Origin of the sequence: Epilithonimonas pallida (assembly GCF_900182975.1) — a bacterium.
Lineage (GTDB): Bacteria > Bacteroidota > Bacteroidia > Flavobacteriales > Weeksellaceae > Epilithonimonas > Epilithonimonas pallida.
In genome coordinates, this window is record NZ_FXUO01000007.1 from 1 (window position 1) to 115343 (window position 115343).

The window sequence follows — 115343 nt, forward strand, 5'->3', positions numbered from 1 at the left end:
TCTATTTTCAAGCTTGGAAATGTCGTAATTAGATATAAATCAGCAAATTCAAATGAGTATCGCTTAATATCACGCCCTCTTAATAACGGTCGTATAATTTCTTCACTTTTAGGGTCCTGATCAATCAGCTCCTTTCTCTTAGCTCCATCTATAATAAAGGCATCATTAAATCCTGTTTTGATTCCGTAATTTATTCTGATATCCCAATCTTTTAATGGTGTACCAATCTTCTCAATTTTCTCCTTTATCTGCTGTTCGATTGGAGAGAGAATTACCCAACTGTCAGAATTTGAAAATGACAGTAATGAGGAATTCTGTCTAAAATAATCGCTCATATAGATGTTATTTTAATAGTCTATATTTATTTTAGGCAGTTATAATATATTTTATACCATTATTGTATAAAATTTTAAACAAAAGAAATGATTTACGGATACATCAGAGTAAGCACAGACAAACAAACAGTAGAAAATCAAAGATTTGAAATCAATCATTTTTGTGACAAGCAACAAATTGTTGTGAACAAATGGATCGAAGAAACTATTTCAGGAGCAAAGAATGTTGATGACAGAAAATTAGGAAAACTTTTAAAAAAAATGAAAAAAGGAGATGTTTTAATTTGCTCAGAATTATCCAGGCTTGGAAGAAATCTTCTGATGATTATGGGCGTACTTAATGAATGTATGAATCGTGATATTCAAGTTTGGACCATTAAAGACAATTATCGCTTAGGAAGTGATATTAATTCTAAAGTGTTGGCATTTGCATTTGGTTTATCAGCCGAAATTGAAAGAAACCTTATATCCCAAAGAACTAAAGAAGCATTAGCTCGAAAAAGAGCAGAAGGTGTAATTTTAGGCCGTCCTGTGGGTAGTAAATCTTCTAAGACAAAATTAACTGGTCAGGAAAAGAAGATTCAAGAATTGATTGAAAAGAAAGTTTCATATTCTGCAATAGGTAGGATTTTAGGTGTGCACAGATTAACCGTTTCTAGTTTTGTAAAAGAAAGAATGAACTAATTACAACTACAAATTAAAATAAAAAACAGAAACCAAAGGTAATTCGCTTACCAGTCCACCACCTAAATTCTGTCAAGGTCAAGCCCTCCGGATTTTCAGAAAAAGTTTTTGCGTATAACTATCTACGCAAAAACTTTTTCCAAAAAACCTTGACAGAATGCCACGCTCATTTTCAAAAGGCTTTCTTTTTTTCTTTTTTTTCGGTTTTTTCTTCGTTTTCTTTTAGGAATATTTCATCTGAGGAATTTCTTAAAAGAAAAAATGTTGTTAAATTTCAAATATGAATTCAAAAAACTTGTTCAAAATTTAGTAATCTTTACTTGCAAATTCAAACGAAAATTCCTAGTTTTACTACGTAAAATTTAAATTAGGATTTTACCACTTTTTTGCAAATGTCCTATTTGAGGCCATTCACAGAGATGCTACAGCGAAAATCTTATCCATAAAGCGATGAGAAATGGGTACAAAATCCCTCACTCTCCGCCAGTTGGGAAACCAAAATAAGTTAAAACGCTGTAAACATCAATGTTTATAGCGTTTTTTTTTGCGCTAGAATTAAAATCAGAATGTATCACCAGTTATCCTTTTAAAGGTCACTAAATATGTCAGCAAATTCAGAATTTGAAAAAAAAGAGACATACTATTATAACAAAAAATTTACAAAATAGTCCGTCCGAATTTACCAAAGGATAAATAAAAAAGAAGATCATTAAGACCTTCTTTTTTCAAAGTGTGTTGATAGAATCTGTACTTGTGTTTTATTTAATTAATTATTTCATTTGAAATATTCTATTCATTATCAATCCTTATCCATTTACCATTATCAATACCTTCGTAAAAATGATCATTATGGTAAATAACCGCTCCCTGGATATAAGGTTTGTTCGCGGGTAAGGTAAGCGCTTCCGGTAAGGCTTCTTTATTTCTTAATAAGAAAATGTCGGTTCCTTCTTTGATGACGATTCCTATTCCAGGGATTAATTGTGTCACATTGACATCTATAGGTTGATTAGCAATAGTAATTGAAGATAATTCTGCCAATCGTTTTGCTCCGGAATTTGCTGTACAGCCCCTCAATTCGCTTCCGTACAATTGAACAACTCCTGGTGTTGTACAATCAGGATTAATGTTCACTACAATATCTTTGGCTATCGCAACAGGACAAGCCATACCTGTTACAAATCGAATCCCTTTCAGATGATAGACAAATGCGCCTACAACATTTCTTGGCTGATTAAGTGTTGCCACACCGTTTGCATTGGAAGTGATTTCCATATCAGGACCATTGTTGATGCTGTATGTGAAAATATATGTCTGATTGGTTAAGCTTCCTTTAAAAGTTACCACAACATCACCCGTAGCCTGAACCAAAGCACTGATTACAGTAGTAGACGTATTATCTACCGCTGATGCAACAGACGAAATCGTAAAGTTTTCTGTAATATTACATCCATCCTGAGCATACACCACTTTTACACTGTAATTTCCCGGCTGGGTAAAAGTAACCGTTGGCGAAGTGCTGATGACTCCGGCATTCGGTGCTCCAATTTTTGTCCAGGTATATGATGCATTTGGATCTGTTCCGTATAATGCTGCTGCATCATATGTCTTAGGAAACTCTGACGAACACAATGTTTTGTTACCGCCAAATCCAACTGCCTGAACATTGGTAGGTACAATGGTAAGATTAGTTGTATTTCCCAAATCCTGACTGTTTCCATAAGCACTGACAGGACGTGAAAAATTCATGTCTTTTACAGATGCATAAAACATAGTATAAGCAGCTGCCGGATCAAGATTGATGATAGTTTGACCGGAAGCAGCTGTTCTGCTCACGTTAATCCTGTTACATGAAGTTCCTGTCATAAAAAGATTTTCTGTTATGGTTTGTCCACTGGCGATGGTATATGTTCCGGGATTGAAATATAAAGTTTTGTAATTACCTTTTGATGATAGTGTACCGCTTCCAAGGAAAGTTACTTTATTGAAATTATGAACAGGAGTTCCACCATTTAATGTACCTGCCGTTGTTATCGTCACATCTCCGAAGTTGTTTACATTTGTTACACGAACATAGAAGTTACCCGTTGTTATTTTAGAGTCGACGGCATTTATCGTTACCGGATAATTGTTGTAGGAATCAATAGTAAAGATAGGACTATTAATAACTGATTGTCCAAAGTTCAATACAGGAGCTATATTCTGAGGATAAATTAATTCAAATTTAGAGGAGCTTAAAGTCGTTAAAGAATTATTATTAGTTTTAAAACCTTTTACATTTGTCCCTGCGAGTCCGCCATTATAAGCACTTTGAAGTTCAAAATAATCCTGAGTGGCAGCGATACTGATTAATGTACTTACCCCTTTGGCATCAATATATCGGGTTATTCCGGGAGTTGAGCTCTGTTGCATTATAATATTGAAAGGAACTGTAGATCCGGATGGTACACTAACAGTTGCATCACTTTGTAATGTAAGATTTCCGTATATGGATAATAAATATACCCGATAAGGATCTGTTCCAAAATGTAGAATGGGTTTATTAGGAGCATTATCAAACGTCATATTCTTCACATTCCTGTTACCTGATATATATATCCTGTTTTGTGCAGCTGTAAATCCGGAATTGACATCAAAGAAAACATTATCCGTAGCACGCGGTGGAAAACAGTCGACGATTGGAGTTCCTCCCGAAGTTAAAGACCAGTGCTGAGCATCGTCAAAATCACCTTGTCCTCCTATCCAGTATAAATCACGACCTGCCGGAACCGCATTAAAGTTGAAGCCGGTATTATTACCCGCATCGATACTGCCACTCACCTCATAGGTTTGTCCTCCTGATGAAGAAAGCCCTTTGAGGTATGAATTTGTAATCTTAAAATCCGTTGCATTGTAGCTTGGGATTACAATTTGCTTTGATGTGGCATCAGAACTTATGATTGCCAGCTTATCCGAGCTACATTCTCCTAATATGTTCATTTTTTGCTGAACATAGATATTACTTCCTAAAGAAACCGTATTTTTTCCGCTGATATTAAGTGTGTTTACTTTATTCAGGCTTGCGATATGAAGGGTGCGGAAACCAGGTCCGGTATAAGCATTCGAACTTGAATAAGGTAGTATATTCAGTTCATTGATGGTACCCTGAGGAAAACTGAAAATGGCATAATATCCGGGATAAGAAGAGTTATCCTGATAGGTTGATTTGATATTTATTTTTTCAATATAATGATTCCGGGCATTAAAACTGGATTCCAGATATTGATAATATATAGGAGTGATATTAATAACACTATTAACATCCTGTATTGGCTGCACGGTATTTACACTTACTGAGTTTACATTAATAGTACTGTTGTTGAGTATCAGTTTTTCTCCTGAAAAATTCATCAGTAGAGATTGTGCTGTTACATTAGTAAAATCCAATGTAGCACCTGTATTCTGACGAATACTGTAATCGCTTTTCATTGTCCCGGTCACTGCCCATGTGGCATTACCCGTAAAATCTAAATTGGAAATCCCATTGACTCCCGACATATTGATCGTCTTTAAAGCGCCTGCAGGTTTACCCAAGTTTGTAAAATACCAGTATTTGTAAGTATCTCCAAAATTACCACTGACCGAAAAATTAGATTGCAGAGACAGATTACCATTGATCGTCATGGAAAAACTATTCATATACATTATTCCTGTAGCTGGAGCAGGAACCGTCCATGTCATATCATTCACTCTTGCATAATTATTAAGAATAATATTACTGCCAGTTACCAACCCTGAGTTGGCATCAAAAAAGACATTATCATAAATAGTAGGCGGCCCGCAACGATTAGCAGGATCAGTACTTCCGCTTACCACAGACCAATGTGCCGGATCTTCCCAGTTTCCGGCACCGCCAACCCAATACAGGTTTTTTCCGGTAGGTGCTGTAAATGTTATTCCTGTATTGTTCCCATTATCAATAGAATTATCTGCTAATACAGTTGCTCCACTCGCCGTTATATTGGTTATATTTAATCTGTTGAGCTGAACAATTCCGTTACCATTGACATTACTTCCCAACACCAATTTTCCCTTTTGGGCAGATGAGATCCCGCTCATATTCTGCATAGAAGAACAAGCATTTCTGTTAAAAAGAAATACATCGGTAACAGAAAAAGACGGACTGTAACCGTAATTACCGAAAATTATTCCTCCTGTTCCGCTGTGAATAAAGCTTTTAGTAGAAATTGTAGAATTGGATGTATTATACCCGTTAAGAAGAAAATCTGTTCCGCTTACGACCTGCATCGTATTGGCAGAAATTTTTCCCCGAACACCTACGTTTCCAGTGCCATTAAAAATAATACTATCAATGAAATGATTATTGGTATCACTATTAACTGTAACTCCGCCAACTCGGGCAGTAGTATTTTGAGCATTAATAGCCTGTATAGAGGAAATAGTAATATTGGTTGCAGTAATATCCGAATTGCTTATTGAAACCGAATTCCCGCCCAAAGTCATTTGCTGAACATTTATTTTACTGTTATCAGCAAAAAGATTGGCTGCCCCATTGGAACTGAAATTAAAGGCACCAATGGATTTTAAATGATAATCACCAGCTGTATTGGGAGCAACCAGATAATAATTCCCTACTCCGTTAACAGTAATATATGCCATAGTGTTTCCTTCAAAGCTTATATAATAATTCGCAGATGAAGATGTTCCTGAGAAATTAAAACTGGTATTGGTTGTATTTATTTGCATATTCTTTTGCAGGTAAACACTGCCATAAGAGGTTGCGGTATATACATTCCATTGTGGGATTCCAGGAACATTCAGCCATTTCATATCCCGGAATTCTGTATTTTGACCATTACTTGCAGAAACAATTAGCCCTGTCCCGGAATTCTGATCGAAAAAGACATCATCCCATCTCATCGGGACGCAATTTGCAGGTGTACCTCCAGAGGTCAAAGACCAATGAGAAGGATCAAACCAGTTGCCGGCTCCGCCTATCCAATAATAGGTATGGGAAGTGTAATTGTTATAGGTAATGTTGCCGATATTTCCGCCCCCATCTGTGGCTGCAGTATAGTTAGCGCCTCCGCCTGCATTAATGTTGGTGAAGCTATAATTGGGAAAATCCATTGCCACGCCTGCCGGTGCTATTATTTTTCCTTTATAAGTATAACCGCTGTTGGAAATCCCAAGTGACGGTGATATTCCTTTACAAGATACATTGGCGGTAAAGCTTTGGTTTATCTGAAGATAGTAATTAATATTAGTATTGTCTAAAGAATAAATCAAATTATTAAGGTTCAGATTATTTACAGAAATCAAACCACTAAATGTTGCATTACTGTTCATTACCATTTCATCAACACTCAAAACTCCTATTGTAGAGCTAATTACCGGCTTGTACATATTGGCACTCGAAGTAATTTTTTTTACGGTCTGTTGTTTTGTAAAAGTTAATCCGGGACTATTAATATTGTAATTATTATAATAGCTGTGCGTGGTATTATTGATTATGGAATTAGAAAGATTAACCTTATCGTTGATGTTGGCAAAGGTTGTGTTAATGACGATATTTCCGAAATCAGAAACGGTGCTTGAGTTGTAATTGAAATTCTTTACAGTAATATTTTTACTATTGGTATCCAGCGAAGCGTTATCTTGTATCGTCAATGCCATATCGAAATGATCACCGCCAAGATCATTGATCAGTTTCCATTTTCCGTTTCCTGTGAGATAAACATAAGCCGATTTAGTATAACCCCAACCACCATAATCGTCGTAAGAAGTATTATTTATCCAGTAGATATCCGAGGGTATATCTATAAGATTGGGTGTGATCTGTGTATTATCATACATTAGCGTCATACCAGTATTCTCTGATAGATAAGCACCTTTCCGCCATTGTACATTTCCGTAGATACTAATACCAGTGGTTAGTCTAAAATTACCGGTAAAGCCATCCTGAACGGTAAAATTTTTACAAATAGGCGATGAGCCTGAGATAATCCCCATAGTTGCGGTAAAACCACTCGAATTGGTAATAAATACATTATCATATCTGGAAGGAATAATAGTCGCCTGCGGTCCCGTTGACGAGCCGATCCGCCAGTGGTTCAGATCGCTCCAGTCGCCGGCTCCGTTTATCCAATAGTAATCGCTTTGTGCAAAAATTTGTTGAAAGATTACCAAAAAAAGAAGGAAATATAATTTTATTTTCATTGTATTAAGAATTACAAGTTGATGATTTATTGAAAGTCTTTTCAGACTTCAACCTTACAAATACATCGAAGAGAGCATTAAATCCGGGACTATTTTCCCTTTTTTAATTGTTGTATCTCTTTTTGTAATTCTTTGATTTTCTTATCCTGTTCCTGAACATTTTTGAGTAAAAGCGGAATCAATTCATTATAGTTTACAGACTTATAGCCTTCCGAATCTGTATTTACAATATTGGGAAGCACTTTTTCCACTTCCTGCGCTATTAAACCATATTGAAGCTGTCCATTTCCGCCTTTCTTCTTACCCAATTCGTTCCAGAAATAAGAAACAGGATTTAATTGTAGTAAAATTTCTTCCGCATTGGCAATTGGAGTAATATTTTGCTTTAATCTTGCATCCGAATTATAATCCACCGCGCTGGCTTTTACTGTCCCTGCAACATCCAGCTTTGCGGAAGGGTTAGCTGTCCCTATTCCCACACTTCCGACACCTGAAAAAATGAGATTTTTGCCGTTCAGTTCTACATTTCTGGCTGCTTGTGCGGTTGTAATGGTTCCGTCCGCTGTATAAATATTGGACGTCAATCCACCAATATTTTCCCAAATTGTCCCATTCCAGTAATAATATCCTGCCTGGGTAATTTTGGCAACACTTGCATTGGAAACCGCAGGAGCTGATGTGGCATAAATCATTAAAGATTCGGTTCCTGATTCCAGGTTGGCTGTCATCGTTTTGATTTGATCCCCGGTTAATCTTGGGATCATAAGACCTTCGACTTGTAAAGCACCATTCGTTTTTGCGACAACTTCCAGAGTCGATTTGGGAGCCACCGTATTAATGCCTACTTGTGAGAATAAAAACGGACCAATCAATAGTATTACTAAAATGCAAAATCTAAATATAGCGGAATCAGAGGATTCCAATGATATATTATTTTTCATAGTTTGTAGTTTTTGTGAGTTTTTTAGTTTAGATTTTTAATGATATCAATAAGTATTGTTTTGGATTTTACAATTAATTCGTTCGATCTGTAAAGCTGGCTGGTAATAATGGAGCTTTCAAAAAGGAGATAAATGTGTGCTGACAAAATTTCATCTTTGATTTCGATATCGAAGGCATCTCTCAATTTTTTCTTTTGATCGCGTATAGTGGTATGTATAGCCAATTTTTCTTCTGGCACTTCAGAGAGAAGGTTGAGAAAGCTGCATCCTCTGAAATTTTCCTTTTCATTCATGTACATCAAAAAATCAAAGGAACTGAGAATTTTTTCCCGCAAAGAAGAGGCAGGCTTTGTGAAGTTTTCGAGTTCCGACACCCAATAATCAAATCTTTTATTCAAAAATTCTATACACAAGTCATCTTTTGATTTGAAGTGGGCATAAAAACTTGCTTTGGAAACGTTTGCCTCCATAATAATCTGGTTAATCCCGGTATTATTATAACCCTGCTTATGAAATAAAGTATAGGCAGTATTCAGGATTCTTTCACGAGGTGGATGCATTTTGTAAGATTTGTAACAAATATAAATAAAAAATGAACAGACAAGTCTGTTCATAATAATAATCTGTTATAATTATTTAGACTAAAAAAATATACTCTTTAAAAAGTTAATAACATAAAATAATTTTCTTTATATAATCTCAAATTTCTCCGCTAACAGTAATTTTATATTTTTGTAGAATTAGTTATGAAAAAAATTATTCTGATAGAAGATGAATCCAGTGTTGTTTCCTTTATCAAAAAAGGGTTACAGGAACTTGACTATGAGATTTCCGTAGCTCTGGACGGTAAAACAGGTATCAAATTGGTCGATGATAACGATTTTGACCTGATTATTCTGGATATAATGTTACCAGACATCAACGGTTTGGAAGTCTGCAAAGAAATCCGGAAGAAGAATAAAATTGTTCCTATATTATTTTTAACAGCGCTGGATTCATCCGAAAACATTGTGCTTGGATTAGAAAGTGGCGGCGATGATTATCTTGTCAAGCCTTTCAAATTCATAGAGCTAGTTGCCAGAATAAAATCCCTTCTCAGAAGAAGTGGCCACAATAACGGAACAGAACCAAACGAAATTGATGATAAAAACATCTATCAATTTTCGGATCTGACAGTGAATGATTATACCAAAAAAGTGACTCGTGCCGGAATAGAAATCTCATTAACCTCAACAGAATATAAGCTCCTACTCTATTTCCTGAATAACCCGGAAAAAGTAATATCAAGGGCAGAAATACTGGAAGCAGTTTGGGGCGTTAATTATGAATTGGGAACCAATGTTGTGGATGTTTACGTTAACTATCTCAGAAAAAAACTCGATAATCAGGAAGATGATAAACTGATTCATACTGTAATAGGAATGGGTTATGTACTCAAAAAATCATAAACAATGCTGAAAGGAAATCCTACCAATCAAACCAAAACAATGCTTCTCCTGATGCTTGTTTTCACAGTCGTCATTCTGCTGTTCAGTGGATTGGTATATTTTTCCATTGTTAATTTTTCTCATCAGCGTTTTTATGAATTACTAAAAATCCGGGCGACGACGATTGTCCAAATCGAGAAAAGTAAAGAACATCTCGACATCCCAAAAAATCATATTCTGAATAGTCTGAATGACGAAGAGCTCCCAATGGAAAAAGATTATGTATTCGAGGTTCCGAAGGATTCTAATTACAGTCAGATATCAAATCAAATCCATATTCCGGATAGTTTTTTCAAAAGCATTGTCAAAAAAGGAGAAGCCAATTATAATGACAAAGAATTCTATTATATAGGACAGTCTTTCAAATCTGATAATAAAACATACATTGCCATTGCATCTGCTCAAAACCATTATGTAGTCTATTATCTTGGTTATCTGAAAAGAACTTTAATCACATGTATGATTCTTGCGCTTTTCTTTTCAATGATCTTTTCTTTTTACCTATCAAAAACACTATTCCGTCCGATTCTTAAAATCACAGGTAAAGTAAAAGAAATCAGTTCAGAGAATCTGCATCTGAGACTAGAACCTCAGCCAGGAAACAAAGAATTAAATGAACTGGTTGACACCTTCAACGATATGTTGAACCGTATAGAAACATCCTTTGAAACACAGAATCATCTGATCGGAAATGTATCTCACGAACTCAGAACACCTTTGACTTCGATTATGGGAGAAGCCGATGTTGCGTTGTCTATCCCCAGATCAGAAGAGCATTACCAGGAAACGCTTCAAATCATTCTGAATGAAGCCGAAAAACTGGACAAGAAAATCAAGGCTTTACTGATGATCGCCCAAACAGGATTTGACGGTAAAATCCAGAAAATGGACAAAGTAAGAATGGATCAGCTGCTCTGGGACGTTATCGAAACGGCAACAAGGATCAATTCCAAAAATAATGTTTTTATGGATATCAGTATGTTGCCAGAAAATCCTAAAAAACTGAAAGTCCAGGGTAACGAGCAGCTTCTTCATCTTGCAATGGCAAACATCATCAATAACGGCTGCAAATATTCTAATTTTCAACAGGTTAAAGTTTCCCTTGGTGCAACAGACGATCACGTTTACGTCATTATCAAAGACAGCGGAATCGGGATTCCGGATTCTGAAATGGATAAAATCTACGATCCGTTTTTCCGTGCTTCGAATACGAAAAACTATGAAGGTTACGGAATAGGCTTACCATTAGCAAGAAATATTATCCGAATCCATAATGGCGAATTGATCGTGAATTCCAAAGAAAATGTGGGAACGACAGTTCAGATTCGTTTTCCGATCTATGTTCCGACCGAATAAAACGTAGAATTGTCCGCAGCAAGCTTATATTTTTCTCATCAATTAATTTCTTTTTTGAAATTCTAATCTCATTTTAATCTCTTTAATTACATTTTAATTTCGTTCCAAAAGTATTCTAATCTGGTCATTATAGTTTTGTATCATCAAAAAGTAACAAAACCAATTAAATCACAATATTATGATCAAGACCATTTTAATTGCTACGGATTTTTCTCTGGAATCTCTTGAAATTCTGAAAAAAGTTCTTAAAAATAAAACGGAACAGAATGACGAGAATCAATACAATATTCTTTTCGTTTCGGGATACGATCTGGGCGATTCTATCAGAGATCTCTTATTCACCACCAAAAGTTCGATTTTTGAAAAGATAAGATCTAAGGAATTTTGCGATGCTTACAGCATTATCAACAACAAATATCCGAACCTGATCAACAAAATCACTTGTGACATCTTCACAGGTAGCTTCCAGAGAACTTTCAACAGTTATATCGAAACTGCTGCGATAGACCAGGCATACTTCTCATCAACAAAAAGCAGAAACCTGAAAAAAGGTCAGTTTGATGTAACACCATATTTGAAAAAATGCAAGCATATCAATGCTATCGAAGTTCTAACACAGGCGCCGGAATTTGTTCCTGAAAAAGGAAGATTAGCAGAAGTTTTCTTGTAAAAAATATATTCAAAAACACATCAAATCAATTTTAAATAATAAATTATGTTAAGGAATTATAGTAACAGCAGAACGTTGGGAGACAACATCAGACTGGGGACGCTGACTGCATTCACCGCAGGAACTATAAATATAGCATCTCTATTGATATTCTTATCTTTTACATCCAACGTAACAGGACATTACGCAATCTTGGCAGCAGAAATCAGCCAGGGAAACTGGACACAGGTTGCCGTTGTGGGCGGATGGATTTTCTTATTCTTCTTTGGTGGATTTGTAGCTAATATGAGTGTCATCAACTTTAATAAAAAGAGTAAATATTTTGCACACGCATTGCCAATTATACTGGAAATCCTTTGTCTTTTGGCGGTAGGAATCTACGGACAATTTTATTACAGAAAGACCCTGGAAGAAACGGAAGCTTTGGTAGCATTAATGCTATTTGCAACTGGTTTACAAAACGGTTTAACAGCTAGTATCTCCAACTTCTCTGTAAAAACAACCCACTTAACTGGTACAACAACTGATCTAGGGATATTAGCATCTATGTTTACACAGAAAAAATTCAGAAAAAACCCTGAATTGATGGGTAAGGCTAAGCTTTTGCTAAGCATAATGACGGCTTATGTTCTTGGCGCTGTGTTCTCAGGATTGACTTATTATCATTTGGAATTCCGGGTATTTTATGTGATAAGCATTTGTCTTTTGGTTGTCATCGGTTATGATTTTTACAAAATTAACCTCAGACATTTCCATACGGAATACAGGTATTATAAAATCTATCACAAACCAACCTTCATTGCATTTTTGTACTACAAGATCCATAATAAAGACGAGAAAAGAACTGTAAGTAGACCTAATACTAATGCAAAATTGGCTTTTAGCGACAAGTAATTATTCCTCCAAAAAACACTTCATCATAAATCAAATTTTTGTAATAGTTCTTTATTAAAAACCGTCCCGGAAAATTTCGGGACGGTTTTGATTTATGATATTAAATAATCTTTCAATTATTGCTCAACCCAAGTATGGTTTTCGCCTGCTAATTCACCGAGATATTTTTCTGCATCCATTGCTGCCATACAACCACTTCCAGCAGCTGTAATTGCTTGTCTGTAATGGTGGTCCTGAACATCTCCGGCTGCAAAAACACCAGGAAGATTAGTTCTTGCAGATTTGCCTTCCGTAATGATATATTCGTTTTCGTCTAAATCGATTTGTCCTTTGAAAAGTTCTGTATTGGGTTTATGACCAATAGCAATAAAAATCCCGTGAACATCTATTGTAGAAACCTCATTGGTCAGATTATTAACCACTTTAGCTCTTTCTACCAAGTTGTTTTCACCTTCGATGCCGATTAGCTCGTGATTGTATTTCACTTCGATATTTGGTGTACTCAAAACTCTGTCAACCATTACTTTGGAAGCACGGAAATGGTCTTTTCTTACTAACAATGTGACTTTGTTACAAATCTTGGAAAGATAAGTGGCTTCTTCTGCAGCTGTATCTCCAGCGCCCACAACTATTACATCTTTTCCTCTGTAAAAAAATCCGTCACAAGTGGCACACGCAGAAACGCCGCCGCCAGCATATTTTTTCTCATCAGCCAGTCCCAGATATTTCGCCGCCGCACCTGTGGAGATAATGACACTTTTCGCCAAAATCTCACGAGAACCTGTACTCAGTTTATGAATGCCACCTCTAACTTTGGAAAACTCAACTTTGGAAATCATCTCGTAATGAACTTTGGTCTCGAAACGTTCCGCCTGCTTTTGCAACTGAAGCATCATTTCCGGCCCGGTAATTCCATCCGGATAACCCGGAAAATTTTCTACTTCCGTTGTTGTTGTTAATTGTCCGCCTGGTTCCAGTCCTGTGAAAAGTTCAGGTTTCAGGTTTGCTCTTCCTGCATAAATTGCGGCTGTGAAACCAGCTGGTCCGGAACCTACAATGACACAGTCTAAGATATTGTTTTCCATTTTTATTATTAAATTATTTTTTTTAAAGGATATGAATATTTCTTTCGAAATAGGAATTTTCAAATATAATTCTTTGTTTGAAAAATCGGGTACAAATTTCGGGAATTAATTATTCAGAACCTATCTAAACTGTCGATGTGAAATATATGAATGGTAAATAATTAATCTTTCTAAAAAACCACTCCGGCAAAATTTCTTTTGACACCCCTTCACTGAAGGGAATTTTTACACTGAAACTTTCAGTTCATCTACTTTAATGATTTTATAAACCATTTCCTTATAGATTTCTTCATCTTCCATTTGTCTTACGCCGAGACCTTTGGATTTTAAATCCATCTCGCGGAGAATAGAAATCACTCTTGTAGCGTGCTTCAACGGATAAAATCGCGCTGCCTCCGAATAATCTTTAATCGCATAAGGATTAACACCCATTGTTGAAGCAATGGTCTGCGGAGATTGTCCCGACAAAGTGTGATAAATAATAATATTGGAAAAGAAATTGTAAAGTGCTCCGAAAGCCATTTGAACGGGATTTGATTTTTTATTCTTTCCCATATAATAAGCAATGCTGAAAGCTTTTGCATGGTCTTTCGTCGCTAATGCTTTCTGCAGTTCGAAGATGTTGAAATCTTTGCTGATGCCGATGTGTTCTTCGATAATTTTTCCATCCAGAACTGCGCCGTCTTTGAGAACGATTTTCAGTTTATTCAATTCGTTAGCAATTCTGGAAAGGTCGTTTCCAAGATATTCTGCTAAGAGATGACTGATGTTGGGTGCAGATTTGATTCCCATTACGGTCATTTCACCTTGAATCCAGGTCGGAAGCTGATAATCTTTCATCTTCTCACTTGTGAAAAGCATTCCGGATTTAGCAAGAGTTTTTGCCACTTTTTTCCTCGCATCCAGCTTTTTGTGTTTGTGGGCAATTACCAGAATAGTTGAAGGAACAGGATTTTCCAGATAAGTTTCCAACGCCTTGGATTCCTCGTCATTCAGTTTCATATCCTGCGCTTCTTTCACAATGATGAGTTGTTTGTCGCCCATCATTGGATATTGCCTTGCCAAAGAAAGAACTTCCAGATAATTGGTATCTCGACCGTAAGCAATGGTTTGATTGAAAGCCTTCTCATCTTCTTCCAAAACATCCTGCTCAAAATGTTTGACCGCCAAATCGATATAAAAAGCCTCATCGCCCTGAAAAAAATAAACCGGTAAAAGTTCTTTATTTTTAATATTTTTGAGGATAATATCTATTTCTTTCATCTTAAAGTATGCAGGTTCCGAAACTAAATTTTGAAAATCAATTTGATTTCCAAATCAAACAAGACAAAGATACATTTTTTATCTATGATCTGGTAAGAAAAAGCTGGCTTGTCTTGACACCGGAAGAATGGGTAAGACAGCATTGGCTGCATTATTATCGTTTTGTACAAAAGAAAAATCCATCGTCATTAATTCTTGAAAGAAAGCTGGAACTGAATGGAACTACGAAACGAATCGACCTGCTTATTACAGAAAAAACAAAACCAAAAATCCTTATCGAATGTAAAGCGCCCAATATTGTTTTAAAAGAAATCCACTTTGAACAGATTGCCCGCTACAACAGCTTAATTGGTGCTGAGCAAATCATTATCAGCAATGGTTTTCATCATATCTTTGCTGATTATAAGGATGGTAAATATCAGTTTTTGAATGCAAAGGTTTGATCCGATAAATTTTACTTTTGATACTTTTTTAAAAATGGTAAAAGCGATCGCGTAAGTTTCTCTGCACCATTATTATTAAGATGTGAGAAATCCATAAAATCAGAAGTATTATATTTCTCTAAATTGTTAGAGTCAATATAATTTCCATATTTAGAAAAATAAATTTTACTGATGTTCCTAAAATGATCAGCTCCAATTAAATTTCTCTTAAAATATTTTTCGTTAAGGGGAGATAGAACTAATAAATAAGGAATTTTTTCTTTTTTAAGCAATTCAATAAGATTCTGAAAAGATTCAGTTTGACTTTTTATAGGATGATAATTTTTTATTTTGATTTTAGGTATTTTTTGAGCTTCATTATAGATTTCCTCAGAGCCAACAAATCCATTTCCAAGATAATTATCCTTCTTATCTGAAACGGAATCTTTTATTTTTTCCAGTCTGTCTTTTTCTGCAAAACCTGTGTATTTTATAATAATTGCATTCAAAGCCATCATACTGGGAGCTGTCCAAAACAAATCAAAATCGTGTAAACTTTTTTGTGAATTAATAATCAAATCTGTTGTCTCAAAACTATCTGGTGTTAGCATCAAATAAGGATTAACATCAACAATAACTAGTTTGGGATTTATTTTTTTCAAATATTTTTTAGCCATCACATAAGTCATATTTGGTTTCTGCGAGCTAGTTCCCAAACTGAATGATGAAAAGCCATTTTTTGACAAAAAATCGGGATCGTAATTTCTGAATCCAAGGCTAGAACCTAAAACTAAAATGTCTGTGGACTTTACACTATTGAAATCTTCTAGTTTTCGGGCTGTAAATCCGAATCGTCGTTGTTCCTTTTTAGGAATATTAGAACTTAATACTGAAGAGTTTGTTTTGTATAGGAATATCACTATAAGACAGTGGATGAATATAGTTATTAATAAAAATTCTGAAAAAACAATTATTAATTTTTTCATAGGTTAAAATTGAAAATAAATAAACTCCTCTTGATTTTTCGGCATTGCCAGAGCAATTAATAAAAGTATAAGAATATAAAATCCCCATCTGTAAAAAGTTGGCCAATTTTTACCAATCTTTTCTAATATATGATAATCCATTCTTCCAATCCATTCAATAACCAACATGAAAAAAATAAGCAACAACAAAATCCAGGAAAGATAATGAGGAAAATGAAATGAAAATCTTGTAATAATACCATAGAAATAGGCATTAGAACTATGCATATCGTCGTTTCTAAAGATAACAGCTAAAAAAGTAGCCGCCAAAAGATTAAGAATAACCATCAAAATATGTCCTACCGATGGTTTTAAAGCGGTTTTATAATTATGGATAAATCTATTGGTATAAGGTCTAAGGAAAATTGATATAATGACAAAAACTGCTGCAAAAAAGCCAACAACAATGTAGGTCCATCGAGCTCCATGCCAGAAACCACTAATTAAAAATATAAGAAATACGAAAAAATATTTTCTTATGTTAGAAGAATTTTCTTTTACAGCCGGCTTATAAATATAATACTTGAACCATGTTGACAAAGATATATGCCAACGGCCAACAAATTCCGCCATATCTCTTGAAAAAAATGGTGTATCAAAGTTTTTCATTAACTGGATACCGAACATTCTGGAAGTCCCAAGAGCCATGTCAGAATACCCTGAGAAATCAGCATAAACCTGAAATATAAATAAAAATGCCGCATATATCAAGGTCATTCCCGAATAGTTACCCGGATCTTCAAAAACCATATTTACGATATTTGCACAATTATCTGCAACTACTACTTTCTTAAAAAAGCCCCATAAAAATTGTCGCATGCCATCAACAATTTTGTTATAATCAAACTCATGCCCTTTTGTAAGTTGCGGTAATAAGTGTGGAGCTCTTTCTATTGGCCCCGCTAATAACATTGGAAAAAAGCAAACAAAAAGCGAATAATTGATTATATTTTTTTCAACTTTAAATTTGCCAAAATAAATATCCAAAACATAACTTAAACCATGAAAAGTATAAAATGAAATTCCTATTGGAAGAATAACATTAAGTGAAAAAATATTAGGTTGAAATCCGATTGATACCAATAAGTCATTAAAACTTTCTATAAAAAAATTAACGTATTTAAAATATCCAAGTATTCCTACATTAATGATTATACTTAAAAAAAGCCAGATTTTTTTTACCGATTTCTTAGTTGATCTTTCTATAGCAATACCGGAAAAATAATCCAATAATGTCGAAAAGCCTAAAAGAAAACAGAATCTCCAATCCCATTGTGAATAGAAATAATAACTTGCAATCAATAAAAGCAAATTTCTGAATTTCCATTTTCTGATAGGAATAAACCAATAAAGAAAAAAGACAACTACAAAGAAGAAAAAGAATTCTAAAGAATTAAATAACATTTATTTTTCATCTGTTTGTAAAGCAAATATAAATTATATTTTTACAAATAATACAGATAAACTTCTATTATTATTTTTTTTTAGCAAAAACAACAATATAAATGTAAATTTTATAAATTAAAATCCTTCTTCGGATTGAAAAGATAAATCAAAAGGAAAAAGAAAACCGATACACCCAAAAAATATTGATAGTAATGCACCGCAGATTGTGAACTGATCACGCTTGTTGTGCCGGCAGCTGTAGATTTGTGCAGCTCATTAATAAGATTGTTAATCGCATTGTCCAGATTATTTCCGTCAAGGTAACTTCCGCCGGTTGAAGATGCGATATTTTTTAATGCTTTGGTTTGCAGTTTGGAAACAACCGTTTCACCATACATATCGGATTTGTAGCCCATTAATTGACCAAAATAATATTCAGGAATTGGTGCGCCTTCTTCGGTTCCGACACCAATTGTTGTAACTCTTATTCCTTCTTTTTTTGCGAGGTTAATCGCTTCATCCTCGTGACCTTCGTTATCTTCACCATCACTTATTAATACAATATTCCTAGAACCTTTTGTTATATTTTTGAATTTCTGAGCCGCGATTTGAATCGGTTTCAAAAAATCGGTTCCCTGATTTTGAACCACACTGGTTTCGATTCCCAAAAGGTAGTTTTCTGCCGCCGAATAGTCGCTGGACAAAGGCATCACAGAGTATGAATCGCCGGCAAATACAATGATTCCTACTCTATCATTCGTCAGCTTTTGAAGAGAATTAATGATAATATTCTTTGCTTCCTCTAATCGGCTTGGTTGTATATCCTGGGCATTCATAGAGTTGGAAACATCCAGAACAAACATCGTACTGCTGACATTCTGCTTGACACTGATCTCCTCTTTTCCACCCAAAAGGTCAATAATCGAAAATATCAGGAATAAAAAACCTAACAGATACAAAACCGGAAACAACTTGGCAAACCAAGATGTTTTTTCAAACAACGTATCCTGAAATCTACCTTCTGCAAAAAGGTTTCTTTTGCGGTTTTTCCACCGGATATAATGAATAATGAAGTAACCAATGACAGGCAACAAAAGAAGTAATAACAGATACCAGTAATTTCCTAAATACCAATTCATCAGCTTAATTCAAAATTTTAAAAATAACCCAACGGAGCAACGCATCCAACAATAGAAATCCTAAAGCCACCCAAAGAAAAATCCTGAAATATTCTTCATAATTATACAATTTGGAAGTTTTAACATCGGATTTTTCCAGTTGATTAATTTCATCATAAACATTTTGTAGGCTACTGTTAGATGTCGCACGGAAATATTTTCCGCCAGTAAGTTGTGCGATATCGATCAACGTATTTTCATCGATTTCGGTTTTCTGTTCTGTAAAAACAATATCTCCAAAAATATTAGTCCCTGTCGGAAACGCTGCAAACCCATTGCTTCCAATACCAACTGTATAGACTTTGATCCCGTTATTTTTTGCTAATTCTGCAGCAATTTGTGGCGGCATCGCATTCAAAACGGTATTGACGCCGTCGGTCATCAAGATGATGATTTTACTTTTAGCTTTGCTTTTTTTCAAATGGTTTACAGCAACGGAAAGCCCTTCTCCAATCGCCGTTCCAGGTTGTAATTCCAGAGGATTTAATTGATTCAGTTCATCCACTACAACTTGGTGGTCGGTTGTCAAAGGAACCTTGGTGTAAGCTTCTCCTGAATATGCAACCAAACCAATTCGGTCGTTGTCTCGTTTATTAACAAAATCAATAGCGATTTTTTTAAGCGCTTCCAACCTGTCCGGATCTAGGTCTTTCGCCAACATACTGAGCGAAACGTCCACGGAAAGCATAATATCAATTCCTTTGGACTCATCTCTATCCTGAGAAATAGTGTAAGTTCTCGGTCTTGCCAAAGCAATAATCAAAGCGGAAAGTATGAAATATTTCGAAATCTTAAGAAAAGTCATCACAAGAGAAATGCTTCCTGTCGGTTTCATATTTTTAACAGAAGGCACTGCAATTCCCCGACTCTTTTTTTTGCCAGCATCCAATATCAATAATGGGATGAACAATAAAAAAAGTAATAGAAAAATCGGACTGTAAAACTCGAAATTCACGGGTTGATTATAATTGAATTTTGATTAATGATTTATTTGAGTTTTCGTAATTTGGATTGGTCTTCAGCTGAGATTTCTGTGACAGAATTATTTCGAAGATTCTCCGCTTCCACGTCTTTGGTAGAACGTTTTACGAAATCCCGAATTGCTGTAAAATCTTTTGACATTATCTCTTTGGTCGGAATCGTTTTCGCAAACTTTACCAAGTCGCCACGCAAAAATATATCTTCCACTATTTTTTCATTTTCCTGAGAAATAGCGTTCGTATTTTTCATATAATCGATTAAATCATCGGTCAGCAAAACATCTGCAGGAATCTGATATTGCTTGGTAATAAAACCTCTGGTAATTTCAATCAGTTCAACATAGAAAGCACGGAAATTTTCGTTCTCGATATAATTTTTCTTTCTAAGTTTTTCCAAATCCTTTAAGGTCTGATTCGTAGTAACTATAGGGCTATCTTTTCGCTTTCTTCCCCATTTTACAATTCCAATAATCAAAACAATAATTGCAATAATTATCAAAGCCAAAAGAACGTAAAACTTGTATAGATCCCAATAATCTTTGACATCCAACTCCACTTCCTTGTTCTTCATAATGTCATTAATCTGGTCGCCTTTTTTTGCGGTATTAATGACTTCCACTTCGTACGGAATAGTTTTAAGGATTTTATCTCCAACTTTTACCTGAATCTCGGGAATCTTAAATTTTCCTTCCTCAAAAATGGCAAATTTTACGGAGCGCAGATAGATATCTTTCTGTTTCGCAATACTGTCATTGACCATTTCGAAGTGAAAGGGCAGCAACTCGTTCCTTGGTGCAATCTGAACATCTTTCCCGTCCAAATCCAGAATCTGAATCTTGAAAACCGCCACTTCGCCCAAAGCCAAAGTAGTTTTGTCCAGATTCGAAGACAAGGTTTGTGAAAATCCTAATGAAAAAAAGAATATAAAAAACGAAAAAAATATTTTGAATAGTCTGTAAGGCATTTATATAATTGACAGTTGTTGTTTGATAGTTGTTAATCTATTTATCTTGATTCTTGTTTTTTAATCTTGTTTCTTTTTCTACTTTCTAAAATATTGATAAAGTAATTTGCTATAATCATCAGAAGTATTGATATCTAAAAAATGGGCAGAAGAATTTTCAAATTCTTCTTTAATTTGGCGCATCTTCTGTTTTTGCTGTTCCGCAAATTCATAACGCCACCTGGAGCTGGAAGTATTTGCCCAGACTTGTTTTCCGGTTTCTGCATCGCGGAATAGTGCGTAACCGATATCAGGAATCTCCATATCTTTTTCGTCAAAAACCCGAAGTCCCAACAACTGATGTTTTCTTGCCGTAACGTTAAGGATTTTCTGGTCAAATTCATCTTCAAAATCAGAAAAAACAAACACCAGAGATTTTCTTTTGAAAACACTCATCATATAATTGAATGCTGAATTCAAATCCGATTGCGCCGGAACATAATCAGCAGTAAGGATATTGCTGATAATCGACAAAACGTGCTTTCTGCCTTTCTGTGGCGGAACAACTTTCAGCACTTTATCAGCATACAAAATCAATCCGACCTTATCATTGTTTCCCGTCGCCGAAAATCCGAGAGAAGCGCAAATCTCTGCAACATATTCTCTTTTCAATTGATTTTTCGTCCCATAATCCATAGATGCAGAAATATCGACAACCAGCATCATTGTCAGTTCCCGTTCTTCTTCCATTACTTTCACGAATGGTTCACGAAAACGCGCTGTTTTGTTCCAGTCGATTCGACGTGTATCATCTCCGAACTGGTATTGTCTTACTTCCGAAAATGTCATTCCCTGACCTTTGAAAGCGCTGTGATATTGTCCCATAAGCGATGCTTCCGTTTTCTTTCGAGTACGGATTTCTATCTGCTTTACTTTTTTGACAATGTCTTTTATTTCCAATTTAATTTTTGATATTTTTTGTCGGTCATCAGTTGATAGTTTTCAAATCATCTCCTATCATAACAATTCGACAATTGACCACTATCAACAGATAACCAGATTTTTAAGACGAAATTTGTCTTAAAAATTTTAATATTTAGTCCTGCTCCTACGGAGCTGTTTCCATTCACGTATGATTTTCTCTAAAAACATTTCGTTCATACGTAACTTTCCAGCTTAAAGCTTATCAAGTTAAAAACTCCTTAACGCTATAACTCACAAACACTCGAACCAGACTAAGGCGCTTGAATTTTACTAAGAATTCTATTGACAATTTCGTCCTGAGTCACTTCTTCCGCTTCCGCTTCGAAACTCAATCCGATCCTATGTCTCAGAACATCTTTCGCAATTTCTTTCACATCTTCCGGGATCACAAAAGCTCTTCCTTTGATAAAAGCATAAGCTCTGGAAGCAATCGCTAAATTGATACTTGCTCTCGGCGATGCACCGAAACTGATGTAATTTTTAAGGTCAGACAAACCATATTTTTCAGGATAACGGGTTGCAAAAACCATATCCAGAATATATTTCTCGATTTTCTCATCCAGATAAATCTGATTGATGAGTTTTTTGGCTTTAACAATTTGATTCAAATCCACCACTTTTCTGATTTGCGGGATATCCTGCGTAGAAATCATTCGCATCACTTTTCTCTCATCTTCAAACTCCGGATAATCGATTTTACACTTCAGCATAAAACGGTCGGTCTGCGCTTCAGGCAAAAGATAAGTTCCTTCCTGGTCGATTGGATTTTGAGTGGCTAAAACTAAAAATGGTTTTGGCAAGGGCATTGTTTCGTCGCCAATCGTCACTTGCTTTTCCTGCATTACTTCAAGAAGTGCGGACTGGACTTTCGCCGGCGCACGGTTGATTTCATCCGCTAAAACGAAATTAGCGAAAACGGGACCTTTTTTTATAGAAAAATCATTGTCTTTGACATTATAAATCATTGTTCCTACAACATCTGCAGGCAATAAATCCGGTGTAAACTGAATCCTGGAAAACTCCCCGTCAACAGCTTCGGACAAAGTTTTGATCGCTAAAGTTTTAGCCAAGCCGGGAACACCTTCCAAAAGGACGTGACCATTTCCCAGAAGTCCTATCAAAAGACGGTCAATCATATATTCCTGACCAATAATAGCGCGGTTGATTTCTTGTTTTAGAATATTAAAAAAGTAATTCTGTTCTTTTACTTTCTCTGTAAGCTGTCTGATATCTTCAGCTTGATTCAATTCTGACATAGTTAATCTTAATAATTGGTAAATTTCATATAAAAACCTGCAACGGCAAACACAATAATTGCTAATCTTGCGTTAAATATTTGTTAAAGTATAGATACAAATGTTACAAACTTTTGCGTCGGATTCTAATAAATATGGATTATTTGTCATTTATTTATAATTAATATAACTTTGAACTAAATAAACTTTTATTCAAAAAATGAATTATCATTTTGCCAATCACAGACAAGTCAGAAAAAATCTGCTTGATATTTTACAAAATACTTCGGAAAAGGACCTTCTCACTATCCCTGACGGATTCAATAATAATATCTACTGGAACATCGCCCATTGTGTTGCGACACAACAATTATTATGTTATTACCTTAGCGGAAACCAGTTCCGGATTGATAAATACTGGGTGGAAACTTACAAAAAAGGAACTTTTGCTAATGTAGATGTGAAGCAGTCCGAAATGGAAGATCTATCTTATTTGTTAATCGAAACATCCAAAATCCTGATGAAGGATTATGATGCTGATTTCTTCCCGGATTACACACCCTATTCCACCAGTTTTGGGATTGATTTGAAAAATATTCAGGATGCAATTATTTTCAACAATATGCACGAGAGTATTCATTACGGATATATTCTTGCACAGAAAAGAGCTTTGATTGGTGAAGGGTTGAGCAGTTTATAATTGATAAATGATTTCCATGAATTTGCGATATATTTTTCCGATTTTAATTTTAATGATTTTATCTTTTTCAAAGTCGGAAAATGAGCGGTTCAAATATTATCAGCCAATTAGCAAAACTCAGGAAATCGAAGTGCTTTATCTGACCTGGACTGATACCAATTTACCTAATTTCATAAAAATAGCGGATTATAATAAGTACATTGACAAAGCGGAATTAATTGGTCATTGCTTCTATGTTGATTCCAAAAATCCGGAAAAAAGGAAGTTCAAAATTCCGGTAACCACTGATAAATTGATTAAGAAAACCCCATTAAAACTCAAAGGCAAATTCTTCAAAACCAAACAATTTGACGATACTTTTCCTACGCCGCTTTTCGAAGATCTCAGAAAAACCGGTGATTTGAAATTCAAAACGGAGAATGATGAATTTTTGGTTTTTGTTTTGGATTAAATCTAAGATGAACCACAAAAGTCACAAAAGCTAAAAAACATTTGATTTCAGATTTATCCATAGTTTCAAAACATTCTCTTATTGTTCTTATTAAAAACCATTGCAAAAGTTTCTTTTGTGACTTTTGTGGTTCAAATCTGAACTTTACATTTTTCTTAAGATAAAACTAAAATCAAAAACCTTACTTTTGTCAATTCAAAATCTCATTAATGAATCAAGAGAAAAAAGACGATTTTATTTTCGGGTTAAGACCTGTATTAGAAGCTATCGAAGCAGGAAAAACCATTGACAAAATATTTGTGCAGAATGCGTTGCAAGGCGAAATTTATATAGAGCTGAAACAACTTTTATCAAAACATAATATTCGTCCCAACTACGTTCCTGTAGAAAAACTGAATCGTTTTACGAGAAAAAACCACCAAGGTGTGGTTGCTTTTATATCAGATGTTCCGTTTCATAAAATCGAAGATGTATTGCCTCAGCTTTTTGAGGAAGGCAAAACGCCTTTTATCTTAGTTCTTGACCGTTTAACCGATGTCAGAAACTTTGGTGCCATTTGCAGAACTGCAGAATGTGTTGGCATTCATGCCGTTGTCATTCCTGAAAAAGGTGCAGCACCGATTAATTCTGATGCAATTAAAACGTCTGCAGGCGCCATTTACAATATCAAAATCTGCAAAGAAAAAAACCTTGCGCATACCGTTGATTTTCTGCAGCAAAGTGGTGTTTCCGTTTTTGCAGCAACAGAAAAGGCGCAGAAATTGATATATGATGTCGACTTCCGAGAACCCTGCGCTATCGTGATGGGAAACGAAGAGACAGGAATTTCCAAAGAAGTACTTCATCACGCTGATGAAAAAATAAAACTTCCAATAGAAGGTAAAACCCAATCGCTGAACGTCTCTGTAGCTTGTGGTGCCATTCTCTATGAAGCGGTGAGACAGAAGTTGAGTTAGAGAGCTTGAGTGTTAGTTGCCCAACTTTCTGAAACGTACAACTGCAATAGGGATAGCAGTGGAAATCCTTTTTATTTTTGATGGCATTGAGCTTCGGGAAAATAAAAAGATTGTAACGGATAGCCCGACCCGAGCGGTGGCCTTGAGCCCTGGCGAGGGGATTGCCCAAAATATTATATTAAACACAGAATGGTAAAAAATCATTCATCATTTATCAAATATCATTTATGAAAAAATTAACGGCGCTTGCGCTTATTGCAATAACATTAACAGCTTGTAAAAAAGAAACGAAAACAATTACAAGAGTGGACCCGAAAACGGGAAAAACAGAAACCGTAACGGTAGAAGTTTCACCGGAAGAAGCGGCAAAACCAAAAGCGATTGCTGACAGCAGTGGCGTTTATAAACAAAAATTCATTCTGGAAAAAGGCATGACTTATCCTTTGGTGTCTTACCAGAGAGAAATCCAGACATTTACTTCACCGGACGGAAAAACAATGTCAGGAACCAATGAAACTACAGATGAAATGTCTGTAACCGTCAACGATTTCAAAGACAACATTTATGATATGACGTTGAATATGGTCGGCAAAAGAATGTCGAGTTCCGCCAACGGAAAAACAGTTGTTATCGACACCAAACAAGCCGCTCCAAAAGAAGAACAGCTGAAAATGGATTACCTTGTAAGCAAAGGCCTTGCAGGCAACAAACTGAATGTAAAAATGGACGCTTTCGGAAACATCAAATCGATAACTGGTTTCGATACTGTTCATTATAACCTGAGAAAAGCAATCGCAGGAACAATTAAAGATAAAAAACAGCAGGACGCGATTATTGAAAGCTTCAAAGCAGGCTTCAATGAAGAAATGATGAAGGAGCAATTAGGAAAAAATCTGAAACTGATTCCGGCAAAGGGTGTTAAAATCGGAGAAAAATGGACCACTTCTGAAGACATCGACCCAAGCGGAAAGCTGAAGCAAACATTGACTTTCACTTTGATAAAAGTGGAAGACGGCAAGGCAGAAATAGATGTGAAAGGAACAATTCCTTCCAAATCCGACAAGCAATCCAAGGACGGAATGACGCACACGATGAGTATGGGCGGTTCTGAAAGCGGAAAAATCATTGTCGATGAGAATACGGGCTGGCTTCTGAATCAGAATCTGTCGGTAAAAACCAATCAGAAAGAATCGTTGTCAGACGGTAAACAGACGCAAAGTATGTCGAAAAACTCGACAACGTCTATCATCATTAATCCTTCTTATAAATAAAATCAGGAAATGAAATACATTTTCGAATTCATATTAGCAACTATTATTATATTCTTCGTTTGGAATATTTTGAAAAGATTGTTTTTTAATGCATTCTATAAAAATTTCCCAACATTGAATCCTAAAAATCAACAGCAGAACCAACAGCAAGCCACTTCTAAAAAAATGCCTGCGAAAAAAGTAAATTGGGATGCGGAAACTGTAGATTACGAGGAAATAAAGGAAGAGAAGAAACCTTAGTTTAAATCTTAATTAAAATAAACACAAAACCTTTCAGATTTTTGAGTCTGAAAGGTTTTTTAATATTAAATTTGGATTTCGAAAATTTAAAGCAACCATTGTATGTTCAAAAACAACAAAAATCTAATATTCGTTCTTGCAAGTCTTGTACTATTCATTTTGCTGGCGGTGGTTTACGCCAATCCTGTTATTTCAGGAAAACGATTGATGCAGCACGATATCGTATTTTACAAAGGTGGTGCAGAAGAATTGTTGCAATATCGTGCGAATAACGATAAAGAAACCTATTGGAGCGATGCAATGTTTGGCGGAATGCCAACTTACCAAACCGGAGCACAATTCCGTGGTGATGTCATCAAAAAAATTGATGATTTGTTTTTGTTCCTTCCAAAACCTGCGAATTATTTATTCTTATTGTTTGCAGGATTTTTCTTTCTGGGAATGGTTGCGGTACGTAACTGGAAATATGCTTTATTAGGAGCAACATTCTTCGGATTATCTACTTATTTCTACATTATTATTGCGGCCGGACACAACGGAAAAGTTCATACAATTGCTTATTTCGCACCACTTTTAGCCGGAATCATACTCGTTTATTTTAGAAAAAAATACATTCTCGGATTCATTGTTACAGCGCTTTTTGCTGGTTTACAGATTTGTGCGAACCACCCACAGATGACTTATTATCTGTTCCTTGGATTAGGATTCTTATTCCTGTCCGAATTGATAAGAGCCATCAAAGGAAAAATCGAATGGAAACATTTCCTGATTTCGTCCGGATTGGTCGGATTAGCCATCTTAATCGGTGTTGGAATGAATTCTCAAAGAATAATGGCGAATGCAGAATATGTGAAAGAAACCGTTCGTGGAAAGCAAATCCTTAACACAAGTTCTCACACCGCCGGAAAATCCGGAATGGACAAAGAAAGCATCACAATGTGGAGCTATGGAAAACTGGAAACTCTTAACTTATTCATTCCAAGATTAATGGGCGGAGGAAGTCAGGAACCAGGTTCTGACAAAATGATGGAACATGTACAGGAACTAGCTCAGGAAAATATCAAATCCCAACAAGAATACGAAATGATGATGAAAGGTTTTGGAAGCCTGACTTATTGGGGTGACCAACCGAGCACATCTGGACCAGCCTACCAAGGTGCCGTTGTTTGTTTCCTGGCGGTTTTAGGATTTTTCTTTGCCGGAAAAAAATACAGATATTGGATTTTAGGCGCGTCGATTTTGACAATTTTATTAGCTTGGGGAAGCAATTTCTCAGTTCTTACAGACTTCTTTATAGATTACGTTCCGATGTATAATAAGTTCCGTGCACCGTCTTCTATCTTAGTGGTTGTCGAGTTTTTATTCCCATTGATTGCGATACTCGGGTTATATAAATTCTTTACCGATGAAAAACTGACCGAAGAATACAAAAAGAAAATCTTGCTTTATGTTTCGGGAACAGTTCTAGGAATCACGTTGATTTTATTGGTTTTTGGGAAAGGAATTTTAGGCTTCTACACAGCCAATGAGAAAACTTATCTTCCACCATTTTTACTGGATTATTTGGTTGATGAAAGAGCATCAATGTTCCAGGCTGATGCTATCAAAGCCATTATTTATGTTTTAATAACAGTGGGCGCTTTGTTTTTAGGATTAAAGAAAAAACTGAATGTAAATCTTGTCCTATTAATAATTGGATTCGTGAGTTTGTTCGATCTTTGGACCGTTAACAGACGTTATTTGAATGATGATAACTTCGTGGATAAAACTTTTGCTGATTATCCATTCCAGACCGAAAATTCGGAATATCTGATGAGCAAAGCTGGGAACGATTCTTTTGTTCAAAGTCTTTTGCAACAGACTGAAATCAATAAGGCCTTACAAACAATTGCTGAAAAAGACAAAGACCATTACAGGATTTTCAACAATATTCTATCTACTTTCAGTGAAACGAATACGTCTTATTTCAAATCTTCAATCGGTGGTTATCACGCCGTGAAATTGAGACGATATGATGACCTTATCAACAAATATTTCTCAACGACTGACCAGGTGAAAACGGTCAGAATCCTGAATATGCTGAACACCAAATATTTCTTAGTAGGTGACCAGCAAAAACCGGAAATCACACCCAATCCGGAAGCAAACGGTAACGCTTGGTTTGTTTCTGATATCAAATTTGTGAACAATCCTAATGAAGAACTGAACGAAACCGGAAACGTGGACACCAAGACTGTTGCTGTGATTTCGAAGGATGACAAAGCTTATTTCAATGGGAAAAATCTGGTAAAAGATTCAACTGCTTATTTGACATTGAAAACGTATCAACCGAACGAATTATCATTTGAATCATCTTCTAAAACGCCTCAATTAGCAATATTTTCAGAAGTTTATTATCCGCACGGCTGGAATGTTTATCTGGACGGAAACAAAGTGGATTACATCAAAGCGAATTATCTTTTGAGAGCGCTTTACGTTCCTGCAGGTAAACATAAAATCGAAATGAAATTTGAACCTGCCGTTATCGAAAAAGGAAAACTATTCTCTTTGATAAGTTTTGGTTTGTTTATTTTGTTGAGTTTGATTGGAGGATATTTTCTGTTTAAGAATTCTAGGAAATCTGAGGCTGTTCAAGCCTAAAAATATTTGATAAAAACATAAAAAAGCAACTCGATTTGAGTTGCTTTTTTTATTAAATTTGAATTATAAACTTAACTAAATGATTCCACAAACTGAGATTGAGCTAGAAAATTGGATGAAGAATAATTGCTATAATTTCAATAGTTACTCTATTAACGGAAATTTTATCTGGGAAGGTTTTGGAATCGAAAAAGACGGATCACTTTTTCATTGGTACTACACTGAGCGTGGAGAAAAAAATATACTTGAAACCTTCAGAACTGAACAAGAAATCATTGAGTTTGTATATAATCAATTAAAAACTGACAAATGGGCGAAAACGCACTGCATAGGTTTTGGATTCGACAAAAATGAAGTAGAACAGCTAGTAAAAATTCTTAATGAGATGAATGTTGAATATTTTCAAGACCAAATCCCTTACTATACCGACAAATCCACATACAGGACTTTTGTTTTAGGATGTGATATTTTGAAAGTTGAGAATTTAAAAACAAAATATTATAACCCACCTCAATAACCGTAAAAATAAAAAAAGCAACCCAAATTGAGTTGCTTTTTTGTTTTACCTGAACCTGGAATTATTTTCTGATTCCTAATTCTGCGATAATCGCTCTATATCTATTGATATCTTTATTTTTCAAATAATCAAGAAGAGCTTTTCTCTTCCCTACCAATTTTACAAGAGATTTTTCTGTAGCGAAATCTTTGTGGTTAGCTTTTAAGTGCTGAGAAAGGTGGTTGATTCTAAAAGTGAATAGAGCAACTTGTCCTTCAGCGCTTCCTGTGTCTTGTGCAGATTTACCGTGTTTTGCGAAAATTTCTGCTTTTTTTTCTGTTGTTAGATACATTCCAATATTGTTTTAATAATTATTATGTAATTCGGGTGCAAAGATAGGATTATTTTTCGGATTAAAAACTGTAAATCAAAAAATTATCACTTCTCCTTCATCAGATAACTTTTCAAAGATTCAAAATCAACAGAAAACTCTAAGGATTGTTTTTCTTTTTTGTTAAATGCTTCCAGTTTTTCCGGGATTATAACTTTCTCTTTCAGAACCTCTTCCACCACTTCCACAAACTTAGCAGGGTGAGCTGTTTCTAATAAAATCCCAATAAAATTTTCACTTATATTGTCACTGTGAGCTTGTCGAAGATTCTCCAATCCAAGATAAGCAACAGCTCCGTGCGGATCAAGTGTATAATTAAATTCTTTCTTCACTTTTCGCATTGTAATTTTTGTCTCTTCATCCGAAAAAGAATAAGAAACAATCTCTTTTCTGAATTCTGAAATATCATTACTGAATAAGCTTTTCATCCTTTCAAAATTGCTTGGATTCCCGACATCCATTGCATTACTAATGGTTTGTTTGGAAGGTTTTGGTTCGTAATTTCCCGTTTCTAAGAACTTTGGAACAACATCGTTCTCGTTGGTCGAAGCAATGAATTGGTGAATTGGCAATCCCATTTTCTTGGCAAAAAGTCCGGCTGTCAGGTTTCCAAAATTCCCACTCGGAACTGAAAACACATTTGGTTTTCCTAGTTTCCGCAATTGAGCAAATGCCCAGAAATAATAAAACGATTGCGGAATCAGTCTCGCGATATTAATACTGTTCGCTGATGTCAAAGTGAATTTTTGATTCAGTTCTTCATCGGACAAAATTTGTTTTGCCAAAGCCTGGCAATCGTCAAATGTTCCGTCGATTTCTAAAGCTTTGATATTTCCACCCCAAGTTGTGAGCTGTTTTTCCTGTAATGGACTCACTTTTCCTTTCGGATAAAGAATATAAACTTCTATCCCTGGAACTCCAAAAAAGCCCGACGCAACCGCACTTCCCGTGTCGCCGGAGGTTGCAGCAATGACTTTCATCGGTTTTCCTTCAGAAAAATAAGACATCATTCTCGCCATAAATCTCGCTCCGACATCCTTGAAAGCCATTGTAGGACCGTGAAATAATTCTAATGAATAGATATTCTCAGAAATTTTCACAACAGGAATTTCGAAGTTCAAAACCTCATCAATGATTTCTTTTAAGTTTTCATCTGAAATAGATTCACCGAGAAATTCTTTTGCCACCCGAAAACCGATTTCCTGCAAAGTAAAATTGGTTAAATTTTCAAAAAATTCAGAATCTAATTTCGGAATATATTCTGGCATAAAAAGTCCACCGTCGTCCGCTAAACCTTTTAGGATGGCAGTTTTTATATTGGTTTCTTCTTGTTGTCTTGTTGATATGTATTTCATTATTATTCGATAAGTTAGATATTTTAACCACAAGGTTCACAATTTTTTTTTCCACAAAGAACACCAATTTGATTCTAAATAAGCCAGATAATTACTGAAATACAGAAAATAATAATTCGTTGTAACCTTTGTGAAAACCTTTGTGCCTTTGTAGTTTAAAGAACTCTTGCGCCGTAATCATTAATTTTTGTAACAAATGCCTCGCTTTCGATATTTTTTTGATTGAGTAATTCTTTTATTTTCAATGAAATTTCTTCCGCAATTTCCTTCTTTTCACACAAAGCAAAAACCGAAGGACCAGAACCCGAGATCCCAAAACCAATCGCGCCGTTGTCCAAAGCCAGCTGTTTCATCTCATAAAAATACGGAATCAGCATCGCGCGAACCGGCTCTATGATGACATCTTCCATACTTCGGCTAATCAAATCCAAATCGTTGGTGCAAAATCCGGCAACCAGACCGGCAACATTTCCCCATTGCTGAACAGCAGATTTGAGACTGATTCTTTCCTTGATGATTTTCCTAGCTTCGCCAGTCGGAACATCCACATGCGGATGAACGGAAACTACCGATAAACCCTGTGGATATGGCAATTTCAGCGCGTCCAACGGCTCATAACTTCTGATTAGAACCAAACCTCCCAAAAGTGCGGGCGCAACATTGTCGGCGTGTGCATTACCGCAAGCGATTCTTTCGCCTTCCATTGCAAGCGGTAATAAATCTTGTTTGGAAAATGGTTTTTCCATCAGTTCGTTAATCGCAACCAAAGCAGCAACACTGCTTGCTGCGCTGGAACCCATTCCGCTGTTGAGCGGCATTTTTTTATATAATTCAATATCAATCCCTTGGTTTGAATTTATTTTTTCGAGAAACAACCGGATGACGTGCGAAACAACATTTTTAGCCGGATCTTTTGGGAGTTTTCCATTATCGCCCTCGATTTTTGTGATAATAATTTGGTTGAAATCGTTCTTTCTTAAAATGATTTCATCGCCCGGTTCTTCTATTGCAAAACCAAGAATATCATAACCGCAAACAACATTAGCAACAGTTGCCGGCGCAAAAACTTTTATAGAATCCATTTTTGATTATTAATTGTTAATGGTAAATGGTAAATTGTTAATTGATTCTTGTTAAAAATTAATCATTGCTAATTAATCATTAACAACTATTATTGCGCTGTAACTCTTACCAAATCTGCAAAAACGCCTGCAGCTGTCACTTCTGCGCCCGCGCCAGGTCCTTTCACTACCAGCGGCGTATTCTTGTACCTGGAAGTTGTGAACGAGATAATATTATCGCTTCCTGACAATCCGAAAAATGGATGATCAGCATCAACAATCTGAACTTCAATATTAATTTTTCCATCTTCGAGAACACCGATTAATCTCAATTTTCTACCGGAATTTTCAGCTTCTTTTTTGAACGATGAAAAGTAAGGTTCGTGTTTTTCCAGTTCTTCGTAAAAAGCAGGAATGGATTCAGCTTTGAGACAAGCATCCGGAAGAAAATCTTTGATATTGACATCCGACATTTCCAACGGCAAACCAATTTCTCTTCCGAGAATCAGCATTTTTCTGGAGAAATCCATTCCGTTCAAATCGTCTCTTGGGTCTGGTTCTGTATAACCTAATTCTTGGGCTGTTCTTACAACCTCAGCAAAAGTTTTATCTCCAACATAATTATTAAAAATATAAGAAATCGTTCCTGACAGAATGGCTTCGATTTTCAGAATTTCGTCACCGGAAATCCAAAGGTCATTCAAGGTTTTGATAATGGGAAGTCCGGCTCCGACATTGGTTTCATATAAGAAATTGACATTATTCTTCTTTGCCAGTCTTTTAAATTTAGTATACTGCTCATAAGAAGAAGAATTGCCTTTTTTGTTACAGGTTACAATTGAGATATTGTTATCAAATAATAAAGGATATTCAGCAACGACATCTTCGCTTGAAGTGTTATCTACAAATACCAAATTGGGTAAACTTTTACTTGAAATAAGATTTATAAATTCTTTTAAATCTGATTTTTGCAAATTTATATTAAAGTTATCATTTAAATCAAAATATGATTCAGGGTGATCAAAAATTTTCATTTCTCTGCTATTCGTAATTCCTACAACATTAATTTTAATCTGATGATTGTCTTCAAGATTTTTCTGTTCTCTTTCCAATTGGCGGAATAATTCTTTTCCGATGTTCCCAGTTCCCGCGAACATCACATTGAAGGTTTTAACCGGAGAAAGTAACAACGAATCGTGAACAACATTAAGAGCTTTTGACAATTCATTTCTTTCAATGACTGCAGAAATATTAAGCTCGGATGAACCTTGTGCAATTGCAATGATATTGATACCGTTTCTGCCCATAGCACTAAAAAATTTTCCGCTGATTCCTCTCGTTTTTTTCATATTCTCTCCAACAACAGAAATAATACTTAACTCATTATCGAACTGCGGTTCATCAATTTTGTTAGAATTTAATTCAAAATCAAATTCTTCATAGATTGCTTTTTTTGCTTTTTTCTCATCATCAAAAGATACCACAAACGAAATACTGTGTTCAGAACTCGCCTGCGTAATCAGAATAACATTAACTTCATATCTAGCCAAAGCATTGAACAATCGTCCGCTAAACCCCTTCATTCCAATCATTCCGTTTCCGGTAATATTGATGAGACAAGTTTTTTCGATAGACACAATTCCTTTGATTAAACCTTTTGAAACTTCAGATTTCTGATGAATCAAAGTTCCTATATTTTCCGGCTGGAAAGTATTTTTGATATAAATAGGAATCTGACTTTCGATAGCCGGAATCATCGTTGGCGGATAAATCACCTTTGCGCCAAAATATGACATTTCCATCGCTTCCTGATAACTCAATTGCGATTGAGAAAATGCATTCTTTACCAATCTTGGATCCGCAGTCAGAAAACCGTCTACATCGGTCCAAATCTGGATCTCATCAGCTTTTAAACCCGAACCTAAAATCGCTGCGGTGTAATCCGAACCACCCCTACCCAAAGTTGTTGTGTCATCATTTTTGTCTTTGGCGATAAAACCTGTCACGACATAAATTTGATTTACCGGTTTCCAGTTTTTTAGATTTTCGTTGGTAGTTTTGTAATCAATGTTGGCATTTCCAAAGTGAGAATCCGTTACAATCAATTCTCTGGAATCTTGAAAGACTGCCGGAAAATTTTCAGATTGCAGGAAAGCTGCAACAATTTTGCTCGACATTTGTTCCCCATATGAAAGCAATCTATCTTTGATCCTGTTTGATAATTCACCTAAATTTTTCACACTGAATAATATATCCTCAATTTCATTGAAACTTACTTTTACCATCATTAACAATGGATTCTGAGCAGTTCTTGGTAATAATTCTGATATGAGCTGATAGTGTTTTTCTTCCGCAGATTTCAGGATTTCAGAAAAATCGTTTTGCTTCAAGGCTTCTTCTGACGATGATAAAAGCGCATTGGTTATTCCTGATAAAGCGGAACAGACGATGATTAAAGGTTCGTTTTTGCTAAATTCTTTTTCAACAATTAATTTGACATTCCTCAATGCTTCTACACTTCCAACTGAAGTTCCCCCGAATTTTAATATTTTCATTTGTTATTATTTTAGAAATGAAAAAAAGCCTTTCTGAAATCAGAAAGGCTTTTTGTTATGATTGTTTATTCAAATTCACAAACGCACCTTCCTGCAACTTACAGATGTTGTAGTTGTTGATGTAGACGTTGTTGTTGTGAAAGTGAAATTCATTATTTTGTAAATCTTTAACGAAAGTATGAAAACTTTTTACGTTTGCAAATTTTTATTCAATATTTTTTGAATTTTATTGAATATTTGACACAAGCTTCGTTGGAGCATATCCAAACTGTTTCTTGAAAGCAAAAGAAAAATGGGACAGATTTTCAAACCCTGTTTCGAAATAAACATCTACCGGTTTTTTATGTTTCTCTGCAATTTCATAATGGGCTAATTCCAGACGTTTTTTCGTCAGCCACCTTTGCGGTGTGGAATTGAAGGCCTTATAAAAATCACGTTTGAAAGTCGTCAAACTGCGACCCGTTAGATATCCGAATTTCTCCAGCGGCATATTGAACATAAAATTCTTTTCCATAAAAGTTACCAGATCAATTTTCCCCGGTTCATCAAAATTATTAAGCACAGCATCAATATTTTCGTCAATTGTTCTGAGAATATTAATCGCCTCGTTAATTTTCAGTGAGGCAATATTTTCCGGGAAATTATTTTGCATCTCAAAATACGGGATCAACGAATTCAAACAGCTTTCCAATAAAGGATGTTTCTCGAAACTGATGATTTTCTCTGTTGGAATTTTTGATTTTGAATGTTTATCATTATAAAATGCTCTCAATCTTTCGGCCGACAAATGCATTGCAACGGCTTTATGCGGCAATCCGTCTTTCGGATAGTTGATAATCGTCGCCAACTGGTTTCTCGGAATCAAAAAAGTACTTCCTGCACCGAAAATAAAGCTTTCGTCAGCCTGGATAATTTTGGTCTCACCGGAAATCAGCCAAACCAGCAAATGGTCTGTAAAAGCTGCTTCGGTTTTGAATAGCTTGCCTTCGTAACTGGAAAGTTTGATTTCCGGATTGATATAATTGACTTGGTAATCCATAATGCTTCTCACACAAAGTTACAAATATCAATTGATATCGAATTGTATTCCCGTCATTTCTTCGCTCAATTTCCATAATCTTTTGGCATTGGTTTCGTCCAAAGAATAAGGCTTGATGCCACCGATAATTTTGACATCAGAATTCAATTCTGCAACATCCACATTTTCACAATAGATGCCACCTAAATCATTAAGTAGTGGACTTGTTGCACACCAAACGGTTGTCGCAGCACCTTGTGGAATGGTTTTCAGAGAAGCCTTAACTTCTGGCAACAGATTACCTTCCGAATCCACATAGCCTAATTTTTGAAACAGATCTAATGGCGCTTCTCTCCCTAATTCGGTTTCGCCGACTGCACCCGGACATAAAGCATAACTTCTGACATTGAATTCTTTTGAGTGATTGTCCAATTCCATTGAGAAAAGATTAACTGCAGTTTTCGATTGTCCGTAGCCAAGCAGAGTTTCGTAGTCACGATGGAGAAAATTCGGGTCTTCAAAATTAAAATCTGAGAACTGATGTCCGCCAGAAGATACGTTCACTACTCTGGCGCCGTTTGCTTTTTTCAATGCGGACCATAATCTTGCTGTTAGCTGAAAATGCGCCAGATAATTGACTGCTAATTGTGATTCGAAACCGCGACTGTCTCTGCGAAGCGGCACCCACATTATTCCTGCATTATTAATCAGCAAATGAAGTGGTCTCTCTGATTTTAAAAACTTTTCGGCAAAAGTGTCAATCGAATTTGGATTGGCTAAATCTAACTCTTCCAATTCAACATTAGGAATTCCATCGAGATTTCGTTTTGCTTTTTCGATATCTCTTGCGGGAACGATAACTTTTGCGCCAGCTTTCGCCAAAGTTTTGACAGTTTCTAAACCGATTCCTGAATTTCCGCCGGTTACAATAGCTATTTTTCCTTCAAGACTGATTCCTTTGATAACCTCTTCTGTTGTTGATTTTGCATTGAAGCCGGAATTGATTGGCTTTTGTAATGCTCCTTGGTAATTGTTCATTGTTTTAATATTTTATTGAAGCAAAATTAGAACAGAAATTCATCATCAATTTTGTTTAGACGTCCGAATTGAGTTTGTTTAAAAGTTCATTTATTATTGTAATGTTAGATTTATTCACAATCTTTAATTTTCATCAAGAAAATTTTACCATTGATAATCAACAACTTAAATTATATATTTAAAAATATTTACTACTTTGTATTGCATAATACCATTTTGTTTATATATCTTTGCAATGTAAAGTTAGAGAAGCAGGTTCGAAGTTGATTAGAAAAACTAACAACATCCAACTTTACATTAACCGATTTAAAACCAAACAATTAATATGAATACGGAAAACACAAAGGCGCAAATGCGTAAAGGAATTCTGGAATTCTGTATTTTGAGTCTGATTCAACAACGCGAAATGTATGTTTCCGACCTGATAGAATCTCTCAAAAAAGGAAAACTGGATGTAGTGGAAGGAACTCTTTATCCTCTCCTTACAAGATTGAAAAACGGCGAATTCCTCGCTTACAGATGGGAAGAATCTACAAGCGGACCGCCAAGAAAGTATTACCAAATCACTGAAAAAGGAAGTCTCTTCCTTGCAGAATTACAAACCACCTGGCAGGAACTGACAGACTCTGTGAACCAAATTACAAAAAACTCTCACTCTCAAAATTAATACTATGAACAAGACATTATCTATAGCACTCGCAGGGTTCTCTTTTATGATAGATGAACACGCTTATATAAAGCTCAGCGATTACCTGAACGCCTTGAGAAATTCTCTGGATGCTCAGGAAGCAGATGAAGTAATGCACGATATTGAAATCCGAATGGTCGAGATTTTCAAAGAAGTACTTGCTAAAAGAGAAGTTATCAATGATTCTGATGTTGAAAAAGTAATTGCTCAAATCGGAACACCTGAACAGATTGATGAGCAGGAAGAAGCTTACTACTCAGAAGGAAAACAAAATAAATCAAAGTCTTCTACAAGTTACAGCAGCTACAGCAGCAATTCCCAGAAACAACTGTTCCGTGACCCTGAGAGACAAAAGATTGCCGGTGTTTGCGCAGGTTTAGCAGCTTATTTCGGAATGGATATCACCTGGATGAGACTGATTTGGGTAGGTGCATTTTTATTCCTTTGGGTTGCTCCGGGTTCATCATTCTTAGTTGTGATTTTGTATTTCATTCTTTGGGCAGTTTTACCAAAAGCAGAATCAGCTTCTGATTTTTTGAAAATGAAAGGAAAGCCTTTAAACTTCGACAACTTAAAGGAAGAATCCAGCAAAATAGTGCAGTTTGCCAATGAGACAACAACAAGAGCAGGAGAAATCTATAACGAGAATCGTCCGAAAATCGGTTCTGCAGGAGACTCTTTCCTGAAAGTTCTGAAATATTGTCTTGCTATTTTGCTAGCGTTGATGGCAGCTGGATGTTTCATCGGATTGTTTGCAATGATGTTTGCTTACGGTTCTGATAAATTCGGAATGGACAATAATCTTGGATTCTATTTGGAAGAAAATAATCTTGGTTACTTACTACTTGCCATTGCAGCTTTGCCAACAATCATCTTCGGAGTAGCATTCTTATTATTATCAATCAAATTATTCTCTCCAAAGTCAAAATTCAATTATGTTGGACCGGTTCTTGGAACATTAGGAATTATCTGGATCATTTTAATCGGAGTTTTGGCTGCAAGTGCATCAAGATTCAACTTCCGATATAGCGGAGATAATCAAGATTATGAAAACGTATCGATATCTGCTCCAAATGACACCATCTACCTTGATAGCAAAAAGGTAAATATCCCTGAAAACTTCAATACTTATTTTAATAATATCTATTCTGATAAGGCGACGATTTACAAAAGAGATTATCCAAGTGTGGAAATCACTAGAAGAGACGATATCAAAACGCCTTACATCATCATCAAAAAAGAAGCAGAAGGTTACAACCAGCCTCTTAAGATGAAGGTTCCGGTAGAAATCAGAGGTAACAGAATTTTTCTTCCAAATTATTTTGAGTATCCTTATGAATACAGATTCAGAGATTACAGATTGGATTATGAGTTGGTAGTTCCTACCAGAATGAAAGTAATCAATGAAAAGGAATATGAAGTTAGTACTCGTGGCGATGATGGACAAAATGAAGATGACCACGAAGATGATAACTATAACAATAATGGGATTACTGTTGAAAAAAACAAAATCAACATCAATGGGACGACTATCGAATATAATTCTGATGACAGCGATTCAGTCAAAATCAATGGGAAAAATTATTCCAAAGATTCAGCAGATGTCGTTCTGGAAAGAATGAAAATTGACCAGCAGGTGAAAAAAAGCTTCAAAGATATGAACATCAATATCAAAGACGGCAAAAAAGAAATCCATATTAAAACTAACTAAAAATTGAGAGTGGATTAGTTGAAAAGCGGGCAAAAAGTCTTCGGGCTTCCGCTTTTCTCCTAGTTCCCTGAAAACCAGATCACAAAAATTAATATGAAAATCTATACTTTTTTACTTTTGGTATGTTTCACTACTCTATCAAAAGCCCAAACACACCGTTTTATTTACGAATACCAATTCAAACCGGATTCTTCTTCTACCAATTACAGAAACGTTAATATGGCATTGGACATCAATCCGAAAGATGTGAAATTCTATAATTATGAAAATATCATCAATGATTCTCTGAATAAAAAAGGAGGCAACAACTATAGCACATCTCCAGATATCCCAACCTTAAGAAGACTCAAAAATTCCTACCAGAATACCAATTACGAGATGATGATGGATTATTTCTCTTACAACACCGAAGACAAAATGGATTGGAAGCTGGAGAAAGAAACCAAAACTTCCGGACAATACACACTTCAAAAAGCGACAACAGATTTTGGAGGAAGACACTGGACGGCTTGGTTTTGCAAAGACATCAACATTTCCGAAGGTCCTTACAAATTCCGAGGATTGCCTGGCTTGATATTCGAATTGAATGATAGTAAAGAAAACTTTTTCTTCAAATTGGCAAAAAGTCAAAAACTGGAGAAAACGTGTGACACATCAGACTTTCTTGAAAGCTTTGCAGGAAAAAAACCAGTTTTGGTTTCCATTGCCAATATGCACAAAATGATGCTTCAGTTCTACAATGACCCGACAAAAGAAATGAGAGAAAAATTTGATAATGTACCGCCGGGAACTTTCCAGGTTGGAGGAACAAAAATCACCAGCAAAGAACAGTTCAAAGAAGCTGCGAAAGTTATACAGAATTTCATTGCAAAGAATAACAATCCTATGGATTTGAAAAATGCGGTGGTATATCCTGTAATAAATTGATATTTTAATAAAATTTTAACGCTTCAATTAAAAGAAAAGCGAAATTATTATTAAATTTGTTCAGAAATAAACTTCTAATCACAAAACCACCAAAAATGATTCAATTAGTTATCGAAATCGCAATCAAAATCGTAGATTTCATCAGCAACCTGTTTTGAGCCGTAAAGAATACCCAGATATTTCTTAAGAATAAATATTTTGTAAATTTGTAAAGTATAGCCATTATGGTTATACTTTTTTTTATGAAAAAACTCTTTGCAAAAGCCATTCTTAAAATCATCGGATGGAAAGTTGTTCTTCAGGGTGATGTTGATAATCTTGACAGATGCATCCTCGTCGTTGCTCCTCACACCCACAACAGCGAATATCTTCTTGGAAACCTTGCCTATTGGTCTCTTGGAAAAAAACTTAAAGTCATTATCAAAGATGCCCACACCAAAAATCCTTTTTACGGCTGGATTGTAAAAAGCATTGGCGGAATCGGGATTGACCGTTCCCAGAAAAATGACCTGGTAAATTTTGTAGCCAATGAATTCAAAAAAGATGATTTCAGTCTGGTAATAACACCCGAAGGAACAAGAAGCAGAGTTGAAAAATGGAGAAAAGGCTTCTATCATATGGCTTTGGCAGCAAAAGTTCCGATTGTAATTGCAGCCGGAGATTTTAAAAGAAAAACGATGTACCTGGGCTATAAAATCCCTTTCGATAAAATCACATCACAATCCTATGAGGAAACGATGGAAGAAATCCAGAATTACTTTATCAAATATGATATCCAGCCAAAAGTTCCCGCAAACTGGAATCCGAAAATATATTAATTTTAAGTTTCAAACCCAAATTTTCAACTAAAACTGAATCAAACCAGAATGGACGAAGCCAAAAAGAAAGAAATATTAGATCATCTCAATAATGCCAGCAAGAATACACTTGGCGAGACTTTGGAAATTATTTATACTGATGTTTCAGATGATTTTCTAAAGGCGACAATGCCTGTTAATTCCAGAGTCCATCAACCTTACGGGATTCTTCATGGTGGCGCAAGCTGTGTTTTGGCGGAAACTTTGGGTTCTTGTCTTTCATTAATTAATATTGACACTTCCAAAGTTGTTCCTGTCGGTACCAATATCAACAGCAACCACCTAAGAGCAAAACGCGAAGGCATTGTAACCGGAACAGCAACATTTATCCGGAAAGGTAATACGATGCATGTTTCTCAAATAGAAATCCGCGATGAAAAGGGAAACCTTATTAATCACACTACAATGACCAATAACATTGTTCCAATCGGGAAAGTTTAATTTATTTCAAATCAATGCTCATTTTCAGACTACCCGATTCAGACATTTTCAATAGACTGGAATTCTCTAAGGAAAAACTGGTTTCATTCGTCAGCTTCGATACCAAAACGGTTTTGGATCTCAAAGGAAGCATCAAAGAAATTTCCAGAGAAGACATTGGAAACCAAAACGTTTCTCCAAAAACTAAAAGCCAGCTTATAGAAATAGCTAAAGAAACTCCGGAATCTTATGCTTTAAAGATATCTCAGGCAAAAGATTTCATTGAGAAAAACGAGCTTAAAAAACTGGTTCTTTCCAGGAGAAAACTTTTAATGTATATTGATATTGATTCTGAAAAAAAATTATCATTAACAAAAAGCTTTCTGAAATTCTGTGATAGCTACCCTTCTGCATTTTGTTACTTATTCGAAAAAAATGGCGAGATCTGGATGGGCGGATTTTCTGAAATTCTAGGAAAATTCGACAAGAAAAATAATACCTTCGAAACCATGAGCGTTGCGGGAACGCTACCTCTTGATGAACACTGGACTGATAAAGAAATCGAAGAACAAAAAGCAGTTACAGAATACATCCAATCCATCCTGAGAAAATTCTCATCCAATCTGAAAGTTTCCTCAACCAAAGATTTGATTTCCGGAAATATTAAACATCTTAAAACCGATTTTTCTGCAGAGATAAGTCCGGAAAGCCTGGATAAAATCATTTCAGAACTTCATCCGACGCCAGCCGTTTGTGGCTTTCCAAAAGAACTTTGTGCGCAGGGTATAAAAAGCATAGAGCATTTTAACCGTGAATTTTACGCTGGCTATATCAAAGTGGAAACCGAAGATTTCATTTATTATTTTGTCAATTTAAGATGTGCCAGCTTCTTCAAAAATTATGCTTTTCTCTTCGTTGGTGGCGGTATTACCTTGAAAAGTGATGCTCAAAAAGAATGGCAGGAAACCGAATTGAAATCTCTGGCCATACAGAATAATTTGGTATTCGAATAACTTTTGATTCTTTATTGATTATTCAAATGATATTAATTTAGTAAATTATAAACAATAATTTATTATTTTTACAATAAATCAATAAAAATGAATCAACTTTTAAAGTTAATTTTAACAGGAACTCTTATTCTTTGCTTTTTGAAAATGCCTTATATATTTTACAGGATTTCCGGATTTGCATTGTTTGCAGGATTTGGATGGTTAACTTATGATGCTTTTCAAAGAAGAGATTCTCTGGATGTAAAAATATTTGTAATTCTTACGATTCTTTATAATCCTTTTATCGGTTTACCAATCCCCAACATAATACAAATCATCATTAATATAATTGTAATAATTGGCATGGTTCTCAACATACTATTTGCACAAGAAAATCCTTATGAGGATTACAACATAAAAAAAGATGACCGTTAAGTCATCTTTTTTGTTTTATTTAGTACAGATTACAATCCAACCTGGATTTTGAAAGACGCATTAATCCTGATTTTCATTTGAGTAGCAGCCGTTTCAGAACCTTGCATTTTTAAAATGACAGCGCTTTGTTTTGATTTTAAATACTCCATTAACTCTACATCTGCATTAGGTGTGAAATTAAGAGCATCCGGACTTGTATTATTGGTAACCGTAGCTATTGTTTTTTCAGCAAGACCTGGCGCAACAATCAGCAACTCAGCATTCTTAACTTTATCCAGTTTAATGGCATTATTATTTGAAGAAGACATAAAATCCACACTAAAGCTTGAGAGCTTTGCAGATTTCAAATTATTAATCGACATTGAAGGAAATTTCTCTTTGATCTTTGCATCAAGATCAAGATTGAGAGGAATTTCCGGTGATTTGACATATTCTGTTGAAACAACAAAAGGAATTGTTGTTTCTATATTAACAGGGATAGCAAAAGGAACCGGCACCGTAATATCTATTATGTCTTCTACTTTACTGCAGCTGTTGGTGCTACCAATACTTATAAGAAAGGCCGAAACTACCAGAATATTTGTAATTAACTTTTTCATTTTCTTTTATTTTAAAATAACTGCATTCAAATGTATGCCAAATTAATGTGCAATATTCTGAACATCGGCTTCCGAATGCTTATGTTTGAAGAATATCCCGAATAATACAGCTATTATTAATGCATAAGCAGCAAAATAAAGCCAGATATGAGGCCAGTTTTTTACAAATACAATATTGGATAAAGTCCCGTCCGGATTAACCGCAGAATTAAAAGAGTTCTTTAGAATCTCAAGGAAAGTGCTATCTGTCGGAGTAGTTTGCAAGTATGATGATAATTCTGCTGCAGTTGTAAATTTGATTGTAAAAAATTTATCAATCGCCCAGCCGGCAATATAACTTCCAAATACTGCTCCAAAACCATTGGTCATCATCATAAACAGCCCCTGAGCAGACGATCTGATTTTTTTATCTGTCGTAGTTTCCACAAAAAGTGAACCGGAAATATTAAAGAAATCGAATGCCATCCCATAAACGATACAGGACAAAATAATCATCCAAAGTCCATTAACCGGATCTCCGTAAGCAAAAAGCCCAAATCTTAAAACCCAAGCCAGCATACTGATTAACATTACTTTTTTGATTCCAAATCTTCTTAAAAAGAACGGAATCGCCAAAATAAACAGAGTCTCAGAAATCTGCGAAATCGACATAATAATTGTTGACTTTTCTACCACGAACGAATTGGCATATTTTGGAAAATGAGCAAATTCACTTAAAAAAACATCGCCATACGCATTGGTTAATTGCAATGCGGCTCCTAAAAGCATTGAAAACAGGAAGAACAAAGCCATTTTATAATTCCCGAATAACTTGAAAGCGTTCAGTCCCAACTGTTCAGAAAGTGGCGCATTTTTATCAATCAATTTCTGAGGCGGACATTTCGGAAGTGTCAATGCATATAAGCCTAATAATATTGCGACTCCGCCAGCAATATAAAACTGCCCTTCTGTAGCTTTATTTCCTGTTAGATTGGTAATCCACATCGCTACGATAAATCCTATTGTTCCCCAAACTCTAATTGGTGGAAAATCCTTAACAACATCCAAATGACTATTTTTCAATATTGTGTAAGAAATAGAATTCGTTAATGCAATCGTTGGCATATAAAAACACATTGCGACCAACATGATTGAGAAAAATGAGTTTGGTGTCTCCGTATGAGGCAAGATAAAAAGAACTGCACCATAAAGAATCTGTAAAATCGAGTATATTCTCTCCGCATTTACCCAACGGTCTGCAATAATTCCTGTAATAGTTGGCATAAAGATAGAGGCGATCCCCATTGTTCCGAAAACAGCTCCAAACTGAGTTCCGTCCCAGTGTTTTGTTCCAAACCAGAAGTTAGCCATTGTGATTAGCCAGGCTCCCCAAACAAAAAACTGAAGAAAGCTGAGTATCGTTAATCGTAATTTTAGATTCATATGTTAAAAAATGATGTTAAGTCTTTGTTATTCTATTTTTTTATTTCTTCTTTTGATTTCCTCCTGCAACCTGAGTGCTGTATCATAATCTTCTTCTTTCACAGCATCATTCAGCAATTGCTCTAATTCTTCCATAGAAATTCCTGAAAGATCGTTAAAATCAGAAGTCGTCTGCTCTGCTTCCTCCACTTCCAGTTTTGGGTTCTCTTCCAATTCTAGTAAGATTCCTGCTTCATTAAGAACTTCCGAAGTAGTATAAATTGGTGAGTCGAAACGAACAGCCATCGCAACAGCATCTGATGTTCTGGCATCCAGAATGAGTTCTTCTTCCGTTAACGGATTTTTGAAATTAATATTTGAAAAGAAAACGCCGTCCTTGATCTGATAGATAATGACAGATTCTAATTTAAAACCTGTGTTTTTAACAAATTGGGCAAAAAGATCATGTGTCAGAGGACGTGGCGGATTGATATCTTTTTCTAATCCTAAAGAAATGGATTGTGCTTCAAAATTCCCAATAACAACAGGTAATTTAACCGATGTTTCTTCATGTTCCAATAACAGCGCATAAGCTCCCGATTGAGTCTGGCTGTATGAGATCCCTCTAATGATTAATTTTTTATAATCCATTTAGCAAATATAAAATTTTTTGTTAATTTTCATTTAGGATTTATAGATTTTTACATTGTTTACGTTACAAAATCATTATATTTTTAAGCATTTTCTTTTCCGTATTCATAACGCATTGAATTGCAGCAGCCCGACCAGAGTGGAGCTCTTTTTCTTTTTTTGCAAAAAAAGAAAAAAGCGGGAACGGAGGGCGGATTAAGCTGCCCAAATCCTTACATTAGTTGAAACAAAAAAAACCTGAATCAATGACTCAGGTTTGTATTTTTATGAAAACTGGATTAAGCTTTCAATGCTTTGATTTTCTCTGTCAATGCAGGAATGATCTGGAAAGCGTCGCCCACTACGCCGTAATCCGCAGATTTGAAGAAAGGCGCTTCTGCATCATTGTTAATCACAACAATCGTTTTGGAACTGTTAACGCCCGCCAAATGCTGAATCGCACCGGAAATACCGACTGCAATGTAAAGATTAGGCGAAATCGCTTTTCCTGTCTGCCCAACGTGCTCTGTGTGAGGTCTCCAACCAATATCGGAAACCGGTTTTGAACAAGCAGTTGCTGCGCCAAGAACGTTTGCCAAATCTTCAATCATTCCCCAGTTTTCAGGACCTTTCATTCCTCTTCCGGCAGAAACAACGATTTCCGCTTCTTTAAGATCTAATTTCCCTGAAGACTGCTCGTGATTGATCACTTTTGTATCCTCATTGGCGATGCTTAATTCTTTCACTTCTTCGGAACCTGAAACTGCATTTTCTTTAACTCCGAAAGCATTTTGGGACACTGTTACGATAACACCGGCCGCATCAGCTTTAGCGTGCATAAAGCCTTTTCCGGAGAAAGCTTTTCTCTTAACCTGGAAAGGTGAAGTACTTTCCGGAACATCTATCGCATTGGTGATCAATGAATAATTTTTCTGAATTGCCAACATTGGTGCTACAGAAGATGCATCTGTTGTATGAGGAAAAACAATAATGTTTCCGTCAGCAATTTGATTAACTGCTTCTGCATAAGCCTTGGCACTGAAGTTTTTAAGACCTGCGTCTTTTACATTCACTACTTTATCTGCTCCATATTTATAAAGCAAATCCGAAGAATCTGTAGGGTTGATAGAAATTGCAGTTACTGAATCTCCAGTCTTTGCTGCAATAGCTTTTGCATAAGAAACCGCTTCAAATGCTGCTTTTTTGTAAACTCCGTTTATGTTTTCTGCGTATACGAATACTGCCATAATTTTAATTTTTTTAGATTAAAAGGTAATAGACGAAAGATGGTAGACTTTAGAAATATGATTTGAGAACAATATAATATCTAATTATCTATCTGTCTATGTTCTGAATGTCTTTGCTTATATCACTTTCGCTTCTTCGTGAAGTAATCTTACCAACTCGTCCAGATTATCTGCAGAAACCAATTTCACCGCCGCTCTTGGCGCAACACTATCAAAAGAAACGGCTTCCACTTTCACTTCAGAATTAGAAGGTTCAACAACATTCAGAGGTTTTGTTCTTGCGGACATAATTCCTCTCATATTTGGGATAATCAAATCTTTTTCGTCAACCAGACCTTTTTGTCCTGCAACAACAGCCGGTAACTTAACCGAAATCGTTTCTTTACCACCTTCTATTTCTCTAACCGCAGTTGCTTCTGAACCATTAACATCCAATCCAACCGCTGCATTAACAAAAGCATAATTCAACAATTGAGCAACCATTCCGGGAACTGCTCCACCATTGTAATCTATAGATTCTTTTCCTGTAAGAATCAAATCATAACCTCCATCCTGAGCAATTTTTGCAATTTCTTTGGCTACAGAGAAACTGTCTTTTGCTTCGGTGTTTACTCTCACGGCATCATTCGCTCCGATTGCCAAAGCTTTTCTGATAACAGCTTCCGTTCCTGCATCGCCAACATTAACCACTGTTACCGTTGCACCCTGAGATTCCTGTAATTTTATAGCTTTTGTTAAAGCAAATTCATCTAATGGATTGATCACCCATTGGATTCCGTTTTTGTCAAAAGCAGATTTATCTGCTGTAAAATTAATTTTACTTGTAGTGTCCGGAACGCTACTGATACAAACTAATATTTTCATCTGTTAAATATATTTTTAATTTTTTATCGAATAAGAATCAATCTTAACGATAACTTTTGATGTTACTAAGTGTGGCTAATATATACAAAAAATACTATGCATGCATAATTTATTGTTATTTATTAAATAACATCGGAAACCGCTTTAATAGAGGGGTATTTAGATTATCTATAAATAATTCCAACGATTTTAATCAAAATTTTCTGATTTTAAGAATCACAAATATTGAGGTTAAATTATCCAATTTTCACGCAATCAGTAATTTTTTATTTCTTTACCTGACTTGCTCTGAATTCTATTTTACTTGGCAAAACACGCGGATTCATATTCAGCATATCAAGAACAAGATTCCCCATATCTTCTGGCTGGATTTTCCATTCATCTTTTTCTGACGGAACATTTCCATTGAAATATGTTGCAACAGAACCTGGCATTATGGTTGAAACTTTGATATTATACTTTCTAAGGTCAATCATCGCAGCTTGTGTAAAACCGACAACGCCAAACTTAGAAGCATTGTAACCGGCTCCATTTTCGAAGAAGTTGGTTCCTGCAAGACTTGCGATGGTTATGTAATAACCCTGAGTTTTTTTCAGTTCTTCCACCGAAGCTTTCAGTGTGTAGAAACAGCCTGTCAAATTGGTTTCCTGCATCGCATTCCAATCTTCTATCGTCAACTCATCAACCGGTTTGAAGACTCCCAATCCTGCATTAGCGATCACAACATCCAGGCTCCCGAAATTCTGAACAACCCTTTGAACCGCCAGTTCCTCATCTTTAAAATTCCTGACATCAGAACTGACTCCGAAAACACTTTCTGAAATTACCTTAAGCTCAGAAACCGCTTTATCGACATCTTCCTGTTTTCTTCCACTGATAGCGACTTTGTGACCGTTTTTTAACAATACTTCTGCAATACCAAAACCAATTCCTTTGGTTCCGCCTGTGATATAAACTACTTTTGACATAATTGTATTTGATCTAATATTAATAAAAAAGACAGCCTAAACTGTCTTCAATTTTTCTCATCCTTGAGCGTAAAACTCAAAGAAATAAGGGATACTTTCTATTCCTTTGTAGTAATTGTATAGTCCATAATGCTCATTCGGTGAATGAATTGCATCTGAATCCAAACCAAAGCCCATCAAAACAGATTTAGCGCCAAGAACTTTCTCGAACAATGATGTAATCGGAATACTTCCTCCACTTCTGTAAGGCAGAACTTCTTTTCCAAAAGCTTTTTCCATTGCTTTTTTAGCAGCTAAAAATTCTTTGGTATTGCTTTCCAAAACGTAAGGCATTCCACCGTGATGTGGCGTTACCTTAACTTTCACACTTTTCGGGGCAATTTTTTCAAAATACTTAGTGAATTTTTCTGTGATTTCTTCCGGAGTCTGATTGGGAACCAACCTCATTGAAATCTTAGCAAAAGCTTTGGAAGCAATTACAGTTTTTGCGCCTTCACCAGTATAACCTCCCCAGATTCCGTTTACATCAAGAGTTGGCCTGATAGACGCTCTTTCCAAAGTAGTATATCCTTCTTCTCCCTGGATATCATTGAGGCCAATTGATTTTTTGTAGCCTTCCGGATCGTCTTTTAGTTTGTTCATTTCTTTTCTGTCTTCATCAGAAACGATTAAAACATTATCATAGAAACCGTCAACTGTAATATGACCTTTATCGTCAATCAAATCACCAATCATTTTTGAAAGAACATTGATTGGGTTTGGAACGGCACCACCATAAAGACCAGAATGCAAGTCACGATTCGGGCCTTCAACTTCAACTTCAACATAACTTAATCCACGTAAGCCTGTAGTAACCGTCGGCTGCTCATTGGAATAAATATGAGTATCTGAAATCAAAATGACATCGCAGCTCAGTTTTCCCTTATTTTCCTCAAGGAAATCTGCAAGACTTGCAGAACCAACTTCTTCTTCCCCCTCTATCAAAAATTTGACATTACAAGGCAGTGAATCGGTTTTCATCATCGCTTCGAAAGCTTTCACATGCATAAAGAACTGTCCTTTATCATCAGCCGAACCTCTTGCAAAAATGGCACCTTCCGGATGAAGTTCTGTTGTTTTAACAACCGGTTCGAAAGGATCGCTTGTCCATAATTCCAAAGGATCGGCCGGCTGAACGTCATAATGCCCATAAACCAAAACTGTTGGCAAATTAGGAGCAATTATTTTCTCTCCAAAAACGATTGGATAACCTTTGGTTTCAAGGATTTCTACATTGTCAGCTCCGGCAACCTTGAGATGTCTGGCCACTTCATCTGCGCATTTCAGGACTTCTGATTTGTAAGCCGGATCGGCACTGATTGAAGCTATTCTAAGGATATCAAATAATTCATCAAGAAAACGTTGTTTGTTCTCCTGGATGTATTGTTGTGTGTTACTCATTTTATTTATTAATGATAAATGATGATTGATAAATGATTTTAAACTTTGTCAAGATGAGAAAGTAAGGTTCGTAAAAATAAAAAATGTCCTGCAAACGCAAGACATTTTTTGTTATAATATTTTATAAATTTATGATTAGTGAGCAGCTTTAGGTTCTTCTTCTACTGCTGGTTTGGCTTCCGGTTTTATAGCCTTTGCGGAATCTGTTACAATTGGCTGAACAGTTTTTGCGGAATCTGCCTTAGGTTTGTATGTACCATGAGGTGCATTCGGATCGTCGTATGCAACAACTTCGTCTGTTTTTTTCAATACTCTTTTGTTCCCACCTGCAGGAAGATCACAAGACACAACTAAAATAGCAGAAGCCAACAATATAACAGATTTTTTCATTTTTTATAATTTAACGTGTCAAAAGTAGTAAAAATTGAGATTTTCTGCAAAATGTTTTTTTGCAAAGTGTACGCAACATGTCATATTTACATAGTTATCCTAGTCCAGATTTTTCTAAACCAGCTAACTCAACCAATGTTTCTCATTCGCGAAGCGCGCCCCGGCGTAGGCGGAGCTCCTTTTTGCGAGAGGCTATGCCGAGCAAAAAGAGCGGGAGCTGGAGACGGATAAAGGCGCCCAAATTATTGAGTTAGTGAGTTGGAAAGTTACAGGGTTGGAGAATTTGGGTCAATAAAAAAACCTGATTCATCGAATCAGGTTTTGTGATTTATTTTTTTCTTTCGAGAACTTCGTCCACCATTCCGAAACTTTTCGCTTCTTCTGATGTCATCCAATAATCTCTGTCCGACGCTTTTTCTACCCATTCGTAAGTTTGACCGGAATGGTTGGAAATGATATCGTATAATTCTTTTTTCAGTTTCAACATCTCTCTCAGGTTGATCTCCATATCAGAAGCTACACCTTGTGCACCACCGCTTGGCTGGTGAATCATAACTCTGGAGTGCTTCAAGGCAGAACGTTTCCCTTTTTCACCCGCAACCAAAAGCACGGCGCCCATAGATGCAGCCATCCCGGTACAGATTGTTGCTACGTCCGGCTTGATAATCTGCATCGTGTCATAAATCCCCAAACCTGCATAAACGCTACCACCAGGAGAATTGATATAGATCTGAATGTCTTTGCTAGGATCTGAACTTTCCAGGAACAACAACTGCGCTGTTACGATATTCGCGACCTGATCGTCAATCCCTGTTCCAAGGAAAATAATCCTGTCCATCATCAATCTGGAAAAAACGTCCATCTGTGCAACGTTCATTCTTCTTTCCTCCATAATATAAGGTGTCAGATTGGTCGGGTTGAACATTCCCATATATTGATCGGTTACCAAACCGTTGTTTCCCATATGCTTAACTGAGAAATCTCTGAATTCTTTTTTAATGTCCATATTATATTTGGTTATTTTTAAATCTTGTTTGAGTTTGCAATTTCTGTTCCTTTGCTAAAGTAAGACTTTCTGTCACAAAATACGAAATAATTCGCTGTCCAATTTGTTTTTGAGTTGTGTCAGAAGAATTATTTTTTGGTAGATCTCTGTATTATCATTTTCATTACTAAGAGAATTTTTGAGGTCATTAATTAATTTGACAATATATTCTCTTTTATGTCTTAACACGATGTCAGAAACTAACTTAGGAACCACTTCTTCCTCTGAACTGAAATAGATATTATACTTGTTCCAGTTACTTGTGTGATAGTTTTCTATGAGTGCACTGGCCAATTTTCCGGAAACTTCTTCATCCATAAAATCGAAGAAAAAATTACCTGATCGTAATTCGTTCTGGAGAATGCCTTCTTTGATTTCGGAAACGATTTTTTTATTGATATCCAATTGGATTTCGCAATCGTCTTCGTCCAGGTGATTGAGGATTTCTTCGATAACTGTGATTTTATAATCATTACCTTCAGCATCTTTTCTATCAAGAACAAAGTCGCCGTATTTCAACATCAGATCCACCAGCTTTTCTTCCTGAACCAACAATGGGTTAACAGAGAAACCAGCTTCCTGAACGATTTCTAGTTTTGGTGCTGCCTTTTTTTCTTCAAATCTAGGTTTTGATTCCTGCTGCTGTGTTACATTCGTCTGAATCTGAAGTTCATTGAATAAACTTTGTTCACTCAACCCAAATTTATTCGAGACTTCTTTCAGATAAACTTCACGCTTTAACGCATTTTGAACAAAGGCAACCGATTTTACGATATCACGGATTGATTCAGCTTTTCTGATTGGATCATTTCCAGCATCTCTGAGTAAAATCTCTGCTTTGAAATCGATAAAATCTTTAGCTTCTTTGTCAATAAAATTCTCAACAAATTCCTGCGGATGTTTTCTGGCAAAAGAATCGGGATCATCACCATCAGGAAAAAGCAGGACACGGATGTTCATCCCTTCGGACAGCAACATATCGATGCTTCGGAAACTGGCTTTGATTCCTGCATTATCACCATCGAAAAGAATCGTGACGTTTTCCGTTAATCTTTTGATGAGTTTGATCTGTTCGGTTGTCAAAGAAGTTCCGGAACTCGCCACAACATTCTCTATTCCGGATTGGTGTAGCGACACAACATCCATATAACCTTCCACCAAAAGGCAAAGATTCTTCCTGGAAATGGATTGTTTGCTTTGATTAAGTCCGTAAAGAACATTGGACTTATGATAGATTTCGGTTTCCGGAGAATTGAGATATTTCGCCGTTTTGACATTATTCTTGAGAATCCTTGCTCCAAATCCAAGCACTCTTCCCGAAAAACTATGAATCGGAAAAATAACCCTGTCACGGAATCTGTCAATTCCTGAAGGTGTATTTTCCGGAAAAATGGATAAGCCAGATTTTTCTAATATTTCTTTTGAATATGCTTTTTCAAGCGCGAATTCCGTAAACGCATTTTTCTTTTCGGGCGAATATCCCAACTGAAATTTCTTAATAATATCATCCCGAAGTTCTCTTTCTTTGAAATAAAAAAACCCGATCATTTTGCCTTCTTCCGATTCCCAAAGCTGCTCCTGGAAAAAATCATTGGCAACTTCGTGAATTTTGTAAAGCAGATCGCGCTCTGTCTGAGATTGCTTTTCCTCTTCAGAATATTCGCGGACATTTTCCTCTATCTCAATTCCATATTTTTTCGCAGCATGGCGAAGTGCTTCCGGATAAGTAAAATTCTCAATTTCCATTAGGAAAGAAATGGCTGTTCCGCCTTTCCCGGTCGAGAAATCTTTCCAAATCTGTTTACTTGGGGAAACCACAAAACTTGGCGATTTTTCCTCATGAAAAGGACTCAAACCCTTAAAGTTAGAGCCCGCTCTTTTCAACTGAACATATTCGCCGACAATCTCTTCTACTCGTATTGTAGAAAATATTTTATCAATAGTCTCTTTGGTAATCACAATGTAAATCTAATCAAAAAATAGAAATTTAAAAAAAACAAATTTTTCACACATAACAATTTATTATTAAATATAATTAGGCACATAAATTGTTATGACTGAATCATTAATAAAAATATCATTAATTTTACGGCCTTTTGCTTACATTATTATTTAAATTCTATGAAATTACAGACAATTCTATTTGCTCTTTTAATCTATAATTTATCCTTTGCTCAAGTTGGAATTAATACAGCATCACCGACAAGAAAACTTCACGTTTCTGGTTCTATGAGAGTACGGGGAACAATCAATAAATCAGAATCTGCCGCATACAGCAATATATTGGTAACCGATGCTAATGGTAATATCGATTATACAACAAAAGCGAGCCTGCAGCCGACTCCACAACCAGGAACTTCCAATAAAGAAAGCTACAGCCAGATTTATAACATGACAACAGAAAGTGGAGATCCAAACAAAGCCCTGACCTGCGGAAAATTCAGTTTCTCTTTTGATACAGGCGCTTCTTCTAACATCAGATTCAAGTTATCTCAAAATCCTGGAGCTGCCGTAAGTGTTTATATGAGCATGGAACAAAACTGGGATGGCAACGGATATCAGTTTTATCAGGGCAAGGCTTCTTCGGACGATGCAACGGTAGCATTTACGTTTGATGCCAATAACTGGAATACTTATCAACAATTTGCCCAGGCTAACGTTGCCGATTTTGAACAAAACGTGATGCACTTCCAATATCCCGGTGATGCAGATTTTTACAGATTAACAATCTACCGGGCTCTTCAAAGAACAGGAACAACCAATTATGACTTTGCAGCAGTTTGCGAAAAATTCTAGAATATGAAAAAATATTTTTTTGCTACGATTCTAATTTCCGGTCTTGCATACTCGCAGAATACAAATGTTGGAATAGACACCAATGCGCCTACAAGAAAACTGGATGTTAATGGAGATCTGAGAGTGACAACAGGAGCTATTGTTACCAACAATTCTGCATATGACAGAATAGTTACGACCAATAATTCTACAGGTGATGTAGATTATATTACCATTCCTGCTATTTTCCAGACATCAACCAATAACGTAGAAGTAAAGCGTTCGGTTTATCTTGCAACCGGAGCTGTAACTGCCAACGAATGTAACTGCGGTGACATCACTTTTAGGATCAACAATAACAATACTCCGGAATTCAAACTGAACTCGACAACGATATTTGCTACAAATAATAACATCACTACATTTGATCTAGGTTACGGAATAAAACGCTGGTCAAACAATGCGTATAGCTATGCCAACAGAACAGTTACATTCACAACAGCAAATTATGCAACTTATCAGACTCTCGACGCCACAGCTTTTCCTACAACAAATGATGCTGCCGGCAATACGGTAAGGATATATACTATTATTCCGCCAAAACAGAATCATCTATACAGACTTACATTATCGAGAACGAATAACAACAACACGACAACCTATGCATATGCTCTGGTTTGTGAAAGGTTCTATATGCAAACTTTATAATATGGGAAAGATTATATTTATTTCGATTGTATTTTTTTCAACATCTATTTATGGTCAAAATGTTGGCATTAATACCAATTCACCAACCAGAGCCCTTGATGTTAACGGAGATCTCAGAGTAAGAACCTTAACAGATAAAAGCACAGATGCAGCTTACAACAATGTCATTGTCGCAAATACCAACGGCGAATTTGATAAATGGGACAAAGCTAGTTTACTTTCAACAATCCAGACATTAGCTGTAGAAAACAAAAAACTGACTTATGTTTCCAACTCTCCGAACATTGGCAATACCGTAGATTGCGGAAAATTCAGCTTCAGGTTTAATACAGGTCCCGTTCCTCAAATCAAGCTTGTCTCCGGAAACTCAACTACAATATATTATACGATTATCCACAGAGTCAACAAATCTACCGACAGCTTTAGCGGAACTAATACCTTAGCTTCCGGACAGTTAGTAACCATTGGAAGTGGAACAGGAAACAACAGTACAACCGGTTGGCAAACTCTGGATGCAACTTATGCAAACAACGGATTGGATGAACTTTACATTACTTACCCCGGTGATAACAACCTATACAGAGTAACTTTTCTTGCCAGAAACAGCTCAGCAACTCAGTATTTCTATACGATGATCTGTGAAAAATTCTAGTTTCAAATTCCGGATTTGTAGAAATAAATATTTTAATTTTGCGAAAAATAAAAATGGTATTTCAAATCAATACACTTCCGGAATGGAAAGACGTTGTCAATCAAATCATTCCGAATCTTCAGCATAACATTCTCTTGCTTAAAGGCAATCTTGGCGCTGGAAAAACGACTTTTACTCAATACTTACTGAAAGAATTTGGGAGCGATGATGAGATTTCGTCGCCAACCTACTCTATTGTCAACGAGTATGACACGCCAAAAGGAAAAGTTTATCATTTCGATTTGTACCGACTGAAAGATGTAACCGAAGCCTATGATTTCGGGATTGAGGAATATCTGGACAACGGATTTCTTTCTATTATTGAGTGGCCGGAAATCTATATGGATGAGCTGGAAGGCTATGATTTTCACGAAATGACCATAGAAAATACCGAATCCGGAAGAGAAATCGAATTTAATTAACACATACTGTAATTTGTGTTATCTTTGCCTAATATTTTTGATTAATGTTTTGATTTTATGAGCAGCACGTCAACCATATTTACGCCTTTTTCTGAAGAAGAACTGATTCCCAAGGAAGAAAAGTTAGAAGTAGTAAAAAAAGGAAAAACCTTCAGCATCGGTGTTCCTAAGGAAACTTGTCTGAGTGAGAAAAGAACATGTCTGATTCCTGATGCTGTTCAGATATTGGTCAATAACGGTCATAAAGTGATTATAGAAAGTGGCGCCGGCGAAGGCTCACACTTCTCAGATTTGCTTTATTCAGAAGCCGGAGCAGAAATTACCAACGATCCAAAAGTGGCGTTTTCTCAAGATTTGGTGCTTAAAATCAACCCGCCGACAGAAGAAGAAATCGAGTACCTGAGACCTATGACATATCTGATTTCTGCTCTGCAAATCAATCTCAGGGACAAAGATTATTTCATCAAATTAGCGGCTAAAAAAGTCAACGCCATTGCGTTTGAATTCATAATGGATGAGTACAAACAATTGTCTTTGGTAAGATTGATTGGCGAGATTGCAGGTACCGTTTCCATTCTTTATGCATCAGAACTTTTGGCCATGTCCAACGGATTGATGCTTGGTGGGATTACCGGTGTGCGTCCAACGGAAGTAGTAATATTGGGAGCAGGAATCGTGGGCGAATTTGCAACAAAAGCAGCGATTGGCTTAGGTGCAAGTGTCAAAGTTTTTGATAATTCCTTGTCAAAACTACGAAGACTTCACACGTTGGTGGACAGCCGAGTTCCGACTTCAATCATCGATCCAAAAGAACTCACAAAATCTCTTAGACGTGCAGATGTTGTTATCGGTGCTTTGCCAAGACTTAACCTGTCGCCAATCGTAACTGAAGATATGGTGATGAAAATGAAAAAAGGAAGTGTCATCATTGATATTACCATAGATAACGGAAAAGTTATCGAAACATCGGAACTAACTTCTACTGAAAAACCGTTCATCATCAAGCACGGCGTTATCCATTGCGGATTGCCGAACCTGACGTCAAAAATGCCAAGAACAACCACGAAAGCAATCAGCAATTTCTTTTTGAGCTATCTGCTGGGTTACGATGAAGAAGGCGGTTTTGAAAATATGCTGGTTCACAAAAACGAAATCAAGCAATCCTTGTATATGTACAAAGGCCGACACACCAAGCTACTGATTTGCAACAAGTTCGACCTTCCTTACCACGACATCAACCTTCTGATTTTTTAAATCAAACAATGCTCAAAAAACTTAAATTCTATTTTATCGGACTGGTTCCTGGATTATTAATCGTTTTCTTTGTCCTCAATCAGAAAGGTGCAAGCTGCTCGTATTTTCCTAATGACAGAGTGATTGCGGAAACATTGACCAAAGATTTTTCTTATTCTGACCAATTCAAAAAAGAAATGGAAGCGAATAAAATCTCTGAAAAATCCCTGAAAGACGATATCATTTCCAAAGGTAAAATCGATTTCGACAAAAGCAACGCTCAGAAAAAACCTTGTCCGGAATATATTCTAAATTATCCTAAAGACAATCCGACCTATGAAATCCATTATTCCAAATGCAAGGAAAAAGCGGAATTTATCGGTCTTAAAAAGTTAAAATAAACGATGAACGGCAAAAATCTTCTTCTACCCGATTATCTTTTATTTGGTGGGATTTTTGTTATTTTTTTCCTGTTGGTTCTGAGTTTTTTTCTCTTCGGAAAATATAAATCCGTAAAGGCAAAAAATAAGCTCCTCGAAGACAATTTCAAAACGCTGGAAAGCAAATTAGACAATGTAAAACTGGAGCAGATTGAGACCAAGCTCAATCCGCATCTTTTCAAAAACATTCTGAATTCCGTGCAGTCGCATGCTTATCAGACCTACATTTCATTGGACAAACTGGCCAATATTCTGGATTACATTCTCTACGAAAGCGGCAACAAATTTGTCAGTCCAAAAGAAGAACTGGATTTTGCAATGAATCTCATCGAAATCAACAAAATCAAAATCAATCCTTTGTTCGATTTCAGAATTAAGACCAAAATCAACAAAGAAGATCCTGTTTATCAGGAGAAAGTTTTTGCACCGCTGATTTCTGTTGATTTGATTGAAAACGCTTTTAAACACACAGATTTTCTGGCCCAGGATTCTTTTATTTCCGTTAATTTAGTTTTGGATGACGGAACATTTGAAATGAAAGTTTCGAATAAAATTTCAGAGAAAACGCCGTTGCAAAAGGAAAACAGTGGATTCGGAAGCAAATCTTTTGACCAGCGTTTGAAATTGATTTACAAGAATCATTACAAACTCAGCAAAAATATCAGCAATGGTATTTTCACAGCACATCTCACCATTAATCTTTCAGAATTTTATGATAAAGTGCGTTATTCTGGACGATGAGTTACTGGCAATCAGCTACTTGAAATTGCTTTGCAGTGAAATGGAAAATATCGAGGTGGTCAAAGCCTTTAACAATCCAAAAGTTTTTTTACAGGAAATCAATAACATTGATTGTAACATCTGCATTCTCGATATCGAGATGCCTGGAATGAACGGTCTTCAAGTTGCTGAATTAATCCAAGACAAAAAAATTATTTTTACGACGGCTTACAAAGAATACGCAGCAGAAGCTTTTGACCTTGATGTGGTGGATTATGTGCGGAAACCTATCAAAAAAGAACGTCTCCAGCAGGCTTTTGAAAAGGCAGAAAAATTGTTGGGTGAACAGCGAAAAAATCAGTTTTTTGAATGGAACACCAATCTGGGCAAAACCCGAATTTTTGTCAGTGATGTAGTTTACATCAAAACATCGGAAATCGATAGTCGTGATAAGGATTTGAAGCTGAAAAACCATTCAGAAATCATTCTTAAAAACTTAAGTTTTAAAAATTTATCCGAATTATTGCCTCAGAAAAATTTTGTTCAAATCAACAAAAAAGAAATGGTTAACATCGATTTTATTAAGGTTTTTTCCTCTTCGGAAATTATTCTGGATTTGGCTTCATCAGAAGGAAATCCAATAAAATTAAATATCAGTGATACGTTTAAAAGCCAGGTTTCCGAAAAACTCTCAAAATAATTTCAGCGCAGAAAAAGGCCATTTTATTACATTTTTGAATTTGATGTAAAATTCATATTCAAAAACTTCTCAACTTTACATCTTGAAAATTAGGTAAAATTTAAGTCAATGATTATGGCAAAGTACAGGAATATTATATTTTACGTTACAACAATTTTGGTTTTTTCGGCTTTGATGTATTGGTTTTTTGTGGAAGGAAAAACGCTGGAAGCCGGCGAAAACATTATTCATAAAACCAGCAACGGCACAATGTGGGACAATTTTGTCGACTCATTTATGACCAACCTGCATCATCCGCTGGCATTGCTTCTTATCCAAATCGTCACAATAATTTTTGTGGCAAGATTGTTCGGCTGGATTTGTATGAAAATGAAGCAGCCTTCTGTTATTGGCGAAATGATTGCCGGGATTGTCTTAGGACCTTCGCTTTTAGGACTTTATCTCCCCGAATTTTCAGCTTTCCTTTTCCCGAAAGAATCACTTCCTAATTTACAGTTTCTCAGCCAGATAGGATTAATCTTATTTATGTATATCGTGGGAATGGAGCTGGATTTGAGTGTTCTCAGGAAAAGAGCGCACGATGCCGTTGTCATCAGCCACGCTAGTATCATCATTCCATTTGCATTGGGAATCGGATTGTCCTATTTCATTTATAAGGAATTTGCGCCGGATGGTGTCCAATTCAGTTCGTTTGCGTTGTTCATCGCCATTGCGATGAGTATCACGGCATTTCCGGTTTTGGCGAGAATTGTGCAGGAACGGAATCTCCAGAAAACCAAACTTGGAACCATTGTCATCACTTGTGCTGCAGCCGATGATATCACGGCCTGGTGTATTTTGGCAGCCGTGATTGCAATTGTAAAAGCAGGTTCTTTTGCCAGCTCAATTTATGTCATTCTGATGGCGATTACCTATGTTTTTCTAATGATAAAAATCGTGAGACCTTTCCTTAAAAGAATTGCCGAACTGCAATCCGGTAAAGGAATTATCAGCAAATCGATCGTTGCGATTTTTTTCTTAACACTGATTATCTCGGCTTATGCGACGGAAGTTATTGGGATTCACGCATTGTTTGGAGCGTTTATGGCTGGTGCGATAATGCCGGAAAATGTGAAATTCAGGAATCTCTTTATTGAGAAAGTTGAAGATGTTGCACTGGTTTTACTACTACCATTATTCTTTGTTTTCACAGGATTAAGGACCCAAATCGGATTATTGAATGACGGACATCTCTGGATGACTGCAGGTTTGATTATCGCGGTCGCTGTAACAGGAAAATTCATCGGAAGCACTCTCACTGCAAAATTCCTGAGAATCAATTGGAAAGATAGTCTCACAATCGGTGCTTTGATGAATACCCGAGGTCTTATGGAACTGATTGTCCTCAACATCGGTTATGATTTGGGCGTTCTAAGTCCCGAGATTTTTGCAATGATGGTCATAATGGCCTTGTTTACCACCTTTATGACGGGACCTTCTTTGGATTTAATCAATTTTCTGTTCAGAGGAAAAAAATCAATGAGCGATGAAGAAAATAGTGATAATAGTGGAAAATATAAAGTTTTGCTTTCATTTGAAAATCCGGAATCCGGAAGTACACTCTTGAAGCTTGCCGATAATTTCACTAATAAAATGAACGGTAACAAAAGTATTACCGCAATGACCACTGCGCCTGTTGAAGGACTTCACACCTTCGATTCCGACAGTTATGAGGAGGAAATGTTTTCTAACATTATCGACACATCGCAGGAGCTGAAGCTGGAAGTCACTACCCTTTTCAAAGCTTCCAATGACATCGAAAATGATTTGGTGCATATCACTAACAAAGGTAACTATGACTTGCTTCTGATAATGCTTAGAAAATCTATATATGAAGGAACGTTGCTTGGAAAATTGCTGGGTTTTACGACTAAAATCATTAATCCTGAGAAATTACTGAACACAGTTAAAGGCAAATCATATATCTTCAATTCTTCTCCTTTCGATGATTTTACGTTGAGCATACTGGACAAAACCAATATTCCTGTGGGAATTATGGTTGACAAAAACTTCGAAAGTGCAGATAAAATTTTCATTCCGATTTTTGATTTGAGCGATTTTTATCTGGTCGAATATGCCAAGCGACTCATCAATAATAACGATTCTCAGGTCATTATCTTGGATGCTGCCGGACAAATCCGAAGAAATACAGAAATACGCGAACTGATCAGAAATATCGAACATATCGCACCGAATCACATCACGCTTTACAACGAGAAAACCATTGAGAAAGAATTTCTTGAATCTCAGGATCTGATGCTCATCAGCAGCAAAAGCTGGAAAAACCTGATTGACACCAAAAGTCTCTGGTTATCGGATATTCCATCAACGTTAATTATTTCGAATCCATAATTTTTTTGAATTTAATAAAATTAATTCTATCTTCGTTCTGTGAAAACTACAAGCAGAACATATTATTACGCAATTCAAAACCTGAAACAGGATTAGGATTCGTATATAGAAATATCAAAACCTCGTCCTGATGACGGGGTTTTTGTTTTTTAAATCGATTAGAAAAATATTAAAGATGAAGATAGGAATTATCGGAACCGGATTAATCGGAGGTTCCATTGCATTGAAATTAAAAGAGAAAAACTTCACCAATTTCGTTTATGGAATTGACCAAAATGAATACAACCTCAATAAAGCACTTGAACTTAACATTATTGATGAAAAAGCAGGTTTCGAAACAGGAATCCAAAATTCGGATTTGATTATCATTGCAATTCCGGTAGATTCGGCCAGGAAAATATTATCTGATGTTTTAGATTTGATTAATGATAATCAGGTTGTAATGGATGTTGGTTCCACGAAATCCGGCATTGTGGACTCTATCAAAAATCATCCGAACAGAAAACGTTTCGTAGCGTTTCACCCGATGTGGGGAACGGAAAACTCCGGTCCGAATGCGGCAACCAAAGATAGTTTCACAGGAAAAGCAGCCGTGATCTGCAACAAAGAAGAATCCGACGACAGTGCTTTAGAACTTGTAGAAAAACTCATTGAAACATTAGAGATGCATCCAATCTATATGAAGGCTGACGCACACGACATTCACACGGCTTACATCTCTCATATTTCGCATATTACTTCTTATGCACTTGCAAATACGGTTTTAGAAAAAGAGCGTGAGGAAGATACTATTTTTCAGCTAGCGAGCTCTGGTTTCTCGAGTACGGTTCGTCTGGCAAAATCTCATCCGGAAATGTGGGTTCCGATTTTCCGTCAGAACAAAGAAAATGTCTTGGATGTTCTGAATGAACATATTACGCAGCTGAGAAAATTCAAATCCGCTTTGGAGAAAGAGAATTTTGATTATCTGGAAGAATTGATTGTGAATGCGAATAAGATCAGAGGGATTTTGGATAAGTAAAATTATATTTAGATAAAATACGGTTTTCCGTAATTAATTTCATTTTCAATGATTTAGTTTTGTTTTAGATTCTAAAAACTAATCAATGAAAAAAATTTTCTTAACAAGCATATTTGTAATCAGCATTATTTCTTGCAGCCAAAAATGGGAATATAAAACAATTACTTATAAAGGAAGTGAACAAGACGAACTCTCAAAATTTGCGTCAAAAAAAATCGATATAGCAAACAGTTCCCTTAACTCATTAGGCGAAGAAGGCTGGGAATTGGTAGATGTTTTCGAGAAGACAGAAACTGTTCATCCTAATTTTGGAAATACCGAATATGTTACTGGTTTACAACCAAATGTCAGAACTTCAGAAATTAGTTTTGTTTTTAAACGCAAAAAATGATTATTGTAATCTTTATCATTCCATAGGAATCTCAACTGATTAGATTCCTCTGGAATGACAAAATTGTATCTTATGACTAATCTTATTTTATGTTGAATCTGCAGCCCGGCTTGAGCGGAAATCCTTTTTACGCAACGAAGTGGAGTGAAAAGATTGGGAGCGGAAGACGGATTAAGCTGCCCTAACCACTCTACTTATCAAACTGATTCGGATGTTGTTTTTTGATAGCTTCAACAGTTCCAAGAACTTTATCTTTAAGAGAATCCTGGTATTTTTGTAATTTTTCAGAAACCTCGGAATCGAACGTACCAATGATTTTAGCTGCGAGAATCCCGGCATTGGCAGCACCATTCAAAGCAACTGTTGCAACAGGAATCCCCGAAGGCATCTGCAAAATCGACAACACCGAATCCCAACCGTCAATAGAGTTACTTGATAAAATGGGAACGCCAATCACCGGCAAGGTGGTACAACTGGCGACCATTCCCGGAAGATGCGCCGCGCCGCCAGCGCCTGCAATGATAACTTTCAAACCTCTTCCCTTCGCTGTTTTTGCATAGTCGAACATACGTTCCGGCGTTCTGTGTGCGGAAACAACAGTTAGTTCGTAAGGAATTTCCAGAGATTTGAGAAAATCAGCCGCTTGTTGCATTATTGGCAAATCACTTTGACTGCCCATTATTATTCCTACCATTTCATTTTTTATTAGATGCTCAAAGATAAAAATTTATAGGTAAAATCGGAGTTTTTGGAATACCTTTGGATTAGTATTTTTTTTCAAATAAAAGCTTTGAGTTCAAAAACCATTATCGCAATCTTTGTCGTGGCTATTGTCTGGGGAACGACTTTTCTCGGCATCAAAATAGGTGTAGAAACTGTTCCACCCTGGTTTGTTGCAGGGTTACGTCAATTTTTGGCATCGCTTGTCCTGCTTCCTATTCTGATTTATACGAAAAACCTGAAATGGATTGGCTGGAGAAATTTCCGAATTCAGATTACACTGTCATCATTAATGTTGGTTGGTGCGAATGGCTTGACAACGGTTGCCGAGGAAAATCTCACCAGCAGTTTAACATCTTTAATCAGTGCGCTATCTCCGATTTTCATTTTTGTTGCGAGTATGGCTATTGGAATGGAAAAATTCACTTACCGGACAATGGCAGGACTTCTAATGGGTTTTTTTGGTGTGCTTTTCATTTTCTGGGACGGCATTAATGACCTGATGAATCCAAGCTACAGATTAGGACTGCTAATTTTGATTATCGCAATAATGAGCTGGGGACTTGGAACAATTTACACGAAAAAGATTAACGTTAAAAATAACAATCTATTCCTGAATCTTTTCTACCAGTTTGCATTTGCAGGAATTATCCAGTTGATTTTCGCTTTCTCATTTTCAGAAACCATTGATATTTCAGCCTGGTCTGTAAAAAGTGTTTCAGCCATTATTTATCTTGCTGTTTTCGGTTCTGTACTGGCGTTTTTCTCGTATCATTATCTACTTAGAACATTACTACCAACACAAGTTTCGATTTTGTCTTACGTGAATACTATCATCAGTATTTTCCTCAGCTGGCTGATTCTTGGAGAAACAATTTCCACTAAATTCATTATTGCTACAGCGTGTATCATCAGCGGTGTATTCATTATTAATTATAAACCCGGAATGCTAAAATTCAGGCCGATGCAAAAATATTTAAAATGATAAAATTTGTTGATTGAGATATTCTTCAAATTGATATATTTACATTAAATAAAACACATTTATTAACCAAAATAAAAATCTTACAATGAAAAAAATCTTATTGACAGCTTCCGCAGCTGGACTATTATTCGCAACGTCTTGTACCAAAAAGGAAGAAACTGTTGTTACAGATGCTAACAAAGATACAGTGGCAGTAGTAACTTCGGAAACAGCGCCAATGACTGAAATGGAGGCCAAAGCTGCTGTAGACAAAGCACAAGCCGACCTGGACGCCGCTATCAAAAAAGGTGATAAAGATGCCGAAGCTGCTGCCAGAAAAGCCTTAGGGGACGCCAATATGGCTTGGGAAAATACCAAAACCGCTGTTGGCAATGCAGCGCAGGACGTGAAAGCAGGCGTTGACAATGCTGTTGATAAAACAAAAGTGGCTGCAGAAAATGCCAAGCAGGATATGAAAGCTGCTGCTCAGGACACAAAAGAAGCTATTAACAAAACGGCGCAGGATGCTAAGGAAGCTTCTAAAAAAGCGGCAGGCGATGCAAAAGATGCTTATAACAATGCGTTAGAAAGTGCCAAAGCCAAATAATTTTTAAATAAGAAACGGTCAGATAATTCTGACCGTTTTTTTATGCTATTACTCTCACTAGAGACTTGATGTGAATTAGTTTTTCCATTAATTCCTCTCTGGAATCCGCCAGAACATTGATGTGTCCCATTTTCCTTCCCGGTTTGGTTTCCGTTTTTCCATAGAGATGAACATAAGTTTTGGGTAATTTTAACACGTCATCCAAACCCTCATATTTTACTTTTCCGGAATAATTGTCATCACCGACAAGATTCAGCATTCCGGAAAATCCGAATGTATCTGTATCAGCTAAAGACTGATTGGTCACGACTCTGTAAAATTGCTCAAACTGGGAATTGGCGTTGCCTTCCTGTGACTGATGGCCGGAATTATGGAGTCTCGGCGCAGTTTCATTGACCCAAACTTTTCCGTTTTTGTCAAGGAACAATTCAATCGCAAAAAGTCCTGCAGAATCTGCACTTCTTATGAATTGATTGGCAATTACATTAATCTGTTTCTGAGTTTCCTCAGAAATATCAGCCGGACAGATGTTGAAATCCAGAAGATTCAGTTTTGGGTCTGCAACCATTTCTGTTACTGGAAATGTTTTGATCTCGCCGTTTTCGTTTTTAGCAACAATTACTGATAATTCTTTATCAATATCAACCAGATTTTCCAAAACCGATTCCTGAGTCCAAAGGTTTCTCCAATCCTGATTTGAACGAAGCAATTGAACACCCTTCCCATCATAACCGCCTGTATTCAGTTTTTGCACGAAAGGCAATTGGATTTTGATTTCGTCCTCGCTACCGTCCATAATTTCGAATTCAGGAGACGGAATTCTATTCTCTTCATAGAATTGTTTTTGCAAAATCTTCTGTTGAATGATCTTGATAATTTTAGAATTAGGAACTACTTTTACACCTTGATTTTCCAATGTTTCAAGCGCATCTGCATTCACGTGTTCGATTTCTATCGTCACCACATCTTTGTCCTGTCCGAATTCCAAAACGGTATCATAATCATTGAAATCACCTCTAGTGAAATGAGAAATATGGGCGCAGGAACATTCCGGATTAGGGTCGAGAACATAGAATTCATCATCATATTTTAATGCTTCCTGAATGAACATTCTTCCCAATTGTCCACCTCCTAAAATTCCGATTTTCATTTTTTTTACTTTCTTTTAGATTTATTTTTTAAACGCAAATTTCGTAAATTATTTTTTGACTAAAGTCAATTGATTTTTAAATTAAAAAATGGGCTAAAGCCCATTCCTATTGATATTAATTTTTACAATTATCTTTTCTTCTAGTATCGATGATGTACTGGATTTTCCATTCGTTATTCGACTTTACCAACTGGAACGAGTTGACGCCGCAATGCGAAAACTGACCTTTGTAATAAAACTCATACGGCGTCCAAACCGAAGCCAGATTTCCGTCAATCAGAATATTTGAAAATATGATTCTCTCATCCAGGCTTTCTTTTTCGGCTTTGGAAATACTTAGAGCGAAATCATTGATACTTTCATTTTTAACCTCTGCTGTTCTTGTAATAGTCTGCAAAACGGCATTCTTATGAAATGATTTTTTAATCAATGCAGAATCAGAAGTTTTCATTCCATTAAACAATTGATTGACTGTCGATTTAATTGATTCTTCTTCAGATTTTTGGGCCAAGAAAAACGAAGAAACGAAAACAAGAATTAGAGAAATTGCTTTCATAATTATTTGATTTTAAGATAACCGATTTTCATCACATTTTCCTGATGTTCAATATCAGATTTTTCAAGGATAATGGAATATTTTTCTTTGGAATTCTCTGACAACAGATCATTAACATTGTAGATATCATCGATATCCACACCATGTTTATCATCAATGTGACTTACAGCGTTCGCGAAACCCATGGTTTTATAAAATTCGGTTTGTTTCACTCTCTTAATAACATCGCTGAGAGATTTCCCAACCATTAGATGCTGCTCGTGAAACTCTTCAAAATGCCCCGGCTTGTAACCACCGAGATTGATAAAAAACAATTGATCAGATGACTTTTCGGAAAGCTTATTCATGACTTTCACTTCAAAGCCATCGGCAAAACGGACTTCCTGATAGCAATCGATATGGATTTTGGCATCTGACCAAAAACTCTTCATCTCCGGAATCAGATCCTCAAAACGTTCTGCAACCCCGAAAAAAACATCGTGTTGTTCGATATTTCTGCCCTTTGGTGTTGCGCCTAAAATAACGTAGAATAATTTCATTCCGAGAAAATGTTTCACAAAAATACTTAAAATAATATGTAAAATCCAATCCGTAAACTGAGTCTTGTAAGAGAACAAAAATCACTAATTCCTACAATGTTAATAGGCTATATATGAATTAATTATTTATAAAAAAATCATTATTTACCGGTCAAAATATTTTTCAAAACTCTATATTTGTCCCATGTCAGAAATCATAATTCTATTTATTGGAGCTATCGCTGCGGGATTGATGGGTTCTCTTACAGGATTGGGCGGCGGCGTTATTATTATTCCTTTATTGACACTAGGTTTTGGCGTACCGATGCATTATGCGATTGGTGCCTCTCTTGTATCTGTGATCGGGACTTCTTCAGGTGCTGCTGTTGCTTTTGTGAAGGAAGGCTTTACCAATATGCGAATCGGGATGTTCCTGGAAATTGCAACTACGATGGGCGCTGTTGTTGGCGCATTAGTTTCTGGTTTTCTTAATCCTAATACTATCGGGATTATTTTTGCGAGTATTTTAATTCTTACCGTATTATTAAATCTTAAAGGAAAGCCCGACCATCAGGAAGAATTAATTAAAGGAAGTCTTGCTGATAAACTCAAGCTTTATGGGACTTTTCCAGATAAAGATGGCATTAAACATTATGCTTCCAGAAATACAATTCCTGGATTCTTAATGATGGTTTTTGCAGGTGCAATGTCCGGACTTCTGGGAATCGGTTCCGGTGCGCTGAAAGTTCTGGCAATGGACAACATGATGAAATTACCGTTCAAAGTGTCTACGACTACGAGTAACTTCATGATCGGTGTAACGGCTGTTGCCGGTGCTTTGATCTATTTCCAGAGAGGACAGATTATTCCTGTGATTGCAGCTCCGGTGTTGATTGGGGTTGTAGTCGGAAGCTTTATCGGTTCCAAAACTTTGATGATTTCGAAAACTAAAAAACTGAAAACATTTTTTGCGATAGTCATCACATTACTTTCGATTTATATGATGTATAACGGTGTTGCCAAAAATTTCCAATAATGAGAACAAGACCATTTACCGATGTTGACCTGAACCGTTCAGTTGGAAATCTTTTGAGATTAGGCGTTATTCTTTCCGTGGTGACTTCTCTTATCGGCTTTATAAAGCTTTTTACAGAAGGTTTCAAAATGCCTAGAAAGTACAATCTTTTAGAAATGGGAGACTCGTCGGAAAAAGTCTGGGGAAGTTTCTGGGATTCGCTTTGTAAAGGCGAAGGAATGGCGATTATACAGCTTGGTATTTTGCTTTTGATCTTAACACCTCTCGTAAGAATTATCTTCGCATTAATCGGTTATCTGAAAGAAAAGGATTACACATATGTTATCATTTCAATGATTGTTTTAACCATTATGATTGTAAGCTTCCTGACAGGTTATGCCCATTGATTATAAATGATAATTGATAAGCGATAATTGATTTTTTAAAAGTCTATCATCTTCCGTCTATTATCTTGTAAGTCTAATTCTCATAAAATTCCAGAGGCAAATTATCCGGATCTGTGGTGAAAAAGAATTTTCTGTCTGTAAATTCATCGATCCTAATTTCTTCACAGTTCAAGTCTTTTTGGATTAATTCATCTCTTTTATTTTCTACACTTTCAACTGAAAAAGCCAAATGACGTAGTCCGCAACTTTCTGGTTGTGAAGGACGTTTTGGAGGATTTGGAAACGAAAATAACTCAATAACGTAATGATCTCCGATTGCTAAATCCAGTTTGTAGGATTGTCGTTCTTCACGATAAACTTCACGAATAATATTAAGACCTAAAACTTCTGTATAGAATTTTTTGGAAACTTCGTAATCGGAACAAATGATGGCGATGTGATGGATCTGCATTTTAATTATGTGATTTTGTTTATTTTAAATCCTAATTTAGCTTTTATTTCCTGAAAAGGGTTAAGTTTCACTTTACCTTTATTTTCAATATTATATTTTGAAATTTCATTTCTTATTTCATAATAATTAGAATAAAGCTGTCCCGGAATAATGAACTTAACTTTTCTGTCTTTAATAAACCAAATCGCTTCAACAGGAACATTTCTTGTCATCTCATTAATTAAAATATAATAATCAAAATCCTTTAACTGAAGATTATGATTAAAGATTGGAAAGAAATAATTAACCTCAATATTAGACGGATAAATCCGGATTGTTTTAAAATACTTGAGAAGATAAATAGGACTCCATAAAAAACCAAAAAGACCAAGAGGAATCAATATTCTGCCATAGATGTTTTCTGACATATAAGTATTGACAAACCCATCAAAATCTGTAATTACCAATTCTGTCATCTTATAATAGAATATCAGAATAAATGCAAAACAAAACAATACTGTAACGAGCATTGTAATCTTGAATTTCGATTTCAAATCAATTTTCTTCTTTTAATTTGGTTAAATAATCATCTTCCAATTCCTTCAGATACTTAAAATAATTTTCCTTATCCATAAACAATTTCGGATTGTAAGCATCGCCTGGTTTACGTTTCTCGTGCAAATCGAATTGACTGGCATGAGAAGCGACCCAAACATCAAAATCCAGCTTTTTCATCGCATCAAAAGTGTAAGCATAATCTTTTTGAATCTCAGGATAAGTGTGAACATCAGAAAATTTGTGGTCAATGATGATGGACGGCATATTGGCAATCAAAACTTTATAAGTCCTGTCTTTATCTTTGGTTTCGAAGATAAAACTGCAGGAACCTTTTGTGTGACCAGGATGATGAAGCAAAGTCAAAGTCGTATTTCCTAATTTGATTTTGTCATTGTTTTTCAAGAGAAAATCAGGCGTTAATGGCTTAAAAGTCACCCCATATTTCCCCAACTCGTAATCCGATTTCCCACCGGATTTCAACTCAGCCAGTTCCGCCTTGTCTACATATAGTTTTGCGCCCGTTTCTTTTTTGATATCAGCCATTGCGCCCATATGGTCAAAATGAGCCTGAGTCAAAGTCAGGATTTTGATGTCTTTATATTTGAATCCTAACTTTTCAATATTTGCTTTGATTTGCGGGTAAGAATCGGCCAGTCCTGTATTGATAAGGATATTTCCTTTATTCGTAACAATGAGATAAGACGCCAGATCATAAGTTCCGACATAATACAGATTCCCGACAATTCTGAAAGGTTTATAAGGCTGTGACCATTTTTCAGGATTGTTTTTTGGTTCGGTTACCGTTTGTGCATTTCCGAAAAAGGAAATGATTAATAGAAATAATATTGTGAGTCTTTTCATAAATAAGAATAGTTATTATCAACAATTTTGTCATTCCGGAGGAATCCCAACACAAAAGAATATGGCAGTTTAGATTCCTACGGAATGACAAAATACTGTTTTATTATTACGTTAGATTTTCACTTTTTAACTTCTAACATCTAAAACCTCATCACATCTTTCACTACTCCACCTTTCTGTGTCAAGGGAATCAGTTCTGTTTTGATGAAGTCTGTGATTCTGTCGTTGTCGATATCATTCGGGAAAAGCAAATGGACGTTCGCTCCTGCGTCTAACGTGAAAAACAAAGACAAACCTGTAATTCTTCTAAACTCCCAAATTTTATTAATCACTTGCAAAGTTCCCGTTTGCATTAGGATAAAAGCCGGCTCGCTCATCATCATCATTGCGTGAAGTGTCAAAGCTTCGTGCTCAACCAATTTGATGAAACCTTCCATATCACCTGATGAGAGAATGGTTTTCAGTTTGGTAAAATTCTCGTGAGCTTCCTTGAAACGTCTCTCGGCGTAAGGATTGGTGTTCATTAATCCGTGACCAACGGTTGAAGAAACAGATTTTTGGCCTTCGTGAATCAACAAAACCCAATCATTGAAGTTTTTGAAAATCGAATGGATTTCCTCATTCGGATATTGAACAGCAAACAAATCCGAGCTTCCTTCCACTTCTTCGGTTTCCCCCCAAACTACCAAACCTTCATAAAGACTTCTGCAAGCACTTCCGCTTCCTAATCTTGCTAAAAAGCTGGCTTTTTGGTTGATGGTTGATGGATGATGGTTGTCGGTTGAAAATAGTTGATCCAAATTCATCAGACATTTTGCAATTGCTCCAAAACCTGAAGCTGAGCTTGCAATTCCTGAACTGTGAGGAAATGTATTTTCGGTTCTGATGATATATTTTCCTTTCAGAATCCAAGGCAGATATGGCTCGATATTCTTGAAATATTTTTCAATTTTCTCAGCGAATTTTAGTTCTTCGTTTCCTGCTAAAAAAGTTTGCACCGAAAAATCTTCTCCGGCAAAAAATTCCATGATCGTATTGGTTCTGCAATGGTTCAAAGTATAACTAATACTTGGATTGGCAGGAATTTGATTTTCGTATTTTCCCCAATATTTAATCAGTGCAATATTGGAAGGGCAGCTTGCGGAAACGAGTTGATTGGATATCTGGAATTGGGAATTTCCCAAAAATTCTTGAGTCATATGGTTGGCTTTTGGCTTAGGCAAATTTAAAATAAAATAGTTGTTTATGGGAATTTTGAACGCAAAGTCCACAAGTTTTTTTTATAAATCTCAAACTATAAAGTCCGCAAAGACGCTCACGTTTATCAAAGAAATAATAGATTTGATTGACGAAAATTCAATTTTTCTAATTTAAGATTAATTAGATACTCAGACTTAATAATTTTTCTGTTTCATTCCGCAGGAATCTCTACAAACATTGTTTAGATTCCTGCGGAATGACAAACAACAGTTCTATTATCATCTTTTCTGTAACTTTTTTGTCTTTTTTAAACTAATTTTGTGAGGTTTTAAAATCGGTTGAGAAGAAAGACAAAACCTTAACATAGCCCCGATTGTAGTGTAAATCCTTTTTCTTTTCAGAAAAGAAAAAGATTGCAACGGAAAGCGGGCTGATAAAGTGAACCGAAGGACAAATATTGTTGCTCCTAAAAATAAAAAATATCTGTATGCTGAAAGCAGAACATATCAAAAAAACATACAACGCCGGGAAGAAAATTGCGCTTCAGGACTTTTCGATTGAAGTTCCGACTGCCAGTATTTATGGGCTTTTGGGGCCAAATGGCGCCGGAAAAACATCGTTTATCCGAATCATTAATCAAATTACACAAGCTGATGAAGGCAATGTTTGGATTGATGGCGAAAAACTGAATCCGGAACATATCAAAAATATCGGTTATATGCCGGAAGAACGTGGTCTTTACAAGAATATGACGGTAGGTGACCAGCTTTTGTATTTTGGGGAACTGAAAGGAATGTCCCGACAGGAAGCACTTTCGCAGGCTAAATTCTGGTTCGAGCAACTGAACATCGACCAATGGTGGAAGAAAAAACTGAGCGAACTGTCCAAAGGAATGGCACAGAAAATTCAGTTTGTGGTAACGGTTTTGCATCGTCCGAAATTATTGATTCTGGATGAGCCTTTTTCAGGATTTGACCCAGTGAATGCGAACCTCATCAAAGACCAAATCATTCGTCTGAAAAACGAAGGAACGACAATAATCTTATCAACTCACAGAATGGAAAGTGTAGAGGAAATGTGTGATTTTGTAGCGCTTATCAACAATTCTAAGAAAGTTCTGGACGGGAAAGTTTTTGATGTTAGGGAACAATTTAAGCAGAATGTTTTTTCTGTGGTTTTATCAGATGTGAATTCTGAAAATCTGGAAGAACTGACGAGAAAATATCAAATCAAAAATCTTGGAACTGCTAATGGTCTTTTCAATTTTGAATTGAAAAATACAGAAAATCAGAATATTTTGCTTCAAGACCTTCTTAAAACAGGAACGATAAGAACCTTCAATGAGAAAATCCCGAGTATGAATGAGGTTTTCATTAATGCTGTTCGTGGTTGATTGTTGTCTGTTGACAGTTGATGGTCTTTGTACTTTTTACATTTTACTTTATACATTTTACAATAAATGAAAAATATATTCCTCATAACGAAAAGAGAATTTCTGACGCAGGTTAAGAAGAAATCTTTTATCATTCTGACACTTCTGGCTCCGCTGATGATTATTGGATTTGGTGCTTTGATTGGCTTTATGTTCAAGGCTAACGAAGCGGAATACAAATTCGAAGTGGTTGACAAAAGCGGAATCTTTGCCGGCCAACTAAAATCTACAAAAGATATTACTTACACTTTTGTCCCAACCAATACGGAAAATGCATTGGTTAAAAATCTGAAAGAACTAAAAGGTTCGGACGGAATTCTCATCATCCCTGAACTGAAAGACAAGAATTTTAATGAATTGGAAAGCGGAACAAAATTATTAACCAATAAGAAAATTGGTGTAGATACGAAAAGTGCGGTTTCCAGAGATTTGAGCGAAATTTTGAAAAAAGAAAAAATCAAGATGCTCGGAATCTCTGAAGACAGAATTGTCAATCTTGATAAAAGTTTCAAAATCATTTCTCAAAACGTAACGGAAAGCGACCGACCGGAAAGTGACCTGGCTTTCGGAATTAAGACTGCGTTGAGTTTTGGATTGATGTACGTGGTTTTTATGTTCATTATTATATACGGTGTTCGTGTGATGAGAAGCGTTTTGGAAGAAAAAAACAACCGTGTTGTGGAAATCATCATCTCGTCTGTAAAGCCATTTGAACTGATGATGGGCAAAATCCTGGGTGTGACTTTGGTTGCTTTAACCCAGTTTATTATTTGGATTGCGATGTCTGTAACTGCAGCTTTTTTCCTTAATACAGGATTCGCGGCGATGCAGAAAAATATTCCGGCGGGACAAGAAGAACTAATGAAAAACCTGGATTTTCAGCAAATCGCAACCGAAGTTTCTCATATTCTTTTGGATATGAATTATATAGGAATTATTGGTGTTTTTGTATTTTTCTTTTTGTTTGGATACATCTTTTACAGCTCGATGTATGCAGCAATAGGAAGTGCTGTTGATAACGAAACCGAAACTCAGCAATTCACGATGTTTGCGATTGTTCCGTTGATGTTAGGTCTTTACGGAAGTTTCACTATTATGAATAATCCAGATGGACCAATGGCTTTTTGGTTATCGATTATTCCGTTTACTTCGCCAGTTGCGATGATTGCGAGGATTCCGTTTGGTGTGCCGCTTTGGCAGATTTTGTTATCGATTTTCCTATTGATTGCTTCTACCCTATTAATGGTTTATATTGCGGCGAAAATCTACAGAGTGGGAATTTTGATGTATGGGAATAAAGCGACTTTAAAGGAGATTTGGAAGTGGATCAGGAGTTGATTTTCTTCATTGATAAATTTTCTTTTTATTTGTGAAAAATTAATACCGTGAAAAAACTTCTCATATTTGCTTTAATTTCATTAGTAATTATTTCTTGTCGAAAAGATGATGATGAAAGGTCAGAATCACTAATTGTGGGAACATGGAAACTCATTGACCAGAAAACAATTTCCGGAAAAGACGGTTCGGTTCTCTATTCTAATACAATTCCTGCATCAGACTGTATAAGAAAGTCAAACTACATTTATAAAAATAATGGAATTTTTATAGGAGAATATTTCCGTAATTCGCAAACGGGAGAATGCGGAAATATTGCTTATCAAGAAGAGATGAATTATATTTATAATGATTCTGAAAAAACAATTTATTATAAAATAGATGGAATCACTCATGATATAAAAAATGTTTATTCCTTAACTAAAACTGAAATGCAAATTTTAGTAAATGATAAAATGGATGAAAACGGTGATGGAACTCCTGATAAAATACTTAGAATTTATATTAAAAAATAATAAAAAACGCCTCAGAAAATTCTGAGGCGTTTTTTTATTTCTTTCTCTTAGATTTAGATTTCGCTTTTTGCTGCGCTCTGTTTGCACCAAATTTCTTAGGAGCCTTACGTTTACTCGGTCCACCAAGATTGATTTTCTTATTTTTGTCTTTTTTCTCGTGGAAAGCAGATTCGCCTTCGTTAAGCTTGACATTAGTAAGAAATTTCATTTTTACTTCATCCTGTTCAGAAACGATTTTGACTTTCGAAACAGTTACTTCTTCCGGGAATTCAGTTTTGTTGATTTCTTTATCCATCAATAATTCGATGTCCAAAAGTTGTGCTTCTTCTTTTTTGGTAAAGAAGGTTACTGCGATTCCGTCCTTTTCCGCACGACCTGTTCTACCGATCCTGTGAATGTATTGTTCAGGAACTTCAGGAACTTCAAAATTGAAAACGTGAGAAATATCCGGAATATCAAGACCTCTCGCCATAATATCCGTTGTAATCACACCACGAAGTTCTTCATTCGTGAATTCCTGCATCACTCTTAACCTGAAATTCTGAGATTTATTCGAGTGAATTACACCAAATTCTCCCGGAAATTCGTGATCTAATTTATCAAAAATCAAATCGGCGTGCTTCTTATTATTGGCAAAAATCAGGATTTTCTCCAGATTGTCTTCTGTTTTCAGAAGATGAATCAACAAATTGAGTTTTGTATTGAAGTTTTCTACAGGAATTGCAGTCTGTGCAATTTTCTCCAAAGGTGTACCTGATCTTACCAAAGAAATCTCAATTGGAGAAGCAAAATACTCATTCAAAATTTCATCCAAAGCTTCGGTCATTGTAGCAGAAAAAAGAATATTCTGTCTCTTTTCCTTCATCATTTCGAAGATATGCGTCAGTTGCGGACGGAAGCCAAGATTCAACATTTCGTCAAACTCATCGATGATTAATTTGCTTACTTCTTTCAAGGAAATGGCATTATCAATCGACAAATCCATGACACGACCTGGTGTTCCAACCAGAATATCACATCCGTCATTAAACAGCAATTTCTGTGTATTGATATTCTTTCCACCATAAACTCCGATAACTCTTGCAGTGATATTTTCCGTCAGTTTTTCAAGAACTTCCGTTACCTGAACTACCAATTCTCTTGTCGGAACGAGAACCAAAACCGTTGGATTCCCAGTTTTGTTGTATTTCCAGGTTTTGAGAACAGGAAGCAGATAAGCCAAAGTTTTCCCGGTTCCGGTCTGTGCAATTCCCATTACATCACGTCCGGAAAGAATGGGTTTCAAACTCTTTTCTTGAATCGGAGTTGGTTCAAAAAGATTGAGGTCAGCTAAAACATCAAGAATTTTTTCCGGTAAATCGAAATCTGCAAAAGTGGTTTTATTCATTTTGCAAAGATAAGCTTATTTTTTTGTTGATATTATTTCTGATTTTCTCTCAGGATAATTCTGAAAGTTGTGCCTTTTCCAACTTCAGAATGGGCAATTCTCACATCACCTTTATGATACTCGCTGACAACTCTTTTTGTCAAAGAAAGCCCTAATCCCCAGCCACGTTTTTTGGTAGAGAATCCTGGTTTAAAGGCATTTCTGATCTGCTTTTTAGTCATTCCACTGCCTGTATCAGTCACATCGATATAGATATTTTTGTTCTTTTTGTAAAGAGACAATTCCAATTTTCCTTCGCCTTTCATTGCATCGACTGCATTTTTCACCAGATTCTCAATCACCCAGCTCATCAGGATTCTGCTATGTGGAATGAGAACTGGCTCATAAGTTTTTCTGAGAGTAAATTCTACTCTTGTGGAAATTCTCTTCTTCAAGTAATCATAATTCTGCTGAACAGTTTCGTTGATATCAAGGTCATTAAGTTCAGGAATAGAACCAATTTTGGAGAATCTTTCGGAAATGGTTTTCAATCGGTTGACATCCATTTCCAGCTCTTTGACGCCCAAACTGTTTTCATCTTCGAGCTTCATAATCTCAACCCAACCAATCATTGATGAAAGTGGTGTTCCGATCTGATGCGCTGTTTCTTTCGCCAAACCAGCCCAAACAAAGCCTTCATCCGTTTTTTTCAAAGTTCTGAGAAACCAGAAGGAAAAAGCCAGATAAGCTCCTACAAATAATGCTAAGACATAAGGATAATAACGGAAATAATTCAGTAAATCTGAGTTATCATAATAGATATATTGATTTTGACCTGACGGTAATTCTACAACGAATGGATCGTAAGAATTCTCCATTTTCCGAATCAGATTCTTTAATTTCAAAGTATCCTGTTCTATTTCTGCCGGGATATTGGCTTGGAATATTGGCGTCTTGTTTTTATCAGTAACAACAATCGGCAGATTTGTATTATCCTGCATTACAGCAAGATACAACTCCTGAATTTTAGGATCAGCAGAAATATCATCATCTGTGTATGCTTTAAGAGCTGTACCAATAAGATTGATTTTCTGAATCTCCTGTTTACGAAGCTGATCAATCATCAGGAAAGAAGAAATTGCAATTCCAAAAACAATAGCAGTCAATATAAAATATACGACCCAGCTATTGATACGTTTCAGAAAATTAAATCCTTTCATTATTGCTTATAAAACGGCAATTTAGGAATTTATTATATAAAATCAGGCGTTAGATTTTAGACATTAGATATCAGATCAAAAATTCCAAGATTAATACTGATATTTGTATTAGAATAAATTAACAAAATGATAACGATTCAAAATAATAGACTTAAAGCCACACTTAATGAATTGGGTGCAGAATTGATTTCACTCATCAATCTCGAAAACGAAGATGAAATAATGTGGGAAGGCAATCCTGATTTCTGGGGTGGTCAAAGTCCTGTCCTTTTTCCAACAGTTGGCGCTTTGAAAGATGACAAATACATTTTTGAAGGTCAAACTTATGAATTGCCGCGTCATGGTTTTGCAAGAAGAAGAGTTTTTGAAGTGAAAGGATTTTCTGAAAATGAAGTTGTTTTTGAATTAAATTCTGATGAAGAATCTTTGAAAATCTATCCTTTTGAATTCAGTCTGGAAATCAAATATACTTTGACAGAAAATAAACTGACAGTTTCTTACAATGTCAAAAACCTTTCTCAAAAAGAAATGTATTTTTCTCTTGGAGCGCATCCGGGATTTGCAATCGACACAGAAAATGGATTAAATTATAACGATTATGAAATCGCTTTTTCTGATGATGAAAAACTGGAAATCCATCCTTTAGTTGATAACCTGATCAGCAATGAAACGCAAACCATTAAACTTTCTAATAAAACACTTCCTTTATCTTACGAGTTATTCGCAAAAGATGCTTTGGTAATGACAAACATGAAAAGCCGGGAATTGATTCTAAGAAACAAAAAGAATCATCATAAGATTACTTTTACTTTTTCTAATTTCCCCTATTTCGGAATTTGGGCAGCAAAAAATGCGGATTTCGTTTGCCTGGAACCTTGGCAAGGAATTGCAGATCTGGAAAATCATAATCAGGAACTGACAGAGAAATTTGGGATTTTAAAATTGGAAAAGAATCAAGATTGGAAAGCTGATTGGGCTGTTAAGATTGAACAATTTTTATAGCAAAGTCACAAAAAACCCCTTCAGAGTTTGAAACTCTGAAGGGGTTTCAATCTATAAAGTCTCCTTCAGCCAGTCAAAGAATTCTCTCTGCCAAACCAAACCGTTTTGCGGATGTAGAACCCAATGGTTTTCGTTCGGGAAATAAAGGAATTTTGTTTTAAGGCCTTTCAGTTTTGCAGCCTGAAAAGCTTCCTGACCTTGCTCATAAGGAACGCGGAAATCTATTCCGCCTTGGATAACCATAATAGGCTTGTTCCATTTGTCCACAAAATTGCTCGGATTGAAATCTGAATAAGCTTTAGGCGTTGGTTTTGACCAATAATTCCCTCCCAAATCCCAGTTAGCAAACCAAAGTTCCTCTGTCGTTCCGTACCAGGATTTCATATCAAATAATCCGTCATGCGCGATAAATGTCTTGAATCTGTTCTCGTGAACGCCAGCTAGCATGAACACAGAATATCCGCCATAACTCGCACCAACAGCCGCTACTCTATTTCCATCGACATAAGGTAAAGTTTTTGCAAAATCTGTTGCTGACAAGTAATCTTTGATCGGTTGTCCACCCCAATCGCCACTGATTTGTTCATTCCATTTAACGCCCCAACCTGGCATTCCTCTTCTGTTCGGCGCCACTACTATGTAACCGTTTGCTGCCATCAAAGCGAAATTCCATCTTGTGGAGAAAAATTGGGTTAGTGCCGATTGTGGTCCACCTTGACAATAAACCAACGTTGGATATTTTTTATTCGGATCAAAATTTGGTGGATAATGGAACCAAACGCCCATTTCTTTCCCGTCGGTGGTTTTCACCATTTTCAGTTCCGATTTTCCTTGAACTAATTTTGAGTAATTATCTTTATTAATATCTGTAATCTGTTTCAAAACTGAACTTTTCAAATCAACTTCAAACAAATCCGCATTATGATTGATATCGGTTTTTGTAACCCAAAGTTTTCCTTTGTTCTCCAAAACAACATCATTAATGTCAAAATCTCCTTTCGTCAATTGTTTTACGGTTTTGGTTTTGACATCAACAGAAAACAACTGTTTTGTTCCTCGGAAAGCTGAAGTAAAATAAATCAATTTTGAATCCGAAGCCCATTTTACATCGCCGGTTACACTTTCGTCCCAGGTTTTGGTAAGATTGGTTTTAGCTTTGGATTTCCAATCCATAATGATGATATCGTTTTTGTCTGCTTCGTAACCGTCCCTTTCCATTGAATTCCAAAGCAGGAATTTTCCATCATTACTGAATTTCGGATTCACATCGTAACCCATCATTCCTTCAGTTAAATTCGTACTTTTTCCGGAAGCCAGATTATATGCGAAAATATCTGTATTGGTACTTTGAGCATATTCTGCACCAGATTTTTCCTTTGTCACATAAAGCAATTCCGAAGAATCCGGACTCCAGACAAAATCCTCGGCGCCACCAAATGGTTTCTGAGGCGAATCAAAAGCTTTCCCTTCCAACAGATCTTTTGCTTTGTCCGCGGATTCTGAAACATTAGCCACAAAAACGTGATTGTAAGAACCTTCGTTCCAGGCGTCCCAATGACGATGATTCAGGTCTGTATAGATTTGAGCCGTTGTTTTTGGCAGATCTTTATATTTATCTTTTCCTAAAACATCTTGAACTTTTACTGCCTTGCTAAAAGCTATTTTTTTACCGTCAGGAGAAATCACAATGTTATCAACTTCTCCTATATTGTAGAATTCTGTCCAAGTTTTTCCGGAATCTTTGGATTGAAAAATCTTATTATTCTCAAGTGCATAAATTCCGTTTTTGTCCCATTGGATCAGGTTTTTCTTTCCTAAATCAATTTTGACAGATTTTCCGGAAACATCAAGCCAGAAAGCTTCTGAATTGGATTTTTCGGTTTTAAGGTCGGTTTTGCTGATTTTATAAATCAGAGAAGAATTGTCCGGAGAAACGGACTGAACACCTAAGCGGTTAAGTGTCCACATGATTTCCGGTGTCATTACCTGTTGTGCGTTCATCATAAAAGGCGCTGCGATTGCTACAGCAAGAATCTTTTTTAATTTCATTATATAAGTAATTGATTTTGAAAAAACTCGGACGAAGTTATTAAATTATTATGTAAATTTGAGGATAAGCAAAAAACTAATTCTATGAAAAAACTTTTACTCTTTTCCTTAATCACTTTTTTTCAATTGACATTTGGTCAATTTGAGAATCTTCCGCAAAAAACGGTTTATTTCAAACCACCAACGAACTGGACCAATGTCTGTTCTTACATGAATTTCATTGATCCAATTGTGACAATCGATTTTTTTCCTCCGGGTAATCAGATGACGGCTGCTTGTGAGGGTTGGTACAAAACAAGTTATGCTTTTAATAAGGCTTATGTTGAGTTTAACAATTGTAATTACATTAGTGGATCTCCTAATACTAATTATTTATATTATTCGTTAGAAACCGAAAATGCTGTTTTCTATGATTATTCTGCAGGACCAATTTCTAATCCGCCGGCTTGCTTACTGGCTGTCAATGGTCCTTCAAAAAAAGTGGCGATTGTAAAGATTTTCCCTAATCCAGTTCAGGATTATGTGAATATCGAATCCGACAAGAATTTTGTTGCTTACGAAATCATCGATGAGTCAGGAAAAATGGTTGTAAGCAAAGATTTCAATTCATCTAAAATTGATATTAGCAATTTGAAAGCAGGGGTTTACTTCATCAAACTAAAATCACTAAGCAATGAAACGAATGTTGTGAAATTTATTAAAAAATAAGTTTTCGTTTATTGATTTATAATCCATATATTTGCGCTTCAAAATTATTATTTAAGACGATACTATGAGCACAATATTTACGCTGTTTATGATTCTAATTATCATTGCTAGCATTTTATTAGTTATCATCATCATGGCGCAAAATCCAAAAGGCGGCGGTCTTTCCGGAACGTTCGGGGGAGCTTCTTCTGCTACATTCGGGGTACAAAGAACCAATGATTTTATGGAAAAAGCAACCTGGACACTTGGAACAACTATTGTAGTTTTGATTTTGTTAAGCATTATCCTTACGGGAAAACCTTCACAGCCAGCTCCAACAATGCCAACGCCGGTAAAAACTGAAGCTCCGGTAAAAACGCCTACAAATAATGCTCCTGCAACTCAGGCACCAGCTACTAAGTAATTAAAATATTTATAAAAAAATGCTTCCAAATTTGGAAGCATTTTTTGTTTATATGATATCTATTCTTGCTCTATTATTAGTTTTTTCGCATCAATACATTTAGAAATCAAATGATGAAAGCATTCTGCCATATCATCCGATGCCCGGCAAATTGCATTTTCCAGCATATTTCTTACCTGTCTCTCCGTAACAGCAGCCTCTGTCCAGCTTTTACCCGATGTATATGAGTTGAGAATAAAAGGCATAATCCTGTCGATCGCACAAGCAAAAATGGCGTCCGGTGTTGTTTCTTCTTCAAACTCGATCCAGAGGTTATAAAATTCTTCGGCGACCGGTTGATCCAAAATACCGAAAATTTTTTTTGCAGCCAATTTTTCTCTTTCGAATTTACCCTTCATTCCTTCTTCATCAAAAAGAAAAGTATCGCCGGCATCAATTTCTACCAAATCATGAACTGACAACATCCTGATGACTCTCAATAAATCGATTTCTGCATTGTTTTTTGCATAGGGAAAAAGGATCTGAGCCAGAATGATAATCTGCCAGCTGTGTTCTGCCGTGTTTTCTCTTCTGGAGTCATCAGCATTATAATTTCTTCTCTGAACGTTTTTCAAGGCATCGACTGCGAGGATGAAATCTATTTCTTTCTGTATTTTCATTATTCTTTGTAATAATCTTTGATTTTATATTTTTTCGATTGACTTACCCATTTATTGTTTATGAGATTTCGGGTTGTGACTGTTACATATTCTCCATCCATTGCATCTTCTTCCATTTCGTAAACTTTCTGCAGGCCTTTCTTCGGAACAACCGTATATTCTGTTGTGATATGCCAGCAACATCCAGATTTGGCAAAAGTTATAATTCTTTTTCTTTTGTGATCTGTTTGGAACATTCCTAGATTCTCGTAAGCTAAAGCCGTTAATTCATTACTAAGAACAAATTGTTTCCTGGTGGAATTGTAAACATAAACATCATAAGACGGTCCACCATAGCCGCTTTGGTTTCCATTCCTGATCGCAAGATCTTCCGAACCATCAAAATTGAAATCATCAAAAATCAAAGGACTCTGCTCATTGTAAAGCTGAATGATGTTGACGCTTGGTTTCTGGTTCTGATTGAGATAAAAATAAAGATCTTCCGATGTCAATGTCTGAAAAATCTGTTTCGATCTTTTATCAATTAATTTGATTATGCCTTCTCCACTGCAGGTATCGCCTTCACAGCTTTTAACAGACATCTGTACATCAAATCTTTTAGAACCGTCTTTAATCTCAAATTTTGCCTGTGCAATATAGAACTGAGCGAAGATGATCAACGGAAAGAGAACAACTTTTTTCATTGATTTAATTTATAGTTCGGTTCCGGATGTTATTTCGTAAGGTTCTTTTCCTTTTTCAAAAATCCTCGTCAATTCTGAACCTTCCACTGTTATTTTATTATTAATTCTTCTGATCCAATTGCCCTCTCTGAGTCCTATAACCTTGATATCATTCTGGGTGAGAAATTCTTTGATCCTGGTTTCTCTGGTTTCTCCGTTGTGTCTGATCTCAGGATTCGGGTCCAGGTAATGCGGGTTAATATTGAAAGGAACAAGCCCCATACAGTCAAAGCTTGGCGGATAAACGATAGGCATATCATTGGTTGTTTTCATATTGATGCCTCCGATGTTGCTTCCTGCGCTGCAACCTAAGTATGGTTTTCCTGATTCTATATTTTGTTTAAGGACATCCATCAATCCTAACTCGTGCAAAGTTTTCACTAAAAGAAAGGTATTACCTCCGCCTGTAAAAAAAGCTTGTGCTGAATTCACAGCTTCCTCTTTATTGGTGAATTCGTGAAGACCTCTGACACTGATACTGATGGACGAGAAAAATTGTCTTGCTTTTGCGGTATAATCATCATGTGAGATCCCGCCCGGTCTTGCAAATGGAATGAATATCAATTCATCAATTCCATCAAAGAGATTCCCGAGCTGCGGTCTGAGATATTCTAAATATTGTCCGCCAAAGAGTGTGGATGTGGATGCCAGAATGATGTTCATGTTGATTGTTGATTGTTGATTGTTGATTGTTGATTGCAAATTTCGGGAAATGTTTTTTTAATATTGGAAAACTCTATTGCAAGTTTACACTAAATTTCAAAAATATCATTCTTAAAGTGTAATAATAGAAAACAGTATAGAAAGAACAGAAAACTATTTGGTAACCATAGAAAATTTTGTTAAAACAAGATAAGACTATACTGTGAGAATATAAAACTAGATTGAAATAATATAAAATCACATCGCTATAAATGAAAAATATATTGTAATAATATATAACAAAACTGCAGAAAGTTAAAACTAAATTAATGCAATATAAAACTATATCTTCAGAACTGAGACCGAGATTACAGAAATGTCCACCGTAATACAGACTTTATTTCAAAAAAACCTGCAGAAGATCTGCAGGTTCAAAAATTTTTGATTTGATATGAAGAAAAAAGAAATTTTCTAGAAAAGACAGATTAGTTTCCAGCATCTGCAACGTCAAAAGCGGTAAGTCCAGTCCAACCTTTTGCCCAATCCGGCAGAGCTGTACCATTACCGGCTCCTGTTGCAGTTGTGCTTTTGACATATACAGTTGACATGTCCGGTGTTGGGTTAGCTGTAGTCGCTTTTGCTTTCCATTCGGTACCAATATTAACAAAACGAATATTGTTAAGATAAGCGCCACTTTTGAACCATGTGTACGTTCTATCGGTTTCAAAATCTAATCCTGTAGAGAAATTAGCCAAAACTACATTATCAAATTTACCTGCAGATCCTGCTCTGATCTTCATTCCCTGAGATTCCGCACCTTTGGTGTTACCGATGAAAGTTGCATTTGTAACTGTTGGATTTGACACCCCACCGTTTGCACCGTTTGTAGTATTAGCATCAGTATCCTGGCTGTCCGCTTCTATTCCTCTGTTACCCGGTTCTGCAGCATCCATAAACTGTTTCATTCTTGCAGCATAGATATAGTTTACAGATCCGCTCCAGCTTTCTGTCCAGTCAAAAGAATCATCACCTACTCCTGTAACAAGAATGTGATCTACGTTGACGTTGCCACCAAACATCTCTACACCGTCATCTGCCCCATTGGTAACATATACATAAGAAACCTTTGTTCCACTACCTACACCAAACAATGAAAGACCATTGAATTCTTTTTCCGGATTATACTTGTAGCCAGAATCCTTGATCACCAGATACGTAATGCTTCCTGAATTATCTGTTTTATCTGTTCCACCATAAGTAAGCTCTCCAAGTTCTGAAGTAGAAGTTCCGGCAGCACTTCTGTTGGAAGGTGCGTTTCCAAGAACAACAATACCTCCCCAATGTCCCTGCTTATGAGTAGTTCCCTCGAAAACTACCGGTTGAGAAGCCGTTCCATTGATATAAATCTTAGCCCCTCTTTCTACTATAAGATAACTAACTGTCTTAACAGTCCCGTCACTGTTAAGCTCTCCTGCAGTAACCTGAAATTTTGTTCCTGCCGGGATTGTAAGTGATGCTCCAGCTTTGACCGCTACTTTGCCTGTAATCGTATACGTTTTGGACGGATCAAGCGTGACATTACCCGTGATATCCCCTTTAAAATTATTAGGGTCAACTGACGATGTATTGTCAATGATTTCATCATCATTATTACTACAAGAAACTACAAATACTGTTGTTGAAGCTACCATTGACAAACCAAGGATCGCTTTTAAAAATGTTCTTTTCATTTTATTTTAGATTTAAATTAAATTGTTTATTGATTAGAGTTTGTATGTTAGGCTAACACCTATCTGCCTTCCATTTGTATAATCTTTGTGGGTAAATGTTCCGGCATTGTTAGTTTGCTCAATTTTAGCATGCGGGTTTAACAAATTTTTTGCAGTAATCCCAACATTAATTTGTTTAAGAGTAAGGTTTAAATTGATATCCAGAATATCTTTTGGTAATTCATAAAAATTACCTCCATTATTGGTTCCAATAGCATACAGGTTTTTACCGACACGGGAATAAGACACTACAAGGTCCAGGGTATTGTTCCCGTTCCATTTGTAGTTATAGCCTATATTAGCATTTGCTAAGAAATCCGCAACACCTTGTACGTCATCTTTGGTCTGTCCACTGTACTCCAATGTTTTCCCGTTATTTTCCGCCGCTATCTCATCAGGCGTTTTAAGCTGTTGTTGAGAATGCATATATGTCCCGTTCAGGAAAGCATATATTTTGGAATTATTCCATTTGTAGATATCTTTTCTGATCTCTGCTTCTGCACCGAAGATGTAACCCCAGTTTGCAATATTGAAATATGTCATATCACTAGGCGCTGCAGATGCGTAAGTACTTCTGGCAATAGGGTTCTGAATATATTTCCCAAAGGCCGTCACAGAGATTATTTCGCCTGCTTTTGGGAAAAGCTCCCATTTCAAATCCGCATTATAATTATCAGACGGATATAAATAAGGATTACCATAAATGTTTGTCGTAACATCATAATAAGCTATCGGGATAAGCTCTTTCGGCTGTGGAAGTGTATAAGTTTTTGATGCTGCAAATCTTAAATTCTGTCTGTCATTAATGCTGTATTTAGCATTAATCGCCGGTAAGAATTTGTTGTACTGCTTTGTTTTTTTATTGGTATCAAGAATGTCATTCCAGGCGTTATCAAAATTGATATAGTCAAACCTGGCACCAGCCTGCAATACAAACTTATCCGAAAATCTGATATCTAAATTTGCAAAACCAGACTGAATATTTCTTTTTATACTATATCCGCTTTTTTGAACATTATAAACAAACAAGCCATTATTGTAGGAATTAATATAAGCATCTATATCTTGTGGATCTACAGGTATGGACAAATTAAAATTCATCCCCAAAGTTGTCTGTTCAAATTGCCTGTCTTTGTAAGACCCGTCGTAACCAAAAATCAGCTTATACCTATCTCCGAAGCTTTTGGTGATATAAATATGAGCTAAAGCTGTTTTGTCCTTCAATTCATCAAAATATCTGTGATTGCTGATTGCGCTGCTTGCAAGAAGCTCGTTGGTTTCCCCATTGATCGTGTTCTGTAAACGATCCGGTCTTTTGCTGTTCAATATATTAAAACCTAATCCCCAATCAGCAACCCACGTTTCGCCAATTTTGTGATTCCCGAATAGCTGATTGACCCAAGTATCGGTCAATTTGTTATCCCCTCTGTTGATGATAACATTTTTATCAACATCATAAGAATAGCCCTGATAGATCTTAGCCTCCTGCTGAGAAGAGTGAATGTAATTGGTGGTGAATTTTAATTTGTTATTACTATTCAGTTTATAATCGACATTAAGCAATGCTGTCGTATTGGTTTTATAATCAGAACGCTGAACATTATCGAATTTTTTATTAGGCGTTCCGTCTGCAAAATAAAATCCTTCTTTTCCATCGCTATATTCATATGAATTATCAAAGCCTACATATCCAAAAAAAGCCAATTTTCCAAGGGTAACACCGCCTTCAAAATTCATATTAGAATCAAATGGATTCTGTGCATTTTTAAAATTCCATTTTGTAGAGAAAGGATATTGAACATTAGGATTTCCTTTTCTATAGGTAGTTTCCTTAAATCCAAAAAATCCAGGCCCACCATCCTGTAATTTAAAATTCCCTTTATCAAAAGTCTGAAGATTAATCGAGCTTCCGATCCCTACATTGAAATAAGGTTTTCCAACATGCGTTTTTGAAACAATATCAATATTAGCTCCACCAAAATCACCAGAGAATCTTGGATTATAAACCTTATCAAGCGAAACATACTCAATCATGGAAGTTTTAAAAATCTCAAGATCCATGTTTTTAAATTCCGGGTTTTCTGACGGAATCTCCATGCTGTTCAAAGTAGTCCCGTTGTAACGATCTCCAAGACCTCTAACAAAGATTTGCCCGCTTCCTTCCTGTTTCAGTGTCCCCGTAGCTTTTGTAACAGCAGTTGCCACATCTCCGACACCTTGTTTGGATAACTGAGCTGCTCCTACCCGCTCAATCACTTCAACAGATTTTTTCTGAGCCTGGATGATATTCGACTCGCTGCTTTTTTTTGTGTTACCGATGATCTTAACTTCGTCGATTTTCTTTTCACCTTTCAGAGTATCCTGAGTGTTTTGTGCCAATAAAAGAGACATCGGCATACAAAGAAACAAAGCACTGATGCTTATTGTTTTTACTTTCATTTTTACTTTTCTTTTTTCTTCGTTGCCAAAGAAATGATATGAAAAGCAATCCGAATGTATAAGAATTTTTAAATATTCTTTAATTAAGCATTACGAAATACCGAATTATGTTAAATCAACTTTAACAGGTTAATACTTTTTAAAAATCTGTTCATTTATTGTTAAATTTGCAATAGATAAATTTATCTGCCAATTTTATTAAAACTTAATAGACCAATGAAAATCAATACATTAAGAACTTTAATAGTTATTCATATTTGATTTTTACCAAAATTTGAACTTAAATGGACTTAACTCAGGCAATAGAAACTTTACAATGTGGCGGAACCATACTTTACCCGACTGACACCATCTGGGGAATCGGCTGTGATGCGACCAATCCGGAAGCTATCAAAAAGATATTCGACATCAAGAAAAGAGAACCCAATAAATCCCTTATTATCTTAGTAGAGTCTGAGAAAAGATTACAAGATCTGGTAGATGTTCCGGAAATGGCCTGGCAAATCATCGATCTTAGTGAGAAACCGGTAACCATTGTTTACGAAAATCCCAAGAATCTTCCTAAAGAATTATTGGCCGAGGACGGAAGCGTAGGCATACGGATTGTGAAAAACGATTACTGCAAAAAACTGATTTCAAAACTTAACAAACCTCTCGTTTCAACATCGGCTAATCTCAGCGGACAAAAGTCGCCGATGAAATTCAGCGATATCTCATACGAAATCAAGAGTGCAGTTGATTATATTGTAGAAGATTTTCATGACAAGGTTTCGGAGTTTTCCGGCTCATCCGTTATCAAAGTCTGGAACAATAACCAAATCAAAATCCTCCGCGAATAAAAAAACCGGCGGATGACCTTTTGCAAGACCATCCGCCGGAAAAATAAACTATGAAAAAAAACTACTTTTTGTATTGACCATAATCACAAAAAGAATACCGCATCTTTTTTCATAGCAAAATGTCTGATTCTTAGCTTTTCAAACGAAATCAAAAGACAAAAAGTCTTGATTTTCAAAAATTTGGGGCGTATCTACATATTTTTCCCAGCAGCTTTTCCAAATCAAAAAATATGAAGACTGCGCCATCCGCTCATATCTTTTTCGTCGGCTCGCAAGTCGACAAAAAAGGATAACCGCTTCTATCGCTTACGCAGCTTCGCATAGTAGAAACTTTTCCCAAAAGAATTATCTTTGCAACAAATAATAAAACAAGAACTCCAATTACATTATTTGCTAAGTAAAACGGCTTTGCGTACTTAAAAGCAGTTAGTAGTTTAAATGAATCTTTGCGGACTTTGCGTTTAAATACTCATTTTTGAACTAATAAAATGTTTATCAACCTCAACCAAAATAAAAACCTCAAACTTTTCAAAATTATTTCTGAAGTGTCCGACAGAAACGGACAGTCTGTTTTCGCAGTAGGCGGATTCGTAAGGGATCTTCTGATGAAAAGAAAAGCATCAACCGACATCGATTTCGTTACAGAATCCAGCGGTATAGAACTCGCTGAAAGTATCGCCAAAGAGATTGACCCAAAAACAAAAGTGGCGGTTTTCAAAACTTATGGAACGGCAATGTTTCGTTACAAAGAGCTAGAGTTGGAATTTGTTGGCGCAAGAAAAGAAAGTTACAGCGAGGATTCCAGGAAGCCATCTGTCGAAACCGGAACTTTGGAAGACGATCAGAAACGCAGAGATTTTACCATTAATGCGATGGCGATTTCTCTTAACAAAGATAATTTCGGTGAATTGATTGATCCATTTGGTGGAATGCAGGATTTGTCCAACAAAACCCTGAGAACACCGCTGGAACCTCATCAAACTTATTCCGATGACCCTTTGAGAATGATGAGAGCCATCAGATTTGCAACTACATTGGATTTCGATATTGAAGACAATTCTCTAAAAGCTATTAAAGAAGAAGCAGAGCGAATGAAAATCGTTTCGATGGAACGTGTTATGGTTGAGTTCAACAAAATAATGCTTTCCGACAGACCTTCAAAAGGGTTGAAACTATTGGAAGAAACCGGGCTTCTGAATTATATTCTCCCGGAATTGGTTGCTCTTAAAGGCATCGAAGACATCGACGGACAAACACATAAAGATAATTTTTATCACACATTAGAAGTCGTTGACAATATTTCGGAAAATACAGATAAGCTTTGGCTTCGTTGGTCAGCATTGCTTCACGATATTGGAAAAGCACCGACCAAAAAGTTTGTAGAAGGAACAGGCTGGACATTTCACGGTCACGAATTTGTGGGTTCAAAAATGATAAAATCTATTTTCAAACGACTGAAACTGCCACTAGGAGCAGAACAAAAATATGTAGAGAAATTGGTAAGAATGCACGCCAGACCCATTGCCTTGATTACGGATGATGCTTCTGATTCTGCATTGAGAAGATTGCTTTTTGATTCCGGAGAAGATATGGAAGATCTTTTCACGCTTTGTAAATCGGACATCACGACAAAAAACTATTCTAAACAGGCTCGCTTCAAAAAGAATTTCGAATACGTTGCACAAAAGATAAAGGAAGTGGAAGAAAAAGACCAGGTCAGGAATTTCCAGCCACCCATTTCCGGAGAAGAGATTATGGAAATGTTTAATCTGAAACCAGGAAGAGAGATAGGAATTTTAAAAGAAAAAGTAAAAGAAGCGATTCTTGAAGGAGAAATTAAAAATGATAAAAATGAAGCGAGAGATTTTGTGATTGCTGAAGCGGAAAAATTAGGATTAAATTTGGTTTGATATGAATAAGACAGAACTAATTAAACTAATCAATCAAAAACTTTCCGAAAAAATCCAAAATTTCGAAAAACTGATTGCTGAAACCCGAGCTTCTAACAACGACACAAAAAGTTCGATGGGCGACAAGTACGAAACAGGAAGAGAAATGCTACAGCAGGAAATCAACAACCTACAGGTTCAGCTTAATGAAGTTTTGAAGCAACAGGATTTTCTAAAAACCATTCCTGTGAAAATTTCTGACAAAGCTGAAAAAGTAGCCATTGTAAAAACAGAAAGAGGTTTGTTTTTTATCTCAGTTTCTTTAGGCGAAATTACTTTTGAAAATCAAAAAATCATTTGCATTTCTCCGGAATCTCCATTAGCGAAAGCAATGAATGGAAAAAGAAAAAACGAAACCTTTTCAATCAATAACATCAATCAAAAAATTGAAAATATTTGCTAAAATTTTCCGTATTTTGTAACACATAATTATAGCTCACAATGCAAAACTACCTAGATCTACTTCAGCATATTTTAGATAACGGAACTGATAAGACCGACAGAACCGGAACCGGAACACGCAGCGTTTTTGGCTACCAGTTACGTTATGATCTATCGAAAGGATTTCCTTTGGTAACAACTAAAAAGGTTCATTTGAAATCTATTATTTATGAATTACTTTGGTTCATCAAAGGTGATACGAACATCAAATATCTGAAAGACAACGGTGTTTCTATTTGGGACGAATGGGCAGATGAAAACGGAGATCTTGGGCCGGTTTACGGCGCACAATGGAGAAGCTGGAACGGTGCCGACGGAAAAGTGGTTGACCAGTTTTCTGAAGTGATTGAGCAAATTAAAAAAAATCCGGATTCCCGCAGGTTAATCGTTTCCGCCTGGAATGCTGCTGAGATCCCGAATATGGCTTTGGCACCCTGTCATGCCTTGTTTCAGTTTTATGTAGCAGATGGAAAATTGTCGCTTCAACTTTACCAAAGAAGTGCTGATGTTTTCTTAGGCGTTCCTTTCAATATTGCAAGTTATGCGCTCTTATTAATGATGGTTGCGCAAGTTACAGGATTGGAAGTTGGCGATTATGTTCATACTTTTGGCGATGTTCATATTTACAATAATCATTTTGAGCAGGTTCAGAAACAACTTTCCAGAGAAACAAGACCTTTACCCACAATGAAACTGAATCCGGACATCAAAGATATTTTCGATTTTGATTTTGAAGATTTTACTTTGGAGAATTATGACCCGCATCCGGGGATTAAAGCGCCGGTGGCGATATAAAAACCAAGTGGGATTTCCCCACTTTTTTTGTAACAATTCTTTAAAATCAAGTACTTATAACACTTAAAATAAACATTGATATAAAAATTCGTAAGAATGAAAAAAATATTCATCGCGGCACTTTTCTTAGGTGCAATTTTTAATTCCAATGTTGCTTTTGCACAGACAGAAACTTCCGGCAGAACTGTTCCTTACAGAGCAACACACACCAAAACGACAGAACTGAAACATACCAAACTCAAAGTCAGTTTCGATTATCAGAAAGAACAGATGAACGGTGAAGAATGGCTGACAGCAAGTCCTTTCTTTTATGCAACCAACGAATTGGTTCTTGATGCAAAAGGAATGTTGATCCATGAAGTGGCTTTGGACAAAAATGGTTCTAAGTCACCACTTAAATTCGATTATAAAAACGATGTTCTGAAAATCACGCTTGATAAAACTTATCAAAAAAATCAGGATTACACTGTTTATATCAAATACACTGCCCGTCCCAATGAGGTAAAACAGGAAGGAAGCCTGGCAATCAGTGACGCAAAAGGTCTTTACTTCATCAATGCGCAAGGCAAAGATCCGGATAAGCCAACACAAATCTGGACTCAGGGAGAAACCGAATCTTCATCTGCCTGGTTTCCGACCATTGACAAATCCAACCAGAAAACTACACAGGAAATCTATATGACCGTTCCTGATAAATACGTTACACTTTCCAACGGAATTCTGAAAGATTCTCAAAAGGAATCAGGAAATATGAGAACGGACCATTGGGTAATGGACAAGAGACATTCAACCTACCTTTTCTTTATGGGCGTTGGGGAATATGCAATCGTAAAGGACAAATGGCGAAATATTCCTGTAGATTATTACATCGAGAAAGAATATGAACCTTATGCAAAACAAATCTATGGCAACACGCCAGAGATGATTGAATTCTTTTCTAAGAAATTAGGTTACGATTATCCTTGGGCAAAATATGCGCAAATCTCCGGAAGAGATTATGTTTCCGGCGCTATGGAGAATACAACTGCAACACTCCACGGAAGTGATATTTTGCAGAAGCCAGGACAGTTAATCGATGAAAATAAATGGGAGGACACTATTGCTCACGAGTTGTTTCACCATTGGTTCGGAGATTTGGTAACAGCAGAAAGCTGGAGTAATTTGACGGTTAATGAATCATTTGCCAATTACTCAGAATATCTCTGGAACGAATACAAATATGGAAAAGACCAGGCTGATTACCATCAAATGGAAGATGTGAATCATTACATCCATAACCCGGGAGATTTCAAAAAGGATTTGGTGAGATTTAATTACGCTTCCCGTGAAGATGTTTTCGATCTGGTTACTTATCAGAAAGGTGGCGGGATTCTTCATATGTTGAGAAATTATCTGGGTGATGATGCATTTTTTGCCGGGATGAATGATTATCTTAAAACCTACGAATATCAGAATGCCGAAGCTCATCAATTAAGATTATCATTCGAGAAGGTATCGGGAAAAGATCTGAATTGGTTTTTCAATCAATGGTATTTCGGAAGCGGGCATCCAAAACTGACTTATACTTCAACCTTCGAGCCTGTTAAAAAACAAGTTACTGTTGTCATCAACCAGTCCCAGGATCAGCCTTTCGAGTTTCCTTTAGCCATTGATGTGTATGATAATGGAAAACCAAAGCGTTTCAATGTTTGGGTAGATGCAAAAGCAAAAAACACCTTCACTTTTGATTCTTCTAAAACACCTGATTTGATTAATATCAATGCGGACGGAATTCTGGTTGCAGATATTACCGATACCAAAACACCGGAGCAAAGCCTTCTCCAATTCACAGGATCAAAAGAATATAAAAGCAAATCTATCGCTCTGAGCACCATCAAAGAAGACACTGCAAAAAATCCTGCCGGAATCAAGTTGCTGGCTGCAGCGCTGAAAGATCCATTCTTCAGAATCAGAGAGCAGGCATTGGAGCAAATTGATCTGACAATCCCTGACCAGGCAAAAGCTTTAACTGTAGAAGTTGAAAAATTAGCTTCAAATGATCCGAAAACTTTGGTTCAGGCAGCCGCGATCTCAGCTTTGGCAAAAACTAAAAATGCCAAGTACAGTCTGGTTTACGAAAAAGGACTGAATGCCGTTTCTAATGCCGTAAAAGGGGCTTCATTAGCGGGAATAGCTGAACTGGATCCTTCCAAAGCAGCAGCATCTTTGGATAAAATTGATTTGAATGGCGCATCGGAAGATCTGATGTCGAAACTGCTTCCGCTCATTGTCAAGAATAAAATCGAAAAACAAATGCCGGCTATCGGGACAACTGTTGCCTTCTACCCTTTTATCAAGTTTCAGGATCCTGCACTTGGTAAATCTGCAGAGGAAGGATACAACTGGATTATGTCATCCGACAACCTGGAAGCAACAGAGAAAGTAACCAAAGTTTTGGTTCAGGCTAAATCTCAAATGCCGGACAACCCGCAGATCAAAATGATGATCAGCCAAATGCTGAAAGACGGGCTGAACAAGAAAATGGAGGTGCTGAAAAACAATCCTAACAGCCCTACAATTAACCGTCAGATTGATGCCATTAATAAATCTATCGAAGCTTTTAAATAGAAATTAGAATAGAGATATACTTCACCTGTGTTCAATATGACAATTCTGTCATCTTACAACATCCTGAAGCCTTATTAGATCAACAAAGCCATCTCAATGAGATGGCTTTTTATAAAAAGTGATTTGAAGAATAAATCCCGCAGACCAAAATAGCAAAAAACACAAATGATGATGACAAGTATCCGCCAACCAATACTACAAGATCTACGGGAAAATAATAAAAAATCTAAAAACACTTAGCCCTTCTTCTGGAATGTTGCCAGCTTCAAGGCATCTTTTATCATTTTGCCGGGGCGGAATACCGCTTTTACACTTTTGATATTGGCAGCCGTCACCTCTTTCTCGGTTTCTGCACCCACACTGGATCCTCCGGCTTGTAATGTGAAATACTCTCCTACATAGACAATCTTGCCATCTGCGATATCCTGCGCAATCTTCTCGAAAGTACTTTCCAGAACGGCAAGGATATCGGCTTTTGAAACCGTGGACATTGTGCTGGCATGTTTGGCGAGATCAGATAGCGTTGTTTTACCATCACCTACGATATTAGCATAATACTTTGCAGGTGCATCCAGATTTCTTGGATTTTTACGGGCAACCGTGTTGAATTTAATAGACATTTTTTTGCGTTTTTAAATTAAAAATTAAATTTTATTGATGTGATAAAAGTATAAATTTTAATTAAACAAAAAAGCAAATTTCATTAAATATTTCAACTTGTAGATAAAAATCTACAAAATTGATTTAAAAACGTCAGGTGCTTTTGACCAAAACAACTTGACCTTTTTATTAAAACAACTTGACCTTTTTGATAAAACATCAAGTTGTTTTTAACCACCTGTGCAAACGCCCTGTTCATCGGACTTGCAGAAGGGTGTTTTTTTATCTTTTATTCATGTAATTTCTGATAACAAACAAGACGAACCTGCCTGACTTTAATTTACACAGCATCAATATCCAAGTCAGGGTTGGTAATTCGTTTCAAAATCACTTTCCGAAGGCGCTCCTCGTGCTCATCACCCCATTGTCCTATCGACGCAATGACGGGGATTAAGGTCATTCCGAACTCGGTAAGGCTATATTCCACTTTCGGGGGCACTACAGGATAAATCGTTTTTGTGACCAGCTCGTGATCCTCAAGTTCCTTCAGCTGAACATTTAAAACCCTGCGTGACGCATCCGGGATTTTTCGCTGCAACTCACTGGGTCTTTTATGGCCCTGATGAATAAACCAAAGCAAACGGATCTTCCATTTGCCATACAGCACTTCACCTATCAGGTCAAGTCCACAATTCAGGTTCGGAATTATTTTTCTCTCATACATATTGCAAAATTAAACGTATGTCTCATTTTGCGCAATAGGGGATCAATTTATCCCTATCTGAATCGTAAGTCCGTACTTGTGCAAACTGTTTTTATGACTCAATTTTGCCATATAACAATTGACAGAAAAATGGAACATTTTAATTTTAACAACGAACTATCAGGTCAGATTGCCCTGGTAACCGGAGGCACAAAAGGCGCAGGAAGAGCTATCGCAGAAAGACTTTTACAAGCGGGAGCAACAGTAATCATCTCGGCAAGAAATGCTCCTGACGATGGAAACAGCAATCTACATTTTGTTGCTGCCGATCTAAGCACAGCGGAAGGAACCAATAAAGTTATCGATGAAGTACTTACAAACTATGGAAGATTAGATATCCTGGTGAATAACCTTGGCGGATCATCCACACCTGCAGGCGGTTTTGCCGCACTCAGTGATGAAGATTGGGAGTCAATCCTGCAGGCCAACCTTTTAGCCCCAGTCCGTCTGGACAGAGGATTTCTGCCGCAGATGATCGATCGGAAAAGTGGCGTCATCATCCACATTGCTTCCATTCAGGGAAAACTTCCGCTTTATGATTCAACTTTACCTTACGCAGCTTCAAAAGCAGCATTGAGAAACTACAGCAAAAGCTTATCGAACGAAGTTACCCCAAAAGGCGTTCGTGTTCTGACTGTATCACCTGGATGGATCAATACTACAGCATCGGAAGCATGGCTGGGTGAAATTGCGAGAAATGCAAACACAACTGTAGAAGAAGCACAACAGGGTGTAATGGACGCACTGGGCGGAATACCTTTCGGAAGGCCTGCCGAACCGAAAGAAGTAGCTGAATTAGTAGGCTTTCTTGTGTCACCAAGAGCCGGCTATCTAACTGGAACTGAATTTGTAATCGACGGCGGCACAGTACCAACCATTTTATAATCTTAAAAAACAGAAAATATGGACTTACCAAAAGTAATCACAGAGTTAGTAAAAACACAGAATAGCTTTGACAGTATCGCCTATGCCCAATGTTTTACAGATACAGCCATAGTATTGGACGAGGGGAAGACGCATACAGGCAGAAAAGAAATCGAACAATGGATCGATAATGCCAATAAAGAATATAAAGCCACTATGGAACCGTTAGAATATGACGAAAAAGAAAGTATTCTATCGGCGAAAACTACGGGATCGTTTCCGGGAAGTCCGATTGTTTTGAAATATCATTTAAAATTCGAGGACGGACTTATCCAGTCGCTTAAAATTACCAGCTAGTGTGTAATGATTACTCTAGCAATTATAAACCGGTTTATCAATAGTTGATAACCCGGTTTTTTCACAACTCTTTCAACGGATCCCAAAAGAGTATTTTAAAATCTTTAATCTTCCAGTTTTCCTGCACCACAACATTTTCTTTTTCCAATCTTTCCCGGAACGAAGGAACCGATAATTTCCCTGAACTACTAATGACCCTGTGTGCCGGAACATCTTTGGGACATCCGCCCATCGCATTGCCAACGTGGCGGGAATGATTGGGATAGCCAACTGCTTTTGCAATAGCACCGTATGTGGATACCCTGCCTTTAGGGATCAGTCTTGTAACTTCGTAAACCTGTTGCTTGAATAGATCGTTCATTGTTAAAATTCTAGAAGTTTAAGCTTTAGCTGCACAGCAAAATTATCTTTAAAATTATTGTTGGCATAATGCCCGACTCTGTAAAAGAAACCTAAATTAAATCGGGAACTGAGGAAATTATTATATTCCAACCCGACCTCCTGATAAAGATGATCCAAAGGTGAAAACTCAAACTGATGATACTCCGGATTTTTCATATTACCGATGACTCCTTTATAGATAAAATCGAAGCTGGACGTGTTCTTTCCGAAACTTTTGAAATACCAGGGAATGCGGTGCGTGATAAAATACCCGGCAAATTTATCATTGAAATATTTCCCTGCAGTCATCGTAGCGAATCCAAGATAGGTCGTGAAATTGAAATTGGATAAGATACCCGTATTCTTATTAGAATCCAAACCTCCCATTTCGAAAGCGTGCCATATTGGTGCTTCGCCAAGATAATAACCACCATAAACTCTTGTCCCAGTATTTCCTAAAATGGTTCTGAACTGATGTGTGTATAAAACGTCCAATCTACTGTAATTGAAATCGCCGCCTAGAGTTTTATAGCCTTGCTCATAGTTGAAATAAACTTCGGGGAAATTCTGATCATAAGTATATTTACCAGCAGGCGTCATAATATTTTTAGTGTTCGGAGAGAATTTGATCGTCGCCAACGAGCTGAAGTTATCAAATCGACCGAACCGATTCATAAACTGATAATCGAACCCTGCTTCCTCCGTTTGTCTATTAGCAGAGACATTCAGCGTCAAAGAATTAGATAAATCAATCTGGTAACCAACACGAAAACCGTCGTATTTGTAATATTTATCGTTTTGGATAGACATCCCGGTATTGTTGATCGTCATCTTCATATTCCAAAGATTCTGACTGAATCTCCCCGAAGCGGCTACATCGTGGAAATATTCGACTCGGAAGAAAGAATTTCTTTCCAGAGTTGTTCGGAAATCGATTCCTGCACCATATTTCCAATCCCTGTCTTTGAAGCCGTAAGCCAAATAAACATCAGGCGAAATATAACGGTTAAAACGCTCATTCATCTTAAAACCAGCGCCCAATCTGAAACCTTCGTAACGGTTATACTTGGTTTGCAAAGGATCGATATCTACCATCCCAATGGTGAATTTCCCCCTTAATAAAGCCGTTAAAACTTTGACTTTGCTGTCCAATGTATATTTTTTTCCGATACTGTCAATCTTCACATAGGTCTGCTTTTCCCTGGTGGTGAGACTGTCGGTCCTATATTGATCCAATAATGATCCGTCCACATTCTGAACACCCATCGTATAACCTTTGAACTGTGACGCTTTGAACTCGACAGGTGTCTGGAAATCAAAATAATCGGCTTTCATATAAGCATAATTTCCAAATCTCTTGGTTTTGGACAATCGTTCTTTTTTCTCCTCAGCCGTTTCGTTATCTTTCTTTTTAACCGTCGAAAATTCTGATGAACCCATTTTGATTTTAAGGTTCTCGGTCTTCAGAAACCATTTGTTTTGAATCGGAATCCAAACCGAAGTGATGCTTCCGTCTGTTCTTACTTTGCTATTACTCTCGATTTTTTTGATGGCATAAGTTTCTTTGTCGATGTACAGATAACCGTTGTATTTTCTACGGTTAACAGGCACTTTGTAATCAACCTGTCGAAAACGTATTACGAAATTATCCCTGCCATCAATCTCGATGGAGTCTGTTAAAAAGTACCTGTAAAGGCTTCTGTTTTCAGGAAGAATTTCTCTCGGGATTTTGTCTCTGTTGGATCTTAGAGCCAGCATCTCGTAAACCGGATTTTTCAAGCCCGAGATTCTGTTATCCAGAATGTTGACTTTCTCACCATATTGTTTAGAATACAAAAACTGCATTGCACGCTCCCAAAGAAACATCTTGCTATCCTTGACGACCGACATCATCTGCTCGCCTTCTATCGAATCTTTTTTCTTTTTATCTTTCTGGGAAAACTCACGATTCGGAAGCTTTGATAATGAATCTTCTCTTGCATCTATGAATCTTCTGTATTCTCTGATGCTGTCCTCATCCACATCGTAAGACATTTTTTCATACGACTTGTAGGAATAAGAATCTAAGGCATTAGGAGAATTATCTTTGAATCTTCTGAAAACTTTATCTATGATTGCCAAAGCTCTCGGGTCGCTTTCGTTGGAAAGTGTTACGCCTTCTATCTCGTGGGTTTTGGCGTTTTCTCTGTCCAGTTCCAATTCCATTATTTTGTCAACAACAACTTCATCTCCTATAAACCCGTTGATTTCTACATCAACCTTGGAACATTTGGTTGTGAAAGCTGCCACACCTTTCTCATCGGTCTCTGTTATGTATTGATTATTACAATAGACTTTCGCGCCTTTGATCGGCTTATGATTGTCCGCTCTATAAACACTCAGCGTGCTTTGAGAAAAAACAATTGAGAAACAAAACAGAAAGGTTAAAGAAAAGATTTTGTTCATAGTTTAGTTTTATTAAGTAGTCAAAAAATTATCGTTATTGTTACGATATTTCTTCTTTCTAATTTACAAATTAATTTATTACAACAAATTACCTTATACAATATCAAGCCAAAGTCTATCTTATAAAGAAAAAACCGAACATTTTTCAACATTCGGTTTTATTGGTTTTAGTTTAAATTTAATTTTTATTGAAGTTCGAAGTAATTAAGATTAGCATTTCCAGCTTCAAAGTACAATCTCAATTTATTTTCTCCTTTTACCAAGTTGATGTTATTTACAGAAACTGTTTTCCAAGCTTTTCCTGTTGGAACTAGTTTTATACTGCCCAAATCATCGCCATTTTCTGTTTTGATGAACAATTCTGAAGCTTGAGTAGATTCATTATTATATCTGATGTTCAACTTATACTTCTTAGCCAGATTGCTATTCACAGTATATTGCAGCCACTCTCCTTTTTCAGTTTTCCCGACATAATATTTGTTGGTGATTTTATCATTACAAGCGTAGATATCAACGCCGTCATTTCTCATTTTATTTCCGGAGTTCCATTCTGTATGAGTTCCATTACTCACCCAAAGGTTTTGGAAATCATTATCAGAATAAGCACTTCCAAATCTTCCCAAATCATATTCCGTCGCAAAAATTCTTCCCGGGACTGCGTGGTTTTTGTAAGGTTTTGTAGTGTCATCATTTACCTGGCGAAACAATGCATCGATGACATCTTTTTTAACCTCTACATTTTCCAGTTTGTAATTGTCAGCGATTTTCATCAAAGCTTTTTTAGCAAAATCTTTAGTTGGTTTAGTTCCACCATTTTTCCAGTAATTAAGTAATTTTTGATAATCCGGAGTGATTTTCACATTGGTTACACCGGCGATATTATCAATCTTTTTCATTGGCCAGTAAGCGTAGCCGATGTTATTTTTTAATAATAATTGATTCAGTTCTGTAAACCAAACGTTGGAATTTTCTCCGGTTTCGCCTAACCAAGCTGGAACATTTAGTTTTTCTCTTAGATCGATAATATTCTGGATAGCATCTTGAGAATTAGTTGTCCAATATTTGTGGAAACTTAAAACTAAATTATCATCCCAAAGTTTCGGTAAACCATTGTAATTATTTCCCCAACCGTTACCTTCCAAAATGATAATGTGCTTTTTATCGACCTGGCGAATGGCTTCCGTAATATCTTTCTGAAGCTTCCAAAGTGGCGCGTTAGACATCTCGTCGGTTCCATTCGGATTTTTTCCTGTGAACGGATAGTTAGGTTCGTTAATCAAATCGTAGCCGCCAATCCATTCCTTATCTTTATAGCGTTCTGCCAGTTTTTTCCAAAGCGCGACTGTTTTTTTCTGATTCTCTTCGCTTTGCCAAAGATTAGGTTTTGACTTGTCGTTATCCGAGATATTGGCATCGTTACCTTGACCTCCGGGCGCTGCATGAAGATCGAGAATCAAATAGATTTTGTTGTCCTCGCACCATTTCAAAAGGTTATCCGTCATTTGGAAACCTTCTTCCAACCAAGTATTCTGTCCTTTCACAGGTTCTTTTTCGATTGGTAAAGTGTAAAGATTATAATGCATCGGAAGTCTTATAGAATTGAATCCCCATTTTGCTAAAGAATCGATGTCTTTTTTAGTAATTCCGTTTTTGAGATAAGCTTTGTAGAATTCGTCTTTTCCATCTTCACCAGCTACTTCTGCAATCTTTTCTTTGATTTGATATTGAGGTCCTGCAAAATCCGCAGTCTTCAGCATATAACCTTCCTGAAGCATCCAACCGCCCAGTCCGAGACCTTTCAAATAAACATTTTCTCCTTTAGAATTGACAATTTTTTGACCTTGAGTCTTTAAAAAGCCTTGAGCTGTCCCAAATTGAGACAATAAAAGTGTGCAAAACACGGCAGTTCTTAACATAATTTCATTTTCAACTAATATAAAACTATTTTCTCAGTGGACAAATGATTTGAAAAATTAAATTTTTATGAGGATAGTTGAGAATGATCGGATATGGTTTGCAGATTATTTTTTTTAAATAAATATCTGAAGCAGTTAATGTTTCTCACAAATTTAGCAAATTATGCAGATGAAAAATCTGCTAAATCCGCCAAATCTGCGAGCGTAATTAGATTATGTAAACAAATTAGATTATCCGAACTTCATATTTTGAATTCTAACCGCATTGAGAATCGCCAACAACGCAACACCAACATCTGCAAAAACGGCTTCCCACATATTCGCCAAACCGCCGGCGCCTAAAATCAGGACAACCACTTTGACTCCAAAAGCTAAAAATATGTTCTGATAAACAATCTTTTTAGTTTCTTTTCCGATTTTGATCGCGGTTGCAATTTTCGAAGGCTGATCTGTTTGAATCACAACATCAGCTGTTTCAATCGCAGCATCGGAACCTAATCCTCCCATTGCCATTCCGACATCACTCAAAGCCAAAACCGGCGCATCGTTGATTCCGTCTCCGACAAAAGCGACAACTTCTTTCGGATTGCTTTTCAAATTTTCCAGTTTTTCAACTTTTCCTTCCGGAAGCAAGCCTCCAAAAGCAGAATCGATTCCTAGTTTTTTAGCAATATTCTGAGTCAGAGAATCTTTATCGCCGCTTAACATCACCGTTTTAATGCCATTATTTTTCAGATTGTTGATAGCCGATTCCGAATCGTCTTTTACTTCATCAGAAATTGTGATGTAACCTTTATATTCGTTATCAATGGCTAAAACTACTGTTGTCTCTACAATTTCTTCCAAAAATTCCGGATAATTGATATTAAAGGTTTTCAGCAGTTTTGTATTTCCGGCAAGAATCCTTTGCTGGTTGATAACCGCCTTGATTCCTTTTCCGGAAATCTCTTCTACAGATTCCGGAATCTGATCAGAAGGATGAAACTCTGAAACTGCTTTTGCAATAGGATGTGTCGAATGACTCTCAACTGATGATAAAATAGACAGAAAATCGTCTTTCGAAATGTTCTCCGGAACAATATCCTGAACTTTGAAAACACCTTTCGTCAATGTTCCGGTTTTGTCCATTACAACCGTTGTTACATTCGCAATAATATCCAAAAAGTTGGAACCTTTGAACAAAATTCCGTTTCGGGAAGCAGCGCCAATGCCTCCAAAATAGCCTAAAGGAATAGAAATCACCAAAGCACAAGGGCAAGAAATCACGAGAAAAACCAAACCTCTATATAGCCAATCTCTGAAGATATAATTCTCAACAAAAACATAGGGAACAAGCGTTACCAAAAGTGCTAAAACGAAAACAATTGGCGTATAGATCTTTGCAAATCTTCTGATGAATAATTCGGTTTTGGCTTTTCTGGAACTTGCGTCCTGAACCATTTGGAGAATTCTGACAATCGAGCTGTTCTCAAATAATCTGGTAGTTTCGATTTCGATGACTTGGTCAAGATTCAGCATTCCTGCAAGCACTTCTTCGGATTTTTGAATTGATGAAGGTTTGCTCTCACCTGTCAAAGCTGATGTATTGAGACTTGCTTTTTCAGATAACAAAATCCCGTCTAGTGGAATCTTCTCTCCTACTTTCACCTGAATTTTTTCTCCGACTTTAACATCTTCCGGCGAAATCGTCTGCCAAATTCCTTCCCGAAAAACAGTGGCTTCTTTTGGGCGGACATCCAGTAATGATTTAATATTATTTCTAGCTCTGTTAACCGCAGATTCCTGGAACATCTCGCCAACTGTATAAAATAGCATGACCGCAACACCTTCCGGAAATTCTCCAATTGCAAAAGCCCCAATCGTTGCAATTCCCATCAAAGAAAACTCATTGAAAAAATCTAACTTTCCAGCTAATTCAAAAGCTTCCCGGAAAACTGAAAATGCTACCAGAATGTATGAAATAAAATACCATCCAAATCTTAACCAAACGTTCTCAGTAAACCAATCGGCTTTGATCCAGAAATCCAGAATCAGTCCTGAAAAAAATATAACCAGACTTATAATCAATGCTATTTTTGAATTGCTGTGATTGTGGTCATGATCGTCATGATTATGCTGATGAGTGTGTTCTTTTTCGTGGTCTGTTTCGCAACATCCGCTGCTACAATTCGCCATAATTTGTAATGTTTCTAAACAAAGTTAAGGTTTTTAATGGATGTGGAATCCAATTTTGATAGTGAATTTTATGATAAATGCTGAATCTAGCGAAGCTGCGTAAGGGATAGTAACGGAAATCCTTTTTTGCGCCGGCCTTGCGGTTGGAAAGATTGGCTCCGCCGAACCACTACGTTAGGTTTGCAGCGGATAGCCCGAGCCGAGCCGCGGCCAATGCCGTGGCAAGGGATACATCCAAAAAAGTAAAATTTAATTGACAGATTGTATTGCAGTTATGAAAATTATTTTTATTTTTGCAACCTGTTAATCAACCTCTGACGAAGGACGTGAATGTTGCTTAGCTTGACAAAACAAATTTTTTTTATAAAAAATGGATTTATTAAAGTACGTACAGGACAAGTACATTACGAAAAAAGAATTCCCAGAATTCAAAGCCGGTGACACCATCACGGTTTACTACGAAATTAAAGAAGGTCAGAAAACCAGAACTCAGTTTTTCAAAGGAACTGTGATCCAATTGAGAGGAACTGGAGCTACAAAAACTTTCACTATCAGAAAAATGAGTGGCGATGTTGGTGTAGAAAGAGTTTTCCCAATCAACATGCCTGCACTTCAGAAAATTGAAGTTAACAGACAAGGTAAAGTTAGAAGAGCTAGAATCTACTACTTCCGTGATCTTAGAGGTAAAAAAGCAAGAATCAAAGATAAGTCTTATACTAAGAAATAATCTTGAGACTTTCTCAAAAATACAAAACCAGCAAATTGATTTGCTGGTTTTTTTGTAAATAAAAGCCTACAAATTTGTAAGCTTTTCTTTTATTTAGATTACTCCTAATTCTTTTCCCACTTTTTCAAAAGCGGCAATGGCCTTATCCAGATGTTCCCTGGTGTGAGCTGCCGATAGCTGAACTCTGATTCTGGCTTTTCCTTTCGGAACAACAGGATAAAAGAACCCGATCACATAAATATCTTCCGCTAAAAGTTTCTCCGCCATTTCCTGTGCTAATTTAGCATCGTATAACATTACCGGAACAATAGCAGCATCGCCGTTTGGAATATCGAATCCTTTAGCTTTCATTTCTTTTCTGAAATATTCTGCGTTTTCCATAACTTTATCCCTTAAAGAAGTGTCGTCGGAAATCATATCCAAAACTTTGGAAGCGGCACCAACAATTCCCGGAGCTAATGAGTTAGAAAATAAATAAGGACGAGAACGTTGTCTCAACATATCTATGATTTCTTTTTTTCCTGAAGTAAATCCACCCAATGCACCTCCTAAAGCTTTTCCTAAAGTTGAAGTAATGATATCTACTCTGCCCATAACACCATTAGCCTCGTGGGTTCCACGACCTGTTTTTCCGATAAAACCTGTTGCGTGAGAATCATCAACCATAACCAAAGCATCATATTTATCTGCCAAATCGCAAACACCTTTTAGGTCAGCCACGATTCCGTCCATAGAGAAAACACCGTCCGTCACAATGATTTTGAATCTGTGATTTTTTTCAGAAGCCGCAATCAATTGTGCTTCCAGATCTTCCATATTATTGTTTTTGTAACGATACCTTGCAGATTTACATAACCTTACTCCGTCGATAATAGAAGCGTGATTCAGCTCATCGGAGATAATTGCATCTTCTTCCGAGAATAATGGTTCAAAAACGCCTCCATTGGCATCAAAACAAGCGGCGTAAAGAATTGTGTCTTCCATTCCCAAGAAATTAGATATCTTAGCTTCCAAATCTTTATGAATATCCTGAGTTCCACAGATGAAACGAACCGATGACATCCCATAACCGTGGGATTCAATGGCATCTTGTGACGCTTTCATCACTTCCGGATTGTTGGACAATCCCAAATAATTGTTGGCACAAAAGTTCATAAGCTTTTTCCCACCAACTTCTATCTCAGCACTTTGTTGCGATGTAATGATTCTTTCTCTTTTGAAAAGTCCGTCGTTTTCTATGTTTTTTAATTCGTTTGTGATGTTCTCAAGGAATTTTTTTGATATCATTTTTATTGATTTTCGATTTTAACAAAAATAAAAAAAGCACCGTAATAAAGTGCTTTTTTGAATGTTTTTATTTTTTATTCCTTTATAATTTTGATAGTCTGCTGATTAAATTTCAAAATATAAGTTCCTTTAACAAAAGCCGAAATATTGATCTCTGAATCCGGATTCGCAATTCCGTTTTTAATTAGTTTTCCGTCAATTGAGAAAATCTCATAATCGGTTGATTTTTCTAAACCTGAGATCTTGATAAAAGATTTTGCAGGATTTGGATAAACGTTATTACTTTTTTGATTGATGTCACTTACGGCAAGATTATTATCTTTTGTAACTGTAGATCCTTTTGTCAATATCTGCCTGTCATAATTAAAGCTAACATTAGTAACATCAAAACCGACATCCTGAGTAAAATATTGATTATTAGAAGTATGATCCAAGACAAAATAAGCTGTCTGTCCGCCAGAACCGCTTACCCTGATCGGTAAAGGCATTTCATAAAAAGCAACTGTTGGAGAGCTGGTGGTCTGACCAACCAGAAACGTTAGTTTTTTGGTATTGATATTTTGAGTCCATCTTATCTGATATATTGGGTAGCCTTCTCCAAAAATCCAGTCATTAAAAAATTCGGTAAAATTTTTTCCTGTAAAAGAGGTGGCAAAATCCCTAAAGTCAGTTGTTTTCACATAATTATAAGCAAAAGCAGGATTATTCTGATAAGCATTCAACAAGGCATAAAATTGATTGTCTCCAAGAACCCATTTCATCATCCTAAGAACATAACCACCTTTACCATAAGATAACCTTCCATTAAAAATCCTATTAAAATTCAAATCACTATCCGGGATGTAAACACTTCCACCAGGATCACTTGTGATAAAATCAATTTCGTTGGACAAAAAAGTCTGAAATTGTGATGTAGTCATTAGCAATGTTTCATTTGTCAAATGTTCGCCAAAAGTTGCAAAGCCTTCATTCAGCCAGATATCATTCCATGCGCCGCAAGTTAATTTATCTCCAAACCATTGATGCGCCAATTCGTGAGCAATCAATCTTTGGTTGAATCCTCCCATTGATGTCATTGTTGCGTGTTCCATTCCGCCACCCCAATTAAACTGCATGTGTCCATATTTTTCGTTTCTGTAAGGATATAAACCAAAATGATCTTCAAAGTTTTGCATACATGTACTTGTCCAATTCAGTGTTGATTGTGTAGAGGAAGTAGCAAAACCGGGATAAACGTAGTTAAGAAACGGAAAAGATCCATTGGATGTCGTGATTGTAGAGTTCAACTTAGTATAATTAGAAATTCCTAAAGCAAAAAGATAAGCCGGAATCGGATAATTGGTCTGCCAATAAGTGAGTTTTCTTCCGTTTCCTAAAATAGTCTCAGACATCAGTTTTCCATTAGAGCCAACCGTGTATTCAGCGGGTGTGGTAATTTTGATATCCAGCTTTTCAATTTTATCATTCATGCTTTGCTTTGTCGGCCACCATTCTTTTGCACCAAAAGGTTCTGATAAAGTTGCCAGAACAGAATCTCCTGCAGTTGTGAAATCTGCGACAAAAGCATCTGAACTTCCATCCGGAACTCCGCTGTATGTTATTGATAAAGAATCTGTTGTTTGAGCAGACAGAGCTGCCGGAAAATTAATTTTGATTTCATCGGTATTCAGTTGTTGGAAAGTCAGATTCTGTCCGTGATATTTTACATTAGAAACTGTCAGATTATTAGCCAGATCAAAATAAATATCAGCTGAATTCTGCAACATTTTGAAATGAGAAGTCACAGTTCCTGAAACATACTGCTGTGCAGGGTCCAAGTCCAGTTCCAATCTTACATATTGCAGATCATAGTTCAAAGTGTTAGGATTAATATTGACATCTAAGATGGATCTGGATGCAGATTTTTTTTCAGATTCTATTAATTCCTTCCTTTCGTTATCAAATTGCCCAAAAACAGAATTAATTGTCAGTAAAACCATTAACAATCCATATAATTGTTTCATTTTATTTAATTTTATTCAAAGCTACAAAAAAAACTCATCCCGAAGAGATGAGTTTTTAAATTATAAATCATTGATTATTACAAATCTAAAGTCGGATCCAGCAACTGTTCCATTCTGTCTTTTACCTGATTCACAGATCCAGAAAATTTATTGATCAGCAAAGAAAAAACGAGTGTTTTGTTGCTTCTTGTTTTGATGTAACCTGCCAGACATTTTACACCATTCAGCGTTCCTGTTTTTGCAAAAATCTGTCCGTTGGAATTGACCATAAACATATGCTTCAATGTACCAGATTGTCCGGCAATTGGCAAAGATTCAAAATATTCTTTATAATAAGGTGACTTCATCATCTTAGCTAAAAATTTAGCCTGAGAAATCGGTGTTACCGTATGAGCTTTCGATAATCCGCTTCCGTCCATATAATTAAGACCATTCAAATCAAAACCTATGGACTGCAAATGTTCTGTTACAACCTGTCTTCCCGATTCTATCGTCTGATCGCCCAATTTTTGAAAGCCATTAGATTTCAATAATGCTTCGGCATAACCATTGTCACTTCTTTGATTGGTGTAATTGACGATTTCTGCCAAAGTCGGAGATTTATAAGTAGTCAGAATTTCCCGTGGTTCCGGTTCTCTGTCAACAATTTTCGGCGTTACTTTTCCAACGACAGTAATCTTATTTTTAAGCAGGCTTTCTCTTAATTTATTTGCCAGAAAAGCTGGTGGTTCGGCTACTTTAGTGGTGACCCAGGCACCTTCAAATTTATCGGCATAAACCAGTTTGTTAGCGTAAGGAGAGATATAAAAATACTTTTTCTGCTGATTAAAAGGATTATTAGACTGGTTGATCAGCAATTTTTCGTTTCTTGGATCGATATCTTTTGTCGTTCCTACAGGCAGATAGTAATTCTTCTGTTCCAGCCAAACCACATTCTGCGGAAGTTCCTGTCTTTTATTCTCCTTAAAGACTGCAGTCTGGATGACAATATCTCCTGTGACTTTTTTAATCCCTTTTTCCCGAATCGCATCCATATACTGACTAACGATCTGTCCGTAGCTTGCTGCGCCACCTCGGTTTCCACCTAATGACGGATCACCGCTTCCTACGATGTAGAGATTTCCTGTCAAAACACCGTCAGCATCAATACTTCCGGAATATTCTAACTGAGTGTTCCATCGATATTGCGTCCCTAACAAAGCAAATGCGGTTTCAGTTGTCAGTAATTTGGTTGTAGAAGCCGGAATCAACGGAGCTGTCTCGTTATAAGCCGTAACAATTTTTTCCGTTTTCGGATCATACACTACAAATCCCCAGTTCGCATTTCTTAGAACCGGATCTGTAAACATCTTATTGATATTAAATTCAATCTGTTCTTTTGGAGAAAGCAGCGCCTTTTCTGCGGTGACATCCTTAACAAGATTCTGCTGGTCAGCAACTTGCGGATATGTAGAAACTGCGACGCTTCCTTGCGAAAAAACAAATGAGGAAATACCAATTGAGATAATTGAAAAGTAATTTCTTAATTTATTCATTCTCAAACGAATTACAATTTTGTTGAATTATTATTAATAATAAATTTTATAGAACTAAATCTTATTCTCAAAACGAAGTAAAATTAGAGAATATTGCCAAGGGTTTTACAGTTGACCGTAATAAAAAATTGGAAATTGCGTTAAAAATTGTTAAAAATCAACAAACAAATCTTTTTTCACGGATTTGTAAGCCGTAATTTCATCAAACTCATCAAAAGATTTTAAGAGTAATTCTTTATAGACTTTATAGTTTTTATTTTTAGGAAATTTGAGAAGAATCTGATATTGATAAAGATTATTAAGCCTTGCTATAGGTGACTTTTCCGGGCCAAGAACACATTCTTCCGGAATGTATTTTCTGAGAATCGAACCTAAAAACTGAGAAGCACGGTTAATTTTGTCTTCTTTTCTGTGTTTCAGTTCAATCATTATTAATTTCACAAATGGTGGATAGAGAAACTTTTTCCTTTCATCAAGAAAATAATTATAAATCTCTTTAACATTCTGATTTTTAATCAATTCAAAAACAGAATGTGACGGATTATAAGTCTGAATGAGAATTTTCCCGTTTCCGGACACACGTCCTGCGCGTCCTGCAACCTGGGTAATCAATTGATATGCCCGCTCTTCCGCACGAAAGTCCTGAACATGGATCAGAGCATCTGCCTTTGGAATCGCCACCAATTCTATATTATCAAAATCCAGACCTTTGGATATCATTTGCGTTCCAACCAAGATATCGGTTTCGCCGTTCTCTAGCTTTTCATAGAGCTTTTCGTAAGCAAATTTCTTTCGCATCGAGTCAACATCCATTCTGTCCACTTCCGAATCAGAGAATATATTTTTGGTTTCCTCTTCGATTTGTTCAACGCCAACACCTCTTGTATTCAGGTTTTCACCGTGACAGCTTGGACAAACCGTTGGTTTTCCGGAACGGTGGCCGCAATAATGACACTTCAGCTCATTCGAAGCTTTGTGATAGGTCATTACCACATCACAATTACTACAATAAGTGACGTGGCCGCAAGTTTCACATTCGATGACATTCGCATAACCACGGCGATTATGAAGAATAATCGTTTGCTTTTTATGATCGAGTTGAAGATTGATTTCTTCAACCATTTTTTGACTGAAATTCCCAACAATTTTCTTCTGATTTTGCGCTTCTTTGATATCGATGATTTCAAATTTCGGCAAATCCACTTTCCCAAATCTTTTATTAAGAGCCACATAACGCAATTTATCCTTCATCGCCAAGTCGTAACTTTCTAAAGAAGGCGTTGCTGAACCTAAAATCAATTTGGATTGATAAAATTCTGCCAGCATCATCGCAGAATCTTTCGCATTGAAAAAGAAGTACTGGTCTCTTTGTCTGTAAGCCGAATCGTGTTCTTCATCAACAATGATTAATCCCAGATTTTCAAATGGTAAAAACAACGAATTGCGCGTTCCAATCAGGATTTGAAGCTCATTATTTTTGATTTTTTTCCAGACCTCTACTCTTTCAAAATCAGTCAGTTTATTATGATAAAAACCTAGTTTTTTGCCGTATTTTTTTTCCAGACGGATTGTGATTTGTTTGGTCAAGGCGATCTCTGGCAAAAGCAAAAGAACATTTTTTCCGGAGTTGACGCAGTCTTCAATCTTCTCAAGATAAATGTGCGTTTTTCCCGATGAAGTCACACCGTGAAGCAGCACATTTTTCTCTTCTTCAAAAGCCTGATTGATTTCCGAAATGGCGATTTTCTGATTATCTGTCAGTTTTTCAATATCTTCAATCTCGCCTTCATAAGAATCGATTCTGTCTTTTTCAAGAAAATATTCTGTGACCCAGCCCTTTTCTACCAAGGATTTCAGTTGTTGATTGACAAAATTGCCTTCATCAAAAACCAAAGATTTCCTGATTGGATTTTCCGGATTATCAATTTGTTTTGAAAGGATATTTAAGAATAAATCTTTTTGTTTTTTGGCTTTATCCAGTTTCAAAAGAATCATTGCCAGATTCTCAGAAACCAGCGCTTCGTCATTGATTTTCAGGTAGGCAATTTCTTTTGCTTTATATTTTTCAGTGATTTTTTCATCGACTGAAATGTAGCGTTCATCAATCAGCGAATTGATGGTTTTAATGATTTCTTTTTTCGGGATGAAGGCTTCGATCTCTTGCAAATTCAGCATTTGTCGAACTTCCAAAGCTTGGAGAAGATACGTTTCGTTCGCGTCCAGATTTTGCCAGTCAATGGTTCTTTCGGATAATAATCTGACGTATGTTTCACTTTCCAGCTTGAGAGAAGACGGAAATGCCAAACGGTAAATTTCGCCCAGATTGCAGAGATAATAAGAACTCATCCAGTTCCAGAATCCCAGTTGTTGTTTCGGAACAATCGGTTGATTGTCTAATAGACTGATAATGTCTTTCGGAACAAATGTTTCTTCAAAATCATCGAACAGTTCCGCAACAATCCCTGTGTAGATTTTCTTCCCACGAAACGGAACCAAAACCCGCATTCCAACTTCAATTTTCTCTAAAAAATCTACCGGAACTTTGTACGTGAAAGTTCCTTTAAGATTGAGTGGAAGAATGATTTGAGCGAATTGCAATTTGTTATATTTTTAACGCAAAGTGCGCAAAGATTTTTTATTAATTATTGAGAATATTTTAAGATCACAAAGCCGTTAAACTTAGCCAATAAATACTAATTTAAATTCAATGACAATCATTTATCACTTATAACCTAAACCGTATAACTCTGGAAGGCCTCTTCCAAACTAGCGAATTTTCCTTTGAATTCTGAAATTGGAGAATCCTGGATGATATTGCCTTGATGAATCAAAATCACGCGCGAGCAAAGCGCTTCAACTTCCTGCATTATATGCGTGGACAAAATCACGGTTTTTGCTTTTCCGATTTCTTTGATGACATTTCGGATTTCTATGATTTGATTCGGATCAAGTCCGTTAGTTGGTTCGTCCAAAATCAACAAATCCGGCTCGTGAAGAATGGCTTGCGCTAATCCAACACGTTGTTTGTAACCTTTAGAAAGTTGGCCGATTTTCTTTGATTTTTCCGGTGTAATCCCAACCAAATCGATAACCTGTTCTACTCTTTCTTTTTTGATATTATGAAGATTCGCGACGAATTGAAGATATTCTTTCACAAACATCTCGTTGTAAAGCGGATTATTTTCCGGAAGGAAACCGATTTTCTTTTTGGATTCGATTTCGTTTTCTGAAATACTTTTTTCGTCCAAAAGAATCTCGCCTTCATCAATTTTCAGAACGCCTGTTATGGATTTCATCAGCGTGGATTTTCCTGCGCCGTTTGGTCCGAGTAATCCGATAATCTCGTTATTGGCAATCGTTATGTTGATATCATTGAGCGCAACTTGCTCTCCGAATTTTTTGGTAAGTCCTGAAATTTTTAAAGACATTCTTGTTCTTTTATTGTTACAAAATTATGAAAATTGATTGGTTTTATTTTAACGCAAAGAGCCTAAAGATTTTTATACAACATCAAACATATTTTTGAAGTTCACAACGCAATGAAAGTATTCTAATTTACTTTGACTGTCTACTTAATACCTTTGATTGTTTACTCAACTCTTCTGATTGTCTACTCGAGACCTCTAACAGTCTACTTGACTCGTGTAACAATCTACTTGACCTCTGTAATAGTCTACTCGACTCCTGTAACAATCTACTTGACCTCTGTAATAGTCTACTTAACTCCTTTAATTGTTTACTTAACTCGTGTAAAAGTCTACTTAAACTTTGTAACAGTCTACTTTGCTTCTGTAACAGTCTACTTAACTCGTGTAAAAATCTACTTAAACTCTGTAACAGTCATCTCAGTTTATTTTCAATTTATTCCTGTTACCTTTACTTTTTTCTGTAACATTTTTTTGATATCATTACTAACCGGATAGAGTTAAAGCAAAAATGGGTTCGTCTGAGAAAGAATTTTTAGAAAAAATCGATAAACATAAAGGAATCATCTTCAAGATTTCCAAAATGTATATGGATAATCGTGATGATCAGAATGACCTTTTTCAGGAGATTGTTTATCAGGTTTGGAAGTCTTTTTCGACATTCGAAGGTAAAAGTGAATTCTCAACCTGGCTTTACAGAATTGCGCTGAACACAGCAATTATCTTTCTGAAATCTGAGAAAAAACGGAACTTCATTCAAAATGATGATGTCTCACTTTACAAAATAAAAGAAGACGAATACAACCACGAAGACGAACAAAAACTGAAAGTGATGTACGAATCTATCCAAAAACTGAACCCGATTGACAAAGCTCTGATCTTCTATTACCTGGAAGATTTCTCGGGGAAAGAAATGGCAGAACAAATGGGAATCTCGGAAGGAAACGCAAGAGTGAAGCTGAACCGTGCGAAAGAAAAGTTAAAGGAATTAATTAATAAAGAGGCTTCGAGAGCGTCAGCCTGACAGCCAACAACTCAGCTCAGACCAACAATCAACTATAACTATCAAAGATATGGACTTAGATAATCTTAAATCACTTTGGAATAAAGAAGATGTTTCCGAAACACCGGAAATCTCTACTGAAAGACAAAAAGAAATACATCTGCCTCTGGAAAAAATCAGAAAAAATATGCGCAATGAATTTTGGTCAACCATTATTCTTTTACCAATAGTTTTAATCGCCATTTGGTTTTTCAATATACCATTTCGTTTTAGGCTTTACATCGAAGTTCTGGTGGCCTCAATGACTTTGGTGACGGTTTTCTTCTTTAGCAAATTCTTTAAACTTTATAGGGAAATCAGCAATCCGACTTTAGGAACTTATGATTCTCTGAAGGATTTATTTCATCAATTTGAATTGAACAAGCAATATTACCTTTCGTTCTATCTGAGCTTTGTTCCATTTTTTGTTTGTGAAATCATCATCATTACAGAATCGATTCCTTATTCACATCAATATACGGACGGACTATTAGCTGTCAAATTCATCATTTCCATTTTGTTTGGATTATTTGCACTCTATTTTTTTGGAAATTGGTGGTTCAAACATTTTTATGGAAAA

Annotated in this window: 107 protein-coding genes (1 of these 107 running past the window's edge); 51 read left to right on the top strand and 56 right to left on the bottom strand. The window is 36.3% G+C overall.

Annotated features, from left to right (window positions below):
* A partial coding sequence (locus tag QOL71_RS13385) for a hypothetical protein (protein WP_283417416.1) occupies nucleotides 1–335 on the bottom strand: 335 nt, incomplete at its 3' end.
* 87 nt (nucleotides 336–422) lie between these two features.
* On the opposite strand from QOL71_RS13385, the gene QOL71_RS13390 reads away from it, so the two are divergent.
* Entirely contained in the window at nucleotides 423–1019 is a 597-nt protein-coding gene (locus tag QOL71_RS13390; RefSeq protein ID WP_027383975.1) for a master DNA invertase Mpi family serine-type recombinase, read from the top strand.
* Between the two features lie 789 nt (nucleotides 1020–1808).
* On the opposite strand, the gene QOL71_RS13395 is transcribed toward QOL71_RS13390, so the two are convergent.
* The 3 genes from QOL71_RS13395 to QOL71_RS13405 form a co-directional block, all read right to left on the bottom strand.
* Nucleotides 1809–7238 (bottom strand): hypothetical protein, encoded by a 5430-nt coding sequence (locus tag QOL71_RS13395; RefSeq protein ID WP_283417417.1) that lies wholly within the window; start codon nucleotides 7236–7238, stop codon nucleotides 1809–1811.
* Between the two features lie 89 nt (nucleotides 7239–7327).
* The gene (locus QOL71_RS13400; protein ID WP_283417418.1) at nucleotides 7328–8179 is read right to left on the bottom strand and encodes a tail fiber domain-containing protein; all 852 of its coding nucleotides are present in this window, start codon (nucleotides 8177–8179) and stop codon (nucleotides 7328–7330) included.
* A 23-nt stretch (nucleotides 8180–8202) separates the two neighbouring features.
* On the bottom strand, nucleotides 8203–8739 hold the full coding sequence (locus QOL71_RS13405) for a TetR/AcrR family transcriptional regulator (protein WP_283417419.1): 537 nt from the start codon (nucleotides 8737–8739) through the stop codon (nucleotides 8203–8205).
* A gap of 186 nt (nucleotides 8740–8925) precedes the next feature.
* On the opposite strand from QOL71_RS13405, the gene QOL71_RS13410 reads away from it, so the two are divergent.
* From QOL71_RS13410 to QOL71_RS13425, 4 genes are all read left to right on the top strand, one after another.
* Nucleotides 8926–9627, top strand: coding sequence for a response regulator transcription factor (locus QOL71_RS13410; RefSeq protein ID WP_283417420.1), 702 nt, complete (start codon nucleotides 8926–8928; stop codon nucleotides 9625–9627).
* Nucleotides 9628–9630: 3 nt separating this feature from the next.
* Entirely contained in the window at nucleotides 9631–11022 is a 1392-nt protein-coding gene (locus tag QOL71_RS13415; RefSeq protein WP_283417421.1) for a sensor histidine kinase, read from the top strand.
* 178 nt (nucleotides 11023–11200) lie between these two features.
* A complete protein-coding gene (locus tag QOL71_RS13420) occupies nucleotides 11201–11692 on the top strand; it encodes a hypothetical protein (RefSeq protein ID WP_283417422.1) in 492 nt (163 codons plus the stop codon).
* Nucleotides 11693–11737: 45 nt separating this feature from the next.
* On the top strand, nucleotides 11738–12586 hold the full coding sequence (locus QOL71_RS13425; protein ID WP_283417423.1) for a YoaK family protein: 849 nt from the start codon (nucleotides 11738–11740) through the stop codon (nucleotides 12584–12586).
* Nucleotides 12587–12702: 116 nt separating this feature from the next.
* On the opposite strand, the gene trxB is transcribed toward QOL71_RS13425, so the two are convergent.
* Nucleotides 12703–13671 carry a thioredoxin-disulfide reductase gene (gene trxB, locus QOL71_RS13430; RefSeq protein ID WP_283417424.1) on the bottom strand — a complete coding sequence of 323 codons (969 nt, stop codon included), beginning with the start codon at nucleotides 13669–13671 and terminating at the stop codon, nucleotides 12703–12705.
* A gap of 225 nt (nucleotides 13672–13896) precedes the next feature.
* Nucleotides 13897–14934: a DNA polymerase III subunit delta gene (gene holA, locus QOL71_RS13435; protein WP_283417425.1), complete on the bottom strand. Its 1038-nt coding sequence runs from the start codon at nucleotides 14932–14934 to the stop codon at nucleotides 13897–13899.
* Nucleotides 14935–14942: 8 nt separating this feature from the next.
* Here holA and QOL71_RS13440 point away from each other — a divergent pair, with 8 nt between their 5' ends.
* Nucleotides 14943–15377: a type I restriction enzyme HsdR N-terminal domain-containing protein gene (locus QOL71_RS13440; protein ID WP_283417426.1), complete on the top strand. Its 435-nt coding sequence runs from the start codon at nucleotides 14943–14945 to the stop codon at nucleotides 15375–15377.
* Nucleotides 15378–15388: 11 nt separating this feature from the next.
* Here the strand turns inward: QOL71_RS13440 and QOL71_RS13445 are convergent, their stop codons facing one another.
* The 7 genes from QOL71_RS13445 to QOL71_RS13475 form a co-directional block, all read right to left on the bottom strand.
* Complete coding sequence (locus tag QOL71_RS13445) at nucleotides 15389–16342, bottom strand: hypothetical protein (protein ID WP_283417427.1); 954 nt, start codon at nucleotides 16340–16342, stop codon at nucleotides 15389–15391.
* A gap of 3 nt (nucleotides 16343–16345) precedes the next feature.
* Nucleotides 16346–17683: an MBOAT family O-acyltransferase gene (locus tag QOL71_RS13450; RefSeq protein ID WP_283417428.1), complete on the bottom strand. Its 1338-nt coding sequence runs from the start codon at nucleotides 17681–17683 to the stop codon at nucleotides 16346–16348.
* Nucleotides 17684–17895: 212 nt separating this feature from the next.
* The gene (locus tag QOL71_RS13455) at nucleotides 17896–18906 is read right to left on the bottom strand and encodes a VWA domain-containing protein (protein ID WP_283417429.1); all 1011 of its coding nucleotides are present in this window, start codon (nucleotides 18904–18906) and stop codon (nucleotides 17896–17898) included.
* Between the two features lie 4 nt (nucleotides 18907–18910).
* On the bottom strand, nucleotides 18911–19780 hold the full coding sequence (locus tag QOL71_RS13460) for a VWA domain-containing protein (protein WP_283417430.1): 870 nt from the start codon (nucleotides 19778–19780) through the stop codon (nucleotides 18911–18913).
* 152 nt (nucleotides 19781–19932) lie between these two features.
* A complete protein-coding gene (locus QOL71_RS13465; RefSeq protein WP_283417431.1) occupies nucleotides 19933–20889 on the bottom strand; it encodes a BatD family protein in 957 nt (318 codons plus the stop codon).
* A gap of 78 nt (nucleotides 20890–20967) precedes the next feature.
* Nucleotides 20968–21828: a DUF58 domain-containing protein gene (locus QOL71_RS13470; RefSeq protein WP_283417432.1), complete on the bottom strand. Its 861-nt coding sequence runs from the start codon at nucleotides 21826–21828 to the stop codon at nucleotides 20968–20970.
* Nucleotides 21829–22103: 275 nt separating this feature from the next.
* Nucleotides 22104–23108 carry an AAA family ATPase gene (locus QOL71_RS13475; RefSeq protein WP_283417433.1) on the bottom strand — a complete coding sequence of 335 codons (1005 nt, stop codon included), beginning with the start codon at nucleotides 23106–23108 and terminating at the stop codon, nucleotides 22104–22106.
* Nucleotides 23109–23307: 199 nt separating this feature from the next.
* Between QOL71_RS13475 and QOL71_RS13480 the strand changes: the two genes are divergently transcribed.
* From QOL71_RS13480 to QOL71_RS13510, 7 genes are all read left to right on the top strand, one after another.
* Nucleotides 23308–23787 carry a DinB family protein gene (locus QOL71_RS13480; RefSeq protein WP_283417434.1) on the top strand — a complete coding sequence of 160 codons (480 nt, stop codon included), beginning with the start codon at nucleotides 23308–23310 and terminating at the stop codon, nucleotides 23785–23787.
* A 52-nt stretch (nucleotides 23788–23839) separates the two neighbouring features.
* Nucleotides 23840–24238 (top strand): hypothetical protein, encoded by a 399-nt coding sequence (locus QOL71_RS13485; protein WP_283417435.1) that lies wholly within the window; start codon nucleotides 23840–23842, stop codon nucleotides 24236–24238.
* 209 nt (nucleotides 24239–24447) lie between these two features.
* Entirely contained in the window at nucleotides 24448–25194 is a 747-nt protein-coding gene (gene rlmB / locus QOL71_RS13490; protein ID WP_283417436.1) for a 23S rRNA (guanosine(2251)-2'-O)-methyltransferase RlmB, read from the top strand.
* 227 nt (nucleotides 25195–25421) lie between these two features.
* On the top strand, nucleotides 25422–26465 hold the full coding sequence (locus QOL71_RS13495) for a DUF6263 family protein (RefSeq protein WP_283417437.1): 1044 nt from the start codon (nucleotides 25422–25424) through the stop codon (nucleotides 26463–26465).
* 9 nt (nucleotides 26466–26474) lie between these two features.
* Entirely contained in the window at nucleotides 26475–26705 is a 231-nt protein-coding gene (locus tag QOL71_RS13500; RefSeq protein WP_283417438.1) for a hypothetical protein, read from the top strand.
* A gap of 102 nt (nucleotides 26706–26807) precedes the next feature.
* Complete coding sequence (locus QOL71_RS13505) at nucleotides 26808–29345, top strand: YfhO family protein (RefSeq protein ID WP_283417439.1); 2538 nt, start codon at nucleotides 26808–26810, stop codon at nucleotides 29343–29345.
* A gap of 79 nt (nucleotides 29346–29424) precedes the next feature.
* Nucleotides 29425–29862 (top strand): hypothetical protein, encoded by a 438-nt coding sequence (locus tag QOL71_RS13510; RefSeq protein ID WP_283417440.1) that lies wholly within the window; start codon nucleotides 29425–29427, stop codon nucleotides 29860–29862.
* Between the two features lie 61 nt (nucleotides 29863–29923).
* Here the strand turns inward: QOL71_RS13510 and rpsO are convergent, their stop codons facing one another.
* From rpsO to QOL71_RS13540, 6 genes are all read right to left on the bottom strand, one after another.
* A complete protein-coding gene (rpsO, locus tag QOL71_RS13515; RefSeq protein WP_120213055.1) occupies nucleotides 29924–30193 on the bottom strand; it encodes a 30S ribosomal protein S15 in 270 nt (89 codons plus the stop codon).
* An 86-nt stretch (nucleotides 30194–30279) separates the two neighbouring features.
* Nucleotides 30280–31587: a threonine synthase gene (thrC, locus tag QOL71_RS13520; RefSeq protein WP_283417441.1), complete on the bottom strand. Its 1308-nt coding sequence runs from the start codon at nucleotides 31585–31587 to the stop codon at nucleotides 30280–30282.
* Between the two features lie 155 nt (nucleotides 31588–31742).
* Nucleotides 31743–32669, bottom strand: coding sequence for a homoserine kinase (locus tag QOL71_RS13525; protein ID WP_283417442.1), 927 nt, complete (start codon nucleotides 32667–32669; stop codon nucleotides 31743–31745).
* Nucleotides 32670–32758: 89 nt separating this feature from the next.
* A complete protein-coding gene (gene thrA / locus QOL71_RS13530; RefSeq protein ID WP_283417443.1) occupies nucleotides 32759–35203 on the bottom strand; it encodes a bifunctional aspartate kinase/homoserine dehydrogenase I in 2445 nt (814 codons plus the stop codon).
* Nucleotides 35204–35429: 226 nt separating this feature from the next.
* The gene (locus QOL71_RS13535) at nucleotides 35430–36242 is read right to left on the bottom strand and encodes a helix-turn-helix domain-containing protein (protein ID WP_283417444.1); all 813 of its coding nucleotides are present in this window, start codon (nucleotides 36240–36242) and stop codon (nucleotides 35430–35432) included.
* Nucleotides 36243–36269: 27 nt separating this feature from the next.
* Nucleotides 36270–37259: an SDR family NAD(P)-dependent oxidoreductase gene (locus tag QOL71_RS13540; protein WP_283417445.1), complete on the bottom strand. Its 990-nt coding sequence runs from the start codon at nucleotides 37257–37259 to the stop codon at nucleotides 36270–36272.
* 325 nt (nucleotides 37260–37584) lie between these two features.
* On the opposite strand from QOL71_RS13540, the gene QOL71_RS13545 reads away from it, so the two are divergent.
* From QOL71_RS13545 to QOL71_RS13575, 7 genes are all read left to right on the top strand, one after another.
* Nucleotides 37585–37926 (top strand): PadR family transcriptional regulator, encoded by a 342-nt coding sequence (locus QOL71_RS13545; protein ID WP_283417446.1) that lies wholly within the window; start codon nucleotides 37585–37587, stop codon nucleotides 37924–37926.
* Nucleotides 37927–37930: 4 nt separating this feature from the next.
* On the top strand, nucleotides 37931–39658 hold the full coding sequence (locus QOL71_RS13550) for a PspC domain-containing protein (protein ID WP_283417447.1): 1728 nt from the start codon (nucleotides 37931–37933) through the stop codon (nucleotides 39656–39658).
* A 93-nt stretch (nucleotides 39659–39751) separates the two neighbouring features.
* Entirely contained in the window at nucleotides 39752–40585 is an 834-nt protein-coding gene (locus QOL71_RS13555; RefSeq protein WP_283417448.1) for a GLPGLI family protein, read from the top strand.
* Between the two features lie 242 nt (nucleotides 40586–40827).
* Complete coding sequence (locus QOL71_RS13560; protein WP_283417449.1) at nucleotides 40828–41403, top strand: 1-acyl-sn-glycerol-3-phosphate acyltransferase; 576 nt, start codon at nucleotides 40828–40830, stop codon at nucleotides 41401–41403.
* A gap of 48 nt (nucleotides 41404–41451) precedes the next feature.
* The gene (locus QOL71_RS13565; protein ID WP_283417450.1) at nucleotides 41452–41883 is read left to right on the top strand and encodes a hotdog fold thioesterase; all 432 of its coding nucleotides are present in this window, start codon (nucleotides 41452–41454) and stop codon (nucleotides 41881–41883) included.
* A 14-nt stretch (nucleotides 41884–41897) separates the two neighbouring features.
* Nucleotides 41898–42875, top strand: a complete 978-nt coding sequence (locus QOL71_RS13570) for a chorismate-binding protein (protein WP_283417451.1) — start codon at nucleotides 41898–41900, stop codon at nucleotides 42873–42875.
* Nucleotides 42876–42962: 87 nt separating this feature from the next.
* Nucleotides 42963–43289: a DUF6804 family protein gene (locus QOL71_RS13575; RefSeq protein ID WP_283417452.1), complete on the top strand. Its 327-nt coding sequence runs from the start codon at nucleotides 42963–42965 to the stop codon at nucleotides 43287–43289.
* A gap of 29 nt (nucleotides 43290–43318) precedes the next feature.
* Here QOL71_RS13575 and QOL71_RS13580 read toward each other — a convergent pair whose 3' ends face one another.
* The 10 genes from QOL71_RS13580 to dnaG all read right to left on the bottom strand — a co-directional run bounded on the left by QOL71_RS13580 (nucleotide 43319) and on the right by dnaG (nucleotide 53832).
* A complete protein-coding gene (locus tag QOL71_RS13580; RefSeq protein WP_283417453.1) occupies nucleotides 43319–43888 on the bottom strand; it encodes a hypothetical protein in 570 nt (189 codons plus the stop codon).
* Nucleotides 43889–43930: 42 nt separating this feature from the next.
* A complete protein-coding gene (locus QOL71_RS13585; protein ID WP_283417454.1) occupies nucleotides 43931–45310 on the bottom strand; it encodes a nucleoside permease in 1380 nt (459 codons plus the stop codon).
* A 27-nt stretch (nucleotides 45311–45337) separates the two neighbouring features.
* Nucleotides 45338–45940 (bottom strand): bifunctional nuclease family protein, encoded by a 603-nt coding sequence (locus QOL71_RS13590; protein ID WP_283417455.1) that lies wholly within the window; start codon nucleotides 45938–45940, stop codon nucleotides 45338–45340.
* Nucleotides 45941–46218: 278 nt separating this feature from the next.
* A complete protein-coding gene (locus QOL71_RS13595) occupies nucleotides 46219–47166 on the bottom strand; it encodes an electron transfer flavoprotein subunit alpha/FixB family protein (protein WP_283417456.1) in 948 nt (315 codons plus the stop codon).
* Nucleotides 47167–47283: 117 nt separating this feature from the next.
* The gene (locus QOL71_RS13600; protein ID WP_283417457.1) at nucleotides 47284–48030 is read right to left on the bottom strand and encodes an electron transfer flavoprotein subunit beta/FixA family protein; all 747 of its coding nucleotides are present in this window, start codon (nucleotides 48028–48030) and stop codon (nucleotides 47284–47286) included.
* 266 nt (nucleotides 48031–48296) lie between these two features.
* Nucleotides 48297–48998: an SDR family oxidoreductase gene (locus QOL71_RS13605; protein WP_283417458.1), complete on the bottom strand. Its 702-nt coding sequence runs from the start codon at nucleotides 48996–48998 to the stop codon at nucleotides 48297–48299.
* Between the two features lie 57 nt (nucleotides 48999–49055).
* On the bottom strand, nucleotides 49056–50438 hold the full coding sequence (locus tag QOL71_RS13610; protein WP_283417459.1) for a dipeptidase: 1383 nt from the start codon (nucleotides 50436–50438) through the stop codon (nucleotides 49056–49058).
* A gap of 135 nt (nucleotides 50439–50573) precedes the next feature.
* Nucleotides 50574–50828, bottom strand: coding sequence for a hypothetical protein (locus QOL71_RS13615; protein ID WP_283417460.1), 255 nt, complete (start codon nucleotides 50826–50828; stop codon nucleotides 50574–50576).
* A 328-nt stretch (nucleotides 50829–51156) separates the two neighbouring features.
* Nucleotides 51157–51834, bottom strand: a complete 678-nt coding sequence (gene clpP / locus QOL71_RS13620; RefSeq protein ID WP_283417461.1) for an ATP-dependent Clp endopeptidase proteolytic subunit ClpP — start codon at nucleotides 51832–51834, stop codon at nucleotides 51157–51159.
* A 72-nt stretch (nucleotides 51835–51906) separates the two neighbouring features.
* Nucleotides 51907–53832 carry a DNA primase gene (dnaG, locus tag QOL71_RS13625; RefSeq protein WP_283417462.1) on the bottom strand — a complete coding sequence of 642 codons (1926 nt, stop codon included), beginning with the start codon at nucleotides 53830–53832 and terminating at the stop codon, nucleotides 51907–51909.
* Between the two features lie 162 nt (nucleotides 53833–53994).
* Between dnaG and QOL71_RS13630 the strand changes: the two genes are divergently transcribed.
* From QOL71_RS13630 to QOL71_RS13680, 11 genes are all read left to right on the top strand, one after another.
* On the top strand, nucleotides 53995–54669 hold the full coding sequence (locus QOL71_RS13630) for a hypothetical protein (protein ID WP_283417463.1): 675 nt from the start codon (nucleotides 53995–53997) through the stop codon (nucleotides 54667–54669).
* A gap of 3 nt (nucleotides 54670–54672) precedes the next feature.
* Nucleotides 54673–55356 carry a hypothetical protein gene (locus tag QOL71_RS13635; RefSeq protein WP_283417464.1) on the top strand — a complete coding sequence of 228 codons (684 nt, stop codon included), beginning with the start codon at nucleotides 54673–54675 and terminating at the stop codon, nucleotides 55354–55356.
* Nucleotide 55357: 1 nt separating this feature from the next.
* On the top strand, nucleotides 55358–56008 hold the full coding sequence (locus tag QOL71_RS13640; protein WP_283417465.1) for a hypothetical protein: 651 nt from the start codon (nucleotides 55358–55360) through the stop codon (nucleotides 56006–56008).
* A 53-nt stretch (nucleotides 56009–56061) separates the two neighbouring features.
* On the top strand, nucleotides 56062–56469 hold the full coding sequence (gene tsaE / locus QOL71_RS13645) for a tRNA (adenosine(37)-N6)-threonylcarbamoyltransferase complex ATPase subunit type 1 TsaE (protein ID WP_283417466.1): 408 nt from the start codon (nucleotides 56062–56064) through the stop codon (nucleotides 56467–56469).
* Between the two features lie 57 nt (nucleotides 56470–56526).
* Nucleotides 56527–57723, top strand: a complete 1197-nt coding sequence (locus tag QOL71_RS13650) for an alanine dehydrogenase (RefSeq protein WP_283417467.1) — start codon at nucleotides 56527–56529, stop codon at nucleotides 57721–57723.
* An 8-nt stretch (nucleotides 57724–57731) separates the two neighbouring features.
* Entirely contained in the window at nucleotides 57732–58103 is a 372-nt protein-coding gene (locus QOL71_RS13655) for a hypothetical protein (protein WP_283417468.1), read from the top strand.
* Nucleotides 58104–58106: 3 nt separating this feature from the next.
* Nucleotides 58107–58883 (top strand): histidine kinase, encoded by a 777-nt coding sequence (locus QOL71_RS13660; RefSeq protein ID WP_283417469.1) that lies wholly within the window; start codon nucleotides 58107–58109, stop codon nucleotides 58881–58883.
* On the top strand, nucleotides 58855–59562 hold the full coding sequence (locus tag QOL71_RS13665; protein ID WP_283417470.1) for a LytR/AlgR family response regulator transcription factor: 708 nt from the start codon (nucleotides 58855–58857) through the stop codon (nucleotides 59560–59562). Before QOL71_RS13660 ends, QOL71_RS13665 begins: the two co-directional genes overlap by 29 nt.
* 114 nt (nucleotides 59563–59676) lie before the next feature.
* Nucleotides 59677–61953, top strand: coding sequence for a cation:proton antiporter (locus QOL71_RS13670; RefSeq protein WP_283417471.1), 2277 nt, complete (start codon nucleotides 59677–59679; stop codon nucleotides 61951–61953).
* A gap of 175 nt (nucleotides 61954–62128) precedes the next feature.
* Complete coding sequence (locus QOL71_RS13675; RefSeq protein ID WP_283417472.1) at nucleotides 62129–62974, top strand: prephenate dehydrogenase; 846 nt, start codon at nucleotides 62129–62131, stop codon at nucleotides 62972–62974.
* An 85-nt stretch (nucleotides 62975–63059) separates the two neighbouring features.
* On the top strand, nucleotides 63060–63365 hold the full coding sequence (locus tag QOL71_RS13680) for a DUF4177 domain-containing protein (protein WP_283417473.1): 306 nt from the start codon (nucleotides 63060–63062) through the stop codon (nucleotides 63363–63365).
* Nucleotides 63366–63555: 190 nt separating this feature from the next.
* Here QOL71_RS13680 and purE read toward each other — a convergent pair whose 3' ends face one another.
* Nucleotides 63556–64059 (bottom strand): 5-(carboxyamino)imidazole ribonucleotide mutase, encoded by a 504-nt coding sequence (gene purE / locus QOL71_RS13685; RefSeq protein WP_283417474.1) that lies wholly within the window; start codon nucleotides 64057–64059, stop codon nucleotides 63556–63558.
* A 96-nt stretch (nucleotides 64060–64155) separates the two neighbouring features.
* On the opposite strand from purE, the gene QOL71_RS13690 reads away from it, so the two are divergent.
* Nucleotides 64156–65070: a DMT family transporter gene (locus QOL71_RS13690; RefSeq protein WP_283417475.1), complete on the top strand. Its 915-nt coding sequence runs from the start codon at nucleotides 64156–64158 to the stop codon at nucleotides 65068–65070.
* An 85-nt stretch (nucleotides 65071–65155) separates the two neighbouring features.
* Entirely contained in the window at nucleotides 65156–65656 is a 501-nt protein-coding gene (locus QOL71_RS13695) for a hypothetical protein (protein WP_283417476.1), read from the top strand.
* A 40-nt stretch (nucleotides 65657–65696) separates the two neighbouring features.
* Here the strand turns inward: QOL71_RS13695 and QOL71_RS13700 are convergent, their stop codons facing one another.
* The 3 genes from QOL71_RS13700 to QOL71_RS13710 all read right to left on the bottom strand — a co-directional run bounded on the left by QOL71_RS13700 (nucleotide 65697) and on the right by QOL71_RS13710 (nucleotide 67901).
* Complete coding sequence (locus QOL71_RS13700) at nucleotides 65697–66806, bottom strand: 5-(carboxyamino)imidazole ribonucleotide synthase (RefSeq protein WP_283417477.1); 1110 nt, start codon at nucleotides 66804–66806, stop codon at nucleotides 65697–65699.
* A gap of 115 nt (nucleotides 66807–66921) precedes the next feature.
* Nucleotides 66922–67362 carry a nuclear transport factor 2 family protein gene (locus QOL71_RS13705; protein WP_283417478.1) on the bottom strand — a complete coding sequence of 147 codons (441 nt, stop codon included), beginning with the start codon at nucleotides 67360–67362 and terminating at the stop codon, nucleotides 66922–66924.
* 2 nt (nucleotides 67363–67364) lie between these two features.
* Nucleotides 67365–67901 (bottom strand): DUF1543 domain-containing protein, encoded by a 537-nt coding sequence (locus tag QOL71_RS13710; protein WP_283417479.1) that lies wholly within the window; start codon nucleotides 67899–67901, stop codon nucleotides 67365–67367.
* A gap of 184 nt (nucleotides 67902–68085) precedes the next feature.
* Here QOL71_RS13710 and QOL71_RS13715 point away from each other — a divergent pair, with 184 nt between their 5' ends.
* Complete coding sequence (locus tag QOL71_RS13715; protein ID WP_283417480.1) at nucleotides 68086–68916, top strand: sulfite exporter TauE/SafE family protein; 831 nt, start codon at nucleotides 68086–68088, stop codon at nucleotides 68914–68916.
* Entirely contained in the window at nucleotides 68916–69302 is a 387-nt protein-coding gene (locus QOL71_RS13720) for a DUF1634 domain-containing protein (protein WP_283417481.1), read from the top strand. Before QOL71_RS13715 ends, QOL71_RS13720 begins: the two co-directional genes overlap by 1 nt.
* A gap of 73 nt (nucleotides 69303–69375) precedes the next feature.
* Here the strand turns inward: QOL71_RS13720 and gloA2 are convergent, their stop codons facing one another.
* The 4 genes from gloA2 to QOL71_RS13740 all read right to left on the bottom strand — a co-directional run bounded on the left by gloA2 (nucleotide 69376) and on the right by QOL71_RS13740 (nucleotide 72350).
* Complete coding sequence (gene gloA2 / locus QOL71_RS13725; protein ID WP_283417482.1) at nucleotides 69376–69753, bottom strand: SMU1112c/YaeR family gloxylase I-like metalloprotein; 378 nt, start codon at nucleotides 69751–69753, stop codon at nucleotides 69376–69378.
* Nucleotides 69754–69758: 5 nt separating this feature from the next.
* Nucleotides 69759–70286, bottom strand: a complete 528-nt coding sequence (locus tag QOL71_RS13730; protein ID WP_283417483.1) for a hypothetical protein — start codon at nucleotides 70284–70286, stop codon at nucleotides 69759–69761.
* Nucleotide 70287: 1 nt separating this feature from the next.
* Nucleotides 70288–71151, bottom strand: a complete 864-nt coding sequence (gene bla / locus QOL71_RS13735) for a subclass B3 metallo-beta-lactamase (RefSeq protein WP_283417484.1) — start codon at nucleotides 71149–71151, stop codon at nucleotides 70288–70290.
* 140 nt (nucleotides 71152–71291) lie between these two features.
* Nucleotides 71292–72350: a diphosphomevalonate decarboxylase gene (locus QOL71_RS13740; RefSeq protein ID WP_283417485.1), complete on the bottom strand. Its 1059-nt coding sequence runs from the start codon at nucleotides 72348–72350 to the stop codon at nucleotides 71292–71294.
* 488 nt (nucleotides 72351–72838) lie between these two features.
* Between QOL71_RS13740 and QOL71_RS13745 the strand changes: the two genes are divergently transcribed.
* From QOL71_RS13745 to QOL71_RS13755, 3 genes are all read left to right on the top strand, one after another.
* Entirely contained in the window at nucleotides 72839–73744 is a 906-nt protein-coding gene (locus QOL71_RS13745; protein WP_283417486.1) for an ABC transporter ATP-binding protein, read from the top strand.
* A 66-nt stretch (nucleotides 73745–73810) separates the two neighbouring features.
* Complete coding sequence (locus QOL71_RS13750; RefSeq protein ID WP_283417487.1) at nucleotides 73811–75121, top strand: ABC transporter permease; 1311 nt, start codon at nucleotides 73811–73813, stop codon at nucleotides 75119–75121.
* 47 nt (nucleotides 75122–75168) lie between these two features.
* Nucleotides 75169–75633 (top strand): lipocalin family protein, encoded by a 465-nt coding sequence (locus QOL71_RS13755; protein ID WP_283417488.1) that lies wholly within the window; start codon nucleotides 75169–75171, stop codon nucleotides 75631–75633.
* Nucleotides 75634–75667: 34 nt separating this feature from the next.
* Here QOL71_RS13755 and QOL71_RS13760 read toward each other — a convergent pair whose 3' ends face one another.
* Nucleotides 75668–77020: a DEAD/DEAH box helicase gene (locus tag QOL71_RS13760; protein WP_283417489.1), complete on the bottom strand. Its 1353-nt coding sequence runs from the start codon at nucleotides 77018–77020 to the stop codon at nucleotides 75668–75670.
* A 32-nt stretch (nucleotides 77021–77052) separates the two neighbouring features.
* A complete protein-coding gene (locus tag QOL71_RS13765) occupies nucleotides 77053–78219 on the bottom strand; it encodes a sensor histidine kinase (RefSeq protein WP_283417490.1) in 1167 nt (388 codons plus the stop codon).
* 126 nt (nucleotides 78220–78345) lie between these two features.
* On the opposite strand from QOL71_RS13765, the gene QOL71_RS13770 reads away from it, so the two are divergent.
* Entirely contained in the window at nucleotides 78346–79221 is an 876-nt protein-coding gene (locus tag QOL71_RS13770; protein WP_283417491.1) for an aldose 1-epimerase family protein, read from the top strand.
* A gap of 51 nt (nucleotides 79222–79272) precedes the next feature.
* Here QOL71_RS13770 and QOL71_RS13775 read toward each other — a convergent pair whose 3' ends face one another.
* Nucleotides 79273–81270, bottom strand: coding sequence for a S9 family peptidase (locus QOL71_RS13775; protein WP_283417492.1), 1998 nt, complete (start codon nucleotides 81268–81270; stop codon nucleotides 79273–79275).
* Nucleotides 81271–81354: 84 nt separating this feature from the next.
* Between QOL71_RS13775 and QOL71_RS13780 the strand changes: the two genes are divergently transcribed.
* Both QOL71_RS13780 and secG read left to right on the top strand, forming a co-directional pair.
* Nucleotides 81355–81978, top strand: coding sequence for a T9SS type A sorting domain-containing protein (locus tag QOL71_RS13780; protein WP_283417493.1), 624 nt, complete (start codon nucleotides 81355–81357; stop codon nucleotides 81976–81978).
* 64 nt (nucleotides 81979–82042) lie between these two features.
* Nucleotides 82043–82381 carry a preprotein translocase subunit SecG gene (gene secG, locus QOL71_RS13785; RefSeq protein ID WP_283417494.1) on the top strand — a complete coding sequence of 113 codons (339 nt, stop codon included), beginning with the start codon at nucleotides 82043–82045 and terminating at the stop codon, nucleotides 82379–82381.
* Nucleotides 82382–82440: 59 nt separating this feature from the next.
* Here secG and QOL71_RS13790 read toward each other — a convergent pair whose 3' ends face one another.
* The 5 genes from QOL71_RS13790 to QOL71_RS13810 form a co-directional block, all read right to left on the bottom strand.
* Entirely contained in the window at nucleotides 82441–83040 is a 600-nt protein-coding gene (locus tag QOL71_RS13790) for an HD domain-containing protein (protein WP_283417495.1), read from the bottom strand.
* Nucleotides 83040–83723 (bottom strand): XAC2610-related protein, encoded by a 684-nt coding sequence (locus QOL71_RS13795; protein ID WP_283417496.1) that lies wholly within the window; start codon nucleotides 83721–83723, stop codon nucleotides 83040–83042. The genes QOL71_RS13790 and QOL71_RS13795 overlap by 1 nt, the downstream gene beginning before the upstream one ends.
* A gap of 9 nt (nucleotides 83724–83732) precedes the next feature.
* On the bottom strand, nucleotides 83733–84425 hold the full coding sequence (gene pepE, locus QOL71_RS13800; RefSeq protein WP_283417497.1) for a dipeptidase PepE: 693 nt from the start codon (nucleotides 84423–84425) through the stop codon (nucleotides 83733–83735).
* Between the two features lie 464 nt (nucleotides 84426–84889).
* The gene (locus QOL71_RS13805) at nucleotides 84890–86134 is read right to left on the bottom strand and encodes a hypothetical protein (RefSeq protein WP_283417498.1); all 1245 of its coding nucleotides are present in this window, start codon (nucleotides 86132–86134) and stop codon (nucleotides 84890–84892) included.
* A 33-nt stretch (nucleotides 86135–86167) separates the two neighbouring features.
* Entirely contained in the window at nucleotides 86168–88612 is a 2445-nt protein-coding gene (locus tag QOL71_RS13810) for a TonB-dependent receptor plug domain-containing protein (RefSeq protein ID WP_283417499.1), read from the bottom strand.
* 284 nt (nucleotides 88613–88896) lie between these two features.
* On the opposite strand from QOL71_RS13810, the gene QOL71_RS13815 reads away from it, so the two are divergent.
* The 5 genes from QOL71_RS13815 (at nucleotide 88897) to QOL71_RS13835 (ending at nucleotide 95243) form a co-directional block, all read left to right on the top strand.
* A complete protein-coding gene (locus QOL71_RS13815; protein WP_283417500.1) occupies nucleotides 88897–89451 on the top strand; it encodes an L-threonylcarbamoyladenylate synthase in 555 nt (184 codons plus the stop codon).
* A gap of 488 nt (nucleotides 89452–89939) precedes the next feature.
* Nucleotides 89940–91361, top strand: a complete 1422-nt coding sequence (locus QOL71_RS13820; protein ID WP_283417501.1) for a CCA tRNA nucleotidyltransferase — start codon at nucleotides 89940–89942, stop codon at nucleotides 91359–91361.
* 1 nt (nucleotide 91362) lies between these two features.
* Nucleotides 91363–91803 (top strand): hypothetical protein, encoded by a 441-nt coding sequence (locus tag QOL71_RS13825; protein WP_283417502.1) that lies wholly within the window; start codon nucleotides 91363–91365, stop codon nucleotides 91801–91803.
* Between the two features lie 38 nt (nucleotides 91804–91841).
* Complete coding sequence (locus QOL71_RS13830) at nucleotides 91842–92636, top strand: thymidylate synthase (protein WP_283417503.1); 795 nt, start codon at nucleotides 91842–91844, stop codon at nucleotides 92634–92636.
* Between the two features lie 96 nt (nucleotides 92637–92732).
* On the top strand, nucleotides 92733–95243 hold the full coding sequence (locus QOL71_RS13835; protein ID WP_283417504.1) for a M1 family metallopeptidase: 2511 nt from the start codon (nucleotides 92733–92735) through the stop codon (nucleotides 95241–95243).
* Between the two features lie 236 nt (nucleotides 95244–95479).
* Here QOL71_RS13835 and QOL71_RS13840 read toward each other — a convergent pair whose 3' ends face one another.
* Entirely contained in the window at nucleotides 95480–95863 is a 384-nt protein-coding gene (locus QOL71_RS13840) for an HU family DNA-binding protein (RefSeq protein ID WP_283417505.1), read from the bottom strand.
* A 320-nt stretch (nucleotides 95864–96183) separates the two neighbouring features.
* On the bottom strand, nucleotides 96184–96567 hold the full coding sequence (locus QOL71_RS13845) for a winged helix-turn-helix transcriptional regulator (protein WP_283417506.1): 384 nt from the start codon (nucleotides 96565–96567) through the stop codon (nucleotides 96184–96186).
* Nucleotides 96568–96696: 129 nt separating this feature from the next.
* On the opposite strand from QOL71_RS13845, the gene QOL71_RS13850 reads away from it, so the two are divergent.
* Together QOL71_RS13850 and QOL71_RS13855 are read left to right on the top strand one after the other, a co-directional pair.
* Nucleotides 96697–97491 carry an SDR family oxidoreductase gene (locus QOL71_RS13850; protein ID WP_283417507.1) on the top strand — a complete coding sequence of 265 codons (795 nt, stop codon included), beginning with the start codon at nucleotides 96697–96699 and terminating at the stop codon, nucleotides 97489–97491.
* Between the two features lie 18 nt (nucleotides 97492–97509).
* Nucleotides 97510–97827 carry a nuclear transport factor 2 family protein gene (locus QOL71_RS13855; RefSeq protein ID WP_283417508.1) on the top strand — a complete coding sequence of 106 codons (318 nt, stop codon included), beginning with the start codon at nucleotides 97510–97512 and terminating at the stop codon, nucleotides 97825–97827.
* Nucleotides 97828–97888: 61 nt separating this feature from the next.
* On the opposite strand, the gene QOL71_RS13860 is transcribed toward QOL71_RS13855, so the two are convergent.
* The 4 genes from QOL71_RS13860 to QOL71_RS13875 form a co-directional block, all read right to left on the bottom strand.
* Nucleotides 97889–98188 carry an MGMT family protein gene (locus QOL71_RS13860; protein ID WP_283417509.1) on the bottom strand — a complete coding sequence of 100 codons (300 nt, stop codon included), beginning with the start codon at nucleotides 98186–98188 and terminating at the stop codon, nucleotides 97889–97891.
* 2 nt (nucleotides 98189–98190) lie between these two features.
* Nucleotides 98191–100653: a DUF5686 family protein gene (locus QOL71_RS13865; RefSeq protein WP_283417510.1), complete on the bottom strand. Its 2463-nt coding sequence runs from the start codon at nucleotides 100651–100653 to the stop codon at nucleotides 98191–98193.
* Between the two features lie 185 nt (nucleotides 100654–100838).
* Nucleotides 100839–102569, bottom strand: coding sequence for a cellulase family glycosylhydrolase (locus QOL71_RS13870; RefSeq protein WP_283417511.1), 1731 nt, complete (start codon nucleotides 102567–102569; stop codon nucleotides 100839–100841).
* Nucleotides 102570–102800: 231 nt separating this feature from the next.
* Nucleotides 102801–104744 carry a heavy metal translocating P-type ATPase gene (locus tag QOL71_RS13875; protein WP_283417512.1) on the bottom strand — a complete coding sequence of 648 codons (1944 nt, stop codon included), beginning with the start codon at nucleotides 104742–104744 and terminating at the stop codon, nucleotides 102801–102803.
* A 370-nt stretch (nucleotides 104745–105114) separates the two neighbouring features.
* On the opposite strand from QOL71_RS13875, the gene rplS reads away from it, so the two are divergent.
* Complete coding sequence (rplS, locus tag QOL71_RS13880) at nucleotides 105115–105471, top strand: 50S ribosomal protein L19 (RefSeq protein WP_283417513.1); 357 nt, start codon at nucleotides 105115–105117, stop codon at nucleotides 105469–105471.
* Between the two features lie 93 nt (nucleotides 105472–105564).
* On the opposite strand, the gene kbl is transcribed toward rplS, so the two are convergent.
* From kbl to QOL71_RS13905, 5 genes are all read right to left on the bottom strand, one after another.
* Nucleotides 105565–106758 carry a glycine C-acetyltransferase gene (kbl, locus tag QOL71_RS13885; RefSeq protein ID WP_283417514.1) on the bottom strand — a complete coding sequence of 398 codons (1194 nt, stop codon included), beginning with the start codon at nucleotides 106756–106758 and terminating at the stop codon, nucleotides 105565–105567.
* A 74-nt stretch (nucleotides 106759–106832) separates the two neighbouring features.
* Nucleotides 106833–108761, bottom strand: a complete 1929-nt coding sequence (locus QOL71_RS13890; RefSeq protein WP_283417515.1) for a M1 family metallopeptidase — start codon at nucleotides 108759–108761, stop codon at nucleotides 106833–106835.
* Between the two features lie 77 nt (nucleotides 108762–108838).
* Nucleotides 108839–110296, bottom strand: a complete 1458-nt coding sequence (dacB, locus tag QOL71_RS13895; protein ID WP_283417516.1) for a D-alanyl-D-alanine carboxypeptidase/D-alanyl-D-alanine endopeptidase — start codon at nucleotides 110294–110296, stop codon at nucleotides 108839–108841.
* Between the two features lie 150 nt (nucleotides 110297–110446).
* Complete coding sequence (gene priA / locus QOL71_RS13900) at nucleotides 110447–112894, bottom strand: replication restart helicase PriA (protein WP_283417517.1); 2448 nt, start codon at nucleotides 112892–112894, stop codon at nucleotides 110447–110449.
* A gap of 134 nt (nucleotides 112895–113028) precedes the next feature.
* The gene (locus QOL71_RS13905; protein WP_283417518.1) at nucleotides 113029–113724 is read right to left on the bottom strand and encodes an ABC transporter ATP-binding protein; all 696 of its coding nucleotides are present in this window, start codon (nucleotides 113722–113724) and stop codon (nucleotides 113029–113031) included.
* A gap of 508 nt (nucleotides 113725–114232) precedes the next feature.
* On the opposite strand from QOL71_RS13905, the gene QOL71_RS13910 reads away from it, so the two are divergent.
* Both QOL71_RS13910 and QOL71_RS13915 read left to right on the top strand, forming a co-directional pair.
* On the top strand, nucleotides 114233–114745 hold the full coding sequence (locus QOL71_RS13910; protein ID WP_120214472.1) for an RNA polymerase sigma factor: 513 nt from the start codon (nucleotides 114233–114235) through the stop codon (nucleotides 114743–114745).
* 49 nt (nucleotides 114746–114794) lie between these two features.
* Nucleotides 114795–115343 carry the 5' portion of a hypothetical protein gene (locus tag QOL71_RS13915; protein ID WP_283417519.1) on the top strand. Its footprint extends 42 nt past the window's final position, so 549 of the gene's 591 nt are visible here — the first part of the coding sequence; it begins with the start codon at nucleotides 114795–114797; its stop codon lies off the right edge, out of view.

Coding starts and splice junctions, on each gene's coding strand:
- QOL71_RS13720 (WP_283417481.1), top strand. CDS start 68,916: ATGAGAACAAGACCATTTACCGATGTTGACCTGAACCGTTCAGTTGGA.
- QOL71_RS13715 (WP_283417480.1), top strand. CDS start 68,086: ATGTCAGAAATCATAATTCTATTTATTGGAGCTATCGCTGCGGGATTG.
- QOL71_RS13465 (WP_283417431.1), bottom strand. CDS start 20,889: ATGCCTTACAGACTATTCAAAATATTTTTTTCGTTTTTTATATTCTTT.
- tsaE (WP_283417466.1), top strand. CDS start 56,062: ATGGTATTTCAAATCAATACACTTCCGGAATGGAAAGACGTTGTCAAT.
- QOL71_RS13415 (WP_283417421.1), top strand. CDS start 9,631: ATGCTGAAAGGAAATCCTACCAATCAAACCAAAACAATGCTTCTCCTG.
- QOL71_RS13740 (WP_283417485.1), bottom strand. CDS start 72,350: ATGACTCAAGAATTTTTGGGAAATTCCCAATTCCAGATATCCAATCAA.
- QOL71_RS13760 (WP_283417489.1), bottom strand. CDS start 77,020: ATGAATAAAACCACTTTTGCAGATTTCGATTTACCGGAAAAAATTCTT.
- QOL71_RS13680 (WP_283417473.1), top strand. CDS start 63,060: ATGAAAAAAATTTTCTTAACAAGCATATTTGTAATCAGCATTATTTCT.
- QOL71_RS13805 (WP_283417498.1), bottom strand. CDS start 86,134: ATGAAAAGAACATTTTTAAAAGCGATCCTTGGTTTGTCAATGGTAGCT.
- QOL71_RS13405 (WP_283417419.1), bottom strand. CDS start 8,739: ATGCATCCACCTCGTGAAAGAATCCTGAATACTGCCTATACTTTATTT.
- QOL71_RS13525 (WP_283417442.1), bottom strand. CDS start 32,669: ATGGATTCTATAAAAGTTTTTGCGCCGGCAACTGTTGCTAATGTTGTT.
- QOL71_RS13865 (WP_283417510.1), bottom strand. CDS start 100,653: ATGAACAAAATCTTTTCTTTAACCTTTCTGTTTTGTTTCTCAATTGTT.
- QOL71_RS13630 (WP_283417463.1), top strand. CDS start 53,995: ATGAAATTACAGACAATTCTATTTGCTCTTTTAATCTATAATTTATCC.
- purE (WP_283417474.1), bottom strand. CDS start 64,059: ATGGTAGGAATAATAATGGGCAGTCAAAGTGATTTGCCAATAATGCAA.
- QOL71_RS13590 (WP_283417455.1), bottom strand. CDS start 45,940: ATGGATTATAAAAAATTAATCATTAGAGGGATCTCATACAGCCAGACT.
- QOL71_RS13600 (WP_283417457.1), bottom strand. CDS start 48,030: ATGAAAATATTAGTTTGTATCAGTAGCGTTCCGGACACTACAAGTAAA.
- QOL71_RS13750 (WP_283417487.1), top strand. CDS start 73,811: ATGAAAAATATATTCCTCATAACGAAAAGAGAATTTCTGACGCAGGTT.
- QOL71_RS13810 (WP_283417499.1), bottom strand. CDS start 88,612: ATGAAAGTAAAAACAATAAGCATCAGTGCTTTGTTTCTTTGTATGCCG.
- QOL71_RS13540 (WP_283417445.1), bottom strand. CDS start 37,259: ATGAACAATTACCAAGGAGCATTACAAAAGCCAATCAATTCCGGCTTC.
- QOL71_RS13570 (WP_283417451.1), top strand. CDS start 41,898: ATGCTCATTTTCAGACTACCCGATTCAGACATTTTCAATAGACTGGAA.
- QOL71_RS13575 (WP_283417452.1), top strand. CDS start 42,963: ATGAATCAACTTTTAAAGTTAATTTTAACAGGAACTCTTATTCTTTGC.
- QOL71_RS13390 (WP_027383975.1), top strand. CDS start 423: ATGATTTACGGATACATCAGAGTAAGCACAGACAAACAAACAGTAGAA.
- clpP (WP_283417461.1), bottom strand. CDS start 51,834: ATGGACATTAAAAAAGAATTCAGAGATTTCTCAGTTAAGCATATGGGA.
- QOL71_RS13745 (WP_283417486.1), top strand. CDS start 72,839: ATGCTGAAAGCAGAACATATCAAAAAAACATACAACGCCGGGAAGAAA.
- QOL71_RS13595 (WP_283417456.1), bottom strand. CDS start 47,166: ATGGCAGTATTCGTATACGCAGAAAACATAAACGGAGTTTACAAAAAA.
- QOL71_RS13790 (WP_283417495.1), bottom strand. CDS start 83,040: ATGAAAATACAGAAAGAAATAGATTTCATCCTCGCAGTCGATGCCTTG.
- QOL71_RS13505 (WP_283417439.1), top strand. CDS start 26,808: ATGTTCAAAAACAACAAAAATCTAATATTCGTTCTTGCAAGTCTTGTA.
- QOL71_RS13440 (WP_283417426.1), top strand. CDS start 14,943: ATGCAGGTTCCGAAACTAAATTTTGAAAATCAATTTGATTTCCAAATC.
- QOL71_RS13495 (WP_283417437.1), top strand. CDS start 25,422: ATGAAAAAATTAACGGCGCTTGCGCTTATTGCAATAACATTAACAGCT.
- QOL71_RS13665 (WP_283417470.1), top strand. CDS start 58,855: ATGATAAAGTGCGTTATTCTGGACGATGAGTTACTGGCAATCAGCTAC.
- gloA2 (WP_283417482.1), bottom strand. CDS start 69,753: ATGCAGATCCATCACATCGCCATCATTTGTTCCGATTACGAAGTTTCC.
- QOL71_RS13910 (WP_120214472.1), top strand. CDS start 114,233: ATGGGTTCGTCTGAGAAAGAATTTTTAGAAAAAATCGATAAACATAAA.
- QOL71_RS13765 (WP_283417490.1), bottom strand. CDS start 78,219: ATGAAAGGATTTAATTTTCTGAAACGTATCAATAGCTGGGTCGTATAT.
- QOL71_RS13660 (WP_283417469.1), top strand. CDS start 58,107: ATGAACGGCAAAAATCTTCTTCTACCCGATTATCTTTTATTTGGTGGG.
- QOL71_RS13500 (WP_283417438.1), top strand. CDS start 26,475: ATGAAATACATTTTCGAATTCATATTAGCAACTATTATTATATTCTTC.
- rlmB (WP_283417436.1), top strand. CDS start 24,448: ATGAATCAAGAGAAAAAAGACGATTTTATTTTCGGGTTAAGACCTGTA.
- QOL71_RS13870 (WP_283417511.1), bottom strand. CDS start 102,569: ATGTTAAGAACTGCCGTGTTTTGCACACTTTTATTGTCTCAATTTGGG.
- QOL71_RS13580 (WP_283417453.1), bottom strand. CDS start 43,888: ATGAAAAAGTTAATTACAAATATTCTGGTAGTTTCGGCCTTTCTTATA.
- QOL71_RS13560 (WP_283417449.1), top strand. CDS start 40,828: ATGAAAAAACTCTTTGCAAAAGCCATTCTTAAAATCATCGGATGGAAA.
- QOL71_RS13850 (WP_283417507.1), top strand. CDS start 96,697: ATGGAACATTTTAATTTTAACAACGAACTATCAGGTCAGATTGCCCTG.
- QOL71_RS13420 (WP_283417422.1), top strand. CDS start 11,201: ATGATCAAGACCATTTTAATTGCTACGGATTTTTCTCTGGAATCTCTT.
- QOL71_RS13875 (WP_283417512.1), bottom strand. CDS start 104,744: ATGGCGAATTGTAGCAGCGGATGTTGCGAAACAGACCACGAAAAAGAA.
- QOL71_RS13445 (WP_283417427.1), bottom strand. CDS start 16,342: ATGAAAAAATTAATAATTGTTTTTTCAGAATTTTTATTAATAACTATA.
- rpsO (WP_120213055.1), bottom strand. CDS start 30,193: ATGTATCTAACAACAGAAAAAAAAGCAGAAATTTTCGCAAAACACGGT.
- QOL71_RS13830 (WP_283417503.1), top strand. CDS start 91,842: ATGCAAAACTACCTAGATCTACTTCAGCATATTTTAGATAACGGAACT.
- QOL71_RS13455 (WP_283417429.1), bottom strand. CDS start 18,906: ATGAATTGGTATTTAGGAAATTACTGGTATCTGTTATTACTTCTTTTG.
- thrC (WP_283417441.1), bottom strand. CDS start 31,587: ATGAAATACATATCAACAAGACAACAAGAAGAAACCAATATAAAAACT.
- QOL71_RS13410 (WP_283417420.1), top strand. CDS start 8,926: ATGAAAAAAATTATTCTGATAGAAGATGAATCCAGTGTTGTTTCCTTT.
- kbl (WP_283417514.1), bottom strand. CDS start 106,758: ATGATATCAAAAAAATTCCTTGAGAACATCACAAACGAATTAAAAAAC.
- bla (WP_283417484.1), bottom strand. CDS start 71,151: ATGAAAAGACTCACAATATTATTTCTATTAATCATTTCCTTTTTCGGA.
- secG (WP_283417494.1), top strand. CDS start 82,043: ATGAGCACAATATTTACGCTGTTTATGATTCTAATTATCATTGCTAGC.
- QOL71_RS13635 (WP_283417464.1), top strand. CDS start 54,673: ATGAAAAAATATTTTTTTGCTACGATTCTAATTTCCGGTCTTGCATAC.
- QOL71_RS13855 (WP_283417508.1), top strand. CDS start 97,510: ATGGACTTACCAAAAGTAATCACAGAGTTAGTAAAAACACAGAATAGC.
- dacB (WP_283417516.1), bottom strand. CDS start 110,296: ATGAATAAATTAAGAAATTACTTTTCAATTATCTCAATTGGTATTTCC.
- QOL71_RS13615 (WP_283417460.1), bottom strand. CDS start 50,828: ATGAAAAAATCTGTTATATTGTTGGCTTCTGCTATTTTAGTTGTGTCT.
- QOL71_RS13860 (WP_283417509.1), bottom strand. CDS start 98,188: ATGAACGATCTATTCAAGCAACAGGTTTACGAAGTTACAAGACTGATC.
- QOL71_RS13655 (WP_283417468.1), top strand. CDS start 57,732: ATGCTCAAAAAACTTAAATTCTATTTTATCGGACTGGTTCCTGGATTA.
- thrA (WP_283417443.1), bottom strand. CDS start 35,203: ATGAAAATATTAAAATTCGGGGGAACTTCAGTTGGAAGTGTAGAAGCA.
- QOL71_RS13795 (WP_283417496.1), bottom strand. CDS start 83,723: ATGAAAAAAGTTGTTCTCTTTCCGTTGATCATCTTCGCTCAGTTCTAT.
- rplS (WP_283417513.1), top strand. CDS start 105,115: ATGGATTTATTAAAGTACGTACAGGACAAGTACATTACGAAAAAAGAA.
- QOL71_RS13510 (WP_283417440.1), top strand. CDS start 29,425: ATGATTCCACAAACTGAGATTGAGCTAGAAAATTGGATGAAGAATAAT.
- QOL71_RS13640 (WP_283417465.1), top strand. CDS start 55,358: ATGGGAAAGATTATATTTATTTCGATTGTATTTTTTTCAACATCTATT.
- QOL71_RS13890 (WP_283417515.1), bottom strand. CDS start 108,761: ATGAAACAATTATATGGATTGTTAATGGTTTTACTGACAATTAATTCT.
- QOL71_RS13705 (WP_283417478.1), bottom strand. CDS start 67,362: ATGAAAGCAATTTCTCTAATTCTTGTTTTCGTTTCTTCGTTTTTCTTG.
- QOL71_RS13545 (WP_283417446.1), top strand. CDS start 37,585: ATGAATACGGAAAACACAAAGGCGCAAATGCGTAAAGGAATTCTGGAA.
- QOL71_RS13675 (WP_283417472.1), top strand. CDS start 62,129: ATGAAGATAGGAATTATCGGAACCGGATTAATCGGAGGTTCCATTGCA.
- QOL71_RS13400 (WP_283417418.1), bottom strand. CDS start 8,179: ATGAAAAATAATATATCATTGGAATCCTCTGATTCCGCTATATTTAGA.
- QOL71_RS13585 (WP_283417454.1), bottom strand. CDS start 45,310: ATGAATCTAAAATTACGATTAACGATACTCAGCTTTCTTCAGTTTTTT.
- QOL71_RS13780 (WP_283417493.1), top strand. CDS start 81,355: ATGAAAAAACTTTTACTCTTTTCCTTAATCACTTTTTTTCAATTGACA.
- QOL71_RS13425 (WP_283417423.1), top strand. CDS start 11,738: ATGTTAAGGAATTATAGTAACAGCAGAACGTTGGGAGACAACATCAGA.
- QOL71_RS13825 (WP_283417502.1), top strand. CDS start 91,363: ATGAATAAGACAGAACTAATTAAACTAATCAATCAAAAACTTTCCGAA.
- QOL71_RS13535 (WP_283417444.1), bottom strand. CDS start 36,242: ATGGATTACCAAGTCAATTATATCAATCCGGAAATCAAACTTTCCAGT.
- QOL71_RS13710 (WP_283417479.1), bottom strand. CDS start 67,901: ATGAAATTATTCTACGTTATTTTAGGCGCAACACCAAAGGGCAGAAAT.
- QOL71_RS13475 (WP_283417433.1), bottom strand. CDS start 23,108: ATGTCAGAATTGAATCAAGCTGAAGATATCAGACAGCTTACAGAGAAA.
- QOL71_RS13845 (WP_283417506.1), bottom strand. CDS start 96,567: ATGTATGAGAGAAAAATAATTCCGAACCTGAATTGTGGACTTGACCTG.
- QOL71_RS13775 (WP_283417492.1), bottom strand. CDS start 81,270: ATGAAATTAAAAAAGATTCTTGCTGTAGCAATCGCAGCGCCTTTTATG.
- QOL71_RS13550 (WP_283417447.1), top strand. CDS start 37,931: ATGAACAAGACATTATCTATAGCACTCGCAGGGTTCTCTTTTATGATA.
- QOL71_RS13650 (WP_283417467.1), top strand. CDS start 56,527: ATGAGCAGCACGTCAACCATATTTACGCCTTTTTCTGAAGAAGAACTG.
- QOL71_RS13480 (WP_283417434.1), top strand. CDS start 23,308: ATGAATTATCATTTTGCCAATCACAGACAAGTCAGAAAAAATCTGCTT.
- QOL71_RS13905 (WP_283417518.1), bottom strand. CDS start 113,724: ATGTCTTTAAAAATTTCAGGACTTACCAAAAAATTCGGAGAGCAAGTT.
- QOL71_RS13610 (WP_283417459.1), bottom strand. CDS start 50,438: ATGAGTAACACACAACAATACATCCAGGAGAACAAACAACGTTTTCTT.
- QOL71_RS13835 (WP_283417504.1), top strand. CDS start 92,733: ATGAAAAAAATATTCATCGCGGCACTTTTCTTAGGTGCAATTTTTAAT.
- QOL71_RS13460 (WP_283417430.1), bottom strand. CDS start 19,780: ATGAAACCGACAGGAAGCATTTCTCTTGTGATGACTTTTCTTAAGATT.
- QOL71_RS13820 (WP_283417501.1), top strand. CDS start 89,940: ATGTTTATCAACCTCAACCAAAATAAAAACCTCAAACTTTTCAAAATT.
- QOL71_RS13605 (WP_283417458.1), bottom strand. CDS start 48,998: ATGTCAAAAGTAGTTTATATCACAGGCGGAACCAAAGGAATTGGTTTT.
- QOL71_RS13700 (WP_283417477.1), bottom strand. CDS start 66,806: ATGAAAATCGGAATTTTAGGAGGTGGACAATTGGGAAGAATGTTCATT.
- QOL71_RS13555 (WP_283417448.1), top strand. CDS start 39,752: ATGAAAATCTATACTTTTTTACTTTTGGTATGTTTCACTACTCTATCA.
- QOL71_RS13485 (WP_283417435.1), top strand. CDS start 23,840: ATGATTTTATCTTTTTCAAAGTCGGAAAATGAGCGGTTCAAATATTAT.
- QOL71_RS13840 (WP_283417505.1), bottom strand. CDS start 95,863: ATGTCTATTAAATTCAACACGGTTGCCCGTAAAAATCCAAGAAATCTG.
- QOL71_RS13770 (WP_283417491.1), top strand. CDS start 78,346: ATGATAACGATTCAAAATAATAGACTTAAAGCCACACTTAATGAATTG.
- holA (WP_283417425.1), bottom strand. CDS start 14,934: ATGAAAGAAATAGATATTATCCTCAAAAATATTAAAAATAAAGAACTT.
- trxB (WP_283417424.1), bottom strand. CDS start 13,671: ATGGAAAACAATATCTTAGACTGTGTCATTGTAGGTTCCGGACCAGCT.
- QOL71_RS13670 (WP_283417471.1), top strand. CDS start 59,677: ATGGCAAAGTACAGGAATATTATATTTTACGTTACAACAATTTTGGTT.
- QOL71_RS13395 (WP_283417417.1), bottom strand. CDS start 7,238: ATGAAAATAAAATTATATTTCCTTCTTTTTTTGGTAATCTTTCAACAA.
- QOL71_RS13565 (WP_283417450.1), top strand. CDS start 41,452: ATGGACGAAGCCAAAAAGAAAGAAATATTAGATCATCTCAATAATGCC.
- QOL71_RS13815 (WP_283417500.1), top strand. CDS start 88,897: ATGGACTTAACTCAGGCAATAGAAACTTTACAATGTGGCGGAACCATA.
- pepE (WP_283417497.1), bottom strand. CDS start 84,425: ATGAACATCATTCTGGCATCCACATCCACACTCTTTGGCGGACAATAT.
- QOL71_RS13695 (WP_283417476.1), top strand. CDS start 65,156: ATGAAAAAAATCTTATTGACAGCTTCCGCAGCTGGACTATTATTCGCA.